Source organism: Erwinia sp. 009765445, assembly GCF_058137865.1.
In genome coordinates this window covers 1-111101 of record NZ_JBYUWC010000011.1, presented here as the reverse complement: position 1 = coordinate 111101, position 111101 = coordinate 1, and the positions used below count along the sequence as shown (strand labels likewise).

116 protein-coding genes, 1 tRNA gene, 1 other RNA gene and 3 pseudogenes (1 of these 121 running past the window's edge) are annotated in these 111101 nt (G+C 54.7%); 60 read left to right on the top strand and 61 right to left on the bottom strand.

Annotation, left to right across the window (positions count from 1 at the left end; translation table 11 throughout):
- A protein-coding gene (locus AC3Y5R_RS13885; RefSeq protein ID WP_489921837.1) for a BglG family transcription antiterminator crosses the window boundary here: on the top strand, positions 1–1815 show its 3' portion. The gene continues 96 nt to the left of window position 1, outside the view; 1815 of the gene's 1911 nt are visible here — the last part of the coding sequence; its start codon lies off the left edge, out of view; its stop codon occupies positions 1813–1815.
- 85 nt (positions 1816–1900) lie between these two features.
- On the opposite strand, the gene dolP is transcribed toward AC3Y5R_RS13885, so the two are convergent.
- Genes dolP through AC3Y5R_RS13865 form a run of 4 tightly spaced genes read right to left on the bottom strand, consistent with a single transcriptional unit; the run spans position 1901 to position 5594 of the window.
- Positions 1901–2473 (bottom strand): division/outer membrane stress-associated lipid-binding lipoprotein, encoded by a 573-nt coding sequence (gene dolP / locus AC3Y5R_RS13880; RefSeq protein ID WP_158781296.1) that lies wholly within the window; start codon positions 2471–2473, stop codon positions 1901–1903.
- Positions 2474–2482: 9 nt separating this feature from the next.
- The gene (diaA, locus tag AC3Y5R_RS13875) at positions 2483–3094 is read right to left on the bottom strand and encodes a DnaA initiator-associating protein DiaA (RefSeq protein ID WP_370521031.1); all 612 of its coding nucleotides are present in this window, start codon (positions 3092–3094) and stop codon (positions 2483–2485) included.
- 11 nt (positions 3095–3105) lie between these two features.
- Positions 3106–3498 (bottom strand): YraN family protein, encoded by a 393-nt coding sequence (locus tag AC3Y5R_RS13870; protein WP_489921836.1) that lies wholly within the window; start codon positions 3496–3498, stop codon positions 3106–3108.
- Positions 3456–5594 (bottom strand): penicillin-binding protein activator, encoded by a 2139-nt coding sequence (locus tag AC3Y5R_RS13865; RefSeq protein WP_489921835.1) that lies wholly within the window; start codon positions 5592–5594, stop codon positions 3456–3458. The genes AC3Y5R_RS13870 and AC3Y5R_RS13865 overlap by 43 nt, the downstream gene beginning before the upstream one ends.
- A gap of 62 nt (positions 5595–5656) precedes the next feature.
- Here AC3Y5R_RS13865 and rsmI point away from each other — a divergent pair, with 62 nt between their 5' ends.
- The 3 genes from rsmI (at position 5657) to AC3Y5R_RS13850 (ending at position 7643) form a co-directional block, all read left to right on the top strand.
- Positions 5657–6514 (top strand): 16S rRNA (cytidine(1402)-2'-O)-methyltransferase, encoded by an 858-nt coding sequence (gene rsmI, locus AC3Y5R_RS13860; protein WP_489921834.1) that lies wholly within the window; start codon positions 5657–5659, stop codon positions 6512–6514.
- Positions 6515–6546: 32 nt separating this feature from the next.
- Positions 6547–6924, top strand: an RNA gene (gene rnpB, locus AC3Y5R_RS13855) — RNase P RNA component class A.
- Between the two features lie 155 nt (positions 6925–7079).
- Positions 7080–7643: a UPF0149 family protein gene (locus AC3Y5R_RS13850; protein WP_158781305.1), complete on the top strand. Its 564-nt coding sequence runs from the start codon at positions 7080–7082 to the stop codon at positions 7641–7643.
- Between the two features lie 79 nt (positions 7644–7722).
- On the opposite strand, the gene AC3Y5R_RS13845 is transcribed toward AC3Y5R_RS13850, so the two are convergent.
- The gene (locus AC3Y5R_RS13845) at positions 7723–8427 is read right to left on the bottom strand and encodes a pirin family protein (protein ID WP_489921833.1); all 705 of its coding nucleotides are present in this window, start codon (positions 8425–8427) and stop codon (positions 7723–7725) included.
- Between the two features lie 124 nt (positions 8428–8551).
- Here AC3Y5R_RS13845 and AC3Y5R_RS13840 point away from each other — a divergent pair, with 124 nt between their 5' ends.
- Complete coding sequence (locus tag AC3Y5R_RS13840; RefSeq protein WP_489921832.1) at positions 8552–9454, top strand: LysR family transcriptional regulator; 903 nt, start codon at positions 8552–8554, stop codon at positions 9452–9454.
- A 45-nt stretch (positions 9455–9499) separates the two neighbouring features.
- On the opposite strand, the gene AC3Y5R_RS13835 is transcribed toward AC3Y5R_RS13840, so the two are convergent.
- Entirely contained in the window at positions 9500–10486 is a 987-nt protein-coding gene (locus AC3Y5R_RS13835) for a glutathione S-transferase family protein (RefSeq protein ID WP_489921831.1), read from the bottom strand.
- A gap of 267 nt (positions 10487–10753) precedes the next feature.
- On the opposite strand from AC3Y5R_RS13835, the gene AC3Y5R_RS13830 reads away from it, so the two are divergent.
- On the top strand, positions 10754–11050 hold the full coding sequence (locus AC3Y5R_RS13830) for a hypothetical protein (RefSeq protein WP_489921830.1): 297 nt from the start codon (positions 10754–10756) through the stop codon (positions 11048–11050).
- Positions 11051–11108: 58 nt separating this feature from the next.
- On the opposite strand, the gene AC3Y5R_RS13825 is transcribed toward AC3Y5R_RS13830, so the two are convergent.
- The 9 genes and pseudogenes from AC3Y5R_RS13825 to AC3Y5R_RS13785 form a co-directional block, all read right to left on the bottom strand.
- Positions 11109–11501 carry a DoxX family protein gene (locus tag AC3Y5R_RS13825; protein ID WP_158780411.1) on the bottom strand — a complete coding sequence of 131 codons (393 nt, stop codon included), beginning with the start codon at positions 11499–11501 and terminating at the stop codon, positions 11109–11111.
- Positions 11502–11723: 222 nt separating this feature from the next.
- On the bottom strand, positions 11724–12005 hold the full coding sequence (locus AC3Y5R_RS13820; RefSeq protein ID WP_489921829.1) for a YqjK-like family protein: 282 nt from the start codon (positions 12003–12005) through the stop codon (positions 11724–11726).
- On the bottom strand, positions 12005–12397 hold the full coding sequence (locus AC3Y5R_RS13815; protein WP_199257188.1) for a phage holin family protein: 393 nt from the start codon (positions 12395–12397) through the stop codon (positions 12005–12007). Before AC3Y5R_RS13815 ends, AC3Y5R_RS13820 begins: the two co-directional genes overlap by 1 nt.
- Positions 12398–12399: 2 nt before the next feature.
- Positions 12400–12705, bottom strand: coding sequence for an ElaB/YgaM/YqjD family protein (locus AC3Y5R_RS13810; protein WP_489921828.1), 306 nt, complete (start codon positions 12703–12705; stop codon positions 12400–12402).
- A gap of 46 nt (positions 12706–12751) precedes the next feature.
- A complete protein-coding gene (locus tag AC3Y5R_RS13805; RefSeq protein WP_489921827.1) occupies positions 12752–13126 on the bottom strand; it encodes a DUF1090 domain-containing protein in 375 nt (124 codons plus the stop codon).
- 172 nt (positions 13127–13298) lie between these two features.
- Entirely contained in the window at positions 13299–13685 is a 387-nt protein-coding gene (mzrA, locus tag AC3Y5R_RS13800; RefSeq protein WP_489921888.1) for an EnvZ/OmpR regulon moderator MzrA, read from the bottom strand.
- A complete protein-coding gene (locus AC3Y5R_RS13795) occupies positions 13685–14359 on the bottom strand; it encodes a DedA family protein (protein WP_489921826.1) in 675 nt (224 codons plus the stop codon). The genes mzrA and AC3Y5R_RS13795 overlap by 1 nt, the downstream gene beginning before the upstream one ends.
- A gap of 321 nt (positions 14360–14680) precedes the next feature.
- Complete coding sequence (gene exuR / locus AC3Y5R_RS13790) at positions 14681–15454, bottom strand: transcriptional regulator ExuR (RefSeq protein ID WP_489921825.1); 774 nt, start codon at positions 15452–15454, stop codon at positions 14681–14683.
- A gap of 75 nt (positions 15455–15529) precedes the next feature.
- Positions 15530–15882: pseudogene (locus AC3Y5R_RS13785) on the bottom strand (MFS transporter); the annotation flags it as partial.
- 399 nt (positions 15883–16281) lie between these two features.
- Here AC3Y5R_RS13785 and uxaC point away from each other — a divergent pair.
- From uxaC to AC3Y5R_RS13770, 3 genes are read left to right on the top strand one after another with little or no spacing between them, the layout of a single operon-like run.
- Positions 16282–17691 (top strand): glucuronate isomerase, encoded by a 1410-nt coding sequence (gene uxaC, locus AC3Y5R_RS13780; protein WP_489921824.1) that lies wholly within the window; start codon positions 16282–16284, stop codon positions 17689–17691.
- Positions 17692–17750: 59 nt separating this feature from the next.
- Positions 17751–19199: a tagaturonate reductase gene (locus AC3Y5R_RS13775; protein ID WP_489921823.1), complete on the top strand. Its 1449-nt coding sequence runs from the start codon at positions 17751–17753 to the stop codon at positions 19197–19199.
- A 10-nt stretch (positions 19200–19209) separates the two neighbouring features.
- On the top strand, positions 19210–20700 hold the full coding sequence (locus AC3Y5R_RS13770; protein ID WP_489921822.1) for a UxaA family hydrolase: 1491 nt from the start codon (positions 19210–19212) through the stop codon (positions 20698–20700).
- Between the two features lie 43 nt (positions 20701–20743).
- Here AC3Y5R_RS13770 and sstT read toward each other — a convergent pair whose 3' ends face one another.
- From sstT to AC3Y5R_RS13755, 3 genes are all read right to left on the bottom strand, one after another.
- The gene (sstT, locus tag AC3Y5R_RS13765; RefSeq protein ID WP_489921887.1) at positions 20744–21976 is read right to left on the bottom strand and encodes a serine/threonine transporter SstT; all 1233 of its coding nucleotides are present in this window, start codon (positions 21974–21976) and stop codon (positions 20744–20746) included.
- A 189-nt stretch (positions 21977–22165) separates the two neighbouring features.
- Positions 22166–23137 (bottom strand): TerC family protein, encoded by a 972-nt coding sequence (locus AC3Y5R_RS13760; protein ID WP_489921821.1) that lies wholly within the window; start codon positions 23135–23137, stop codon positions 22166–22168.
- A 250-nt stretch (positions 23138–23387) separates the two neighbouring features.
- Entirely contained in the window at positions 23388–24386 is a 999-nt protein-coding gene (locus AC3Y5R_RS13755) for a Gfo/Idh/MocA family protein (protein WP_489921820.1), read from the bottom strand.
- Between the two features lie 184 nt (positions 24387–24570).
- Between AC3Y5R_RS13755 and AC3Y5R_RS13750 the strand changes: the two genes are divergently transcribed.
- A complete protein-coding gene (locus AC3Y5R_RS13750; protein ID WP_489921886.1) occupies positions 24571–26262 on the top strand; it encodes a chloride channel protein in 1692 nt (563 codons plus the stop codon).
- 372 nt (positions 26263–26634) lie between these two features.
- On the opposite strand, the gene AC3Y5R_RS13745 is transcribed toward AC3Y5R_RS13750, so the two are convergent.
- The 9 genes from AC3Y5R_RS13745 to AC3Y5R_RS13705 form a co-directional block, all read right to left on the bottom strand.
- A complete protein-coding gene (locus AC3Y5R_RS13745; RefSeq protein ID WP_489921819.1) occupies positions 26635–27582 on the bottom strand; it encodes an ABC transporter substrate-binding protein in 948 nt (315 codons plus the stop codon).
- 36 nt (positions 27583–27618) lie between these two features.
- Positions 27619–28671, bottom strand: coding sequence for an ABC transporter permease (locus AC3Y5R_RS13740; protein WP_489921818.1), 1053 nt, complete (start codon positions 28669–28671; stop codon positions 27619–27621).
- On the bottom strand, positions 28668–29438 hold the full coding sequence (locus tag AC3Y5R_RS13735) for an ATP-binding cassette domain-containing protein (RefSeq protein WP_489921817.1): 771 nt from the start codon (positions 29436–29438) through the stop codon (positions 28668–28670). The genes AC3Y5R_RS13740 and AC3Y5R_RS13735 overlap by 4 nt, the downstream gene beginning before the upstream one ends.
- On the bottom strand, positions 29419–29742 hold the full coding sequence (locus AC3Y5R_RS13730; protein WP_158780395.1) for a hypothetical protein: 324 nt from the start codon (positions 29740–29742) through the stop codon (positions 29419–29421). The genes AC3Y5R_RS13735 and AC3Y5R_RS13730 overlap by 20 nt, the downstream gene beginning before the upstream one ends.
- A 10-nt stretch (positions 29743–29752) precedes the next feature.
- Positions 29753–30478 carry a hypothetical protein gene (locus tag AC3Y5R_RS13725; protein WP_489921816.1) on the bottom strand — a complete coding sequence of 242 codons (726 nt, stop codon included), beginning with the start codon at positions 30476–30478 and terminating at the stop codon, positions 29753–29755.
- The gene (locus tag AC3Y5R_RS13720; protein WP_489921815.1) at positions 30475–31326 is read right to left on the bottom strand and encodes a BtpA/SgcQ family protein; all 852 of its coding nucleotides are present in this window, start codon (positions 31324–31326) and stop codon (positions 30475–30477) included. The genes AC3Y5R_RS13725 and AC3Y5R_RS13720 overlap by 4 nt, the downstream gene beginning before the upstream one ends.
- 33 nt (positions 31327–31359) lie before the next feature.
- Positions 31360–32259, bottom strand: coding sequence for a carbohydrate kinase family protein (locus AC3Y5R_RS13715; protein WP_489921814.1), 900 nt, complete (start codon positions 32257–32259; stop codon positions 31360–31362).
- Complete coding sequence (locus AC3Y5R_RS13710; protein ID WP_489921813.1) at positions 32259–33011, bottom strand: GntR family transcriptional regulator; 753 nt, start codon at positions 33009–33011, stop codon at positions 32259–32261. The genes AC3Y5R_RS13715 and AC3Y5R_RS13710 overlap by 1 nt, the downstream gene beginning before the upstream one ends.
- A 257-nt stretch (positions 33012–33268) precedes the next feature.
- A complete protein-coding gene (locus AC3Y5R_RS13705) occupies positions 33269–34477 on the bottom strand; it encodes a pyridoxal phosphate-dependent aminotransferase (RefSeq protein WP_489921812.1) in 1209 nt (402 codons plus the stop codon).
- 68 nt (positions 34478–34545) lie between these two features.
- On the opposite strand from AC3Y5R_RS13705, the gene AC3Y5R_RS13700 reads away from it, so the two are divergent.
- On the top strand, positions 34546–35643 hold the full coding sequence (locus AC3Y5R_RS13700) for a glutamine amidotransferase-related protein (RefSeq protein ID WP_489921811.1): 1098 nt from the start codon (positions 34546–34548) through the stop codon (positions 35641–35643).
- Here the strand turns inward: AC3Y5R_RS13700 and AC3Y5R_RS13695 are convergent.
- From AC3Y5R_RS13695 to AC3Y5R_RS13665, 7 genes are read right to left on the bottom strand one after another with little or no spacing between them, the layout of a single operon-like run.
- Positions 35627–36550, bottom strand: a complete 924-nt coding sequence (locus AC3Y5R_RS13695) for a dihydrodipicolinate synthase family protein (protein WP_489921810.1) — start codon at positions 36548–36550, stop codon at positions 35627–35629. The two genes, AC3Y5R_RS13700 and AC3Y5R_RS13695, sit on opposite strands and share 17 nt — an antisense overlap.
- Before the next feature lie 9 nt (positions 36551–36559).
- The gene (locus tag AC3Y5R_RS13690) at positions 36560–37726 is read right to left on the bottom strand and encodes a M24 family metallopeptidase (protein ID WP_489921809.1); all 1167 of its coding nucleotides are present in this window, start codon (positions 37724–37726) and stop codon (positions 36560–36562) included.
- Positions 37713–38813: a mandelate racemase/muconate lactonizing enzyme family protein gene (locus tag AC3Y5R_RS13685; protein WP_489921808.1), complete on the bottom strand. Its 1101-nt coding sequence runs from the start codon at positions 38811–38813 to the stop codon at positions 37713–37715. Before AC3Y5R_RS13685 ends, AC3Y5R_RS13690 begins: the two co-directional genes overlap by 14 nt.
- Positions 38810–39985: a M20 family metallopeptidase gene (locus AC3Y5R_RS13680; protein WP_489921807.1), complete on the bottom strand. Its 1176-nt coding sequence runs from the start codon at positions 39983–39985 to the stop codon at positions 38810–38812. The genes AC3Y5R_RS13685 and AC3Y5R_RS13680 overlap by 4 nt, the downstream gene beginning before the upstream one ends.
- Positions 39986–39998: 13 nt before the next feature.
- Complete coding sequence (locus AC3Y5R_RS13675; RefSeq protein WP_489921806.1) at positions 39999–40745, bottom strand: amino acid ABC transporter ATP-binding protein; 747 nt, start codon at positions 40743–40745, stop codon at positions 39999–40001.
- Entirely contained in the window at positions 40742–41467 is a 726-nt protein-coding gene (locus AC3Y5R_RS13670; protein ID WP_158780383.1) for an amino acid ABC transporter permease, read from the bottom strand. The genes AC3Y5R_RS13675 and AC3Y5R_RS13670 overlap by 4 nt, the downstream gene beginning before the upstream one ends.
- Positions 41468–41495: 28 nt before the next feature.
- Positions 41496–42308: an ABC transporter substrate-binding protein gene (locus AC3Y5R_RS13665; protein WP_489921805.1), complete on the bottom strand. Its 813-nt coding sequence runs from the start codon at positions 42306–42308 to the stop codon at positions 41496–41498.
- Between the two features lie 190 nt (positions 42309–42498).
- On the opposite strand from AC3Y5R_RS13665, the gene AC3Y5R_RS13660 reads away from it, so the two are divergent.
- The 3 genes from AC3Y5R_RS13660 to AC3Y5R_RS13650 all read left to right on the top strand — a co-directional run bounded on the left by AC3Y5R_RS13660 (position 42499) and on the right by AC3Y5R_RS13650 (position 45146).
- Positions 42499–43392 carry a GntR family transcriptional regulator gene (locus AC3Y5R_RS13660; RefSeq protein ID WP_489921804.1) on the top strand — a complete coding sequence of 298 codons (894 nt, stop codon included), beginning with the start codon at positions 42499–42501 and terminating at the stop codon, positions 43390–43392.
- A 54-nt stretch (positions 43393–43446) separates the two neighbouring features.
- Positions 43447–44232 (top strand): SDR family oxidoreductase, encoded by a 786-nt coding sequence (locus AC3Y5R_RS13655; protein ID WP_489921803.1) that lies wholly within the window; start codon positions 43447–43449, stop codon positions 44230–44232.
- A gap of 110 nt (positions 44233–44342) precedes the next feature.
- Complete coding sequence (locus tag AC3Y5R_RS13650; RefSeq protein WP_489921802.1) at positions 44343–45146, top strand: YdcF family protein; 804 nt, start codon at positions 44343–44345, stop codon at positions 45144–45146.
- Between the two features lie 79 nt (positions 45147–45225).
- Here AC3Y5R_RS13650 and AC3Y5R_RS13645 read toward each other — a convergent pair whose 3' ends face one another.
- Both AC3Y5R_RS13645 and ascF read right to left on the bottom strand, forming a co-directional pair.
- Positions 45226–46656, bottom strand: a complete 1431-nt coding sequence (locus AC3Y5R_RS13645; RefSeq protein WP_489921801.1) for a 6-phospho-beta-glucosidase — start codon at positions 46654–46656, stop codon at positions 45226–45228.
- Complete coding sequence (gene ascF / locus AC3Y5R_RS13640; protein ID WP_489921800.1) at positions 46649–48130, bottom strand: PTS cellobiose/arbutin/salicin transporter subunit IIBC; 1482 nt, start codon at positions 48128–48130, stop codon at positions 46649–46651. The genes AC3Y5R_RS13645 and ascF overlap by 8 nt, the downstream gene beginning before the upstream one ends.
- A 336-nt stretch (positions 48131–48466) precedes the next feature.
- Here ascF and AC3Y5R_RS13635 point away from each other — a divergent pair, with 336 nt between their 5' ends.
- Positions 48467–49486, top strand: coding sequence for a LacI family DNA-binding transcriptional regulator (locus tag AC3Y5R_RS13635; RefSeq protein ID WP_489921799.1), 1020 nt, complete (start codon positions 48467–48469; stop codon positions 49484–49486).
- A 56-nt stretch (positions 49487–49542) separates the two neighbouring features.
- Here AC3Y5R_RS13635 and AC3Y5R_RS13630 read toward each other — a convergent pair whose 3' ends face one another.
- Positions 49543–50052, bottom strand: a complete 510-nt coding sequence (locus tag AC3Y5R_RS13630) for a M48 metallopeptidase family protein (protein WP_489921798.1) — start codon at positions 50050–50052, stop codon at positions 49543–49545.
- A gap of 205 nt (positions 50053–50257) precedes the next feature.
- Here AC3Y5R_RS13630 and AC3Y5R_RS13625 point away from each other — a divergent pair, with 205 nt between their 5' ends.
- Positions 50258–51280 (top strand): sodium:calcium antiporter, encoded by a 1023-nt coding sequence (locus tag AC3Y5R_RS13625; protein WP_489921797.1) that lies wholly within the window; start codon positions 50258–50260, stop codon positions 51278–51280.
- Between the two features lie 92 nt (positions 51281–51372).
- Positions 51373–52500: a 23S rRNA (guanine(1835)-N(2))-methyltransferase RlmG gene (gene rlmG, locus AC3Y5R_RS13620; protein ID WP_489921796.1), complete on the top strand. Its 1128-nt coding sequence runs from the start codon at positions 51373–51375 to the stop codon at positions 52498–52500.
- Between the two features lie 7 nt (positions 52501–52507).
- On the opposite strand, the gene AC3Y5R_RS13615 is transcribed toward rlmG, so the two are convergent.
- Positions 52508–53221, bottom strand: coding sequence for a purine nucleoside phosphorylase YfiH/LACC1 family protein (locus AC3Y5R_RS13615; protein WP_489921795.1), 714 nt, complete (start codon positions 53219–53221; stop codon positions 52508–52510).
- A gap of 126 nt (positions 53222–53347) precedes the next feature.
- On the opposite strand from AC3Y5R_RS13615, the gene AC3Y5R_RS13610 reads away from it, so the two are divergent.
- Entirely contained in the window at positions 53348–54154 is an 807-nt protein-coding gene (locus tag AC3Y5R_RS13610; protein ID WP_489921794.1) for a 5'-nucleotidase, lipoprotein e(P4) family, read from the top strand.
- Positions 54155–54284: 130 nt separating this feature from the next.
- Here AC3Y5R_RS13610 and AC3Y5R_RS13605 read toward each other — a convergent pair whose 3' ends face one another.
- Positions 54285–56294, bottom strand: a complete 2010-nt coding sequence (locus tag AC3Y5R_RS13605; RefSeq protein WP_489921793.1) for a 2,4-dienoyl-CoA reductase FMN-binding domain-containing protein — start codon at positions 56292–56294, stop codon at positions 54285–54287.
- Positions 56295–56470: 176 nt separating this feature from the next.
- Here AC3Y5R_RS13605 and AC3Y5R_RS13600 point away from each other — a divergent pair, with 176 nt between their 5' ends.
- Both AC3Y5R_RS13600 and AC3Y5R_RS13595 read left to right on the top strand, forming a co-directional pair.
- Positions 56471–57790 carry a gluconate:H+ symporter gene (locus AC3Y5R_RS13600; protein WP_489921792.1) on the top strand — a complete coding sequence of 440 codons (1320 nt, stop codon included), beginning with the start codon at positions 56471–56473 and terminating at the stop codon, positions 57788–57790.
- 93 nt (positions 57791–57883) lie between these two features.
- A complete protein-coding gene (locus tag AC3Y5R_RS13595; protein ID WP_489921791.1) occupies positions 57884–58387 on the top strand; it encodes a DUF1543 domain-containing protein in 504 nt (167 codons plus the stop codon).
- On the opposite strand, the gene AC3Y5R_RS13590 is transcribed toward AC3Y5R_RS13595, so the two are convergent.
- Positions 58384–59286 carry a LysR family transcriptional regulator gene (locus AC3Y5R_RS13590; protein ID WP_489921790.1) on the bottom strand — a complete coding sequence of 301 codons (903 nt, stop codon included), beginning with the start codon at positions 59284–59286 and terminating at the stop codon, positions 58384–58386. The genes AC3Y5R_RS13595 and AC3Y5R_RS13590 overlap by 4 nt on opposite strands.
- A gap of 146 nt (positions 59287–59432) precedes the next feature.
- On the opposite strand from AC3Y5R_RS13590, the gene hpxD reads away from it, so the two are divergent.
- The 5 genes from hpxD to AC3Y5R_RS13565 all read left to right on the top strand — a co-directional run bounded on the left by hpxD (position 59433) and on the right by AC3Y5R_RS13565 (position 65411).
- Positions 59433–60464: a molybdenum cofactor-independent xanthine hydroxylase subunit HpxD gene (gene hpxD / locus AC3Y5R_RS13585; protein WP_489921789.1), complete on the top strand. Its 1032-nt coding sequence runs from the start codon at positions 59433–59435 to the stop codon at positions 60462–60464.
- A 10-nt stretch (positions 60465–60474) separates the two neighbouring features.
- The gene (locus tag AC3Y5R_RS13580; RefSeq protein ID WP_489921788.1) at positions 60475–61446 is read left to right on the top strand and encodes a PDR/VanB family oxidoreductase; all 972 of its coding nucleotides are present in this window, start codon (positions 60475–60477) and stop codon (positions 61444–61446) included.
- A gap of 656 nt (positions 61447–62102) precedes the next feature.
- Positions 62103–62729, top strand: a complete 627-nt coding sequence (locus tag AC3Y5R_RS13575; protein WP_489921787.1) for a carbonic anhydrase — start codon at positions 62103–62105, stop codon at positions 62727–62729.
- On the top strand, positions 62726–64204 hold the full coding sequence (locus AC3Y5R_RS13570) for a SulP family inorganic anion transporter (protein WP_489921786.1): 1479 nt from the start codon (positions 62726–62728) through the stop codon (positions 64202–64204). The genes AC3Y5R_RS13575 and AC3Y5R_RS13570 overlap by 4 nt, the downstream gene beginning before the upstream one ends.
- Before the next feature lie 88 nt (positions 64205–64292).
- The gene (locus tag AC3Y5R_RS13565; protein ID WP_489921785.1) at positions 64293–65411 is read left to right on the top strand and encodes an AI-2E family transporter; all 1119 of its coding nucleotides are present in this window, start codon (positions 64293–64295) and stop codon (positions 65409–65411) included.
- A 41-nt stretch (positions 65412–65452) separates the two neighbouring features.
- Here AC3Y5R_RS13565 and AC3Y5R_RS13560 read toward each other — a convergent pair whose 3' ends face one another.
- The 4 genes from AC3Y5R_RS13560 to AC3Y5R_RS13545 all read right to left on the bottom strand — a co-directional run bounded on the left by AC3Y5R_RS13560 (position 65453) and on the right by AC3Y5R_RS13545 (position 68507).
- A complete protein-coding gene (locus AC3Y5R_RS13560) occupies positions 65453–65689 on the bottom strand; it encodes a hypothetical protein (RefSeq protein WP_489921784.1) in 237 nt (78 codons plus the stop codon).
- 3 nt (positions 65690–65692) lie between these two features.
- On the bottom strand, positions 65693–66061 hold the full coding sequence (locus tag AC3Y5R_RS13555; protein WP_489921783.1) for a hypothetical protein: 369 nt from the start codon (positions 66059–66061) through the stop codon (positions 65693–65695).
- A gap of 161 nt (positions 66062–66222) precedes the next feature.
- Positions 66223–67458 (bottom strand): FAD-dependent oxidoreductase, encoded by a 1236-nt coding sequence (locus tag AC3Y5R_RS13550; protein ID WP_489921782.1) that lies wholly within the window; start codon positions 67456–67458, stop codon positions 66223–66225.
- A 146-nt stretch (positions 67459–67604) separates the two neighbouring features.
- Positions 67605–68507: a hypothetical protein gene (locus AC3Y5R_RS13545; protein WP_489921781.1), complete on the bottom strand. Its 903-nt coding sequence runs from the start codon at positions 68505–68507 to the stop codon at positions 67605–67607.
- A 307-nt stretch (positions 68508–68814) separates the two neighbouring features.
- Between AC3Y5R_RS13545 and mqo the strand changes: the two genes are divergently transcribed.
- A complete protein-coding gene (gene mqo, locus AC3Y5R_RS13540; protein ID WP_489921780.1) occupies positions 68815–70467 on the top strand; it encodes a malate dehydrogenase (quinone) in 1653 nt (550 codons plus the stop codon).
- A gap of 178 nt (positions 70468–70645) precedes the next feature.
- On the opposite strand, the gene AC3Y5R_RS13535 is transcribed toward mqo, so the two are convergent.
- The 4 genes and pseudogenes from AC3Y5R_RS13535 to AC3Y5R_RS13520 form a co-directional block, all read right to left on the bottom strand.
- Positions 70646–70975 (bottom strand): hypothetical protein, encoded by a 330-nt coding sequence (locus AC3Y5R_RS13535; RefSeq protein ID WP_158782762.1) that lies wholly within the window; start codon positions 70973–70975, stop codon positions 70646–70648.
- 681 nt (positions 70976–71656) lie between these two features.
- The gene (locus tag AC3Y5R_RS13530) at positions 71657–72085 is read right to left on the bottom strand and encodes a hypothetical protein (protein WP_489921779.1); all 429 of its coding nucleotides are present in this window, start codon (positions 72083–72085) and stop codon (positions 71657–71659) included.
- Positions 72082–72782 (bottom strand): annotated as a pseudogene (locus AC3Y5R_RS13525) (hypothetical protein). The gene AC3Y5R_RS13530 and the pseudogene AC3Y5R_RS13525 overlap by 4 nt, the downstream one beginning before the upstream one ends.
- A gap of 977 nt (positions 72783–73759) precedes the next feature.
- Positions 73760–73948 (bottom strand): hypothetical protein, encoded by a 189-nt coding sequence (locus tag AC3Y5R_RS13520; protein WP_489921778.1) that lies wholly within the window; start codon positions 73946–73948, stop codon positions 73760–73762.
- A 140-nt stretch (positions 73949–74088) separates the two neighbouring features.
- On the opposite strand from AC3Y5R_RS13520, the gene AC3Y5R_RS13515 reads away from it, so the two are divergent.
- Entirely contained in the window at positions 74089–74421 is a 333-nt protein-coding gene (locus AC3Y5R_RS13515) for a hypothetical protein (RefSeq protein WP_489921777.1), read from the top strand.
- Between the two features lie 31 nt (positions 74422–74452).
- On the opposite strand, the gene AC3Y5R_RS13510 is transcribed toward AC3Y5R_RS13515, so the two are convergent.
- A complete protein-coding gene (locus AC3Y5R_RS13510) occupies positions 74453–75094 on the bottom strand; it encodes a hypothetical protein (protein ID WP_489921776.1) in 642 nt (213 codons plus the stop codon).
- A gap of 869 nt (positions 75095–75963) precedes the next feature.
- Here AC3Y5R_RS13510 and AC3Y5R_RS13505 point away from each other — a divergent pair.
- The 21 genes and pseudogenes from AC3Y5R_RS13505 to AC3Y5R_RS13405 all read left to right on the top strand — a co-directional run bounded on the left by AC3Y5R_RS13505 (position 75964) and on the right by AC3Y5R_RS13405 (position 89545).
- Entirely contained in the window at positions 75964–77388 is a 1425-nt protein-coding gene (locus AC3Y5R_RS13505; RefSeq protein ID WP_489921775.1) for a tyrosine-type recombinase/integrase, read from the top strand.
- A complete protein-coding gene (locus AC3Y5R_RS13500) occupies positions 77385–78023 on the top strand; it encodes a hypothetical protein (protein ID WP_489921774.1) in 639 nt (212 codons plus the stop codon). The genes AC3Y5R_RS13505 and AC3Y5R_RS13500 overlap by 4 nt, the downstream gene beginning before the upstream one ends.
- A 174-nt stretch (positions 78024–78197) precedes the next feature.
- Complete coding sequence (locus tag AC3Y5R_RS13495) at positions 78198–78407, top strand: helix-turn-helix domain-containing protein (RefSeq protein WP_489921773.1); 210 nt, start codon at positions 78198–78200, stop codon at positions 78405–78407.
- 362 nt (positions 78408–78769) lie between these two features.
- Entirely contained in the window at positions 78770–79120 is a 351-nt protein-coding gene (locus tag AC3Y5R_RS13490; RefSeq protein ID WP_489921772.1) for a host cell division inhibitor Icd-like protein, read from the top strand.
- Positions 79113–79325, top strand: a complete 213-nt coding sequence (locus AC3Y5R_RS13485; protein WP_489921771.1) for a hypothetical protein — start codon at positions 79113–79115, stop codon at positions 79323–79325. Before AC3Y5R_RS13490 ends, AC3Y5R_RS13485 begins: the two co-directional genes overlap by 8 nt.
- Entirely contained in the window at positions 79318–79509 is a 192-nt protein-coding gene (locus AC3Y5R_RS13480; protein ID WP_489921770.1) for a hypothetical protein, read from the top strand. Before AC3Y5R_RS13485 ends, AC3Y5R_RS13480 begins: the two co-directional genes overlap by 8 nt.
- The gene (locus AC3Y5R_RS13475) at positions 79499–79699 is read left to right on the top strand and encodes a hypothetical protein (RefSeq protein ID WP_489921769.1); all 201 of its coding nucleotides are present in this window, start codon (positions 79499–79501) and stop codon (positions 79697–79699) included. Before AC3Y5R_RS13480 ends, AC3Y5R_RS13475 begins: the two co-directional genes overlap by 11 nt.
- Entirely contained in the window at positions 79692–79871 is a 180-nt protein-coding gene (locus AC3Y5R_RS13470; RefSeq protein WP_489921768.1) for a DUF4222 domain-containing protein, read from the top strand. The genes AC3Y5R_RS13475 and AC3Y5R_RS13470 overlap by 8 nt, the downstream gene beginning before the upstream one ends.
- Complete coding sequence (locus AC3Y5R_RS13465; protein WP_489921767.1) at positions 79868–81616, top strand: DNA primase family protein; 1749 nt, start codon at positions 79868–79870, stop codon at positions 81614–81616. The genes AC3Y5R_RS13470 and AC3Y5R_RS13465 overlap by 4 nt, the downstream gene beginning before the upstream one ends.
- 285 nt (positions 81617–81901) lie before the next feature.
- Entirely contained in the window at positions 81902–82237 is a 336-nt protein-coding gene (locus AC3Y5R_RS13460; RefSeq protein WP_489921766.1) for a hypothetical protein, read from the top strand.
- Between the two features lie 75 nt (positions 82238–82312).
- The gene (locus tag AC3Y5R_RS13455) at positions 82313–82762 is read left to right on the top strand and encodes an STM2901 family protein (protein ID WP_489921765.1); all 450 of its coding nucleotides are present in this window, start codon (positions 82313–82315) and stop codon (positions 82760–82762) included.
- Positions 82756–83082: a DUF1493 family protein gene (locus AC3Y5R_RS13450; RefSeq protein ID WP_489921764.1), complete on the top strand. Its 327-nt coding sequence runs from the start codon at positions 82756–82758 to the stop codon at positions 83080–83082. Before AC3Y5R_RS13455 ends, AC3Y5R_RS13450 begins: the two co-directional genes overlap by 7 nt.
- A gap of 236 nt (positions 83083–83318) precedes the next feature.
- Complete coding sequence (locus AC3Y5R_RS13445) at positions 83319–84491, top strand: phage major capsid protein (RefSeq protein WP_489921763.1); 1173 nt, start codon at positions 83319–83321, stop codon at positions 84489–84491.
- A 51-nt stretch (positions 84492–84542) separates the two neighbouring features.
- Positions 84543–85106 carry an HK97 family phage prohead protease gene (locus AC3Y5R_RS13440; RefSeq protein WP_489921762.1) on the top strand — a complete coding sequence of 188 codons (564 nt, stop codon included), beginning with the start codon at positions 84543–84545 and terminating at the stop codon, positions 85104–85106.
- Position 85107: 1 nt separating this feature from the next.
- Positions 85108–86337 carry a phage portal protein gene (locus AC3Y5R_RS13435; RefSeq protein ID WP_489921761.1) on the top strand — a complete coding sequence of 410 codons (1230 nt, stop codon included), beginning with the start codon at positions 85108–85110 and terminating at the stop codon, positions 86335–86337.
- Positions 86322–86624, top strand: coding sequence for a head-tail connector protein (locus AC3Y5R_RS13430; protein WP_489921760.1), 303 nt, complete (start codon positions 86322–86324; stop codon positions 86622–86624). The genes AC3Y5R_RS13435 and AC3Y5R_RS13430 overlap by 16 nt, the downstream gene beginning before the upstream one ends.
- The gene (locus tag AC3Y5R_RS13425) at positions 86624–87067 is read left to right on the top strand and encodes an HNH endonuclease (protein ID WP_489921759.1); all 444 of its coding nucleotides are present in this window, start codon (positions 86624–86626) and stop codon (positions 87065–87067) included. Before AC3Y5R_RS13430 ends, AC3Y5R_RS13425 begins: the two co-directional genes overlap by 1 nt.
- A complete protein-coding gene (locus AC3Y5R_RS13420) occupies positions 87054–87212 on the top strand; it encodes a hypothetical protein (RefSeq protein ID WP_489921758.1) in 159 nt (52 codons plus the stop codon). The genes AC3Y5R_RS13425 and AC3Y5R_RS13420 overlap by 14 nt, the downstream gene beginning before the upstream one ends.
- 128 nt (positions 87213–87340) lie before the next feature.
- The gene (locus AC3Y5R_RS13415; RefSeq protein ID WP_489921757.1) at positions 87341–87697 is read left to right on the top strand and encodes a phage terminase small subunit P27 family; all 357 of its coding nucleotides are present in this window, start codon (positions 87341–87343) and stop codon (positions 87695–87697) included.
- Positions 87681–89342 (top strand): annotated as a pseudogene (locus AC3Y5R_RS13410) (terminase large subunit). The gene AC3Y5R_RS13415 and the pseudogene AC3Y5R_RS13410 overlap by 17 nt, the downstream one beginning before the upstream one ends.
- Positions 89343–89350: 8 nt before the next feature.
- A complete protein-coding gene (locus AC3Y5R_RS13405; RefSeq protein WP_489921756.1) occupies positions 89351–89545 on the top strand; it encodes a hypothetical protein in 195 nt (64 codons plus the stop codon).
- Between the two features lie 21 nt (positions 89546–89566).
- Here the strand turns inward: AC3Y5R_RS13405 and AC3Y5R_RS13400 are convergent, their stop codons facing one another.
- From AC3Y5R_RS13400 to AC3Y5R_RS13385, 4 genes are all read right to left on the bottom strand, one after another.
- Positions 89567–89899, bottom strand: a complete 333-nt coding sequence (locus AC3Y5R_RS13400; protein WP_489921755.1) for a hypothetical protein — start codon at positions 89897–89899, stop codon at positions 89567–89569.
- 25 nt (positions 89900–89924) lie between these two features.
- On the bottom strand, positions 89925–90683 hold the full coding sequence (locus tag AC3Y5R_RS13395) for an abortive infection family protein (RefSeq protein ID WP_489921754.1): 759 nt from the start codon (positions 90681–90683) through the stop codon (positions 89925–89927).
- A gap of 120 nt (positions 90684–90803) precedes the next feature.
- A tRNA-Ile gene (locus AC3Y5R_RS13390) sits at positions 90804–90880 on the bottom strand.
- Positions 90881–90999: 119 nt separating this feature from the next.
- Positions 91000–91797 (bottom strand): SDR family NAD(P)-dependent oxidoreductase, encoded by a 798-nt coding sequence (locus AC3Y5R_RS13385; RefSeq protein ID WP_489921753.1) that lies wholly within the window; start codon positions 91795–91797, stop codon positions 91000–91002.
- Between the two features lie 305 nt (positions 91798–92102).
- Between AC3Y5R_RS13385 and AC3Y5R_RS13380 the strand changes: the two genes are divergently transcribed.
- Together AC3Y5R_RS13380 and AC3Y5R_RS13375 are read left to right on the top strand one after the other, a co-directional pair.
- Positions 92103–92705: a TetR/AcrR family transcriptional regulator gene (locus AC3Y5R_RS13380; RefSeq protein WP_489921752.1), complete on the top strand. Its 603-nt coding sequence runs from the start codon at positions 92103–92105 to the stop codon at positions 92703–92705.
- Positions 92698–93630 carry an AraC family transcriptional regulator gene (locus AC3Y5R_RS13375; protein ID WP_489921751.1) on the top strand — a complete coding sequence of 311 codons (933 nt, stop codon included), beginning with the start codon at positions 92698–92700 and terminating at the stop codon, positions 93628–93630. Before AC3Y5R_RS13380 ends, AC3Y5R_RS13375 begins: the two co-directional genes overlap by 8 nt.
- Positions 93631–93637: 7 nt before the next feature.
- On the opposite strand, the gene AC3Y5R_RS13370 is transcribed toward AC3Y5R_RS13375, so the two are convergent.
- On the bottom strand, positions 93638–94372 hold the full coding sequence (locus tag AC3Y5R_RS13370; RefSeq protein WP_489921750.1) for an SDR family oxidoreductase: 735 nt from the start codon (positions 94370–94372) through the stop codon (positions 93638–93640).
- Between the two features lie 117 nt (positions 94373–94489).
- Positions 94490–95302 (bottom strand): SDR family oxidoreductase, encoded by an 813-nt coding sequence (locus AC3Y5R_RS13365; protein WP_489921749.1) that lies wholly within the window; start codon positions 95300–95302, stop codon positions 94490–94492.
- Between the two features lie 96 nt (positions 95303–95398).
- Between AC3Y5R_RS13365 and AC3Y5R_RS13360 the strand changes: the two genes are divergently transcribed.
- Positions 95399–96313 carry a LysR family transcriptional regulator gene (locus AC3Y5R_RS13360; protein WP_489921748.1) on the top strand — a complete coding sequence of 305 codons (915 nt, stop codon included), beginning with the start codon at positions 95399–95401 and terminating at the stop codon, positions 96311–96313.
- Here the strand turns inward: AC3Y5R_RS13360 and AC3Y5R_RS13355 are convergent.
- Positions 96291–96860, bottom strand: coding sequence for a histidine phosphatase family protein (locus AC3Y5R_RS13355; RefSeq protein WP_158782754.1), 570 nt, complete (start codon positions 96858–96860; stop codon positions 96291–96293). The genes AC3Y5R_RS13360 and AC3Y5R_RS13355 overlap by 23 nt on opposite strands.
- A gap of 596 nt (positions 96861–97456) precedes the next feature.
- Between AC3Y5R_RS13355 and AC3Y5R_RS13350 the strand changes: the two genes are divergently transcribed.
- From AC3Y5R_RS13350 to AC3Y5R_RS13340, 3 genes are read left to right on the top strand one after another with little or no spacing between them, the layout of a single operon-like run.
- Entirely contained in the window at positions 97457–98851 is a 1395-nt protein-coding gene (locus AC3Y5R_RS13350) for an MFS transporter (RefSeq protein ID WP_489921747.1), read from the top strand.
- A gap of 47 nt (positions 98852–98898) precedes the next feature.
- Entirely contained in the window at positions 98899–99930 is a 1032-nt protein-coding gene (locus AC3Y5R_RS13345) for a LacI family DNA-binding transcriptional regulator (protein ID WP_489921746.1), read from the top strand.
- Positions 99931–99940: 10 nt separating this feature from the next.
- Entirely contained in the window at positions 99941–100918 is a 978-nt protein-coding gene (locus AC3Y5R_RS13340) for a nucleoside hydrolase (RefSeq protein ID WP_489921745.1), read from the top strand.
- Between the two features lie 50 nt (positions 100919–100968).
- On the opposite strand, the gene AC3Y5R_RS13335 is transcribed toward AC3Y5R_RS13340, so the two are convergent.
- Both AC3Y5R_RS13335 and AC3Y5R_RS13330 read right to left on the bottom strand, forming a co-directional pair.
- Entirely contained in the window at positions 100969–102456 is a 1488-nt protein-coding gene (locus tag AC3Y5R_RS13335) for a PepSY-associated TM helix domain-containing protein (protein WP_489921744.1), read from the bottom strand.
- An 82-nt stretch (positions 102457–102538) separates the two neighbouring features.
- Positions 102539–102940: a DUF2946 domain-containing protein gene (locus AC3Y5R_RS13330; RefSeq protein WP_489921743.1), complete on the bottom strand. Its 402-nt coding sequence runs from the start codon at positions 102938–102940 to the stop codon at positions 102539–102541.
- Between the two features lie 132 nt (positions 102941–103072).
- On the opposite strand from AC3Y5R_RS13330, the gene AC3Y5R_RS13325 reads away from it, so the two are divergent.
- The 5 genes from AC3Y5R_RS13325 (at position 103073) to AC3Y5R_RS13305 (ending at position 107318) form a co-directional block, all read left to right on the top strand.
- Entirely contained in the window at positions 103073–104131 is a 1059-nt protein-coding gene (locus AC3Y5R_RS13325) for a catalase family peroxidase (RefSeq protein ID WP_489921742.1), read from the top strand.
- The gene (locus AC3Y5R_RS13320; RefSeq protein WP_489921741.1) at positions 104128–104670 is read left to right on the top strand and encodes a cytochrome b; all 543 of its coding nucleotides are present in this window, start codon (positions 104128–104130) and stop codon (positions 104668–104670) included. The genes AC3Y5R_RS13325 and AC3Y5R_RS13320 overlap by 4 nt, the downstream gene beginning before the upstream one ends.
- A gap of 6 nt (positions 104671–104676) precedes the next feature.
- Complete coding sequence (locus AC3Y5R_RS13315; protein ID WP_489921740.1) at positions 104677–105189, top strand: RNA polymerase sigma factor; 513 nt, start codon at positions 104677–104679, stop codon at positions 105187–105189.
- Positions 105189–105935: an anti-sigma factor family protein gene (locus AC3Y5R_RS13310; RefSeq protein ID WP_489921739.1), complete on the top strand. Its 747-nt coding sequence runs from the start codon at positions 105189–105191 to the stop codon at positions 105933–105935. The genes AC3Y5R_RS13315 and AC3Y5R_RS13310 overlap by 1 nt, the downstream gene beginning before the upstream one ends.
- 159 nt (positions 105936–106094) lie before the next feature.
- The gene (locus AC3Y5R_RS13305) at positions 106095–107318 is read left to right on the top strand and encodes an MFS transporter (RefSeq protein ID WP_489921738.1); all 1224 of its coding nucleotides are present in this window, start codon (positions 106095–106097) and stop codon (positions 107316–107318) included.
- A gap of 56 nt (positions 107319–107374) precedes the next feature.
- Here the strand turns inward: AC3Y5R_RS13305 and AC3Y5R_RS13300 are convergent, their stop codons facing one another.
- The 3 genes from AC3Y5R_RS13300 to AC3Y5R_RS13290 form a co-directional block, all read right to left on the bottom strand.
- Positions 107375–107842 carry a YbaK/EbsC family protein gene (locus AC3Y5R_RS13300; protein WP_489921737.1) on the bottom strand — a complete coding sequence of 156 codons (468 nt, stop codon included), beginning with the start codon at positions 107840–107842 and terminating at the stop codon, positions 107375–107377.
- A 72-nt stretch (positions 107843–107914) separates the two neighbouring features.
- Entirely contained in the window at positions 107915–108709 is a 795-nt protein-coding gene (gene fhuF / locus AC3Y5R_RS13295; protein WP_489921736.1) for a siderophore-iron reductase FhuF, read from the bottom strand.
- Between the two features lie 464 nt (positions 108710–109173).
- Positions 109174–110271 (bottom strand): GGDEF domain-containing protein, encoded by a 1098-nt coding sequence (locus AC3Y5R_RS13290; RefSeq protein ID WP_489921735.1) that lies wholly within the window; start codon positions 110269–110271, stop codon positions 109174–109176.
- Positions 110272–110532: 261 nt separating this feature from the next.
- On the opposite strand from AC3Y5R_RS13290, the gene AC3Y5R_RS13285 reads away from it, so the two are divergent.
- A complete protein-coding gene (locus AC3Y5R_RS13285) occupies positions 110533–110817 on the top strand; it encodes a DUF1435 domain-containing protein (protein WP_489921734.1) in 285 nt (94 codons plus the stop codon).
- The last annotated feature ends 284 nt before the right edge of the window (positions 110818–111101 follow it).

Genomic DNA, 111101 nt, shown 5'->3' with positions numbered 1-111101 from the left:
ACGCGCACCGTGCGCACCGATATCACCACCCTGAACGAGCTGCTGGCCGACCACGGCGTGCGCTTCGTGCTTAACCGCGGCGAAGGCTATCAAATCAAAATTGAGGATGCCGCCCGCTACAGCCAGTTGCAGCAGCAGTCGCCTTCCCATCTGCGGGTTCCGCGTACTTCTGCCGCTCGCGTGCATTACCTGTTAACCCGCTTTCTCACTTCAGCTTTCTCTCTGAAGCTGGAAGACCTGGCCGATGAGTGGTTTGTCAGTCGTGCCACGCTGCAAAGCGATATGGCTGAAGTGAGGGAGTGGCTGACGCGCTATCAGCTTCAGATCGAAACCAAGCCGCGCTACGGCATGAAGCTGTTCGGCAACGAGGTGTCGATCCGCTCCTGCCTGACCGACCTGCTGTACCAGATTGCCCAGGAGGACAGCGAAGATCCGTTGCTCAACCTGGAAGCGCTGAACAGCGGTATGCTCAGCACGCTTCAGCCTCTGCTGCATCAGTGCTTCAGCCGCTTCAATATCCGTATGAACGACGACAGCGAGTTCTATCTGCGACTCTACTGCGCGGTGGCAGTCCGGCGCATCAGTGAAGGCTATCCGCTGTCCGATTTCAGCGCGGAAGATGTGGATGACGATGTCCGTGATGCGGCCAGGCACATCATTAACCTGATGCGACCGATTACCGGCAAGGCGATTTCTCCCCCGGAGGAGGCTTATCTGCGGGTGAATATCGCCGCGCGGCGGGTTGAGGATATCGCTCCCAGCGCTATCAGCCCGGATGACGGCGAGTCGCTGGTGAATTACATCCTCAGCTATATCAATACCCACTATAACTTCAACCTGCAGACCGACACGCAGCTGCGGGCAGACCTGCTGACGCATATCAAGACGATGATCACCCGCGTACGTTATCAGATCAACATTCCCAATCCGCTGCTGGCGAATATCAAGCAGCACTACCCGATGGCCTATGACGTAACGCTGGCGGCGGTTTCCAGCTGGGGAAAATACACCCCCTATGTGATTAGCGAAAATGAAATCGGCTTCCTGGTGCTACATATCGGCGTTGGGCTGGAGCGGCATTACAACGTGGGCTACCAGCGTCATCCGCAGATCCTGCTGGTGTGTGATACCGGCAACTCCACGGTGCGAATGATCCAGGCAATGCTGATGCGCAAATACCCGCAGATCATCGTCAGCAATATCGTTTCGCTGCGTGAGTACGAGCAGCAGGAAAGCATCGAAGAAGATTTCGTGATCTCCACGGCGCGGCTGACCGAAAAGGACAAGCCGGTGGTGGTGATGTCGCCGTTCCCGACCGAATTTCAGCTGGAGCAGATTGGCAAGCTGGTGCTGGTGGATCGCACCCGGCCCTATATGCTGGAGAAATTCTTTGATGCCAGCCATTTCTGCATTATCGACCAGCCGATGACCCAGACCGATCTGTTCCGCACGCTGTGCGATCAGCTGGAGCATGAAGGCGTGGTGGACCGGGATTTCTACCCTTCGGTTGAAGAGCGCGAGGCGATAGTCAGCACCATGCTGGGAGAGGGGATTGCGTTGCCTCACTCACTGGGGCTGCTGGCGAAGAAAACGGTGGTTTACACCGTGCTGGCACCGCAGGGAATTACCTGGGGTGATGAAACCGCCTACGTTATTTTTCTGCTGGCGATCAGCAAAACCGAATACGAAGAGGCGATGGCGATCTACGATCTGTTCGTCACCTTTATGCGGGAAAGGGCGATGACGCGCCTGCGCGACAGTAAGAATTTCACCAGCTTTAAAGCGGTGGCGATGGATTGTTTAAGCCGGTTGTAAGCGGGATCTTCGCGTTGCGAGTAGATTCTTGCTGGTTGGATTTGAATGAATGCCGCCCGCACTGACAGCGCGGGCGGTTTGCAGCTTATTTCAAAATAGTAAACGCGGTAGTGACATGCTTCACGCCACTGACGCGGCTGGCAATATCGGCTGCCGCTTTCGCTTCTGAATCGGTCACCAGACCTAACAGGAACACCTCACCATTCTCGGTAGTTACCTTCACGTTGGAAGATTTCACCTGATCGCTCGACAACAGCTGTGAGCGCACTTTGGTGGTGATCCAGGTATCGGAAGACGCCGTGCCGAAGCTGGCTTTGTCGCCGGTACGGATTTCGTTATACACCTCGGTGGCACCGTCCACGCCCACGGCGATTTGTTTGGCGCGGCTGGAGATGTCAGCGCTCGGCGACTGACCGGTCAGCAGGACTTTGCCCTGATAGGCGGTGGCAACAATGTGTGCGTCGGTTTTGATTTGTTGGTCTTTGGACAGCGCATTGCTGACGCGCAGTTCCAGCGTACCGTCGTCCACCTGGGTGCCTACGGTGCGGGGGTCAGTGGCGGTCTTGGTTGCTACCGCGGCACTGCCAATAACCGCTGCCACACAGCCCTGTAACATCAGCGCGGTGAGCACCACGGCAATTGCGGGTAATGCCTTCATTTAAGCTCCTTAAACGTCCTGGTGGGGAAACAAGGTGTTATCGATCAAATCGCACAGGCAATTCACGGTTAACATATGCATTTCCTGAATCCTCGCGCTTCGGTGCGAGGGGATACGAATTTCCACGTCCTGTGGTCCCAGTAAACCGGCGAGCTCGCCGCCGTCGTAGCCGGTAAGCGCAATGATGGTCATGTCGCGCGTTACCGCTGCTTCCACGGCCTTCACAATATCGCGGCTGTTGCCGCGTGTTGAGATGGCCAGCAGAATGTCGCCCGCATGGCCCAGAGCACGGACCTGCTTGGCATAAATCTCATCAAACAGACGATCGTTACCAATCGCCGTCAGCAGCACGTTATCAGCACTGAGCGCGATGGCTGGCAGGCTGGGACGCTCAGTTTCAAAACGGTTAATCATGCTGGCCGCAAAATGCTGGGCATTGGCGCTGGAGGTCCCATTACCACAGCTCAGAATTTTGTTGCCATTCAGCAGCGACTGGACCATGGTCATCGCCGCGCGTGATATGGCATCCGGTAACGCTTCCGCCGCGGCGATCTGCGTTTGAATACTCTCGGTAAAACAGACTTTGATTCTTTCCAGCACTTCTTTCACCTGGTCAGTCATGAGCAGAGCCTTCACTCTGCTGAAAAAGCATTGGGGAGCCAGTCAACCTTTGCGCCGGTTACGGCAACCACATCGAAACGGCAGTCTGCGGTTTCCAGACTCTCCTGACGGCGGTTCAGCCACAGGGCGGCGGCCTTTAACAGCTTAAGCTGCTTGCTGCGGGTCACGCTGGCTGCGGCACCACCGAATAACGCATTGCGGCGATAGCGGACCTCAACGAAAACCCAGGTCGCCCTGTCGCGCATAATCAGGTCGATCTCTCCGGCCCGAAAGCGGACGTTCGCCGCCACAAAAATCAGCCCTGCCTGTTCGAGCAGGCGGCGGGCCTGTTGTTCACAGCCCGCCCCCGTTTGCTGTCGGCTCAGGAGGCCGGAACGATTTGTCCCTGACGATACTGGCTCCATGTCAACTTCCTGTTGATGACGCAGTCCTGGGTGGCGCTCAGGTTGCCGGTTTCCCCTTTGATCTGGAAGCCCGGCAGCTGGCGCATCTCGTTGAAGTGGTTGGCCAGCGTCCAGGCATCCACGCCCATCGCATACAGACGAACCAGCGAGTAATCGTTGTTAAAGTTCTTCGCTGCCTGCTGCATCAGGGCCGGGTTGCTCCCTGACAGCAGTGGGGCATCGCTGAACTGCAGGCCTTCCATCTCCAGACGATAATCCGGACCGGCACCGGCCTGGAAGCTGCGCGAGCTGGCATACATTTGTACCATGCTGCGGCTGCTGACGCGCATAGAGATCATCGGTTTGATCAGCGCCATCTCATCCTGAGTCGCCACGATGTAGACCGAATCCACATTGCCATCGCTGCCCGCTGCGGCAGGTTGTGGGCTGGTTACCGGAGCCGGGATGTTCAGCCCGGCGATGGTCACGCCCTGTGGCTGCTCAGGCTGCGCGCTGGTAACCGGCGTTCCGCTCAGGCGCAGTCCGGCACCGCTGTTGATCCCCTGCTTCAGTTCCGCTTTGGAGCCAAACTGCTGCTGCAGCACGGTGTTGCCACCCAGCTTCTGCCACTCCTGCGCAAAAGCTTTGCTGACGCGGTCGCCTAACGAGCTACGCGGCACCATCAGCAGCGGTGCACGCTTACCCTGGTCCCACATATGATGGGCGGCATCGCGAGCTTCGTCTTCAGGAGAAAGCGCAAAGTAGCAAAGATTCGGATGGTTCTGTACCGACTCCGGTTCGTTCAGCGCGAGGATATTCAGCGGGGTCTGCACCGAGGCCAACTGCTCAACGTTGCTTTTGATCAGTGGACCGACTACCAGCGTGGCGCCATCTTTCTGCGCCTGCGCCAGCACCTGGTCAATCGGCTGGGTGCTGGTGTCATAGACCTGCACCTGCGTTGAGCTGGACGGTGGCGCGGTCTGCGCTACGCTGCCGCTCTGAGCCGCAGGCTGCTGTTGTGCGCCAGGATTGCCTGCCGCAGGGGTACCATCCGGGTTTGTCGCCGCCGGGTTAGCGGTGTCCGGCGTCGCGGCAGCGTTATCTGTTGGTGCTGCGACCGGATTGGACTGGCTTCCCTGCGCTGGCGGAGCTGACGGGCTGACTACAGCATTTGGATCCGCTGGTGTCGCATTTGCTGCCGGGGCCGTGCCACCTGCAGGTTGCGCTGTTGCCGGAGCTGAAGCCTGAGCCAGTACGCCGTTCTTCGCGTCGTTAAACCCTTTCTGGATAGCGTTGGCAAAAATTTGCGCCTGGCCGCTCAGCGGCAGCAGCAGGGCAATTTTACCGGTCGAAGATTGCTGGAAGTTCTGCACATTGCTCAGTGCCGTTGGCAGCATCTTCGCCGCAGGGTTGTAAGGATAGCGCGTCTGCCAGTCGCTGATCCCCGCTTTGAGCATGTCCGGAGCGTTGCTGTTGGCCTTGTAAACGCTAAGCAGATCCAGCCAGCCCTGCAGGGTGTTTTCGTTGGCGTTGATCACCATGTTGTTGATCTGGTCTGGCGTCATCTGCACCAGCGCCTGCCAGGTCGCATCAATGTTTTTCTGCTTATCGGCCGGGTTCTGCAGCAGAGGTTCCTGCGCGATATAAGCACGCAGCACATCCAGAGAAGGACGCCCCTGGCTGGTGGCGATCTGCAGCTGGTAGTAACGCGCCTGCTGATCTTTTGATAACGCACTACTGTCAATCTGCTTCAGCAACTGGCCCGCGCCGTTGAGATCCTGCTGGGTGATTTTCAGCTGAGCCTGCAGCAGCAGGGCTTCCTGGCGCTGAGTATCGCTCAATTTCTGTGGCAGATTGGCAATCTGGTCGTTGGCCTGAGGGATCTTCCCTTCATTTAACAGCGCTCTGATAGCGAGTAATTGCCAGTCAACCTTGTTATCATCTGAGCTTTGCTGCATCTGCTGCAGATAGTAGTCGGAAGTGCCTGTGGCTGCGCCCTGCACATTCGCCGGTGGCGTTTGCGGGCCCTGGCTGGTACACCCGGCAAAAATCAGGGCGGCCAGCAGAACAGGCATGCAGCGTCCTGCTTTGTTATGAATGACTTTCGAAGGAAGCATACTGTATCCAGTGGTGTTTTTTTCAAGATGCTCAATATTAAATCGGCAATTCGGATCAAACAATGAAACAACGCGAAGATATTTCTGCCAGCACGCTCTATATCGTCCCAACCCCGATTGGTAACCTGGGCGATATCACCCAGCGTGCTCTGGCGGTGCTTGCAAACGTCGATCTGATCGCAGCGGAAGATACACGTCATACCGGGCTGTTGCTACAACATTTCGCCATCAATGCGCGCCTGTTCGCATTACACGATCACAACGAACAGCACAAGGCGGAAACGCTGCTGGCTAAGCTCCGGGACGGGCAAAGCATCGCGCTGGTTTCCGATGCAGGCACGCCGCTGATCAACGATCCTGGCTATCATCTGGTCCATCTCTGCCGTGAAGCGGGCATCAACGTGGTGCCTTTACCCGGAGCCTGTGCCGCGATTACAGCATTAAGCGCAGCGGGACTTCCGTCAGATCGATTCTGTTACGAAGGGTTTCTGCCAGCCAAAAGCAAAGGGCGTTGCGATACTTTGCGCGCGCTGGAGCAGGAACCGCGTACGCTGATTTTCTATGAATCGACCCACCGCCTGCTGGAGAGTTTACAGGATATGGTCACGGTTTGGGGGCCAGAACGCTATGTGGTGCTGGCGAGGGAGATCACCAAAACCTGGGAGTCGATTCACGGTGCGCCGGTGGGTGAGCTGTTGGCCTGGGTGCAGGAAGACGAAAACCGCCGCAAGGGCGAGATGGTGCTGATTGTGGAAGGCTTCCACGCCGAAGAAGATGCATTACCCCCGGAGGCCTTGCGAACTCTGGCCCTGTTACAGAAAGAGCTGCCGTTAAAAAAGGCTGCCCAGCTGACTGCTGAAATCCACTCGGTGAAAAAGAACGCGCTGTATAAGTACGCTCTGGATCAGCAAGAGGGGTGACAAACCGCGCGGAATACCCTATTATCCGCGCCGAAGCTGACCAGACAGTCGCCGCTTTATTGCCGTCCTCCTTCGGGGGAGACAGATAAAGGGGAGGAAAGTCCGGGCTCCATAGGGCAGGGTGCCAGGTAACGCCTGGGGGGCGCAAGCCCACGACCAGTGCAACAGAGAGCAAACCGCCGATGGCCCACTTGTGGGATCAGGTAAGGGTGAAAGGGTGCGGTAAGAGCGCACCGCGCGTCTGGCAACAGTTCGCGGCACGGTAAACTCCACCCGGAGCAAGGCCAAATAGGGGTTCATAAGGTACGGCCCGTACTGAACCCGGGTAGGCTGCTTGAGCCAGTGAGCGATTGCTGGCCTAGATGAATGACTGTCCACGACAGAACCCGGCTTACCGGTCAGCTTCGAACCATTCAGGAAAAACCCCGCACCGGCGGGGTTTTTGTTTTCCGTCCCCACTGAAATCACGATTTAATCACCTCAGCAGGCTGCATATCACTTACACTTCCACTGACATTAACGGGTAAACTTCGCTAAGAGTTGAAATTCATAAGGAGAAAGCCACATGAACACCGGACCACTGGACGAAGATCAAATCGAATGGCTGGATGAGATCCTGATGAAACATGGAAGCGACGATTCCGTGCTGGATGTCTCCGAGCTGGATGGCATGCTGACGGCCATCCTTTCCGGGCCTGGCCGAGTCCAGCCTGAGAAGTGGCAGGCTGCCATCTGGGGGCCTGATGCATCGGAACCGGACTGGTCATCCGCCGCAGAACAACAGCGCTTCCAGCAGCTGACGCTGCAGCACATGAACGATATCGCTGAAAGACTCCGCGATGCGCCCGATCAGTTTGATCCTCTGTTTGGTTATCAGACCCTGGAAGGTGAAGACTATCTGGTGGTGGAGGAGTGGTGCTTTGGCTATATGCGGGGCGTGGCGCTGGATAACTGGTCGGCCTTACCTTCCAGTGAAGCTCCGGCTCTGGAAGCTATCGCTATTCATGCTGACGAGGTGAGCACCACCAACCTGGAGCAGATGACGCCGGAAGAATATACCCAGAGCCAGGCGGCTATCGGACCTGCTGCAATTCAGTTGTATCACTTCTGGTTGAGCAAACTTCAGTAAAAGTCTCTGACTCAAAATAATGCCCCTGACGATCCGGACCGTCCGGGGCATTTTCTTTTATGTGAGCGAGCAATAGGGCTTACACCGGCAAATCAATAACCAGCGCACGCAGGGGAGTATCGGCCATCAGCGTCACGCTCTCTTCTTCACGAATAAACGCGCCGTCGCCACACACCAGCTCTTCTTTCGCCTGAGAGTGAGTCACCGCATTCAGGCTGCCGTGAATCGACTGCAGATAAGCTCTTGGGCCATGCAGCCTGATGGTTTGCGTCTCGCCTGGCTCCAGCATCACATGGTGCACCCAGACCTGCTGACGGAGCTGCAGGCTGTTCTCCGCACCGTCTGGTGAAGCCAATAGGGTATAGCGGATATTATCAGCCACCTTTACGCGCTGTACCGCCGCGTTTTCACGCTCCGGGCAGGCATCGAGCCACAGCTGCATCCGCGTAAGCTGCTGCTCTTTACTCAGATTGAATTCGCTGTAGTTGACGTTGGGCTGGGTTGAAAGCAGCAGCGCTTCCCCCGTCAGGGCGGTGACATGGTTACCGTCACTGTCGCGATACTCCGCCTCACCCTGCAAAATCAGATTAAGGACATCGACCTTTGGATAGGTTCTCGGTTGAAAGGAAGCCCCTGGTGCCAGCACTTCCTGATTGAGCACACGTAAAGACGCATAGCCCAGTAATTTGGGGTCAAAATAGTGGCCAAAGGAAAATGTATAACGCGCCTGCAGCCAGCCGTAATCAGCTTTGCCACACTCTTGCGCCGTGCGACTGGTAATCATGTGGTCCTCCCCGATCGTGCATGAAGCCGACCGTTTATTATCCTGCTATGGTAAGTTTCTGGACGCCAGATTGTTAGCCAGTTAATCTGCTCGGTATATTCAAAATTCCTGACAGAGAATCGCTATGGCCAAAGATCGTGCCCTGACGCTGGAAGCGCTGCGTGTGATGGATGCAATCGATCGCCGGGGCAGTTTTGCCGCCGCGGCCGATGAGCTGGGCCGTGTGCCTTCCGCTCTCAGCTACACCATGCAAAAGCTCGAAGAGGAGCTGGATGTGGTGCTGTTTGACCGCTCTGGTCACCGGACCAAATTCACCAACGTGGGACGGATGCTGCTGGAGCGCGGGCGGGTATTGCTGGAAGCGGCGGACAAGCTGACTACCGATGCCGAAGCGCTGGCGCGTGGCTGGGAAACTCATCTCACCATCGTGACTGAAGCGCTGGTGCCCTGTGAATATCTCTTTCCTCTGATCGATAAACTTTCTGACAAAGCCAATACTCAGATCTCGCTGATCACTGAAGTGCTGGCGGGTGCCTGGGAGCGCCTGGAGCAGGGACGTGCGGATATCGTTATCGCGCCGGATATGCATTTCCGCGCCTCTTCAGAGATCAACACCCGCAAGCTTTACAGCATGATGAGCGTGATTGTCGCCAGCCCGGATCATCCCATTCACGCTGAGCCAGAGCCGCTTTCTGAAGTCACCAGAGTGAAATACCGGGGCATTGCGGTGGCGGATACTGCCCGTGAACGTCCGGTGCTCACCGTGCAATTGCTGGATAAGCAGCAGCGTCTGACCGTCAGTTCAATCGAAGACAAGCATCGCGCTTTGCTGGCTGGTCTGGGCGTTGCTTCCATGCCTTATCCCATGGTGGAGAAAGACATTGCCAAAGGGCGGCTGCGTGTGGTCAGCCCGGAATATACGCGGGAAGTGGAGATTATCATGGCGTGGCGGCGTGACAGCATGGGCGAGGCTAAAGCCTGGTGTCTGCGGGAGATCCCGAAGCTGCTGGCGAAGCGACAGAGCTGAATCAGCCAGTGCTGAGCACAGGCATCAAGCCTGTGCACTTATCACTTAGCGGAAGCGTTCATCGCGGCCGTGCGGTTCATCCCAGTCGAAGGCCGGCCCTGATGAAATCACACCGTATGGATTGATGGTTTTATGGCTGCGGTAGTAGTGATTGCGGATATGAGCCAGGTCCACTGTCTCTGCCAGGCCCGGCAACTGATAAATTTCTCGCAGAAAACCATTCAGATTCAGGTAATCGCTGATGCGGTGCCTGTCGCATTTAAAGTGAGTAACATAGACCGGATCGAAGCGCACCAGCGTAGTCCACAGGCGTATATCGGCCTCGGTCAGTCGGTCGCCGGTCAGATAGCGATGCTGCCCCAGCATCTGCTCCAGCCTCTCCAGCGAGTTGAACAGCGCGGTAACCGCTTCATCATAGGCGCTTTGCGAAGTGGCAAATCCAGACTTATACACGCCGTTATTCACCGTGTCATAAACCCAGCCGTTCACTTTATTAATTTTGTCGCGCAACTCTGCCGGGTAATAGTCGCCAGCTCTTGCACCGACCGCATCAAACGCGCTGTTAAACATCCGCAGAATATCGGCCGACTCATTGCTGACAATGGTGTTTTGTTGTGTATCCCAGAGCACCGGCACGGTGACACGCCCCGTGTACTCTTTGTCGGCATGCAGATAGAGCTGATAAAGGTATTCGTTCTGGTAAAGGCTGTCGCCGGTGGTTGCCGGAAAATCATCATCAAACGTCCAGCCATTTTCCAGCATTAGCGGGTGCACCACGGAAACGGAAATCAGATTTTCCAGCCCTTTCAGCTTTCGCATAATCAGTGTGCGATGCGCCCAGGGGCAGGCGAGAGAAACATAAAGGTGATAGCGACCAGCTTCAGCGCGAAAGCCTGCTTTACCGGTTAATCCGGCCTGACCGTCAGGGGTGACCCAGTTACGGAAGGCAGACTCAGAGCGCTTAAAGCGGCCGCCTGTGGATTTGGTGTCGTACCAGTTATCGTGCCATACACCGTCAATCAGCTGTCCCATAGTGACTCTCTTTGAGTAAAGCGTGAACTCGCTTTGTCGTTGAAGTTAAGTATAAGAATAAACCAATTTACTGGAGTTTATAAAAAACAACGTCTTTATTTACATTGCTTCTTTTTTATATTTTCCGGTTGGTGCATTCCAGATAAAAAGCGATCTAAATATAATTATTGAAAATTAATTTCTTTATGCTTTGACTTTCATTCTTACATTATTAAACTGATTGCGCGCCGTAACAAACGCGCGAAGGATATATATAAGGATAAAATTATGCGTGAGTTAAATTCCATTGAAATTGAAATTGAAAATGTCTCTGGTGCTGGTTTCTTTGCCGATCTGGGCAAGAGCATTGGTTCTGCCATCGGCTCCATCGTTGATTTGGGCACTGGCGCTGGTGGGCTTAATACTGATGCCACTACCGCGGCAGAGAAACTGGGTTCCGGTATTGGTAGCATCTTCGAGCTGGATTTTGTGAGTGCCATCTCTAATATTGGTGCTGGCATTGGCAATATTGTCGAATTCGGTATTGATGCAGTCGCACAAATCAAAGCTAAAAATTCAGCTTAAAAGTCAGTTTGTCATTTTAAGCAGGACGATTATCGTCCTGCTTTTTTATATCGAATAATTACCACTTTTTATTCAGCACGCGGTCGATGCTGTAAGCGCCCGGACCGGTGATAAACAGCAGCAAATAGCCACCGCTGATAGACAGGTTTTTCATAAAGTTGATGGAGTTGCCATCAACACTGAAATTAATGTGGAAAATAAACGCGGTGATCAGCGTGAACACGGCAGTGAAAATCGCTGTGAAGCGGGTCAGGAAGCCGAACAGGATTGCCAGGCCACCACCAAATTCCAGCAAAATGGTCAGCGGCAGAAAGAAACCGGGCACGCCCATATGTTCCATATACTGCTGAGTCCCGGCGTAACCGGTAATCTTGCCCCAACCAGCCACAATAAACAGCACTGGCATTAAAATACGTGCGATCAGGAAACCGGCATCTTCTAATTTTTTCATCATCAACCCCAACATGTTTTCACTGACTGACAGGTTTGCCAGTCGCTTTAAGTTCAGGCCTGGCGCGTCTTTCGCGCTTAGTGCCTTTCGTTGCTGGAGATAATATTCGCAGGAGGGAATTATTGTAAGCGAGTTAATCTGTCGATGTTTTTCAGGAAAATTGAACACAGAGGCCGGGCCCGGAACATACTGGACCCTGTGTCAGACTGAGGAGAAGCTGCTTTAGCGGCGGGGCAGGTAGTTGCGTACCACGCGCCATGTGCTCCATACGCCGAAGCCGCGTTTGGCCCAGCGGGTGATAAAACGGGGATTGCGGACTGACCAGATCGCCATCAGGCCGCTGCCTACCGCCACATAGCGGCGCAGGCCAACCAGTGTCAGCCAGCCATGATCGTAGCGGGCCGTACGTTCCAGCCACAGTTTTCTGTCGGTACTCAGGTCGAGACGCTGCTGCTGGACCTGACGCAGCAGCTCAGCCTTACGCTCGTCACGTTCGCGGCTCATCAGTCATCCTCCAGCAGCTTGCGGTCAGACTTCAGTTCTTTGCGTGTGGCGCTGAGCAGCGTGGAGCGACGCGATTTGGCCAGCGTCCAGAGTCCAAAGATAATGGCCAGGGCGAACAGCACTGCCGTGGTAATGCCAATAGCCATCAGACGGTATTGCGCATCCACCGCCCAGATAATCAGCACCATCAGGCTCATCAGGCCGAAAGCAGTAAAGAGCATAGTCAGGCCAATCATCATCAGCATCTGAATCAGATTGGCTTTCTCTTCCTCAAGCTCAACCACTGCCAGCCGCACGCGGGTTTCCACGATCCCCACCATGGTGGTGACGATACGCTGCCCAATATTAATGACCCCTTTGCCGGGGCCCTGGCTTTGCTGAGAATCCGCCATCATTAACGGCGCGTCAGCAGGACACCCAGTACCACACCAATGGCGGCACCGATACCCACGCTGGTCCAGGGATTTTCACGCACGTAAACATCGGCATGATCGGCCACTTCGCGAGAAGTTTTGGCAATACGATCGCCGGATTCACCCAGACGGGCGCGGGTGTCTTTCAGGGCGATCTGCGCTTTGCTGCGCAGCTTATCCAGCTCGGTTTTCGACTTGTCGCCGGTGTTGCTTAGCACTTCTTCCAGCGTGTCCGCCAGGGTTTTCAGTTCCGCGCGCAGATGCTCAGAGGTGGTATCTTTTGACATGACAAACTCCTTTAATGATCAATGGTGAGAGTCCGGCTTAGGGCGCTCAGTAGGGCGCAGCCTGGACTTCCTTCAGTTCATGTTGTGCTTCTGCCAGCTTCTCTTCACGTTTGGCGATTTTTTTGCTGTCATCGCCGTCCGCTTTCTCCCGATCCAGCTCTTTCTGACGCTCTTCAACTTTTTGCTGATGCTCTATAATCTTTTCCTGATGCAGTTTTGAGAGCTTCTCATCCGTACAGCCTGCGCGAGCTTCGGTCAGTGCGCGTTCCAGCCCGTTCACCCGGCGCTGATTGTCATGCTGACGGGCAATCTCAATTTCATGCTGTATATCCTGCTCTTTTTGCAGACACAGCGAATCCGCCGCCTGGGCAAAAGTGGTCAGGGATAAAAGACTGAGTCCGAGGATCGTGCGGTATTTCATCTTGGTATTCACCTTCCGTTGTTTGGGCGCCGGAACACCCTGTCAATCCTGTAACGCTTCGATTTAGCTGGCTCAGGTTAAGCATAGTCAGAAAAACCAGAAAGCTCAAAAAGAGAGAAGATTCTTAGAGATAGCGTGCCCGGCAGGCGGTGAGAGCCGGGCAACGAGGCGGCTACCCCACCGTCTGCCGGTGCGGGCTGATGCGGCTGATCCACTCTGACGTGGCGGGCTGCTCCAGCTGAGCGATGTCGAAACCGTAGGGCAGTAACTCCCGCAGCACTTTTTCGGCCGCCACGCTTTGTTCCTGCGAGTCAAATTTGATCACCAGTGAGTTTTTATCCGGTGTGATGCTTTTAATTTGAATGCCTTCAGCGTTAAGTCGCTGATAAACATAAAAACCATCGGGCAGAGCGATGCCCTGGCGAGAGGCGCGGATCTGCAGGGCTGTCTCGCTGCGGAACAGCGCAGGTAAAAAGACCACCATCAGTAACGCGGCGGTGGCAACGGCCACAATGGTCAGGCAGCGCGGGGTGGCCCAGGGTTTGATCTGATTCAGCATCATGAGTTTTTCCCGGTGTCTGCACTGCGTTTTTTACGCCACAGCACGTAGAGAGACCCAAACAGCCCGCAGACCAGCAGCAGTAGCGGCAACATCATCAGGCAGAACATCAGCTGATCTTCGTATTTCCGGAAAATCGGTGTTTTACCCAGCGCAAAGCCAAGCACCGTCAGGATCAGCACCCACAGGAAGCCGCTCATCCAGTTGAAGAACTGGAAGCGTGCGTTACTCAGGCCGGAGAGACCGGCAATGGTGGGTAACAGGGTTCTGACGAACGCAATAAAGCGGCCCATCAGCAGGGCAGAAAGCCCGTGGCGATGAAACAGACTGTGCGCCCGCTGGTGATACTGCGCCGGTAAATGCGAGAGCCATTTCTGCACGGTGGACGTGTTGCCCAGCCATCGCCCCTGTATATAACTGACCCAACAACCCAGGCTGGCAGCAGTGGTCAGGATCAGCAAGGTCAGCGGAAAGGTCATAGTGCCTTTGGCAATCAGCACGCCGACCAGGATCAGCAGGCTGTCGCCAGGCAGGAAAGCGGCCGGAAGCAGGCCATTCTCCAGAAAAAGGATCATAAACAGCACAAAATAGATTGCCCAGACCAGCGTGGGGTCGGCCAGCATCTCGTAATCCTGCTGCCAGAGTGCGTGGACCAGGTCATTAAAAATATCCATAAAAGGTCTTCCTGAACGGCGTTGTTAACCCGGTTCTGGCGGCGGCCGGCACGATTTGATTATCGTTAGTATGAGTGCGGGTCGTCATCTGAACAGGGACAAAATCTTCACGGGGTAGAAAAATCGGGCTTCCGATCTCTCTCCCGTCTCAAACGGTAAAAAAAAGCGATTAACTGTAACAAAATGCCGACGGTTGAGACAGGGGTAACTTGTCGCCAAAGATGTTTTACAGGGGCTGCACGCCCTGGCAAAGGAGTTTTACACAGGCTGACATAATTGCGCTTACTGAACATTGATTACGCCCTATGACAGGGCGTAAATCTACTTTTTACCGTCCGGGAGAGCATCGAAGGCAACCACCGGGTTTTCGGTGAACATGTAGCGGTCAACATTCGATTCAAAATCATCGGTAGTGGCGCGAAAAAGCATCTGGCGGGTGTGTTCCAGGTGCTGCCACATGGCCAGTTTGCTGGCGGCAGGATCTTTACGCATCAGTGCATTTAGGATTTTATCGTGATCTTCACACCAGCTCTCAATGGATTTTTCATCGATGTGCTCATGCAATTTCAGCCAGTATGGATTTTGCAACCGGTGTCGCCACATTTTTTCCACAATAGCTGCCAGCGCGCCATTCTGTGTGGCTCTCGCAATCTGCACGTGAAATTTAAGATCCCACTCAGAATCCCGGAAGCGATCCTCTTTTCGGGCCTGCTCCTGAATCTCCATCAGCAATAAAATATCCTGGCGGGTGATCTGGGTGGCAGCAAATTCAGCGATGTTGCTTTCAATCAGCTGGCGGGCCTGAAGCAGTTCAAAGGGTCCGAAGCTGGCAAACTCCAGTCCTTCAATATTAATGCGATTTTTTTGCTGCAGTGAGACGACGTGGATGCCGGAGCCTTTTCGGACCTCAACATAACCTTCCACCTCCAGCATGATGATGGCTTCACGCACCACAGTGCGGCTGACCCCCATCTCTTCAGCAATAAAACGCTCTGCAGGTAATTTCTCACCTACCGGATACATCCCTTGTTCAATGCGTCGTTTAAATTCCGCGGCGAGTTGTTGGTAAAGTCGACGAGACTCAGTCAGGTTCATGATCCACCCTCCGGCATAATTCCTGAAAATTGGAATTTGTTATACCACTTTTGAGCCGGGGGCGGAACTGGTTCATTAATGCTGAGGCGAGGCGTCCGGTATCGCGGCCGGTTCCGGATGCAGTTCAGAAATGGGTTTATTCTTTAACAGCGTCCAGATTGCCACCGCGCCCAGCAGATCGAAGACCGACAGCGCAGCGAACAGCGGGCTGAATCCCAGCCTATCACCAGCGCAAACAGTGTACTGGCTGTCCAGGCGGCCATCCCGGTCAGGCCGTTAGCCGTGGCAACCTCATTGCGACCAAAGACATCTGAAGAAAGAGTGATTAGCGCGCCGGACAGGGCCTGGTGCGCGAAACCGCCCACGCACAGCAGCGCAATCGCTGCATAGGGGCTGGTGAACAGGCCGATGGTGCCGGGGTCAATCATATGCCAGCGTAACCATTTGATTTTACGCATCAATAAAAACTCCCGACAGTGTTATCCGGGCCACATTTTGCTGTGGCCGCCCTCTACGAAGCGGGACGACTTGTCGGAGATGACACCCGCGCGACAGATGTTTACTTTCTGACCGGCCGAAAATAAACGCCGCCACGATAACTTGTCATACATCTTTTAAAGGTCCGTGCCATCACAAAAAGACATTAAATATAGTGTGGTTAATATAATGTATTTATAAAACATATGCTTGATGTTTATTTTTGTTCTTTAAGAAAAAATACACCGATAAAAAGTGCTCCTTTTGTGATCTGGAAGGTATAAATGTTCTCATTATTGGCGTAATTGGTGTGATAACTTTATCCATAGCTTGTTGAAAAGGAGCCAGATATGGCCGGATTTATCCACGAGGACTTTTTACTGAAGGGCGAGTTTTCCCGCCGGTTGTACCATGAATATGCCGCAGGACAGCCCATATTTGACTATCACTGCCATCTTCCGCCGCAGCAGATTGCGGAGAATTACCGTTTCAGCAACCTGTATGATATCTGGCTGAAGGGCGATCACTACAAATGGCGTGCGATGCGGGCTAACGGCGTTCCGGAAAATCTCATCACCGGTGATGCCAGCGACCATGAGAAGTTCCTGGCCTGGGCGAAAACGGTGCCGGACACTCTCGGTAATCCGCTCTATCACTGGACACACCTGGAGCTTCGTCGTCCGTTTGGCATCACCGATATTCTGCTGTCAGAAAAGACGGCTGAGCCTCTCTGGCAGCGGTGTAATGCCCTGCTGGCCAGAGAGGAGTTCAGCGCTCGCGGCATTCTGCAGCAGATGAATGTCAAAATGGTGGGAACCACAGACGATCCAGTCGACGACCTGCGTTATCACCGCCAACTGGCTGACGATGCCTCTTTCAGCATTAAAGTTTTGCCGAGCTGGCGTCCGGATAAAGCCTGCAACATTGGTGCGGCTGGTTTTATTGATTATCTGCAAAAACTCTCTGCCGTAGCGGATGTGCATATCACCCGTTTCGACGACTTATGTGTGGCGCTGAGTCGTCGGCTCGATCACTTTGCGGCGCATGGCTGCAAAGTGTCCGACCATGCGCTGGATGAGGTGCTCTATGCTGAAGCGGATGACGCCACGCTGGACACTATTCTGCAACGCAGGTTGAAGGGAGCATTGCCCGGCGCGCTGGAGATTGCACAGTTTAAAACTGCACTGCTGGTCTGGCTGGGCGAACAGTACGCCCGTCGCGGCTGGGTGCAGCAGTATCACATCGGCGCGTTGCGTAATGCCAATAGTGAGCAGTTCGCGCTGCTGGGACCGGATGTTGGTTATGACGCGATCAATGACCGTCCGGTCGCCATTCCGCTGGCCTTGCTGCTGGATGCCCAGCAGCGGAACAAGGCATTACCCAAAACTATCCTTTACTGCCTGAATCCGCGCGACAACGAAGTTATTGCCACCATGGCGGGTAATTTTCAGGGAGAGGGACAACCGGGAAAAATGCAGTTTGGCTCGGCCTGGTGGTTTAACGACCAGAAAGACGGCATGACCCGCCAGATGTCCCAGCTGGCGCAGATGGGGCTGCTCAGCCGCTTTGTGGGCATGCTGACCGATAGCCGCAGCTTCCTCTCATACATCCGCCACGAATATTTCCGCCGCCTGCTGTGCCAGATGATGGGCCGCTGGGTGGAAGACGGCGAAGCCCCTGACGATATCGAACTGCTGGGCAATATGGTGCGCAATATCTGTTTTAACAACGCGCGGGATTACTTCGCGATTGAGCTCTGATCCGCCGGGACAGGGTTTTCCTCTGTCCCTGTCTTATTAGTCCTTCAAAGGAAAACGCTATGCTCCGTTTAAACCGCAGAGATTTTCCAGGACGGGTTCACCCTGACCGGATTATTCAGTTTGGCGAGGGAAATTTTCTTCGCGCTTTCACCGACTGGCAGATTGATCTGCTTAACGAACACACCGATCTGGATGCCGGGGTGGTGGTGGTGCGTCCCCGTAACAGCCAGCCTGCCAGAACACTCAACGGGCAGGATGGCCTCTATACCACGCTGATCCGCGGCATTGATGAAGCGGGTGAGCTGGTAAATCAGCCAAGGCTGATCCGCTCGGTAAACCGCGAGATCCACCCTTATCAGCAGTTCGACGAATATCTGGCGTTGGCGCGGGATGAGGCGATTCGCTTTGTATTTTCCAATACCACGGAAGCTGGCATTCGCTATGAGGCTGGCGACAGCCTGACGGACAGGCCACCGGGATCATTCCCCGCAAAACTGACTCAGCTGCTGCTGGAGCGCTGGCGACACTTTAACGGTGCCAGTGATAGGGGCTGGGTGATCATTCCCTGCGAGCTGATTGACGATAACGGAGAGGCGCTGAAAGCGCTGGTGCTGCGTTATGCCAGCGAGTGGCAGCTTCCGGCAGCATTCAGCCAGTGGGTTGAGCAGGAGAATATTTTTTGCTCCACATTAGTGGATCGCATTGTGACTGGCTACCCGCAGGAGGCCGCAGAGATTGAACAGCAGCTGGGCTACCGCGACGATTACCTGGTGGCCGGAGAAGTGTATTACCTGCTGGTGCTCCAGGGACCACGCTGGCTGGAACAGGCGCTGCGGCTGGATCGCTGTGCGCTGAATGTCCGGCTGGTTGATGATATCAAACCCTTCAAAGAGCAGAAGGTGGCGATCCTCAATGGCGCGCACACAGCGATGGTGCCGGTCGCGTTTCTGGCCGGGCTGGACACGGTGGGGGAAGCCATGGCCGATCCGGAAATCGCGGGCTACATCGATAGCCTGCTGCGTGAGGAGGTCATCCCGACGCTGAGCCTGCCAGCCGCAGAACTGAACAGCTTTGCGGATGCCGTTCTCAATCGCTTCCGCAATCCTTTTATTCGCCATCAGTTACAGGCGATCGCACTGAACAGCATGACAAAATTCCGCACCCGCCTGCTGCCTCAACTGCTTGCCAGCCAGCGCTTGCAGGGGAAACCGCCGGTCAGGCTGACCTTTGCACTGGCAGCGCTGCTGGCGTTTTATCGCGGCCAGCGCGAGGACGGCAGTTATCCGCTTCAGGATGAGGAGCGTTTGTTGCAGCGCTCACGCGAGTTGTGGAACCAGCTCAGCAGCGGGAACATCGCCCCGCAGCAGTTGGTGGAAGCGGTGCTGGGTGACGCGCAGCACTGGGGAGAAAACCTTAATGAAGTACCCGGATTAACCGCCGCCGTGACAGAGCATCTGCAGCGGATCGAAGGTGATGGCATGCGTGCGGCACTGACCCACGCGAACTGAGGAAATTGCTATGCAGCGTTTTATTAAAATACATAACAACGATAACGTCGCCGTGGCCCTGAGCGGGCTGGACGAGGGCGAAAAACTGGACGTGGCGGGTCTTTCCGTCCTGCTGCAACAGCCGGTGGATCGCGGGCACAAATTCGCCCTGCAGCCGCTGGAAAAGGGTGAGCTGATTATGAAGTACGGCCTGCCAATCGGCCACGCCACCCAGGCGATCGCCGCCGGAGAAGCGATTCATTCCCACAATGCCCGCACCAATCTGAGCGATGTGGACGACTACCACTATCAGCCTGATTTCGCCACGCTTCCGGCCCAGATGGGCGATCGCGAAGTGAAGCTTTACCGTCGGCGCAATGGTAACGTCGGCATCCGCAATGAGCTGTGGGTGTTGCCAACGGTTGGCTGTGTGAACGGCATTGCGAAGCAGATCGTCAGCCGCTTTCTGAAGGAGAGCGATGACGCGGCGGGGATAGATGGCGTGCACCTGTTTACCCACCCGTTCGGCTGCTCGCAGCTCGGCCAGGATCATGAGAATACCCGTACCATGCTGCAAAATATGGTGCGCCATCCTAACGCCGGAGCGGTGCTGGTTATCGGGCTGGGCTGTGAGAACAATCAGGTCGGCGTGTTTCGCGAAACGCTGGGAGAATATGATGCTGATCGCGTCGGGTTTATGGCGCTGCAGCAGCATGATGACGAGGTGGAGGCCGGACTGGTCCATCTGCGACGTTTATACGAGGCGATGCGCCACGATCGCCGTGAGCCGGGCCGCCTGAGCGAGCTGAAATTTGGGCTGGAGTGCGGCGGCTCTGACGGCCTGTCTGGTATTACCGCCAACCCGCTGCTGGGGCGTTTCTCCGATCAGATGATTGCTAACGGCGGGACAACGGTGCTGACTGAGGTGCCGGAGATGTTTGGTGCCGAACGTATTCTGATGAGCCGCTGCCGTGACGAAGCGACGTTCGATAAAACCGTGCGGATGATTAACGACTTCAAGCGCTATTTTATCGATCACCACCAGCCGATTTATGAAAACCCTTCGCCGGGCAACAAGGCAGGCGGCATCACCACGCTGGAAGAGAAGTCGCTGGGCTGTACGCAAAAAGCCGGGCAGAGCAAAGTGGTCGACGTATTGAAGTATGGCGAGCGCTTGCAGCAGCCGGGGCTGAACCTGCTGAGTGCGCCGGGAAATGATGCGGTCGCCACCAGTGCGCTGGCTGGTGCTGGCTGCCATATGGTGCTGTTCAGTACCGGACGGGGCACGCCCTACGGCGGCTTTGTGCCAACGGTGAAGCTGGCGACCAACAGTGAGCTGGCGTTGAAAAAGCCGCACTGGATCGATTTTGATGCCGGTGCGCTGATCCACGGCACGGAAATGGAGACGCTTCTGGCGAACTTTGTCGACACGCTGGTAGAGATTGCCGATGGGCGTCAGACCAAAAATGAGCTGAACGATTTCCGCGAGCTGGCGATTTTCAAAAGTGGCGTGACTTTGTAGGAATGAAAAAGGCCGCCACGGCAGGGCGCTGTGGCGGGGAACATCAGGCTTTTTGCTCTACATTACGATCTTCAGCCATACAGGCTGCGGCGGTAAACAGAATGTCCGCCGAAGAGTTCAGCGCGGTTTCAGCTGAATCCTGCAGCACGCCGATGATAAAGCCTACGGCAACCACCTGCATTGCCACCTCATTCGGGATGCCGAACATGTTGCAGGCCACCGGGATCAGCAGCAGCGAACCGCCCGCCACGCCGGACGCGCCACAGGCGCAAATCGAGGCCACCAGACTCAGCAGGATCGCCGTGCTGGTATCCACCTGAATGCCCAGCGTATTGACCGCCGCCAGCGTCAGCACGGTAATGGTAATCGACGCACCGGCCATACTGATGTTTGCGCCAACCGGGATCGACACGGAATAGGTATCCTCATCCAGATCCAGCTTCTTAGCCAGCGCCATATTCACCGGGATATTGGCGGCCGAGCTGCGGGTAAAGAAGGCGGTCACGCCGCTCTCGCGCAGGCACATAAACACCAGCGGATAAGGATTGCGACGGATTTTCCAGTAAACCAGAATCGGGTTTACCACAAGCGCCATCAGCAGCATACAGCCCAGCAGCAGTCCCAGCAGATGGGCGTAGTCCCACAGTGCAGAAAAACCGGTAGTGGCGAGGATCGAGGCCACCAGGCCAAAGATGCCCAGCGGCGCAAAGCGGATCACGATGCGCACCAGCATGGTCACGGCATCCGAGGCATCATTGAGGAACGCACGGGTGGTGTCGCTGCTGTGACGGAAGGCAAAGCCCAGACCAATCGCCCACACCAGAATGCCAATGTAGTTGGCATGCATCAGTGCCTCAATCGGGTTTGAAACCATGCTCATCAGCAGGACGTTAAGCACTTCCATAATGCCTGAAGGGGGCACAATTTCCTGATTTGCAGCGGTCAGCGTCAGGTTTTGCGGGAACAGGTGACTGAACACCACTGCCAGCACGGCGGCAAAAAAGGTACTCAGCAGATAGAGGATCACGATAGGGCGGATATTTGTCTTCTGCCCGTGCTGATGGTTAGCGATTGAGGCAATCACCAGCACCATGACCAGCAGAGGAGCAACCGCTTTCAGCGCGCTGACGAACAGCGACCCCAGCAGGCTGACGGACTGAGCACTCTCTTTTGAGAAGTACGCCAGGGCGATACCGGCCACCAGGCCGATCATAATTTGGGTGACCAGGCTTCCCTGCAACAGACGTTGTAGCAGCCCCGGACGGCTCTTTTCCATAGACATAATAAAAACCAGCAGTGTAAGTGATTGTGATACCCGTCAGCGTCATTCGCGCTGAACTTAGCGGTGTTCTTGTGTTTGCGGGGAGAAGTATAAGGAAAAGATATGGCAGGGGAAGCGAAAAATGACCCGGCGGCAGAGTAGTGCTGCCCACGCCGGGCCTGATGTTACGTGCAGGTAAACAAATTATTTGCGGTTTTGCCGCTGGTCGTTGCGATGGTTGACCCAGGCGTTAATTAATAGCGTCACGGTCAGGATGCCGCCAACGATGCTCAGGGAAACAGCCACCGGGATATGGTAAAAATCGACGATCAGCATCTTGAAGCCGATAAATACCAGCACCACAGCCAGACCGTATTTCAGCATCGAGAAGCGTTCCGCCACGTTAGCCAGCAGGAAGTACATCGCACGCAGGCCGAGAATGGCGAACAGGTTAGAGGTCAGCACGATGAACGGGTCGGTAGTGACCGCAAAGATCGCCGGGATGCTGTCCACGGCGAAAATCACGTCGCTCAACTCAACCATGATCAGCACCAGCAGCAGCGGGGTGGCAAACAGCACGCCGTTGCGGCGGATAAAGAACTTCTCGCCTTCAAGGTTTTCCGTCATGCGCAGATGCCCGCGCAGCCAGCGGACTACCGGCTTATCGCCCACAGCGCCTTCGCCTTCTTCTCCGGCCATCGCCATCTTCACCCCGGTGAACAGCAGGAAAGCACCGAAGACGTAGAGGATCCAGCTGAATTCGTTAACCAGCCAGCTGCCCGCGAAGATCATGATGGTTCGCAGCACAATCGCCCCGAGTACGCCATAAATCAGCACGCGACGCTGCAGATTTGCGGGAACCGCGAAGTAGCTGAACAGCATCAGCCAGACAAAGACGTTATCAACGGCCAGCGCTTTTTCCAGCACGTAGCCGGTGAGGAAAGCGAGAGTTTGGGTATGAGCGATTTCCGGCCCAACGGTGCCTTTCAGGTACCACCACAGACCGGCGGCGAACAGCAGAGAAACGGAGACCCAGACCAGCGACCAGAATGCGGCCTGTTTAAGAGACATGGTTTGTGCGCCACGGCGGCCCTGCAGAAGCAGGTCAATGGCCAGCATGATCAGCACCACGACAGCGAAGCTGCCCCAGAGTAACGGTGTGCCTACGGTATTCATAAGTCCTTCCTGTACAAAATAAAATGGCCAACGTCGGAAGACGTCAGCCACAGTATTTTGGCTGTATGCAAACCTCGCCTTCCGGCAAGGTCTCACTTACAACACAGGACATATCCTGGATGCCCGGCAACCGGGTGCTTGCGCACCGTAATGACGATTAACCGGCAATGAAGTTACTCCCCTTTGCTGCGCCCGAAGATAAAGGGTGGGGGAGCAAAGGTCAATGGCGCACGGTAATATTTAGAAATATTTACACAGTAGCCTGATCGGGTAATTCATCCGCCGGGAAAACCACCCCGGTCTGACGGCGGATTTCAGTCAGCAATTTCGCCGTGGTGCGGGAGGTCGCCAGCCCGGCATGGTTCACTTCGTTATTCGTCACCAGTCGGGCAAAGGTTTCGGCCTCGTACAGCATGGTGTTGATATGCTGGGGCTGGCTGAGGTCCTGTGATTTACCTCCACGCGGCACAAAGCTGATGCGCTGGCAATCGGAAATCAGTTCAATCACCAGCGAGCCATCTTCCCCCTGGATTTCGCTGGGGATCACTGACTGGCTGACTTTGGAATGCAACAGCGTGACGTCAAAATCGCCGTAATTCATCACTACCGTGCCGTGAGCGTCAACGCCGCTTTCCAGCAATGAGGCGGTGGCGGTTACGCAGTAGGGTTCTCCCCACAAGCTCACAGCCGAAGCCAGGCAGTAAAAGCCGATATCCATAATCGAGCCGTTCGACCAGGCGGGATTGAAGGTATTCGGGTTCTCACCATCCAGATAGCGCTGATAACGGGAAGAGTACTGGCAGTAATTGATCAGCGCTTTACGCAGCTTGCCCGCCTTCGGCAGTGACTGTTGCAGGATGTGGAAGTTAGGCAGGCTGGCCGTTTTGAATGCTTCGAACAGTACCACCTGGTTGTCGCGCGCGCAGGCGATCATCGCCTCCACTTCGCGGATATTTGAGGCCAGCGGCTTCTCGCAAATCACGTGTTTTTTATGCTGTAGAAAAAGCAGTGACTGCTGGCAGTGCAGGGCGTTGGGGCTGGCGATATAAACTGCGTCAACCGCGTCCGACTGCGCCAGTTGCTCCAGCGAAGTGAACAGGTGTTCCACAGGGTAGTCATTGCTGAAGGCCTGAGCCTGTTCAAGCGAGCGGGAATAGACGGCGGTAAGCTTCATTTTGCCGCTTTCATGCGCGGCATCGACAAACTGGCGTGTTATCCAGTTTGTCCCTACAACAGCGAAGCGTATCATGGCGTGTTTCAGTCTCCACACGGTCTGGGTGGACGGATCCGGGTCCGACACAGGGTTAAATATCAGAGTAGCATGCGAGCCTGTCAGGGCAATGGCTAAAAAAAGCGATGCACTGACTATTTGATTTTTAACGCATCCTCTCTCACGATAAGAACATACCAGGGTTGTGGAGTGAATGAAGACAATGACCACGGGCAGCAAACATGCACTGAACTGGACCAGTATTCTGGTCGCTATCCCCGTGGGTCTGATTGCTTCGCTGGTGACGCTCGGATTCCGTGGCCTGATTGCGCTGATTAACTCGCTGGTGTTTGGTACCCAGCAGGATGTCACTCAGGCAATTGGCGTTTATCCGTGGTATTTGTGGCCGCTAATTGTCGGTTTGGGCGGCCTGATCGCCGGGTTCTTCCTGCGTTACGCCACCGCTATCGAGCAGAAAGAGACGGTGCGCACCGATTATCTGGAAGTGATTAACGCCCGGCTGGATGCGGTGCCGACCAAAACGTCCCTGTTTCGCGCGTTCTCTTCCATTGCCAGCATCAGCAGCGGTGCCTCGATAGGTAAAGAGGGGCCGATGGTGCAGCTTTCCGCCCTCAGCGGCAGTCTGATGGGGCGGCTGCTGTTCAAAAATTTCAGGCTGAAGAACAGTGACGTGGTGGCGATGGCTGCCGCTGCCGGACTCTCTTCGGTCTACCACGCACCGCTGGCCTCGGCTATCTTCGTCGCAGAAATCGCTTTCGGCATCTCCGCATTGCAGCGGCTGATCCCGCTGATCATCTCTTCCGGCGTGGCCGTGCTGACGATGTGGACGCTGGGTTACCGTTCGGCCATCTACCCGTTCTCGCATGCGCAGTTTGAAATGACGATCGGCAATATGCTGCTGACCATCGTGATTGGCCTGCTGGCGGGGCTGGTGGGGTTTGCGATGATCTGGCTGATTGGGCAGAGTAAGCAGCGTTTTGGCCGGATTAAAAGCCTGCCGCTGCGGCTTGGGCTTGGCGGCTTGCTGGTCGGCATCATGGCGATTGCCACCCGCAATATTCTCGGGAACGGTTATGAAGTGATTGTCGCCATCATGGCGGGAGGCTTTTTACTGAAAGGGCTGATTGTCCTGCTACTGCTGAAGATGATTGCTACTGCCGTTTCGGTGGGGTCGAATGCCGTCGGCGGTTTGTTTACGCCTTCGCTGCTGATTGGCGCAGTGCTGGGCGTGCTGGTGAGCACCCTGGCAAGCCTCGCGGGCTGGCCGGTAAGCAGTACGGTAATATTTGCCGCAGTAGGGATGGGCGCGGTGCTGGCCTCGGTCAGCCAGGCACCGCTGATGGCAATGCTGATGGTGCTGGAGATGACGCTGAACAGCAGCCTGCTGTTCCCGACAATGATCGCCTGCGTGCTGGCCTCAATGACCGTTTACCGCCTGCAGTCAAACAGCACCTATCCGGTGATTAAAAACCACTTCAGCCGCTCGGACGCCAAGTTTGATTTCGACAACGGCATTATCTCTCAGTTTATTGTCTCCGGCGCGGCGCTGAAGCCGGAAGATTCGGTCGGTAAAGCGCTGGCGGTCAGTTCACTGAAGCGTGAACGCTTTGTCTATGTGATCAGCGAAACGGGGCAGTTTATGGGGGCCGTCTCGATCCACGATATCTCCCGTAAAGTGCTGGATAAAGAGATCACCCTCAGTTCACCGGTCAGTTGCGTGATGGATGAGGATTTCCCTTATATTTTCGAAAACCAGACTATTACCGAAGGGTGGGAAGCCTTTGCCCGAGTTACCCTGGAGCGCCTGCCGGTGCTGAATAACGCGGTTGAGAGGAAGTACCTCGGCGCACTGACCAAGACCAGCCTGATCCAGAAGGCTAAGGATTTTCTTTAAGCGCTTTCCGGCCATTTTGATCGATGCAAAGTGTCACTGGTAAGAGGCTTCCTTCTGCTCTGTCTCCTTCACCATGGCTGGCGACAGGGTTACCTCCACATGCACTTCCGGCCCGGGACGGATGACATAAACCATCGGGCCGGAGGAGTAGTCACCGCCAGCCTCCCACGGTTCTGCCAGCGCCTGCGGCGCCAGAGCAGAGAATTCACTTCGCAGTTCACCGCTTAATACCGGATCTTTCAGAATCGCTTCCAGTTTTATTTACTTATGGCCGAACGGGTGAAAATGCTCCCTGATCGCAGCAGCCAGCGGATGATAAACTGAGAAAATCACGCTGAGGGCTCGCGATACGCCCGAACCCCCGCGTAATGCTTACATGCAGTCGGCCTTGTATTCGTACTTATCAGCCTTAGCGTGTTCGTGCGAATCAATGCTCACCAGCTCGGTCAGGGTCTGCTTCGGTACCGTCTGTCCTGCCATCAGCTTGCTGGCCGTTTCAATCACCGCTTCCCCTTCCTGCTTTGGATTCTGTGCAATCAATACGTTGATGGTGCCGTTCTTCAGCGCGCTCACTTCCGCCGTTGCGGCGTCATAGGCCACCATCTTCACCTTTTTCGTTGCACCAGCCTGGCGCAGCCCGGTAATTGCCCCAATCGCACCCTGATCGTTGGTGGAGAAAATCCCGGCGAGTTGTGGATGTGCCGACAGGGTCGAGGTCACAATTTCCGCCGCTTTTTGTGGGTCATCGCTCTGATACTGAGCCCCGATGTAGTTGATCCCCGGATACTTTTTGATTTGCTCAGCGAAGCCGTGCTCGCGGGCATCCTGCGCGGCCGACCCTGGCGGCTGAGTGATCACCAGCACCTCACCTTTACCGCCCAGCAACTTATTCATCGCATCCGCTGCCATCTTCCCGCCCTGTTCGTTATCCGAGATAATCTTCGTTTGCAGGAATGAGGAGTCGTTCAGCGTCTGATCGACCGTCAGCACTTTCGTTCCTCGTCCTGCCAGCTGTTTCATGGGAGCAATCAGCGCCTGGGTATCTGTCGGCACGATAGCGGCGACGGCAGGCTGAGTGGCGGTTACCGCATTCACCACCGGGATCTGGCTGTCGGCGGCAAACTGATCGGGAGCCGAGACCACCAGGTTAATGCCCATCTGTTTTGCTTTCTCCTGCGCACCACACTGCAAAGCCTGATAAAACGGGCTGCCTTTCACCCCCAGCACCAGCGCCACGGACTTATTTTCGGCGCTCATGCCCGGCTGGATCAGCGCCAGTGAAAGGGCGGTACCAACCGTTAACCCGATGAATTTACGCATACTGTTTTTCCCCTGTGTCCGAATGAAAGGTGAGTGCTAACTGCGTTCTCTTGCTTTACGTTTTAACTGATCGATCCACACGGCGAGGATCAGTACCGCGCCCATCGCCACGGTCTGCCAGAACGGCGGAATGCCGAGGATGACAAAACCATTCAGCAGGATGATGGGAATAAACACGCCGATCACCGTGCCCGCCACGCTGCCGATGCCGCCGAACAGGCTGGTACCGCCCAGCACCACCGCTGAGATGGTGGAGAGGTTATCCATAGCGTGGCCGGAGATGGTGGTGGTAGAGAAGCGGGCGTTGGACATTACTGCTGCCACGCCAGCCAGCGCGCCAGAGATCATATAGATGCCGATTAGCCGGATGCGCACGTTGATCCCGGCGCGGCGCAGGGCTTCCATGTTCGACCCCAGTGCGAAGGTATGCAGGCCGAAGCGGGTCAGATGCAGGATAAAGGCTGCCACGGCCACCACCACGATCGCCACCACCACCAGCGAGGGAATTCCGGCCACATCGCCGCTGCCCAGGCTGTCGACCAGCTTTTCCGGCATGGCCCGGACGTCCACACCGCCGGAAAAAATTTGCGCCAGACCGAGCGCCATACCAAATGTTCCCAGCGTGACGATCAGCGCGGGGATCCGTGCCACGGCGACCAGGAATCCATTCACTGCGCCCCACAATGTCCCGGCGATAACGGCAACCAGCGATCCGGCGGCAATCACTCCCCAGCCCGCATCGGTGGTGCCAAAGGTCGTACCTGAAGCACCGGTCATTGCCAGCATCACTTGTGCTGAAACCACCGAGGAGAAGACCAGCACGGCACCGACGGAAAGGTCGATCCCGGCGGCGATAATCACCCAGGTCTGGCCGACGGAGAGTACCAGCAGGATCGCGGCGTTGATGGTCAGCTGCGAGAGGTTATAAGCCGAGCCAAACTGTTCCGGTCGTAAAAAGCTGAAGGTGGCAATAAGCAGAAGCAGCAGAATAAAAATCCAGCCGCCGCCGATCAGACGTGCCAGCAGCTCTTTTTTGCCCTGAATTTTCTGAGGCCCGTTCAGCGACTGGCTCAGCACTGTTTTGTTCATGCTTCCTCCCCAACCGGGCTGCAGGTGCCGCTGGTCATCAGTGAAACAAGGTCGTCAACGCGCAGGCCGCTGGTGGGCATCCGGGCGACGCTTTTGCCCAGCCGCAGCACTTCAACCCGGTCGGCAATCTCCAGCACCTGCGGCATGTTATGGCTGATCAGGACTACCGCGATGCCGGTCTCCCGTACCTGACGGATTAGCTGCAGCACCCGATCGGTTTGTACCACGCCAAGTGCTGCGGTCGGCTCATCCATAAAAATCACCCGGCCTGCCCACATCGCCGCCCTGGCAATCGCCACCGACTGACGCTGACCGCCGGAAAGGGTGGAAACAGGCACCGACAGCGAGCGCAGATTCACCCCGAGCCTGGCAAATTGATCGACTGCTTTGCGCCTCATCGACGCACGGTTCAGCATGCCCAGTTTGCCCGCCAGCCCGCTCCTCAGCTCTTCACGCCCAAGGAACAGGTTATCCACCGGCGTCAGTTCCGGAGCCAGCGCCAGATCCTGATACACCGTGGAGATGCCGTACTGCTGGGCACTGCCCGGCGAGTCAAACACCACCGGCTGCCCGTCAATCTTCAGGCTGCCGCTGTCCGGACGATCTGCGCCGGAGAGGATACGGGTCAGAGTGGATTTGCCCGCGCCGTTATCACCAATCAGGGCGCAAATTTCTCCCGGATAGACGCGAAAACTCACCTCTTCCAGTGCCCTGACCCCGCCGAAGTGGCGGCTGATACCGGTTGCTTCAAGAACTGGCGTGCTCATAGGCCTGTTTCTCCAGCGCCATGCCGACATTGTTGGAAAAGGCAAACCACTCGTTATAGGCGGCGGCGGTCAGGCTGGCCCAGTAAGCAAAAGCCGCTTCCGGGCTGGCGAACTGCCAGATCTCAACGGTTTCGAAATCATGCTGGCCGCGCACGTGGTACTGGCCGACAAAGGTCGCCCCTTCTGTGCTGGCCTGTTGTGCCAGTGTGGCCCAGCGGGCACGTTTTTCCTGTTGCTCCTGTGCTGTTAATCGGTACCAGTGTGGGCGCGGGCGGGCGTAGTGGATCCAGATACTTTCCGTCATAAATCAGTCCTCAATAGGGGGCAGGTAACAGCAGTTCGCTCAGCGGACGCAGGCGACCGATCACGTGTCGGGAGGTGGTGAACATAAAGTCCGCCGCGTCTTCATGGCCGGTAATGGCCCGGTCGGAGACTTCCGGCGCGGCAATTTCCCAGATCCCCAGGTGATGCCAGTTGTGCGCCCAGTCCAGACGATGGCGACCGGCAATATTGACGTTCAGCGCCAGATCACCTTTGAAAGCCACATCGCACTCGGCATCGTATTCCACGCGCTGTTCAGCGGAGGCTTCGCACCAGGCGTCGTTCCACTCCCAGAAGGCCATAAAGCCCCAGTCGCGTGGGAGGTCCGGCCCGCTGCCGTTGACCGTGGCGAACTCGCGCGGGCCAATCAGCCATTCGGTGGTGAACAATTTTGCCCAGCCAGCCTCTTCAAGCCGTATCGTCCCTGCGATGGCCGCGCTCAACGTCGGGGCTTCAAATGCTCCGCTGATGTCCCAGGGATGGGCGAAACCGCTGTCCATCGCCATCGGGGTGGCGGCAGATTCCGGCGTGAACATCGCGCGGAAGGAGAGCAGCCAGCCTTCTTCAGAGAGCTGAGCCAGCAGCGCGATAAGCTGCTGATAATCCTGCTGGCTGTACAACGTATCGGCCTGGCGCCTGGCCAGGAAAGCCACCACGCAGCGCGAAGATGCCAGCGGTTGCGAGCTGAAGACTTCGGTTTCACCGGTCAGAAGCGTCATAGCCCCTCCCGCACTTTCATTACCGCAGTCATCAGCTCCTCCACCCGTTTGGGATCGACCGGCTTCCACCACTGGCCGTCCTGTTTCAGCCACTGGCCGATAATCGCGCCATCGGCGGTGGCGAACAGCTTTGGAACCTGTGAAGGCGACAGACCGGACCCGACGATCACCGGCAGATTGGTACCGTTGCGCACTTCATCCACTTCACTGGTGCTGGTGGGGTTGCCGGTTCGTGTACCGGTGGCGATCAGCACATCCGCATCGAACCATTCGGCATCGGTGGCCTGCTCCGGAATACTGCGATCGGCGGTAATGGCATGAGCGCCGAATTTGACATGAACGTCGGCGAAAATGGCGACATCGCGGGCATCAATCATGGAGCGGTAGCGCATCGCTTCCGGGGCCGGACCATTGATAAAGCCTTCATTGGCGATATAAGCGTTGGCCCACTGGTTGACGCGCACCCAGCGAGCGCCAACCGCTTTGGCAATGGCGAGGGCGGGAATAGCACCATTAGCCACGCAGGTAATGCCAATCGGCGTATCCACGGCGTTGCGCACGGCCAGGCAGGCGGCGGTCAGGGCGGCCACCGTTTCCGGACCGATATGTTCCGGGCGGGCGAACGGCAGGTCACTGGCGTTCTCGATGATAATGCCGTCCACGCCACCCCGTGACAGGGTCAGAGCATCGGCCACGGCGGCGTCGTAAACCTCTCTCATTGGCTGGCCGTTATAGCGCGGCGCGCCGGGCAGCGGCAGAAGATGGATCACGCCGATTACCGGTTTTTTTACCTGAAACAGCGTCTCCAGGGCGTTACTCTTCTGCGGCAGTACTTGTGGTCCGGCCATAGTCTCTCTCTCTGAAATGCGGGTTATTAAGGGTCAGCGCAGGCTGGCCTGGCGAAATTCGGCAAGTTGCTTCCGTGTGGGATAAGAAGGCTGCGCACCAGCCCGGCCACAGCTGATTGTGGCGGCGAAAACGGCTTCACCGAGCGCGGCGGCAACGGGATCGCCGGCCTGGATGCGCCCGATAAACCAGCCAGCCAGGCAGTCTCCCGCGCCGGTGGTGTCGACGATCTCCGGCGTCAGCGGAGAGCGGGCCTCGATGGTTTCGGTGGCGGAGGTGTAGCTGGCTCCGCGTGGTCCGAGGGTGGAAACCACGCTTTTTACGCCCAGGTCGAGCAGGCGCTGGACAGGATTGTCACCAAGCTGCAGCAGCGAGCGCTGATTGCAGAACACAGTTTCTGCACCGTCCAGCAGAGGGTGGAGCGGTTCCAGACCGTCGCTGAAGGTGGCGGGTTCAAGATCCAGCGACCACCGGCATCCAGCCTGGCGCGCCTCTCCGATCAGATGCCAGGCACCTTCGCCATACACGGCGGTATGCACCCAGTCGATGCCCTGCAAAGAGAGTGACTGAACCCAGGCGAGAGAAGGGTAGAGTGAGACGCCAGGCTCCAGCAGCAGGCGCTTTTCCCCGTGGGGTTCCAGCAGCACAATGGCCCGGCAGGTGCGCCCCGGCATTTTGCGGCTGACGATCTCGATGCCGGATTGCGCCAGCGAGGCGAGCAGTGAATCAGCAAACAGATCGTCGCCGGTTTCAATTGCCAGCACCGCGTTTCCTTCGGCCATACGGCAGGCGAGGGCGGCATTGCTGATCACCCCGCCAGCCGATTCGTTATCAATTTTTACGTGCAGCTTCTCATCGGGCTGCGGGATGTAGCCCAGCTGCAGGGTGGTATCCAGGCTGATGTCGCCGACGAATAACGCTTTGCCGCCCGCCATTATGTGCGCACCAGGTCGATGGCGAAGGCGTAGCGGTCGGCGCGGTAATGCACCACCGCGTACTCCACGGGCAACTGTGCCTGATCGTGGCTGAGGCGGCGGGCGACCAGTGTGGCCGAGCCTTTGGCAACTTTCAGGCGGCGGGCCAGCTCAGAGGTCACCAGCGCGGCACCGATCGTTTCCTGAGCGCCGGTGATCCGGCAGTCGCAGTGCTGCTCAAGCCAGACATACAGTGATTCGCGGTCCAGTTTGTCGCTGGCGGGGGGCGCATGCAGGTCGAACAAACCCGGCCTCAGCCAGCTGTAAGAGAGCGCCATGGGCTGTCCGTCGGCGTTGAGCAGGCGCGAGATGGCAAAGGCTTTTTCATCTCTGCTCAGACCCAGCGCGGCTGCGGCCTCGGCAGGTGGTATCACCATCCGGGCGCTGAGGGTTTTGTAGCTGGCCGTAAAGCCCCGGCGGCGCATATCTTCCGCAAAGCTCGACATCTGGCTGAGCGGCTGGATCACCTGCGGCGGCAGCACCACAGAGCCTTTACCAGCACGACGGCTGATCAGCCCTTCCTGCTCCAGCTTATCGAGCGCGGTGCGGGCGGTGGTGCGGCTGACACCAAAGACCTGATTGAGCGTGGCTTCCGAAGGCAGAATATCGCCCTGCTTAAAACCGCCAAATTCGATCTCCCGGCGCAGCCTTTCGGCTATCTGCCACCACAGAGGTTGCGAACCGGCGACCAGCGCCTGCTGATTCCACTGCATATCACCCATCCCGTGTTGCCTGAAGTTAAGGGGATAATTGATTGGCATGACAATGCTGTCAATACGGTGTGGTTGGAGGAAAGTGCTTTTAAATCAGTGGGTTTTGATAGGGTGATTGACGTGACATTTGCCGCTTTGTGACCGGAAAACAAGCAATTAGCAGCGGACAATTTCGGCTGAAAGTGAGCGGACAATTGGCTTAAAAAAGAAGCATAGGAAATTACTATGCTTCTTTTTTTCCTGTCTCAGTTCTGCGGTTATTTTAACTGAGCGCAGGCGGCCTGAATCTTCTGGCAGGCGGCTTCCAGCAGGGCGTCGTCCACGGCATAAGCCAGGCGTAAATAACCAGGAGTGCCAAAAGCTGAGCCGTGCAGGACCGCCACACTGGCTTCGGTCAGGATCCAGCTGGCAACGGCCCGATCATCCTCAAGGCGCTCACCCGTCGGGGTTTTCCGCCCAATCAGTCCCTGGCAGTTGGCGAACACATAGAAGGCCCCCTGCGGGACGTTGGCGCTCAGCCCGTCCGTTTCTTCGATCATCTTCAACACGCGCCTGCGGCGGCAGTCCAGCTTTTTGATCCAGCCGGTCAGGAAGTCCGCTGGCTGGCTGAGGGCAGCAACGGCTGCGGCCTGAGCGATGCTGCTGGGATTGGAGGTGCTTTGTGACTGCAGAATTTGCATCGCCGCAATCAGCCAGCCCGGTCCGGCCGCGTAGCCCAGTCGCCAGCCTGTCATCGCGTGGCTCTTCGAGACGCCATTAACGGTCAGCGTCCGCTCTGCCAGCTGCGGGGCAACTTCGGCGAAGGTGGCAAACGGTGCCTGGTCATAGCGCAGCGGCTCATAGATGTCGTCCGCCATAATTAACACCTGCGGATGATCGGCCAGGACATCTGCCAGCGCCTGCAGTTCTGCGGCGGTGTAAATTGCTCCGGTGGGGTTACCTGGCGAATTAAGGATCAGCCAGCGCGTTTCCGGCGTCAGGGCTGCGGCCAGTCGATCCGGCTGCAGCTTCCAGTCGTGCTGTTCCTCACATGCCACGATCACCGGCTCGCCTTCTGCCAGCGTCACCATATCAGGATAGGAAACCCAGTACGGAGCCGGAATAATTACCTGCTGTCCTGGATCAACGGTTGCCAGCAGGGCGTTAAAAATCAGCTGCTTGGCACCGCTTCCGGCGATGATTTCATCCGGCTGAAAGTGCAGGTGATTATCGCGGGCAAACTTGGCTGCAATCGCGGCTTTCAGTGCGGCGGTGCCGGAAACGGCGGTGTATTTGGTCTGGTGCTGCACAATCGCTTCAATACCCGCATAGCTGATGCTGGCCGGGGTGGAGAAATCCAGTTCTCCTTCGCCTAAATTGATCACTGCGGTTCCCGCCGCTTCAAGCGCCCGGACCTGGTCAGAGATGGTTGCCGTTGGCGAAGGCCGCACCCGCTGCATACGTCGGGCTGTCTGACTGATATTCATAAAACCTCTTTTGTATCTGATGATTCAACTTATACAATTGTCTGCCCAACGTCAGCAGGAAATGCGTAATGTCACCGATCTTCATTCTTGATGATTCACCCGTCCCGGCCCGTTTTGGCGTCACCGCCAGCCTGTGGGCCAGTCAGCTAGGGCTGCCGCTGTGGAGCCTGCGGCCTGACTTTGACCGGGATTTTCACGACAGTCATCAGCACGTTATCCGTGCGGGCTACTGCGTGACCAGCGGCCTGTGCCGTAGCGATACCCTGCTGCAGGAGGTCACCGATCCCACTCAACTCCCCACCCAGGACGCGGTGGTAGTGCTGTCGGCCTCACAGATGCAGCGCATTGCCATGTTGCCGGGAAGTCGTCTGCACAGCCTGACCCGGCACGACCGGCTGGAACTTCGGGATGACAACCAGACGCTGCTGCAGCTTGTGGCTGACGACTATGGCCGCTGGTCCACATTCCATCCGCAAAGCGCGGGTACCCTGTTGCGCATTGGCCTGATTGGCCGTGAAAACGACCACCGTCAGGTTTATCCCGCTACGCTGGCTGCTCTCGGTGATGCGGCAACAGCCCTGAACCTGCGCGCGGAAGTGCATTTCCTCCCGCCAGCCAGCCTTTCCGCAGACCTGCATGAACTGAACAGCCTGCACGGCGTGGTGCTGCCGGGCGGTGCATCAATGGCGGCAGTGGCTGGGCAGATCCGGGTTGCTGAGGCTACCTTCAGCCGCACGCTGCCCACGCTGGGACTCTGTCTCGGCATGCAAAGCATGTCGACGGCGGCGGTCCGGCAAAGCAAAGGTTTTGAGCAGGCGATCCCGGCTGAAGTAGCCCCGGATGCCGCGCTGCACAGTTTTATTGCCTTTGAAGATGCCCGCCATCGCTGCGGCGTGTTGCCCTTCACTTTCAGCGGATTACCCGCTGCGATGCCGGAGATGCACTACAACCACCGTTACCGCTTCAACCCTTCTCTGCTGCCGCAACTGGCCGCCAGCGGAGTGAAAATCAGTGCAAAGACCGGCGATATCGTTGAGGGAATTTCCCTGCCCACTTTGCCGTTCTGGCACGGTGTACAGGGGCACCCGGAGCTGTTGTCACGCGCCGGGGCTCCTCATCCGCTGTTTACCGCTTTTCTGCTGGCGGCGCTTAATCCGCCAGCGTGACGCCGGTACGGGTATCGCTGGCCAGTTGTTTCATCACGCTGGTCAGCGCGGCCAGTGCTTCAGCCGAAACGGGTTTCAGCGGAGCACGCACGGTGCCACCCTTAAAACCACGCAGTGCCATTGCCGCTTTCACCAGCTGCGGCTGGCCATGCTGACGGGCCAGCGCGCGATAGTCGTACCACAGCTGATGCAGGTCGCGGGCGGTAGTGGCATCGCCTTTCTCCACCGCGCGGAAGGTGGCCAGCACCAGCTCGGGCAGCGCACCGCTGTTGGTGGTGCTGATGCCATCGAAGCCCGCCATCATCGGGCCTAAAAATGCCAGATCCGAGGCGCAGAACAGGCGCAGCTTGCCGCGCAGGCGATTGGCAATCTGATCGATAGCGGTCGGATTCAGGTCGCCCTGTTTAATGCCCACCACGCCCGGCACTTCTGCCAGTTGTTCCAGCAGGGCAGGCGACAGCGTGATGCCAATGCCCGGCGCGTTGTAAACCAGAATGCCGGTTTTTGACAGCGGGGCCATCTCGCGGAAGTAAGCCAGAATCTGCCCTTCGGTGATCTCGCTGACGTAAGGGGCAGTGACCATTGGCAGGCCGCCCAGATCGCCCGCCAGAGCGGTCAATTCACGGGTTTCACGCGGATCGGAGCTGGCGCTGCACAGCATCACCGGGATGCGATCCTGCACGCAGTCCATCACTTCGCTGAACAGCTCGCGGCGCTCGGCCAGCGACATCACCGGAAACTCACCGTAGGTGCCGCCAATCAGGATGCCGTCATAGCCCAGGCCGATCACGCGCTCAATGTTTTCACGCAGCGCAGCGAAGTCGATGTCACCCTGAGCATCAAAAGGGGTCACGGTGATATTGAAAATGCCACGCAGGCGGTCACGGCATTCGTTAATGTCTTTCATTTTTATTCCTTACAGCAAAGTTAATGGGCGGTTAAGGGTGCCAAGCTGGCGATAACCGGTTTCAGTGACCACCACGGTTTCACTGACGCCAACGGTAAATTCACCGTAGATGCGCAGGGCGGGTGGGATATGGAAAGTCATGCCCGGTTGCAGCTCGGTGGTCACGCCGCTGTACAGGCTGAGAATGCCGCCTTCGCCCCAGTCCGGTGCAAAGGACACCCCGATGGAATACCCGGTGCGCTTCTTGAAATTGTCGGTGAAACCGGCGCGATCGATAACCTGCTGGCAGGCAAGGTGCGGCGCTTCGCAGGTGGCACCGGGACGGATGGCGTCCAGCGCAGCCTGCAAGGCTTCCTGACAGACTTTCTCCATCTCCAGCGCGATGGCTGGCGGGCGGCCAAGCCAGGCAGAACGCATCAGTGCGGCATGGTAGCGATCGTGAGCGGCAGCCATCTCCAGGAATACCGGATCGTTATCCTGCATCACGCGACGACGCCAGGTGCCGTGCGGCACGCCGCTGCGCGGGCCGGTGGAGACCAGCGGTTCCATGCCGACGTATTCTGAACCGGCAGCAATGGCAGCCCCCATCATGGCGGACACCAGCGCGTTCTCGTCAGCGCCGCTGCGGATGGCGGCTATCCCGGCGAGCATCCCGGCATCCACATAGCGGGCGGCGGTAGCGATTTTCTCTACTTCTGCCGCAGATTTCACCGCACGCAGGGGTTCAATCACGCCAGCGGTATTGGCAATGGTGCCTAGCTTGCTCTGCAGCGCTTCATACACGGCCACTGGCAGGAACCAGCCGCGCTTGTCCAGCCCGATACGCTTGTTGAGCCAGTTGCGCTGTTGCAGCATGCCGACCAGAAAATCGACCGGGTTGTCGCCGTCCTGATAAATGGCGGCGTCGGAGATAAAGGTGTTGGCGATAAAGTTGAAGTATTCCAGCTGGCGGATCACAAACACCGGCTCGCCTTCAACCGGCAGCAGCAGGGCCTGGAAGGTGTAGTAGCCCGGCGTCTGCTGGCCGGTCAGCCAGAAGATGTTTTCCGGTCCGGTGACAATCATCACGTCCACGCCCGCTGCGCTCAGGCGCTCACGGGTGCGATGGATACGCTGTGCATACTCCTCCGCGCTGAAGGCGGACTCACTGCCCTGAATCACATTAATTTGTTGCATCACTAAACTCCTGAAGGAAGGTGGCGCGCGCGGCATCGAAATGCACGCCCAGGCCGGGAGAATCAATCACGTTTATCTGGCCATTGTGGTAGCGCAGGCCACTGACCGGGTCGTCGGTCAGGCCATCAGCGCCATACAGTTCGGCAAAGGCGGGTTGCAGTACGCGGCAGAGTTGCAGCGCCGCTGCGGTAGCCGCGTGGCCTTCATTCATCTGGCCGATCATAAAGGGGACATCAGCCTCCTGCAGGCGACGAGCTGCCGCCAGCGTTGGTGTGATGCCTCCCAGCTTCACCAGTTTCAGATGGCCCCATAAGGTGCCTCCGGCGGCGGCCAGTCGTTCGATGGCGGCTTCGCTGTTAAGGCTTTCATCCAGCATGATCGGAATGCCATAACCCGCCAGCTCTGCCAGCTGCGCATCCTCAGCCGGAGCAAGCGGCTGCTCGATATAGCTCAGTGCCAGCTCGCGAAGCTGTGGAAAAGCCCGCTGAGCATCGGCCAGTGACCACTGGCCGTTAACGTCAATCGCCAGCGAGACGGTTTCGCCGAAAGTTTCACGCAGCGCCCAGAGGCGAGCCAGGTCGGTGGCAAAATCGGCGATGCCGGTACGCAATTTCAGCTGGTTGAAGCCGCGCGCCACATAGGAACGCGCCTGCGCCAGCATCTGCGTTTCGCTGCCCCAGAACAGCGTCTGGTTGGTGGTGTAAGCGGGCAGGCTGTGTGGTGCTCCCAGATTTGCCGCCACGCTTTCGCCTTTCTCGCGGGCCAACAGATCGTGCAGGGCCATATCTATCAGCATGCGCGAAGGGGCCAGCAATGGGCTGTCCGGCGCATGGATCGCCTCCAGCAGCGCCTGCGCATCGCGGTGCCAGTTCCAATGCGTCAGCATCTGCATCAGGTTGCTCAGCACCTGCGCTTCGCTGTAGCCGTGCAGATACTGAATATTCAGCCGCACTTCACCGATACCATGAACGCCCTGAGATTCGAGGCGCAGCCACAGCGAATCCAGCGCGTGAACCGCGCCGGAGCTTGCCGTATGCAGTGTCACACCGGCATAGTGCAGGTCACCCCGCCACAGCTGCGCTTTCACGATGCGGACTCCGGCAGCAGCAGAGCCAGCGCGATATCCAGATAGATATGCGCTGCGGCGATAAACTCTTCGATCGGCACAAATTCATCCGGCTTATGCGCCACCGCCAGCGTGCCAGGCCCGATCACCACGCCTTTGGCCCCAAGCGCGCGGAAGTGCACCAGATCGCAACCGCCCTGAAAACCAAACGGACCTGGCTCTGACTGACCATGACGACGGCAGGCTTCCAGGCTGTGGCGTACAATCGCTTCATTGCTGTCGGTTTCGGTGGCACCACCGGTGGTAGGCTGCCAGGCAATGATTTCCGCCTCGACACCGGCATTCTGACGGGCGTGATCCAGCAGCTGTTGCAGCTCCGCTTTCACTTCGGCCTCGTCCTCGCCAGGCACCATGCGGCGATCCAGCAGCAGTTCGCAGCTGTCCGGCACCACGTTATCCGCATGGCCGCCGTGGATGCGGGTGACGGTCAGACTGGCGTTGCCGACCAGCGCATGGCAGCGGCAGCGCACCTGCTGTTGGTGAGCTTCTTCAATCAGCCCCAACAGCCTGGCCGACTGATAAATGGCATTGATTCCCAGCTCCGGCGTGCCGGAGTGCGCGGTAACGCCTTTAACCCGCACGCGCGGGCGCAGGCTGCCTTTGTGGGCAGAGAATGTGGCGTTGGACGTCGGTTCACCAATCACCGCAAAATCGATGGCGGGCGGCGCGTCGGTGGCATAGAACTTCGCACCTTCGCTGGCGACTTCCTCATCGGCGGTGAAAACGCCCATCAGCGTGCCGGACCAGTGCTGGCGATGCTCAGCCAGCAGGCGGAGTGCCTCGACCATTGCCACCAGCGGGCCTTTGGCATCGCAGGAGCCGCGACCGTACAAACGGCCTTCGCGTTCGGTCAGGGTAAAGGGATCGCTGGACCAGCCTTCACCGGCCGGCACCGTGTCCAGATGGGTGTTAAAGGCAAAGCACGGTCCGGCACCGTTTTTCAGCACGGCAATGACGTTGGTGCGTCCCGGCGCGTATTCGCTGAAGGAGAGGTCAAAACCGGCAGCCCGCAGCCAGCCCGCCACGCATTCGGCGGCTTCACGCTCCTGGCCTGGTGGGTTCTCCGTATTGATGGCGACCAGCGCGGTCAGATCCTGCTTCATGCGCACGCTGTTAACCTGATAAGTTGTCATACAAACTCCGCTGTTAATGTAAAATCTGGTCGAGGAAGCGCTTTGCCCGCTCGCTGACCTGGCCAGAGAAAAAGTCCTGGGCGGTGGCCCGTTCAAGGATTTCGCCCTCTTCCATAAACAGAATGTGGTTGGCGGCCCGGCGGGCGAAGCCCATCTCATGGGTCACCACCATACTGGTCATCCCTTCGGCGCTCAGCTCTGCCATCACTTCAACCACTTCACGGATCATCTCCGGATCGAGCGCAGAAGTTGGCTCGTCATAAAGCATCAGCTCCGGTTTCATCGCCAGTGCCCGTGCAATCGCCACGCGCTGCTGCTGGCCGCCGGACAGCTCGTCAGGGAAGTGGTCGGCTTTGTCGTGAATGCGGACTTTTGCCAGCAGGGCTTCAGCCTGTTTGCGCGCCTCAATGCGGTTAACCCCCAGCACCGTCATCGGTGCCAGCATGATGTTTTCCGCCGCGGTGAGGTGTGAAAACAGCTCGTAGTTCTGGAACACCATGCCGATGCGCTGGCGCAGCTGATGAGGTGGAACCTCGCCCCGGCTGACGTTCTGGCTGGCGAAAAAGATATCGCCGCTGTCCGCCGGGGAGAGCATATTGACGCACCGCAGCAGGGTGGATTTGCCGGAGCCGGATGGCCCAATCAGCACCACCGTCTCACCCCGGTTGATGTTTAAAGAGCAGTTCTTCAGCACCGGCTGGCGATCAAAGGCTTTGTCGATGCCGATCATTTCCAGCAAAGGTTTTTTATCCTGGCTCATGGGGTTTCCCTCGCTGGCTTGGGTAATTTCATCTGGCGTGCGCGGGCTTTCAGGCCTTTCTGGCGACGCTGTTTAGGATCCAGCACGCTCTCCAGCCAGGACTGGAAAATCATAAACAGGGTGGTCAGCAGCAGGTAATAGATGCCTGCGGCGCACAGGGCTTCAAAGTAGCGGAAGCTGGCACTGGCAGTCTGGTTTGCCACCAGCAGCAGCTCCTGCACTGCGATGACCGACACCAGCGCGCTCGACTTCAGCATGCTGATCATCTGGTTTCCCATCGGCGGCAGGACGATGCGGGCAGCCTGCGGCAGCACGACCTTGCGCATGATTTGCGGGCTGGTCATACCCAGCGCCATACCCGCTGTGCGCTGGCCGCTTTTCACTGCCTGCAGGCCGGAACGTAAAATCTCAGCCATATAGGCGCCCTCGTTCAACGAGAGCGCCAGCACTGCACAGGTAAACGCGGAGAAGCGTATGCCGAAGCCAGGCAGCACGTTGTAGACAAAGATGATTTGGAACAGCACTGGCGTGCCGCGAAACAGCCACAGATAGACAAATGCCAGCCCTTTTCCTGCGCGGAACGGGGCCTCCTGCAGCAGGGCCAGTACCAGACCCATCACCACGCCACACAACAGTGAGCAGAGGGTGATTAACAGTGTCATCCAGGCACCCTGGAGAAATTCGGGTGAAAGGAAGTACTGCCACATTAATTCGATCGACATAACGTTCTCCGGTTAAGACTGGTACGGATTAATAAATGGCCACGGAATCCGGGAAATTCCACTTCTCAATCAGTTGCTTATAGGTGCCGTTTTTCACCAGACTTTGCAGGCCTTTTTCCAGCTGGGATTTGGTTTCTTCATCGCCTTTTCGCACGGCAAAGGCAATGTGGGTGTCGGCTTCAAACTCCTCTCCCACGGCTTCAAACAGGCCTGGTTTTTCGCTGAATAGCGCGACTGTGCCAGGGGTTGAGAGGAACTCGGCATCCGCGCGCCCCTGCGCCACGGCCACGGCTGAATCGGTCGCCGCCGGGAAGGTCATCACGTTGATCTCTGCTTTGCTGGCCGCCACGCAATTTTTGTTATCTGCGCGTGCCTGGCTCTCTTCGATGCCACCCAAGGTGACGGCGATGTTTTTGCCGCACAGGGATAAATCACGACCGGTGATCTTCGCCGGATTGCCTTTCGCTACCACCACGCGGCTGCCAATTTTCAGGTAGGGCACAAAATCCACCTGAGTGGCGCGCGTCGGGTTCACGTACATCGCAGAGTTGATGATGTCCAGGCGCTTGCCCTGCAGAGCGGGGATCAGGCCTTTGAACTCCATCGACATCGGTGCCGGTTCCAGTTTGATCTCCTTGCTCAGGGCGGTGATCAAATCAATATCAAAGCCGGTGAGCTTGCCGTTCTTCATAAATTCAAACGGCATAAAGGTGGCGGCAGTGCCATAGGTCAGCTTGCCTGAGGTAACGCTTTCGGGGGCGGCCTGGCTGACTGCTGGCAGCAACAGCCCGGCTAACATCAGGCCACTGAGGCCACGTAACATTAAAGAGGTGCTGGTCATACTCGTCTCCTGGAGAAGATTTAAATTGAATTTTGTGAATCAACAAATACAATCCTGGTTGCAAAAAAAATGCCTCTTTTTGATGCACTCTGCACGGTTATCGTGCAATTCCTGCTTTGTTTCGCAGCAGCCTGGCGGCTGTGTTATTGTATCTTCAGACCACAATAATGCATTTCAGGAAACCTTCCCCATGCAGTCTGACTCTACCGCGAGCAGTCTCCGGATAGCCCGGCAAATCCTTGACCTGATTTATGAAGCAAGATTCGATCCAGGTCATCATTTACGTGAACAACATCTGGCCGACGCGCTGGGTGTTTCGCGCACGCCGGTGCGTGCCGGGCTGAAGGAATTAACCCGACTGGGCGCGGTGGAAGCCCGGCCTAATCAGGGGTTTTTTCTGTTAAAAAGTGCGGATGCGCTGCAACAGATCGAAATTGAGCAACCGAAAAGCACCGACCAGACTCTGTATGAATTACTGGTGCGGGATCGCATTGCGGGAGCGCTGCCGGAATCGTTCACCCAGACCGGGATCGGCCAGCGCTATGAGGTTGACCGCGGCGTGCTGGCCCGCACGCTGGTGAAGCTGTCGGAGGATGGCCTGATTGCCCGCAATGCCGGGCACGGCTGGCGTTTTCAGCAGACGCTGAACTCAGAAGTGGCGCTGCGCAACAGCTACGGTTTTCGCCTGATGATTGAACCGGCCGCGCTGCTGACGCCGCACCTCAGGGTGGATCGCCAACTGCTGAAGCGCCTGCGTGCGCAGCATCTGCGGCTGATTACCCATCCCGACATTACCCAGGTACCCGCCAGAGAAATCTTCGAGACGGATGCATCCTTCCACGAACTGCTGGCGGAAGCCAGTGGCAATCTGTTTGTTCTGCAGGCCATCCAGCAGCAAAACCGGCTGCGGCGGCTGATGGAGTTTGGCAGCTACCACAACAAGCGACGGGTTAAGGCCTGGTGCGAGGAGCACGTGGCGATCATCGATGCGCTGCGGGATAACAAAGCGGAACTGGCTGCCGAATTGATGAGACAACATCTGCAATCCGCCTGCGACCAGGTAAATTTAAAAGCCGCCCGGTGATAACCGGCATCATTTTTGCACATTACGATCCTGAAAATACAATCAGGAGGCTTTATGGATTTGCAAATACAGCAGCGAGTGGCGCTGGTATGTGGGGCGGGAAGTGGGTTAGGGCGGGCGATTGCTCAGTCTCTGGCAAAGGAAGGCGTCAGGGTGGCGGTATGCGGCCGAAATGCGGAGAAACTGGCGGAAACCATTGCTGCCATTACTGAGCAGGGCGGAACCGCTCGTGCCTGGACGCTGGATCTGGCCGCGCCAGAGAATTTTGACGGGATGCTGGAGGAGATCCGTCAGCACTGGGGCGATGTTGATATTCTGGTGAATAACTCCGGTGGTCCACCGCCAGCCCAGGCACAGGGCACTGATGCCGCTGTGTGGCAACAGCAGTTCAACCTTATGGTGGCCTCGCTGATCCAACTGACGGATAAAGTGCTGCCCGCCATGCGTAAGCAGGGCTGGGGGCGCATCATTACCACTACCTCTTCCGGCGTGGTTGCCCCGATTGCTAACCTGGCTTTATCTAATGCGTTACGCATGAGCCTGCTGGGCTGGTCTAAAACCCTGGCCAGCGAAGTTGCTGCTGATGGCGTGACGGTGAATGTCATGGTGCCGGGCCGCATCGCCACTGCCCGCGTCAGCCAGCTTGATGCGATCAAGGCCGGACGCGAGAACAGCACGGCGGAAGAAGTGGCAGAAAAGAGCCGCAAAACTATCCCCGCTGGCCGCTACGGCGAGCCTGAAGAGTATGGTGCGACGGCGGCCTTCCTCGCAGGTGTTCCCGCCAGCTATATCACTGGCTCGGTGATCCGGGTTGATGGCGGGCTGATCTCCTCCATGTAAACCCAGGTGCATTCCGGAAGCGGGGAGCCTCGCTTCCGGTTGCCCTGGCGAGCTGATATTCTCGGCGGGTGGCTGAAATTTATCACCTGTTTCCGGGAAAAGGCTTTGTTATGAACCTGTCTCAGCAAAATATCCACGACCTTAATACTGTTGCCCGCTGGCTGGCAGAAGACGATCTGAACGCTGGCGAACAGCAGATCGACAGTGGCAGGCGCACTCCGGTGGTCAACGCAGAGATAATGATCCTGGCGGGCCACGCGATCCTGCCGAATATCACCGGTGCATTCGATTTACTGGCTGCCACCAGCCTGCCCGTGTTGTTCAGCGGCGGGGTGGGGCATTCGACCGGGCTGCTGAAGCATGCGCTGGCCTCGGCTTCACGCTATGCCCATGTCACTACCACGGCAGGCAGCGAAGCAGAGATGCTGGCCGATGCGGCAGAGCAGGGGTTCGACGTTCCCCGTGAGCGCCTTTTTATTGAAAATCAGTCACGTAACTGTGGCGAGAATGCTGACTTCAGCCTGACCTTCCTGCAAAACAATGGCGCAGTGCCGGAGCGTATTTTGCTGGTGCAGGATCCGTTAATGCAGCGCAGAACCACGGCCACCTTCCGCACTGCCTGGGCCCGGCGGGGCGTGAATGCCACATTTATCAGTTGGCCGGTGTTTGTGCCTTACCTTATTCTGCGGCAGGGGAAATGTGTTATTGCCGGAGCGGATACGCAGGAAGGATTATGGCAGCTGGATCGCTACGTTTCGATGATCTTAGGTGAAGTTAAGCGCCTGCGGGATGATGAAAACGGCTACGGCCCGGCGGGAATGGGCTTTATCGAGCATCTTGATATTCCCGCAGAGGTTGAAGAGGCCAGCCAGAGGCTGGCAGGCAGCGCCGGATTGGCCGGATTGGTGCGATAGAGAGGCATCAACGGCTCTGCAGGCATCTGGCGTCAGCAGGTAATGTGCTCCGGCCAGTCAGGCCAGAGCAAACCTGGATTTAGTCGAGATCCCGCCCGTTGCTGGCAATTACTTTTTTATACCACCAGAACGACTTTTTCCGCGTGCGGGCCAGCGTGCCGTTGCCCTGGTCATCGCGGTCAACGTAGACAAAGCCGTAGCGTTTGCTCATCTCTCCGGTTGAAGCCGCCACCAGGTCAATGCAGCCCCAGCTGGTGTAGCCCATTACCGGGATACCATCCTCAATCGCCTCGCCCATCGCGCGGATATGTTCCCGCAGATAGCTGATGCGGTAATCGTCTTTAATCTCGCCGTTTTCGTTGAATTCATCCTTCGCGCCCAGACCGTTTTCCACGAGGAACAGCGGCTTCTGATAGCGGTCGTACATCATGTTCATGGTGATGCGTAATCCCAGAGGATCGATTCCCCATCCCCAGTCGCTGCGCTGCACGTGCGGGTTAGACAGTGATTTCACCACGTTGGCGGCGCTGCTGTTGTGCTCGTTCATTTCTGCCGAAGCACAGCGTGAGGCGTAGTAGCTGAAGGAGACAAAATCCACCGTATTTTTCAGGATCTCCGTGTCGCCCGGCTCCATAACAATGCTGACGCCTTTCTCACGAAACACGCGGGCTGAATAAGAGGGATAAGCGCCGCGGGCCTGCACATCAATAAAGAACAGGTTTTCCCGATCCTTCTCTAACGCCGCCCAGACATCTTCCGGCTTGCACGACCACGGATAGAAATTGCCCCCGGCCAGCATGCAGCCAACCTGGTTCTCAGGATTGACCTGATGAGCAATGCGGGTCGCCAACGCACTGGCAATCAGCTCATGATGGGTGGCCTGATACTTCACCTGATCGCGATTTTCTCCCTCTTCAAAGACCAGCCCCGCGCCGGAAAACGGGCTGGCAAGCAGGATATTGATCTCATTAAAGGTCAGCCAGTATTTCACCAGCCCGTCGAAGGCCTCAAAGCAGGTGCGTGCATAGCGGGTGAAGAACTCCACCATCCTGCGGTTACGCCATGAGCCATATTCGGTTACCAGATGCATCGGCACGTCAAAATGGCACAGTGTGACCAGCGGCTCGATGCCATGCTTACGGCATTCCCTGAAGACATCCCGATAAAATGCGATCCCCTGTTCATTGGGGGTCTGCTCGTCACCCTGAGGATAGAGTCGGCTCCAGGCGATGGAGGTGCGGAAGACGGTGAAGCCCATCTCCGCCATCAGCGCGATATCCTCTTTGTAGTGATGGTAAAAGTCGATTGCCTGATGGCTGGGGTAAAACTCATCGTCACGCAGGGTGAAGCGTTTCTCCAGCCCGAGCTTGACCGGCATACGGTGTTCGCCATGCGGCAGCATATCGACGGTGGTCAGCCCTTTGCCACCCTCCAGGTAACCCCCTTCCGACTGGTTGGCGGCCAGTGCACCGCCCCATAAAAATCCCTGCGGAAATGGCGAATCAGACATCAGTAACCCCTTTCATATGTTCAGTAACAGGTCGGCTTGCGCTGGCCGTATTGCGTGGCTCAACCTCAGTGCTGTTCTGCGCCGGTTCATCCTCCGGAATGTCTTCAAAACCGAGGATCAACGTCAGAATAAATGAGAGCACCACGGCGAGGATCATCACTCCCACCACCCAGGCCACGGTCATCGGGTTGGACGGATCGAAGAACTGCACGCTGGTAAACAGCCCTGGCGAGGCCATCGAGTGGCTGGCCAGTCCGCCGATCCCGGCAATGGCACCGCAGATAAAGCCGCTGATCACGCTGGCAATCAGCGGGCGTTTAAGGCGAACCGCAACGCCGTAAAGCGCGGGTTCAGAGATCCCGGCAACAATGGCGGAAGCCGCTGCCGCCAGCGCGGTCTGACGCAGCTCGCGGTTTTTGGTGCGATAGGCCACCGCCAGCGAAGAGCCGCCCAGTGACAGGTTTGCCCCGATCTCCGAGGGCATCACCATGCCCTCTTTGCCGGTTTCTGCGATGGTCTGAATGATGGTTGGCGTAAAGACGCGGTGCATCCCGGTGACCACCAGCAGCGGCCAGATAGCGCCCATAATCGCCACCGACAGCCAGCCCAGATAGCCGTGAACGGTGTACACCACGGTGGAGATCCCGCTGCCGATCCAGATCCCCGCCGGGCCGATAAAGACAATGGCGATCGGCGCGGCAATCAGCACGATCAGCATCGGTTTCAGGAAGTTTTTCGTCACCGCCGGGGTGATGCGATCGACCCATTTTTCGATATACGACAGGATCCAGGTCATACACAGCGCCGGGATCACCGTATAGGTGTATTTCACTGCGGTGACGGGGATGAAGGTGAATGAGACGGGCTGACCCTGAGCGGCTTTAGCCATCAGATCGATAAAATTGGGGTGGACCAGTACCCCGGCAATGGCGATTGCCAGCGATAAATTGGTTTTAAACTTCAGTGCGGCAGAGGCCGCGACCATCACCGGCAGGAAGAAGAAGGCCCCGTCACCGATTACATTCAGCAGCACCAGCGTGGTCGATCCCTTCTCAAACACGCCAGCCATATCGAGGATCATCGCCAGCAGCTTAACCATTGATCCGCCGATAATTGCCGGGATCAGCGGTGACATAGTGCCGATCAGCGCATCAAGGATCCCGCTCCCGATACTCTTCAGCGTTATTTTACGTTTACCGGCAGGTTGAGCGGCCGATCCGCCTGGCGAGCCGAGGTTCAGCACCTCCTGATAAGCTTTGCCGACGTTGTTACCGATAATCACCTGGCACTGGGTATCGGTATTCACCACGCCCATCACGCCGTCAATGGCTTTCAGCCTGGGGTGGTCGACTTTCTGGCGATCCCTGACCACAAAGCGCAGTCGGGTCATGCAGTGGGTGACGGCTTCGATATTATCAAGACCGCCCAGCGCGCTGACGATATGCTGAGAAACCTGGGCATAATCTTTTGCCATTTTTTGTGTCTCCGGAGGCTGTAGGCAGAGGTATACCGGTATGTGCTCGTTATTTATCAATGAATTAATTTGTATCCGGCGAAAGCTCAACAGCTGCTTTTCGCCCGAGTGCGCACAGTTAAGATCCTGTCGGATCGCATTGTAGGAAACCGGTTTCACAAAATAATGTTTAGACTCCTCTATCAATACAAGAAATAAAAATATTACGTTTTCATTTTGTGATCGTGATCGCTGGAAAAGGCACGCGGGCTGGTCGGGCGGGAGGGCAAAAATACTTCCAATAATGAGGGAGTTGAGTAGACTGCTGGCAGCTATCGTGATGAAGAGATGAAAAGCATGACAACTATACTTGAGGTGGCAAAGAAAGCGGGCGTCTCCAAGGCGACCGTCTCCCGGGTGTTGTCAGGCAACGGCTACGTCAGTGAAGAGACTAAAGCGCGGGTATTCAGCGCCATACAGGATACGGGCTACCGGCCGAATCTGCTGGCCCGTAACCTTGCCACTAAATCCACGCAAACCCTCGGCCTGGTGGTCACCAACACGCTATACAGCGGCAATTACTTTAGCGAAATCCTCGTCCACTCCGCCAGAATGATGGAGCAGCATGGTCGCCAGCTGATCCTTGCCGACGGCAAACACAGCGCGGAAGAGGAGCGGGCAGCGATCGACTTCCTGCTGGATCTCCGCTGTGATGGGATCATTATCTACCCCCGTTTTCTGACCATTGCTGAAATGGACGAGATCATCGCCCGACATAAGCAGCCGATTATGGTGATCAACCGGCAGCTGCGGGCGAACCAGAGTTACTGCATTTACAGCGATCAGAAAGGATCTGGTCAGCTGGCTGTCGATTATCTGCTGGAACAGGGCCACCGCGATATCGCCTTTATCACCGGTTCGCTGGATTCACCCACCGGGGTGGAGCGCCTGTCAGGTTATAAAACGTCGTTAGCGAAACACGGTATTCCGCTGCGAGAAGAGCTGATCGTTAACGGTAAATGGACGGCGCAAAGCGGGATGGAAGCTGCCACAAAGCTGCTGGCAGGCGGAACGCCATTCAGTGCGCTGGTCGCCAGCAATGATGACATGGCCGTTGGCGCGCTGAAAGCGCTGGCGGAACAGGGCGTGCGGGTGCCGGAGCAGGTCTCGCTGATTGGTTTTGATGATATCGCGCTGGCCCCGTTTACCCAGCCTTCACTGACCACGATGAAAGTGCCGTTAACTGAGATGATGAAAGAAACCATCGACCGGCTGGTTGCCATGCTTGACGGCGGTGAACTGAAGCCGCGCACCGATTTTTCCGCCAGCCTGGTGCTGCGCGATTCTGTTGCACCGGGGCCTTTCAGTCAGCGGTAGCGTTGATTCTTTCTGGCCCATTTAGTCAGCAGTAGCATTGTTTATTTCCGGGACTTTCAGTCAGCAGTAACGTTGTTTTCCAGATCCCTCGCCGTCAGCCACAGCCGGGTATCAAACTCCAGCTGGTGGTACTGCGGCTCCATATGGCAACAAAGCTGATAGAAGGCTTTGTTGTGATCCTTCTCTTTGATGTGGGCCAACTCGTGCACCACGATCATCCGCAAAAACGCCTCGGGTGCCTGTTTAAAAATGGTGGCCACGCGGATCTCCGCCCTGGCCTTCAGCTTGCCGCCCTGCACGCGCGAAATGGCAGTATGCAGCCCAAGCGCATGCTTCATCACTTTGATTTTATTGTCGTAAAAGACTTTATTCAGTTGCGGCGCGTTACGCAGTGACTGGTTCTTCAGATCCAGCGCGTAGTCGTACAGCGCTTTATCGCTGGTGATGTTGTGGCTGTCGGGGTAGCGCTTTTGCAGCACTTCCCCCAGCCGCTGCTGTTCGATCAGCGTGCGTACCTGGGCCAGCAGGGATTCGGGATAGCCTTGCAGATAAGTAAGGGACGACATGCTGACTCCGGAAAAGAAAAACGACCCACAGGGGTAAACCGGCAGGGAGTTTACCACGGCTGGGATCCCGCAGGTTAATATAGCCGAGGCTTAGATTGTTAGCCAAGGTTGTATATTGCTGAAAAATAAGGTTTTTTAAATTCTGCTTTTGTGGCAGAATCGCCGCCTCGATTTGAAGAACAATAAAATTAGCGGTGTTTTTTTTATGGCGTTTTCAATTTTTCAGCTGGTCGTTTCCTTATTGATCATCGTGGTGGCCGCTGAGATTTTCACCAATGCGCTGGAGCATTTAGGGCAGAAACTGAAGATTTCTGAAGGAGTCACCGGTTCGTTGTTTGCGGCTGTCGGCACTGCGCTGCCGGAAACGATTGTGCCGATCATCGCCATTGCTTCCGGCACGGCGGTTTCAGCCCACAACGAAGAGATTGGCGTTGGAGCGATACTCGGCGCGCCGCTGATGCTCTCCACCTTATCGGTGTTTATCATGGCGCTGGCGGTGGTGGGAAGCCGGGGACTGAACGGCGATATCCGGCCAGAACCGCGCGGTTTCCGCCGGGATACCCGCTTCTTCTTACTGGCCTTTATCATTGCGGCCACCACCATGTTTATCCCGCATTCCAACACAATGTTGCGGGCAACCATCAGTGGGTCACTGATCGGCCTTTATGTTATCTATGTGATTTTAACCGTGCATGCTTCAAAGCAGCTGGTGCAGACGGGTGAGGTAACCGAAGCGGGCAGCCAGCTGTTGCTGAACAGGGTCGGCCTGCCGGTTAATCTGCTGACTATTTTGCTGCAGGTATTTATCGGCACGGGCATACTGGTCGGCGGGGCTTTCTGGTTTATTGACGGCGTGCAGGATGCTTCCGGCCTGCTGGGAATTTCTGCGCTGCTGCTTTCGCTGATCATCATCCCGATCGCCACCGAGCTGCCAGAGAAGATCAACAGCGTACTGTGGATCAGAAAAAATAAGGATACTCTGGCGCTGGGCAATATCACTGGCGCGATGGTCTTTCAGGGCACCATCTTGCCTTCCCTGGGGATTATGCTGACGCCGTGGGAGCCGCGTTCCGAGGTGCTGCTGGGGGTGATCATTACCCTGATAGCCGCCTTCTGGCTCTGGCTGAATGCGACCCGCAAGCAGCTGAAAATCTGGGCGCTGGGGGGGAATGGCCTGCTCTATATTATCTATATTGCGATTTCGCTGTTCTACCAGAAGCATGTTTGAGCGGCGACTGACGGTCCTGGCTAAGAAAAACGTTTACTGTCGGCCCGTTTTAGGGGATAAATCGCGGGAATTTTTACCATGCCGGAGATCCCATGAGCGAATTAGAACTGAGCCACCGCACGCTGACACTGCACCGTTTTCCCCAGACGCGCGAAGAGAGCCCACTACAGGCGTGGGATGCTGCCGATGAATACCTGCTGCAGCATGTGGCTGATGCTTCAGCTAACGGCCCGACATTTATCTTTAATGACACCTTTGGGGCGCTGGCCTGTGCGTTGGTCGGCGAAGAGCTGTACAGCATCAGCGATTCGTTGATGGGTCAGCTGGCCACGCGCCACAACCTGACTATGAACGGCATGGATGAAGGGGAAGTGCACTTCCTCGACAGCCTTGCTTCACTGCCGCTGTCTCCCGCCCGCGTGCTGATTAAGATCCCGAAAACGCTGGCGCTGCTGGAGCAACAGCTGCGGTCACTGCGCAGCGTGGTCACGCCTGAAACGCAGATTGTTGCGGCAGGCAAAGCGAAGGATATCCACACTTCCACACTGCAATTGTTCGAGCGCGTGCTGGGAACCACCACCACCTCGCTGGCGGTGAAAAAAGCTCGCCTGATTTTCTGTACGCCAACGCTGCCGAACCTTGCGGACGCCCCGGAAACGTATTCCTGGATGCTCGAAGGCACCGACTACCGTATTCACAATCACGCCAACGTATTTGCCCGCAGCGGACTGGACGTGGGCGGTCGCTTCTTTATGGCGAATCTGCCAGACAATATTGACGGTGAGATTGTCGATCTGGGCTGTGGCAACGGGGTGATTGGTCTGAAGGCGCTGGAGCAAAACCCGGCGGCAGAGATGCATTTTGTGGATGAATCCTGGATGGCCGTGGCGTCCAGCCGGATGAACGTGGAAGTTAACCGACCGGAAGACCTGGATCGCTGCCACTTTACGGTCAATAACTCGCTGGCTGGTTTCCCTTCCGATCGTCTGCATGCGGTGCTGTGTAACCCGCCATTCCATCAGCAAAACACCCTGACCGACTACATTGCCTGGCAGATGTTCCGCGATGCCCGCCGCTGCTTACAGTACGGCGGAGAGCTGCGTATCGTGGGTAACCGTCATCTCGACTACTACCGCAAAATGAAGAAGCTGTTTGGCAACTGCACCACCGTGGCCTCTAACCAGAAGTTCGTGATCCTGCGTTCGGTGAAACTGCGCTGATTTGCACTTATCGCCGCTTTATCCAGGAGAATCGCTGCTGATAGCCGTGGTTAAAATGGGTGTTGCGGCGATAGCTCGCCTGCTCTTCAGCCATGCAATAAGTACACACCTCACTCAGTTCTATTTGCGCTTCCGGCACGCCTTCCCTGATCGCCATTCGCTTGGCAAGCAGCGGTAAATCAAACCACACGCCCTGAGTGGTGCCTTTCGCCTGAGGGCGGATGGCCTTTGGGTTGCCGATCTGCTGTTTTGTATGGGCCACCAGCGGCACCAGGTTGTTGAGGTTTTCCTCTCTGATACTTGCCATCTTTTCCTCGCCCAGCTCATAACAGCAGGGGCCAATTGACGGGCCTATGGCAAGAGTCAGGCTGTCCGGCGTCGCGCCAAGTTCGCACAAGCGGCGGAGAGTGTTAATCAGCACGCCGCCGAGCGCGCCATTCAGCCCGGCATGCACGGCGGCGACCTGCTGCTGGCGACTGTCGGCAATCAGGATTGGCAGGCAGTCTGCGGTATAAATCGCAACCGGGCGCGTGCCGGTCCCTATCAGCCCGTCGGCCTGGCAGCTTTTGACCGGCAGCGCTTCGCTGTCCAGCACCACATCAGGTGTATGGCGCTGGTGGTTGTAGATGCTCTCTTCCGGCGGTCGCTCACCAGCGGCCAGGAAGGCATGGTCAAGCCAGTCGAATGAGGAGAGCAGGGTGGAGCGATAAGCGTTCAACATCACAATGTCCTGGTTTCGGCAATCTTTACTAACAATAGCTTCACATTATGCCTGAGATGCGACATTTTTAAGGCGTTAATTCGAAAGCGTTTCCGGTAAATGACAGAATGGAGCCCCACTTTGATAATGAAAAAAACATCGTTGTTAAGCACCAGCCTGCTGATGGCTCTGGCGCTGTCCGGCTGTGCCACGCAGAAACCCGATGCCGCTGACCAGCTCAATCAACAGTCGGTGATGGCGCTGAACTGGTTCCAGCAGTCTGGCGAGTATCAGGTGCTGGCGTATCAGGCCTTTAACTTCGCCACGCTGGCCTATGATAAAGCGCCGTCGCTGACCGGCAAACCGAAAGCGGTGATTGTCGATCTGGATGAAACGATGATCGACAACAGCGCCTACAGCGCGTGGCAGGTAAAGGCCGGTCAGCCGTATGCCGACCAGACCTGGTCCACCTGGACTCAGGCGCGTCAGGCAACTGCCGTGCCGGGTGCGGTGAATTTTGCTAATTATGTAAACAGTCACGGCGGCACGATGTTTTACGTCTCCAACCGTGACAGTAAGGATGCTGCGGCCACGGCGGATAACCTGAAGCGCCTGGGCTTTACCGGCGTGAACGAGAAAACGCTGCGCCTGAAAACCGACAGCTCCAACAAGCAGGCCCGTTTTGATGCCATCAGGGCGGAAGGGTACAACGTGGTGCTGTATATCGGCGATAACCTGAACGATTATGGTGCGGCCACTTACCATCAGGGCAACGCCCAGCGTCGGGCATTTGTGAACCAGAATAGCCGGCTGTTCGGCACCCAGTTTATTATTCTGCCTAACCCGCTTTACGGCGACTGGGAGAGCGGGCTTGGCGAGGGCTATAACAAGCTGACGCCAGAACAGAAGTTGCAGACCCGTGACGCCAACCTGAAGGCCTGGAGTGGGAAATAAGGGAAATCTGCGCGGGGGTGAATGAATCAGCCCCCTGCAGATGAGGTATGCACGAACGGGGCGAAATATATTCCGCCCCAACCAAAGATGTACCCGGCAGGTGATGGCGGAATTATTTCCGCCCGCTTTATCAGATCGTCAGCGCTAAACGAGTGCCCTGGGCTATCGCCCGGCGGGCATCCAGCTCCAGCGCCACATCGGCACCTCCGATGATATGCACGGTTTTTCCCAACTGATCTAAGGCAGCGGCCAGCCGCCGGTTTGGTTCCTGTCCTGCGCAAATCACCACGTTATCCACCTGCAGCACTTCCGGCCGGCCCTCGCGCAGGATATGCAGCCCCTCGTCATCAATCTTCTGATACTCCACGCTGCCCCACATAACGACGCGACGCATCTGCAGGCTGGCGCGGTGGATCCAGCCGGTGGTTTTGCCCAGAGCGGCTCCCGGTTTCCCCGGTTTGCGCTGCAGTAGCCAGATCTGCCTTTCAGGCTGCGGATAAACTGGTGCAGTCAGCCCGCCCGGCTGTTCCAGCGTCTGGTCGATGCCCCATTCAGCACAGAAGGTGGCAACATTCAGGCTGGTGGACTCACCGTGCTGGCTCAGATACTCGGCGGTATCAAACCCAATGCCACCTGCACCAATGATCGCCACGCGATTGCCGACCGGCTTTTTATCCCGCAGTACGTCAAGATAGCTCAGCACACTGGGGTGAGTAATGCCTGCAATCTCAGGCGTGCGGGGAGTAACGCCGGTCGCCAGTACCACTTCATCAAAGCCCGACAGGTCAGTGGCGGTCACCTGCTGGTTGAGGCGCAGCGTCACGCCATTGATTTCCAGCTGGCGGCGGAAGTAGCGCAGCGTCTCACTGAACTCCTCCTTGCCGGGGATCTGCCGCGCAATGTTGAACTGGCCGCCTATGTCCGTCGCCTGGTCAAACAGGGTGACCTGATGGCCGCGTCCGGCGGCATTCACCGCAAACGCCAGCCCGGCGGGGCCAGCGCCAACCACGGCCAGTTTTTTCGGCTGGTGGGCAACGGTCAGCAGCATCTCGGTTTCATGGCAGGCGCGTGGATTCACCAGGCAGGAGGTCAGCTTCCCGGCAAAAATCTGGTCGAGGCAGGCCTGATTGCAGCCGATACAGGTGTTAATCTCATCACTGCGACCAGCCTGTGCTTTCTGCACGAACTCTGCATCCGCGAGGAAGGGGCGCGCCATGGAAACCATATCGGCACAGCCTTCATCCAGCAGCGCCTGCGCCACATCCGGATGGTTGATGCGGTTAGTGGTGATGACCGGCACGCTCAGGTGCTGGCGCAGCTGCTTCGTCACCCAGCCAAACCCTCCGCGCGGCACCGAAGTGGCGATAGTGGGGATCCTCGCCTCGTGCCAGCCAATGCCGGTGTTAATCAGCGTGGCACCGGCATGTTCAATGGCTTTCGCCAGCCGCACCGTTTGCTGCAGCGTGTTGCCCTGTTCCACCAGATCGAGCATCGACAGGCGATAAATAATGATAAATTCCCGTCCGACCGCTTCCCGTAACGCACGGACAATCTCTACGGCAAATCGCATCCGGCGAGTCTCATCCCCGCCCCATTCGTCATCGCGCTGGTTGGTTCTGGCCGCCAGAAACTGGTTAATCAGGTAGCCTTCCGAGCCCATAATTTCGACACCGTCATAGCCTGCCTCTTTCGCCAGCGCAGCGCAGCGGGCAAAGTCACCGATCAGTGCCAGAATATCGTCGTTATTCAGCGCGTTGGGCTTAAATGGGTTGATCGGAGCCTGCAACGGGGAAGGGGCGACCAGTGAGGGCTGGTAGCTGTAACGGCCCGCATGCAGGATTTGCAGAGCAATTTTGCCTCCGGCCTGATGCACCGCTTCCGTCACTTCGCGATGATGAGCCAGCTGGCTGGGGTGATTCAGTACCGACGCGCCCGCCATGACCACGCCTTCCGGAGAAGGGGAAATCCCACCGGTAACAATCAAAGCCACGCCCGCAGCGGCTCGTTCAGCGTAAAACGCCGCCAGACGACGCGATCCGTCAGGATGTTCTTCCAGCCCGGTGTGCATCGAACCCATCAGCACGCGATTTTTCAGCCGGGTGAAGCCCAGATCCAGAGGAGAAAAAAGAGAAGCACTCATAGCAGCCTGCAGGTAAGTGGTCGGATGAGTTTACTGTAGCGGCGAAAATCGCTTTCGGAAAGTGACTTGCCTGGATGTGTGATGTGCGCCTGATTATTGGCTCACCCCGGCGGCATGGCAGGCAGGTTGCGGCTACAACTTAATCATCTCTGGCTGTTTTGATGCAAGGAACTACGATGCCCATAACCATAATTGCCGTTGGCGTGATCCTGCTGCTGGTACTGATGATCGTCTTTAAAGTGAACGGATTTATTGCGCTGGTCTTTATCTCTGCCGTGGTGGGGATGGCGGAGGGGATGACGCCGCTGGCGGTGGTGGCCTCGATCCAGAAAGGGATCGGCGGCACGCTCGGCAGCCTGGCGATGATCCTTGGCTTTGGGGCCATGCTAGGCAGGCTGGTTTCCGATACTGGTGCTGCGCAACGGGTGGCGACCACGCTGATTGCCGCCTTCGGGAAAAAACGCCTGCAGTGGGCGCTGGTGGTCACCGGGCTGATTGTCGGGCTGGCGATGTTCTATGAGGTGGGCTTTGTGCTGTTGCTGCCGCTGGTTTTCACTATCGTGGCGGCGGCAAACCTTCCCCTGCTGTATGTTGGCGTGCCGATGGTGGCCGCGCTGTCGGTGACGCACTGCTTCCTGCCGCCGCATCCCGGTCCAACGGCCATTGCCACCATTTTTGGGGCGAACATCGGCACCACGCTGCTTTACGGGCTGATTATTACCCTGCCGACGGTAATTATTGCCGGGCCGGTCTTCTCCCGCTTCCTGAAAAGCTTTGAAAGAAAGCCGCCGGAAGGGCTGTTTAACCCGAAAATCTTTGAAGAGCACGAGATGCCAGGCTTCTGGATCAGCATCTTTGCGGCGGTCATCCCGGTGATCCTGATGGCAATTGCCGCCGTCTGCGAGCTGACCATGCCGAAAGAGAACGCAATCAGGCAGTTTTTTGAATTTATCGGCAACCCCGCTGTGGCGCTGTTTATTGCCGTGGTGGTGGCGGTGCTGACGCTGGGGCTGCGCAACGGCCGTAAGATGAACGAGGTGATGGATATCTGTGGCAGTTCAATTGCGGCTATCGCCATGATTGTGTTCATTATTGCCGGTGGCGGTGCGTTTAAACAGGTGCTGGTGGACAGCGGGGTGGGCAACTACATTGCCGGGCTGATGAAAGGATCGTCTCTGTCGCCGCTGCTGATGTGCTGGACGGTGGCAGCCATGCTGCGCGTGGCGTTGGGATCGGCAACCGTCGCGGCGATCACGACTGCGGGGATCGTCACGCCGATTATCGCCATTACCCACACCGATCCGGCGCTGATGGTGCTGGCGGTTGGATCCGGCAGCGTGATCGCCTCGCACGTTAACGATCCGGGCTTCTGGTTGTTCAAAGGCTATTTCAATCTGACCGTGGTGGAAACGCTGAAAACCTGGACGGTGATGGAAACGCTGATCTCGTTCCTCGGTCTGGCAGGTGTGCTGATGATTAACGCGGTGATCCACTGAACGGACCCCCTTCAGCCCTGTCTGGCTCCTGATCTTCTTCGTTAAATGAAATCGTATATAGCGTTCCGCGGCTCATATGCAAAGGAGAAAAGGATGCATCTGTTTATGTTTTATGTTGGTGGCAATGCGGGCAAGTCAAATATTGAAGTGCATGATATTCAGTTTGTGGCTGCCGACACTCCGGAAGCCGCGTGGCCGGCTCTGCGTGAAGCCTGGTTCGGTGACGCGGATAAAATCCATATTGATGGTTATGCGCGCATTACCTGGGCGGACGGCTACAAAGTCAGTCTCAGCACCACGCCGGCCAGCAGCGATAAAAAGCTGTTCTTTGCGAATGCAGGTGGCTATACCCCTGAGACGCTGGCCGAGCTACATGCTTTCGACCTCTTTGTTGCCAGCAACGTGAAAGAGGCAAAGAAAAAAGGGCTTGACGTGCTGCTCCGCGGTGCCGATCAGCAGCATAAAGATAATCTCAAGGATGTTGACGATTGTCTGCTGCTGGAGAAGATTGACGACTACTATATCCAGCTGGAACCGGATGAGGCAGGCTCGCCGTTTAAGCCGGAATGGCAGGGATATCAGCCTATCGGGGTTTAACCCAGTTCCTCCACTGCCTGGATAATGTGCTGAATAACCCGCTGCGCCGCCCGTGAAAGCTGGCGGGACGGTGCGGTACAGAGTGCCAGCGTCAGTGGCCGCACCGGCATCCCCTTCAGCGGAATAAAGCATAACATTCCCTCCCTGACCTCATCCAGCACGTCCAGCTGGCTCAGAATACTCAGCCCGCTTCCTCCTTTGATCAGCGACTTGATTAAGCGGATATCGTTGCAGACGATAATGTTCTCCGGCGAAAAGTTGTGACGCCGGTAGAGCATCTCCACGCGGTCGTGCACGATCAACGGCGCGCCAGGCAGAATATGCCGCTCATTACTCAACTGACCCGGCGACAAGGTTTCCTGCTCACTTAGCGGGTGATCGGCCTGTAAAACCACGCCCAGCGGCAGCTCGGCAAAGGCAATAACTTCCAGTCCCGCCTGCCCTTCAGGATCGAGGATCAGCCCGAAATCAAGCTCCGCGTCGCGGATCCGCTGGCTGATGGTCTGGCTGTCGGCCACGCTGAGATCGAGGCGCAGCCACGGATGTTCAGCTGCCACAGAGGAGAAGATCCTTGCCATCTTCCCTTCGTTCATCGCCTGGATTAACCCGACGCTGACGTTCCCGCGTTTCAACCCCTGGATCTCATCAAACCGCTCAAGCGTCCGCTGGAATTCCCGCTGCCAGCGGCGAATGTCGGTATAAAGAAGCTCCCCCGCCGTGGTCAGCCGCATCCCGTCCGGCAGACGTTCGAACAGGCGGGTGTTGAGCTCTTCTTCCGCCTGCAGGATCTGACGATTAATGGCTGAAGCAGAAACGTGTAGTTTTTCAGCGGCTTTACGCAGGCTACCGCTGCGGGCCACCTCGGCGAAATAGTGGGAAAAACGCGAAAATGGGATCATGGCGTTGCCTGTATCGTTTTTTGCAACAGGTAAGTGAGAAAACAGTTATGGATCGCAACAGCCTCTCCTGTCAAAAATAATCTCAACATAACAATGCGGACCGGCAATGACCGGCCCAGTGTGAGCAAACCGACAGGTAGATAACCATGAACAAGCCAACCCCACCCGCACACTGCACTTTTGAACCCGACGACTGGCTGCGACTGGCCCGCTGCTGGCATCCGGTGGCCCGCTCCTGTGAGATCGCTGGTGCGCCCGCTAAAGCGGTCTTGCTGGACGAGCAACTGGTGATTTACCGCATTGACGGCAAGGTTGTGGTGGCGAAAGACGTCTGTCCGCACCGTGGCGTACCGCTGACGCTGGGATTCCACGATGAGCATGGCATTGTATGCCCTTATCATGGCCTGCGCTTTGGTGAGGATGGGCACTGCAACCGCATCCCTTCCAGTCCGCAGCAGGCGATCCCGGCCAAGCTGAACCTGCTGACTTTTGCGGTGGAAGAGCGCTTCGGGCTGATCTGGGTCTGCATGGCACCGGAAGAGGGCAAGCTGCCTGACCTGCCGAAGATGCCGCACTGGGAAGATCACGGCTTCCAGCAGATCGTTTGTCCGCACTTTGACGTGGCTGGTTTTGCCGGTCGCCAGGTGGAAGGCTTCCTCGATGTGGCGCACTTCGCCTGGATCCACACCGAGACGTTTGCCGATCCGGAAAATCAGGAAGTGCCGCCTTATAACGCGGTTGAAACGGATTACGGTTTCAGCGTGGACTACTGGAGTTCGGTCGCCAACTATCCGGCAGGTTCCGATCTGCATGCGCCGGAAGGTTTCCAGTGGCTGCGTCATTTTGAGATGTACCTTCCGTTCACCGCGACGCTGACCATTCACTTCCCGGGCGAAGCACGACTGGCGATTATGAACGCCGCTTCGCCGGTATCGGCGCGGAAAACGCGGATGTTTGCGCCAATTGCACGTAATTTTGATCTGCACGTACCGGTTGAGGATGTACATTCTTTCAACCATCGCATCTTCGAAGAAGATCGGCTGATGGTGGAAACCCAGCGCCCGGAACGCCTGCCGCTGGATCTGACTCTGGAGGCGCACATTCCGGCCGACCGCAGCTCGATTGCCTACCGTCGCGGCCTGAAACGTCAGGGCTTCGGCGAGTTCTTCCTGGTGTAGTGAGGGGGCAATGATGAACACCTTAAAAGTTGTTGTGGACGCGATGTCCCGCCAGGGGAAAGGCAACGTGGCGCTGCGACTGGTTGCGGAAAACGGGCAGCCTCTGCCGGAGTGGGAGGCGGGGGCGCACATCGATCTGCATCTGGGTAACGGAATGATCCGCCAGTATTCGCTGACCGGTTCGCCTTCCCGGCACGATCGTTATCTGATCTGTGTCCGGCTGGAATCGCTGTCCCGTGGCGGCTCGCGTTATATCCATGACACGCTGCGGCTGGGGCAGACGCTGACCATCTCCGCGCCACGGAACGTCTTCAGCCTGATGCCCGCCAGCAAAGTGGTGCTGATGGCGGCTGGGATCGGTATCACGCCGTTGCTGGCGATGATTGAAAAACTTGAGGAGAGCGGCACGGCGTTTGCGCTGCATTACTATCTGAAAGACAGAGAGAGCACCGCTTTTTTGCGTGACTTATCACGTCGCTATCAGCACGGGAATTGCACCATCTGGTACAGCAGCGAAGGCAACAGCCCTCGCCAGCATCTTCCAGCCGATTTGCTGGAACCCGCGCCGGGTACGCGGCTGTATATGTGCGGGCCGGATGGGTTTATGTCACACGTTCGTCGCCAGGCGCTGGCGCAGGGCTGGCCGGAGGAGGCGCTGCATGCCGAAGCCTTTATGGCCGCGCCGCTGGCTGCAGTAAACGGCGAGGGGGATGATGTGTTCACCATCACTCTGGCTTCCTCGGGGGCCAGTTGGCCGGTTCCGGCAGATAAAACCATTGCGCAGGTGTTGCAGGACAATGGCGTGAATGTGCCGCTGTCCTGTGAGATAGGCATTTGCGGGGCCTGCCTGACTCCGGTGGTGGAAGGGACTGCCGATCACCGCGATACCGTGCAGTCAGAATCTGAGAAATGTGCTCCACAGCAGCAGGTCGCGCTGTGCTGCTCACGCAGCCATAGCAAAAACCTGGTTATTGATTTGTGATTACCCTCTGCAGTAGCTGTAGCAAAAACCTGGGTTATTGATATGTGTTAGCACTCTGCAGTTGCCGTATCAACATGGTCATCAGATACCGGGCTTGTGGCTTGCAGGTAAAATATTAATGTAAAGATGTTTAAATATTTCAGGTTGTTTCTGACAGTAATTGATAAATGAAGTTATTACTACCTGACTTATTTGTCCATAATGAAATTTAACGGAGTTGTGGAGTTAACTTAATAACAAGCAAGGATTTTAAAGTTGTAATTTTAGAATGCAGAAAGGTTGAAGCAGGTTCTGATCTTTAAAATAACCCTGATAAGCTATAGGTTTTTCTTATATATAGATATATTGAAGTTGATATATGATTTTTTATGTATCTGATTTTAATGGTTTAAGTTAAAGTAACCCCCTTTGGGATTGCCATCTTAAAAATGCCTGCCAAAAAAATAATCTGTAAGAAAGTAAATTTAATAAAAATTACATTCGTGATTATTTCTTTCTACCAGGAATAATCTTAATAAGTGTTAATAAACTAAAATGTCAGAACTTATTACAGCACTTATGTACATACTTACTGTGGAACTTATATTTCCGCTTACCCTTATTTTTTGAACTGGCGCCCAGGTTTATTCCTGTCGTCCTGAAAGAGAGACTGTATTTTGACGACACTCAAACCCCTTTTAGCGAAAAACCGCAGTTGGGCCTTACAGCGCCGCCAACGCAATCCTCACTACTTCCGGCAGAACGTGCATTCGCAACAGCCGCATTCGTTGTGGATCGGTTGCTCTGATAGTCGCGTTCCGGCGGAGGTCCTGACTGGCGCCCATCCTGGCGAACTGTTTGTGCACCGTAATATCGCCAATATGGTGGTCAGCGGCGATGATAACTTTATGAGCGTGCTGCAGTACGCGCTGGAATATCTGAAAGTCTCAAGCATTGTACTTTGTGGGCACTATGGCTGCGGCGGAGTGCAGGCAGCAGTGGCTTTGCCAGATATCCCGCTGTCTGATGAGAATTCCCCGCTCGCACGGCGCATCACCCAACTGCGTGAGGCACTGGCTCCGGGGCTGGCAGAAGCCGGTAATATTGAAGATGAAACTGAGCGCCTGAACCAACTGGTGGAGGCTAACGTGCTGGCACAGTTTGCCCACCTTATCGGCACTGAACCGGTCAGGAATGCTTGGCGGGATGGCGTGGCGCTGGATGTTTTCGGCTGCGTCTATGACCTGCAAACCGGCCATCTGAAAGAGTTGATTCAGCAACATGCACAGGAGCCTTCGTCATGAATTTATCAACGCTTCGCCAGGATATTCCCGCCGGTCTGGTGGTCTTTCTGGTTGCCTTGCCGCTCTGTCTGGGTATCGCTCAGGCCAGCGGGTTGCCGCCCTTTGTCGGACTGTTGACCGGCGTCATTGGTGGGCTGGTCGTTACCACGTTTAGTCCGTCGAAATTTGCCGTCAGCGGCCCGGCTGCCGGACTGGTGACGATTGTAACCGGGGCCATTGAGACGCTGGGATCGTTTTCTGCGCTGCTCCTGGCGCTGATTATTGCTGGCGTGCTGCAATTTCTACTGGGCGTGGCGCGCGCAGGGCGATTTATCACTCTCGTGCCTGGAACCGTGATCAAAGGGATGCTGGCGGCTATCGGTATTTTACTGATTATCCAGCAGATCCCGGTAGCGCTGGGCGCTTCAGGTGAGAACGAACTCAGCGCAATGGTGACCGGCGGAGCTTTCACGGTTTCGGTTTCTGCCATTGTGGTGTCAATGACCGGGCTGTTTATTCTGTGGTTCTGGTCCACGCCGACAGTGAAGCGGATTAAGGTGCTGAGCTGGATCCCCGGCCCGCTGGTCGCGGTGCTGTTCGGCTGTCTGGTGACGGTGGTGGGGGGCAGAATGTTCCCTGAGCTGATCGCCAGTCTGCCGCGTATTTCCCTGCCTTCGTTTGACAGCCTGCAGACGCTGACCGGTGAACTGGAGCGACCGGACTGGACGGCATGGCAGAATCCGGCGGTCTATATGATTGCCGCAACGCTGGCAATTGTGGCCAGCCTGGAAACCCTGCTGAGTCAGGAAGCGTTGAAAAAGCTGCGTCCGCAAAATCCGGCTCCTTCACCGGATAAAGAGATGCGTGCGCAGGGGATCGGTAACCTGATTAGCGGCTTCCTTGGTGGCCTGCCGATCACGGCGGTAATCGTGCGCAGTTCGGTGAATGTCAGCGTGGGCGCGCAAAGTAAAATTTCCATCCTTGTGCACGGCGTGTTGCTGCTGGTCTGCGGCCTGTATTTCAGCGAGATGCTGAATGCGATCCCGTTAGCCAGCCTGGCTGCGGTGCTGTTGCATACCGGCTATAAACTGGCGACGCCAGGGCTGTTTGTCGAACATATCCGGAAGGGAGCCCAGCAGTACGTGCCTTTTCTGGCGACAATAGGCGGCATTCTGGTATTCGGGATGCTGGCGGGGATTGGCATCGGCCTGGCAACGCAAATTTTGTTCAGCATCTACAAGAGCCACCGCAATGCGCTGCTGCTGACCCGCTACGACGATCATTATGTCCTGCGTTTTCAGCAGAACCTGACGTTTATGCATAACCCGCGCCTCAAAGTTCTGCTGGCAGAGATCCCTGAGAACAGCGTGGTGATCGTCGAACATGACAATGCTGAATATATCGATCCGGATGTGAAAGCGGTATTGCAGGATTTCGGTGAGGGTGCCGTTAAACGAGGTATTGTGCTGAATCAGTGGCCGGTACAACTGGCTTAACGGAAGGGCTTCCCCGTGAAACCGCATTGCAATTACGGCGATGCATTCTATGCTACGGTAGCCAAATGTTGGTTTCCGGGGAATAAAAATGAGATTTAACGGCCTGAGCAAAGGATTTTTCATCCTGATCCTTTTCATTGTTACCGTGGCTTTTTTAGATATTTTAGGGCCGTACTATTCATCTGTGTTGTGGGCCACCATTCTGGCCGTCATTTTCCATCCCATGAAGACAAAGCTGAAGCAGCTGATGAAGGACAGGAACGGCCTGGCGTCATTTCTGACCATCCTGGTGATCTGCCTGATCGTCATCACGCCACTGCTGATCGTCGCTTCTTCAATGGCGATGGAGTTCAACGCTGTTTATGACCGCTTGCAGAACAATAACACCCAGTTGCCGACGATACTGGCTCAGGTTATGCAGCATCTTCCGCAATGGGCTCAGCACTCGCTGGCGGAACACCAGCTGGATACTGCGGCTCGTATTCAGCAAAAACTATCCCAGGTGGCCTTACAGGGCGGACAGTATCTTGCAGGAAGCGTTTTCCTGATTGGCAAGAGCAGTTTCAGTTTTGCGGTGGGCTTCGGCATCATGCTTTATCTGCTGTTCTTCCTGCTGAAAGACGGGGCTTATCTGGTTAACCTGATCATGAAGTCATTGCCGCTCACGGAGTATGTAAAACATCACCTGCTGGTTAAGTTTGCTGCGGTTTCCCGTGCAACCGTAAAGGGTACAGTGGTGGTGGCTATCGTGCAGGGGGTACTGGGTGGTGGGGCATTCTGGTTTACCGGAATACAGGGCAGCCTGCTGTGGGGGGCGCTGATCGCCTTCCTTTCCCTGATCCCGGCTGTGGGATCTGCCATTGTCTGGGTTCCTGCCGCGGCTTACTTCTTCTTCTCAGGCATGATTTGGCAGGGCATCTTCCTGGTGGCGTTCTTTGTGGTGGTGATCGGGCTGGTTGATAACATTCTCCGTCCGCTGCTGGTGGGGAAGGACACCAAAATGCCGGATTATCTGATCCTGATTTCAACACTTGGCGGTATGGAGATCTATGGCATCAACGGCTTTGTTATCGGCCCGCTGATCGCCGCGCTGTTTATTGCCTGCTGGAACCTGCTTTCGGGCCGGGATAACGAAGATAACGTTGAAGAAATCGATGAGGAATTCATCGAAGAGGGGAAGACGCATCCTGATGCCGACCCCTCGTAACGTTCTTTGCGTTTGATCAGTATGCGGCACCATTGTGCCGCTTACTGCCCATCCTGATTCCAGCTCTGAACGATAAAGCGCAGCTGACCGCTGATCCCCGGGCTGGTAAGCTGAGATTTCCCTTTATCGTCTATAGTGCTTCTCTCCACGTTCCCCTTAATCTCTACCGCTTTTCCGGCAATGTCATTTGCTGTTAACACCGTGTCAGCAGGGGCAAAGCCCGAATCCTGCCATGAATATTTTGCCTGCCAGGCACCGCCATCGCCTTTTGGTGGCACCAGTTACAGAATCAATGAGTTACGAAAAAGATGGCCACCCTCGAAATGGCCCTTCAGCCAGAGTCTTCGTTCGATTTCATAGTCCGGGATACGCACGCCCAGAGTCAGGCTGTAAGCCAGCGAGGGTCCTCTGGGGTTCACTTTAGCCTTGTTTGCAAGGAACACGGTGGAAAGAAATTGTGAGCGGCTGGTCTGCCATTCCCCCTCCGCGAGGCAGGCAACGGAATCTTTTTCTGCGTTCCTGCGGCTGAGATACCAGAGCTTGCCGCGAGGAGCGGCCTGTATTTCAATTTGATAAAGTGCCTTGATTTTGGACCTGTCGTTTCCTGCCTCTTTCAGCACGGCTGGAGGCTGGCGGAAGGCGGATATCATCAATATCCAGCCAGATATCCACGCGGACATCACCAAACAGAAAGCGACTCAGATTCTGATAGCCTTCTTCGCTGTTTACGATACCGAAAAAGCCGGAGTGTGAACGGTAAGTAAAGGCTTTTGCGCAGGGAAAACCAGTGAGTTTCATCGATATCTGAAAGTTACTGGTGCTTTTTACTCGAAGCCATCAGGCGATCGTCAGGTAATTCACGGTAAAAGCCGATGCCGATCAGCCTGCCAAACAGGAAGGGAAGACATTTTCGCTGACGCAGCCACAGCTCCATTCTGCCTGGTGGCTTGCGGCGTTTCTTCTGCGCGGCTTTGCCGATCATAATCTGCAGCGACTGGGTTGCCCAGGTTGGAAATGTACGGCGACGTTGTACTTTCTGCAGATCTTTCAGTGCCAGAGTCCCTTTTTTCAATGGTATGGAGAGCAGGTTGGCCGCTGCCACGGCATCCTGGATGGCCAGATTGACGCCAACGCCGCCAATCGGTGACATGGCATGAGCGGCATCGCCAATGCACAGCAGCCCGGGCTTAGCCCAGCGTTCCAGGCGATCGATACGAATTTTCAACAGTTTAATCTGTTCCCAGTCGGCAATGTCCTGCTGCAGACGGTTCAGTTCAAAAGGGGACGCCTCCGCTACCTGATGCAGAAAAGCAGGCAGGCCAGCCTGTTGCAGCGCTTCCATGCTGTCTTTAGTAATCGAGTAGCCGCACTGCCAGTAGTCGCCACGATCGATCATGATAAAGTTCTTTTTAGGCCCACGATGGCCCATGGCCCATTCAGGATCGTCAGGAAGTTTAGCGACTTTCAGCCACAGCACGTCACGCGGGGCACCAAAGCGGCGTATCTTCAGACCAGCCGCTTCACGTACGAGTGAGTTGCGACCGTCACAGCCAATGACTAAGTCACTGCGGATTTCCTGTTCCTCGCGCCCGATGATGGCCCGCACGCCTCTGACCTTACCCTGTTCCTCAATCAATCCACTTACCGCTGCATGCTGCAGCAACGTGAAGCCGGGTAGCTGTGATCCTTTACGGCTGAGCAGGTTGAGGAAATCCCACTGCGGCATAAAAGCGATGTATTTACAGCGGGTTGGCAGGCGGCTGAAATCCGCCAGCGTGGCTTCCTGGCCGTTAATTTCGCCAAATAATTTTTCTGCCTTCTGGTGGGGGATCGCCAGCAGTTCATCGAGAAACCCCAGTTGCCAGACGATCTCCAGCGTGGAGGGATGGATGGTATCGCCGCGGAAGTCCCGCAGGAAATCACTGTGTTTTTCCAGCACCGTCACCGGGATGCCATTGCGCGCCAGCAGGTAGCCGAGCATCAATCCGGCCGGGCCTCCGCCGACAATACAGCAGGATGCAGGAGAGGTGGGGGTGTTGTCATTCATTCAGTATCGCCAGGCAAGAAAGCTTAATTGATAACAATTATCATTTGCCGGGTGAGAGGTCAATCTTTAGGTTATATTAAAGACGTTAATTGTAAGAACATAATTGAGTCGATCCATATCATCTTAAAAAACTGGCAAACAGGTATTTAACTGGTGGGAAATCTTCTCCGGGAAATTCCGTTATGGATTTCGACCACAGTATCACATTTCTTCCTTTCTGCTAAATTATCTGGTTGTAAAAAATCAGCATTTTTTAATAATTCATGCTTATTTTTTTCCACAATCCAGCCTCTGGCTCTATGTAAGGTTAATGTATTAAAATGATTGGCTTTATTGAGTGGTAATGGGTCCCTGGATAGAATGAATTTATTATTTGAATGAGGTGGTATTGATACTTCACCTAAAGTTATTTTGCTTTTGTTATTTATCTTTTGTCTGAATGATGGTTGACCAGTCACAACGGCATGTGGTCCCAATGGCATAAAACAAAAACTCATATTTTCATCAGTAGTGTCCATTCTCCAACGAAAATCAAAAAGGGGAGAGTCACAGATCAACAAAGGTGTTTCTGTCTCCTGATAAAAGGTGAAGTCCCAATTCATATAACTTTTAAAGGTTGATTCAAAGCTCTTAATTAAATATTCAATTCTAGATTTTTCATCAAAATGAAGAAATTTTGCTATCCCTTCCAGTCCCCATTTACTACGAATGGAACACGCTGTAATTGCTGGTAAAGCTGATGGGGCGTATTTCGATACCAATTTCTTGGTACCCTCTTTTTTCCACAGTTCATTGGCTAGAGTGACTAGTCGTTGTTCATGTTTCGCTATGCCATCTTCAAATGTTAAGTCTACAGGTGAATTATTATCATTCCCAACGTAAAGATAATTATGTCCGGCGAATTTTGCCCTCTTACCTTCCTCAAAGCTAACCTCAGTGGCGTTGGAAGTAAGATCCCAATAATAAAGGCCTTCTTTTTTATCAGGACCATTTTTATTAATCCAGCCTCTTAGTAAACCTGCTGTAACCTCATGGTTGATCATTTTCATCTGTTTTACACCTACAAACGAGTCCCTTCAAATCAGAATATAATATTTGTTACCATATCTTAAGCGCAATGTCCACAGAATAGGATGCCTGTATTCCCTTACAGAAAATTATATTATTTCTAACGACTCGTTAATAGGGTAATGGCTAATCACGTATATTTATTAAGGATATTGTGACTCAGTATACTCACACTGTCTGTTGTTCGTTGAGGGGAGTTTTGTAACTTTAGTAAGTTGGAAATACCCTGAAATGCTTGTTAAAGTATTTCTTCAATTTTTAAAAAACTGTTGAAACCTGTAATTCAAAATGGCTAATTTAAGTAAAGTTTTCCCCGCTCTTTCTCTCTCAGCGCTGCTGGTTTGTTCCTCTGTTTGGGCTGAAGACACCACGGAAAAGACCGATGTCCTGCTGATTGGCGGCGGCATCATGAGCGCTTCTCTCGGCACCTGGCTGCATGAGCTGCAACCGGGCTGGAAACAGCTGATGGTCGAGAAGCTGGACGGCGTGGCGCTGGAATCTTCTAATGGCTGGAACAACGCCGGTACCGGCCACTCCGCCAACATGGAGCTGAACTACACGCCGGAGCGTGCAGACGGCTCGATTGATGTCAGTAAAGCGCTGGAAATCAATGAATCCTTTATGATTTCCCGTCAGTTCTGGACAGCACAGGTTAAGCGCGGCGTGCTGCAGGATCCTCATTCATTCATTAACTCCACGCCACACATGAGCTTTGTCTGGGGCGACAAGAATGTCGACTACCTGGGCAAACGCTACAAGGCGCTGCAGCAGACCACGCTGTTCCAGGGCATGCAGTTCTCTACCGATCATAACCAGATTGCCCAGTGGGCGCCGCTGATCATGCAGGGCCGCGATCCGCAGCAGAAAGTGGCGGCGACCTGGACCCCGGTTGGCACGGACGTTAACTATGGTGAAATCACCCGCCAGTTGATCGGCAGCCTGAAGAAGAACGACAACTTTACGCTGGAAACTTCTGCGGAAGTCACCGACTTTAAACGTAATCCTGACAACTCCTGGCACGTGACCGTTACCGACGTGAAAGACGGCAAGCAACATGCTGTGGATGCGAAATACGTATTTATCGGCGCGGGCGGTGGTGCCCTTAAACTGCTGCAGAAAACCGGTATTCCGGAAGCGGATAACTATGCTGGTTTCCCGGTTGGTGGGTCGTTCCTGGTGACTGAGAATCCGGAAATCACTAAACAGCATATGGAGAAAGTGTACGGTCAGGCTTCGGTGGGTGCACCGCCAATGTCCGTGCCGCATCTGGATGCCCGCTTCCTCGACGGTAGGCGTGTGGTGCTGTTTGGGCCGTTCGCGACCTTCTCAACCAAATTCCTGAAAAACGGGTCATTTATGGACCTGTTGAAAACCACCACCACCAGCAACTTCATGCCGATGACTCACGTAGGCCTGGATAACTTTGATCTGGTCAAGTACCTGATTGGACAGGTGATGCTGAATGATGATGACCGCTTTGCGGCCCTGAAAGAATACTATCCGGCCGCCCGCAAGGAAGACTGGAAACTGATCCAGGCGGGTCAGCGTGTGCAGATCATCAAGAAGGACGCGGAGAAGGGGGGTGTGCTCAAACTGGGTACCGAAGTTGTTACCGATCGGCAGAAAACCGTGGCGGCATTGCTGGGAGCTTCACCGGGTGCTTCTACCGCTGCACCGATCACCCTGAACGTCATCAAAAAGCTGTTCCCGGAGCAGTTCAACTCTCCTGAATGGCAAAGCAAGATCAAGGGGATCATCCCAAGCTTTGGTCAGCAACTGAACGGCAACACGGCGCTGACCCAGCAGGTATGGGATACCACCGCAGAGACGCTGAATCTGACCAAACCGCCGGTTATTCAGATGAACAGCACTGCGCAGGCGAACGCTGAAGCGCAGCAGCAGAAAACCACGGCAAGTGCTCAGCACGATATGGCTCTGTAAGCCTCATTGAAGCCAGCTCTGTAGCGTTCATCCTGTAACTGCCGGTGAATGCAGAAGAGGCTTAGCAGCAATCATCCTGTAAGTACCAAGCAGAAGGGGCTTACAGGGATTGTCGGGCTGCAGCCAAAGAAAAAGGCCGGGTTATCCGGCCTTGTTTCTGTAAAAAACTGCTGAACTGTTAGTCAGTCGCTTTGTTCTTGAGGCTTTCTGCACCCTGTTTGGTTTTATCCCAGGTCTTCTCAGTGCCTTCTTTGGTTTTGTGCCAGGCTTTCTGAGTGCCTTCTGAGACTTTGCTGCCTGTAGAATCACTCTTGCCTTCCGCAGCATGCTTAGCTTTCAGCTTCATTTCAGAACCCTGATCTTCGGTCTGATGAAGCTTTTCCTTTGCGGTATCTGCGCCTTTATGCGCCTTCAGAACCGTGGCGTCAGTCGCCTGGCTGGCGGTGTCTGCCGCGAAGACCGGAGAAGCCAGTAAAAGTGCCGACAGGGCGATAATTGCGTTTTTCATAAATCCCTCATTTATTAGACATATCCACTTTAAGTATAGGCCAGGTCACGCCGATTTGCCTGGCACCGCACTTTTTGCTGTCGGTTGGGTGATTTTTAACCATTATCGCAAGCAGTCTCCGAAGTCCCTGCATAATTGCTTTCAGAAGGAATAATGTAGCTTTTAATGATTTTCTCAGTAAATACGGTGTGATTATCGGGGATGTCTTTATTGATAAATGACATTGCTCCTATCGTTACATTATTTCCTATCGAAATATTATCCGAAATGATGCAGGAATTTGCACCCACGCAAACATTATCGTCAATAATAATCCTGGGTTTCTTATTTCCTGAATTAACAGGGCTTCCGGCGATGCCAATGGTAACATTCCTTCCCGCTATTCCAAGCGTGCAGAATAGCAAAACGAAAATACCAGCAGCACCTTTCTACATGCAGGGTTCGCAAAGGAAAGTGCACGTTCAGACATGGTTTAAGGTAAGGGATTGTCATTATTGCAGGTGGTAATAGTTGGGGAAGTAAGACTCATTTTATACGGAGAAATGCTTCCCCGTATTGGTAAATTGTCCGTACTGACTTTCAATCTTCAACGTTCGCCCGGTGGCAAGCCGCTAACCTGTTCTTATAACTATCACACCGCTTTTAGATGTTTTTTACATTATAAAACATGAGGTTGAATGTTTATAGCTGTGGTGAGTTATCAAGCTGCACCATCACCACATTAATTTTAGGCACCGCGCTTACGGTTACAGTTTCAGCAGGATCGTTGCCTTTCCAACAGTCCCCTTCTACCGAACAGGTCACTTGTTTAGTGTAGCCCTGGGAGGTGAGATAAGCGCTAATCTTATCGATATCATTTGTATTGTGAAAAGTAACTGAATATACAAGTGATCCCGGGCCTGCTACGTTAAAAAAATCAAACTCATACCTATCAGATATTCTCGGGATTTTTTTCAGAATATCCGGGGTGTAGAACTCATATTCTCGATTATCCTGCTCAGTATAGTGGGCGCTGCCAGCTAACTCCATTCTTATCGTCGGCCACAAATAAACAAACACTCCCGCTATAAAGATAATTACAGTCAGTGTAATTTTAAGTGGCTTTCTCATACAATAAGATCCTTTCTCTTACCGTCTTGTATGAAAGAACCGTCCATACTTGCTATAGCAACGTTTCCAGATTTCCAATCTTTATAGGGTTGAATGGTCTGCATGAACTGAGGCAATTGGCCTAAGCGGGGTCTGGCGTTAGGAAATCGCTCCGGATCCGGGAATAACAATGGTCGGAAAGTTTCATTTTTCCAAGAGCCAATTTTCCCGTAATAATCCCATCTTTTCAATGCATCAGCTTTACTGACAGGGCGCAGCATTTCAAAGGGATTTTGAATGGAGACAACACGATAAAAGCCCAGCAAATCTGACACAAGATCTTCACCGCTGAATCCGCTGTCTGTTATCAGATTATTAGGAATGCCCCCTGAAATGCCTCAAATCTCCGCGCCATCGTCATCATCATAGCGAGAGCGATGCTTTTACGTTCATGATATGAACGCCCCTTTCGTATACGCCATCTGATAAATTTTCCTACCCGGATGATCTGAAGCGGAGAAACCATAGACTGAGCATAAGTTACTTCGTAGCGATCTCCATTCATTGCTTCACCAGCGTCGATTTTTTGCATCAGTATCCTGATGCCATCTCCCCTCGCATGGCCAAGATCAATCCACCCCAAGACTTCCGTGTAGACCAGACCACCTCTTGCACTTGCTGCCTGTGAGCCATCAATTATTTCATTACGTTTACTCATCCCTGATTTCCTTCCTGTTTAAAATTGCATCCTGTGGTGATTCACAGTGAATAATACGCCATTAGCGTTTAAGAGCAATCGCAGGGTTTACTGATTTGTCGGCTGTTTAACAATTCTACTTTTTGGTAGTGATAGTTGGGCTGGCCCCCGGCCATAAAACGGGGTTAAGCACCCACGAGCGTCCTCTGAAGGATTGAGCTTAATGTTTTTCCCAGTGGCCGCCTGCCATGGGCCTGAAGGTTTTCCGGGTATCACACGCGCGCGTGAATCGCAGCAGGACCGGGAGGTTAGAGTGAGTTTTACCCGTATCGCTACGTGAACGCAAAAATATGGAGCTTGCTGAAAGCGCCGAAGACTGGCTACCGGCTCTGGCAAGGTTACCGAATTGCGGGAGTCATCAACCCCACTCCCTTGCAAAAGTTTTGAGAGGTATGTGTTCACCAACTGTTCACTTTTTTTGAGAACGATTCTCATAATAGTGAACACTTAAGAATAGCGGTGAACAGTAGTGTTCATACTCAGAAGCCAGATTTGGCACGGATTTAGGCGAAAGTGAACACTGCGAACAGTTTCAGCCTTTAACACTTTTTACAGGAGGTGGCAGTAAATAAATTTTGAAAATCTGAGAGGTTTTTTATTAACAAACACCAGAGTAAAAACCGGACTAACCGCCGACGCTGGCTGGAGCGCCTTACGGAAATGTGGCCGCAGGCGTATGGCCTAAAAATCCTCGACCTCTGGCCGTGGGGATCACTGACGTCATCACGGCGGAATTTACGAAAATCTGCGCGGGTGGTCGTGGGCCTGTGCGGTATGCCATACGCAGCTACACCATTAATATTATCCGCTATATTCGGGCGCTGGCCGCTTATGGGGCGCGTTACAACATCGTGGTGAGACTGGGGGCGAAGTAACGGCTGAGCAGTGCGAGAGAGCCGCACTGGACTTTAAAGTGATGAAGATAAATAAGACCATGTTTATTGACGAGTTATCAGCATGGTTGCACAAATAAGAAAAGCGGCAGATGCAACGCAGCGGGCAATGGGAATTGCCCTGCCATCGTCTTCGGTGTACAGCAGCGTGTTGCCGCACTCGGCGATAGTCTGTGACTTCCTCAGGGAAAGGTGCGCGTCACAGACGTCCAGCGCCTGAAGTTTTTCAAGCACCAGTCTGATTTCGGGCCGGATAAAACTTTTTCACTCTCTTGTGTAGTGCCTGGTTTATTGTTTATTATCACGGTGTAGCCGCCCTGCTACAAAAATGCGCGAGTCCCCTCTGAAAAGGCGCAGGCTCGCCGGAAAGGGCCATGAACTTCCGTGATCAAACATCTGTTCATGCCATGCCATGCCCTTGCGGGCATCAAAAAAGATATTTAAACAAGCAGGAAAATGATGTATATATTAAATACATTCAGAAAAAGGATTTTTTAATGAAAGTAACCCTCTTCATAGTCTTTATAATAGCGTTAATATCTTTCCTTTATTCAATAGTGCCAAATATAGAACTAGTCTTGTATGTGATATCTAATTATGGTCTAAATAAAAATGAAATAGGTTACGTTATTGGGAGGCTTTCATTTTCAATCATAATGCTGATTGTATGTGTGATCTCATATAAAGAGTATAAAAAAAATAAATGACCTGTAGCGGACATTGCGTCCGCTATTGAGATTAAAGTCCTGAAAAAAAGTATTCACATACTTTATTAAACTCATTTTTATTTTTTGATTTTAGGTTGCAGGCGTCGACAAACGCAGACATTTTATCTTCAACCAGAAAATACGCCAGATCTAAGTTTCCAGCTTTTCTTAGAAGGTAATATAAATAATGATTATTCTGCTCAAGTCTTCTGGATGTGTAGATAGCTCTTGATGATTCAGCGCCAATAGAAAGACCCAGACCTATAACTGAACCTGCTACAATACCCTTAACAAGACCAGAAGTTACAGCTTTGCTTAGACTAATTCCTGTTAACTCTGAAACGGCAATTTTTTCAAGGAAACCCCCAGATAATTTCATCGCTTCATTTTTTAGTTTATCCTCGTCAACTTCAGACATGAATTTTTTGATAATAATAAAAATAATCCTGCTTGTTAAAGTCTTTTGAGCAATACCGTCCTTGATCAACTCAGCAATTCTGTGGTGATAATTTGCATTGCTATATCTGTTTTCAGTATCAAAATACTCATAACCTAAGTATGCCAAGTTAGTAGGCAATGTTAATGCCCCTGTTAAAACAGACTTAAAAAAACCATCATTATTTATATCTAAGGACCGTAGCATCCTTCTCGCCAAACCTTCCGCATTATCCATGATGCCACCTTATAATTAACCCATAAATTGGTAATGGTATTAATTATTTTTACCATGCAAAAACCAAAAATCCAAAGAAAATCCGCTTCTGTGAGCAGTTATTTTTCCCGTAGCGCGCCTCTCGCAGAACCCACCATTTTAACACATAGTAGATAACGAACGGACAGGAAATGTTCTGTGACCATCGCCACCCGGCAGCGATGCACAAAACGCAGGTCAGTTAACGTAGTTCATCAGTCCGGGCACCCACCTGTTGAGATACATGGCAATGGCCCGTAACGGGTAGGAATGATTAAGAGCAATCGCAGGATTAACTGATTTGTCGCAGATGTAACAATTCTTATATTTAGTGCTGATTAGAGAACGACCCCAGCCATAAAGCGAAGTTTCACTGGCCGGTGATTTGCCTGTGTATGGGTGCTGAAGATTTTCCAGGCATCACTACGCGCACGATTCATGGCTTCCGCTGAAGCCCGATCTCATTTACGGCAAGGGGATTGCAGCTCCGGGCAGGCACTTACAGTACCTGTGATAGCCGCTCAAAGAGCCGCCATAATGCACCATGCATACCGTTTGAAAATATCCCCGGCATATCCCCGAAAAAACAAAAGGGCCAGCGTTTTCACGCAAGCCCTTGATTTTTTTGGTGGCCCCTACTGGACTTGAACCAGTGACCAAGCGATTATGAGTTAAAGACCAAGCGATTAATTTAATATACTTTATTATACTTTTCATGCAGATACAGCAAGTTATGTCACTGTATAAATAACCAGAAATACTTCATTTTACTCCCCTGTGGTATCCTATAGGTATCCTGGAGCGTTCAAGCGATTCTCAGGATACCTTAATCGTATGGTAACGGGGAAAGTGTGGAAACGTTCAAATTTACGAAGACTAAACTGGAAAGTCTGCCTGCTGCTGAACGTGGGCAGGTTGAGTATGGAGATTCTATTGTTAATGGGCTGCGGCTTCGGATCGGCGTTTCGGGAGTCAAAAGTTTCTGCATTTCCCGCAAGCGAAACGGTAAATTTATTCGGGCAACGCTGGGCCGGTTTCCTGACCTGTCTGTTGAGAATGCGCGCGCCAAAGCACTTGAGCTACTGGGTGAGGTTGCTACTTCTGGCCTTAACCCCAATATTCAGAAGCGGAATGACAGCAAAGCCACGATTACCCTGGCTGAAGCGCTCGATACCTATATTGCCAATCGTGAACACCGGATCAAAGCCAGCACGGTTTCTCAATATAGAGCGACACTTGAGAATTTTTCCGGTGACTGGCTTAAACAACCGCTTGCCTCTGCAAGCCGTGAGCGCGTTGAGGCACGGCATAAAGCAATAACTGATGGCACAGTTTGGTTTGGCGAGGACAAGACAACATTAAGGGCCGGAGTCGGTTCTGGAAGCAAAGCCCAGGCTGACCTTTGGGCCAGAGTTCTCCGGGCTGTTTGTCGTTTCGCATATGATCACTATCGTGATGAGAGCGGGAAAACACTTCTGCCAGACCCACCAACTACGGTTTTAAGTACGAAACGCAAATGGCATGGAACCACCCGAAAAATTGAGCGTATCCGTACCCATGATTTCCCCCGCTGGTTTGCTGCGATCAGTGCCGTTCGCCAGACTGCCGAAGATGGGCGTGATGATTTTGCGTCGGCGGTTTGTGATGCTGTAGAAATGGTGATCTTTACCGGACTGAGGAAAGAGGAAATTTTGGGGCTGGAGTGGGACCGTGTGAACATGGGGGGCCGCTATTTCTGGATAGATACCACCAAGAATGGTGATCCTCTGGAACTGCCTATGACAGAAAGCCTTCTTAAAATATTCCGACGTCGATTGAAGTTTCAAGCTGGTGATGGGCGTTTTGTTTTTCCGGGAACGAAAAGCACTATCAAAGAAACCCGCCATATTATTGATCGCATTTCTGCTGCAACTGTTCCCGATCCCAATCCGGATGGACTTCAACCAATACCGTTTAAATGGCATGACGGGCGGCGAACCTTTGGAACGGTTGCGGAGCTGGTCAACGTTGGTAACTATATTCTCAAACGGCTGCTGAATCATCGCACTATGCGAAGCGCGGATGTCACCCAGGGTTATTTATACTTCAGTGCTGATGAGCTTCAGGAGCCAGCGGGCAGGATTGAGTATAAAATACTTGAATACGCCGGGTTAGTTGAAAGTAAAAAAGCTATCGATTCAAGGTTGCTTTCTGCGCTCGAAAATTTAAGTGATGAAGAAAAAAGAAAATTAATTTTCCAGCTTTCAGAATCTGAAAATAAAAGAGGTGAATTATGAAATCAAAAACCATTAAAGAATTAAAAAACAAGTTGGAAATTTATGAAGCAATTTATGATATAAATTTTTATAATGAGAGTGTTGAAGATTTTAGTATTGCCTTTCTTTCCCGTAAATTGAGACATGATATACCCTATGAAGAAATTCAGAAGATACCTTTAGCCGAAAGATATGCTATGGCTTTAGAATGGATTAAAAATAATGATGATTTTTATCCGCCGAATTTTCATGACCAAGATGGCGATAAAGCGATGAGGGTTCTGTATCTTTTAGGGTTCAAGGATTTATCATCTGCCGTTAACAGAATGGGCCTCAGAAATGCACTTGCAGATGATTCTCAGGGGAAAATAGAAAGTTTGAAACACCAAATTAAGCAGAAAGAAATTAACAGCAAAGGTGGAAAGGCCCGCACCAGTCGCCACAAACAAACAGCGTTAAAAATTGCTGCTGATACCTGGAATTACACTCCTGGGGCAAGTATGGAAAGTCTTTCAAGAAAAATACATGAGTATTTGAATAAAAAACACACAGACATTCCTGAGCCTGCTACAGTAAAAAATTGGCTAAAAAATTCAGGCCTTAATCCAAATTATTCACCAAAAACAAGGAGTTATGATTTGGTGATTAAACCGTGAAAACAGGTTGTTAAGTACTTTACGCCTCAGTGAAAGTACTTAACTATCACCCGTAGTACTATTCTGGTTACCAAACTACCAATCCGTTACGTTAAGTAATTTGCACACCTTTCTGAATATAAACATCAAACATAAAGTATCACCAACTTTAATCCTCTATACATGGTGATAATTATGAGAATCCATCCTTCGGCAACAATTCTTGAAAAATTTACACGCGCAGAAGCAGCTGAATATCTTGGTGTAAACTCTCAAACGCTGGCTAATTGGGCGCATACCGGAAAAGTGAAAATTCCACATCATAAAATTGGTCGGAAGGTCATTTATTTCAGAAATGATCTTGATACCTATCTTGAATCGGTTCGCCGTGTTCAGACGGCATGAGGTGGGATATGCCAGATAAAACAAAGGCGGCCTTGCAGGGCCGCCAGTGTCGCAGAACAGAATTAACTCAGGGCCAGGATAGCACACTGATCTGCCTGGTCAATCCTGCCAGGGTTATCTGTTTGTGTGAATCTCAAACGCCAGAAACGGCGTTAGCCAGCGGTAAGGGATGCTCAGATATGAGCAACGGTCAACCCTTTGGTTCGATGCCTCGTTGCTGTAACTCTTTCCGCAGTATTCGCTTAATCCAAGTTGCTAACGATGAATCCCCATCTTTGCGCATCTCATCTTCAAGCTGGGCGCGAAAATCATCTGGTAAGCGCATCTGGTATTGCGGTGATTTTTTCAATTCTTGCATTGACATGTGTAATTACCCTGATTACTATTTAAGTGTAATTACAAGGGTAATTACTTTTCAGGCAAAATGCAACGCCCCGAACTGCGCGAACAGTATCAGGGCGTCTGACCACAACGTTAACGCAAGTAACGAGGCAGCTATGAAAGATCATACCACACACCCGCAAGGGCGGAACTCTTACACCTGGCGTTTTCTCTGCCATACCTCTGAAGACACAAGTTCACCGCTCATCGTCATTTTGACCGTGGCCGCTACTGAAGAAGAAGCACGGGCCAATTGCTCAGGCTTTAATCCGGTCTTTGCCGCCCGGTTACCCTTCCACTCCTTCGAGTTTGTGGAGGTGCACCATGCCTAATCGCACAGTAGCCCAAAACTATCACTACAGACAGGTTCGCATCTCTATGCATGAGATAAGCGCCTTGCTAATAGCTGTAGAGAAGTCAGGCATTGAAATGGACTCTGGTGATGTACTGGCAGCTATAGGTGGTATTCAGATGCTCGTTATGCAAGTGAACGATCCTCTGGATAAGATCGGGGATATGGAGGTGACTAATGGGTAACCTCTACCGCATCACAGGCTATGCCGTTAAGCCGAACGGCAACACTGTTGGGATTCACTTCAACGTTCGGGCCAAAACCTCACAGCAGGCTACCGAAAGCGTACACGACACTGCCACCAGTGAAGGTTATCGCTATATCCGGCTCAATTACGTCTCTCTGGTGGAGGTGAGTCATGTTGCATGAAATAACGCTGGATCAAGCATCTGATCGCGCTGACCGGGCGAACGTTACCCTGCTGATGCTTTGCAAGGCGTTAGAAGAAATGAACGTAACCGAAATTCAAACTGCTGTAGAGATAGCCTATGAGCTGGTGGACTCGTTAACAATCTGGCTTATCAAAGAGCAGGCAAGGAGGGAGAAAGCCCATGCGTGAACCTCAAATCAATGACCGCTGGAAGGATGGCTGGGGCGAACTGGTAACCATTAATGATGTTGCTTTTAATTACGTTCGCTTCGTCCGTGACGGCTACAAATTCCCTGTAACCTACTCGCCTGAGCGTTTTGTCAAAGAATTCACCTTTTCCAGTGAGGGCGCTCAAAAATGACTGATGTTGTTATCAAATCAGAGGAAATGTCTGATGCGCTGTTCTCCTGCGTCTACAGCTGGGTAAATGGTCATGTGCTGGACAAAAAGGACGCTTCAGCCGCAGCGGCGCGGCACAAAGATAAAACCACGCCATATGGCGCACTGGCGCAACGCCTGAAAGGTTTTGTTGTGGGTGCCGGGGTGACCTATGAAGAACTGAATGAAAGCGGTCTACTGCTGACCGACAAAGCCGCGCAAAAGAAAAACCGCATTGAGCTGGTGGCCGATCTGATTGGCAATGACAGTATTAAAGCCGTCCTCACTGATGCCGAACGGATCAACCGGGTATTCCCACCTGCGAAACCGGAGAAGAAAAAGAAACGGGTGGCTGATGCGGCCACATCTTCACTGGCGCATATGGGACCGAGCCAGCGAGGAGAAGTGTTACTCAGTCACTATGATGGCCTGCTGGCACTGCATGGCGATTCGGACACCGTTCATCACTACACTGGCATTCTGTGGCAACCGCTGACCGATAAGGAACTGACGCGGGAAATGGCCGCTATTTTCATTGAGGCCGATGTACCGTATTCGATGCCAACCGCCAGGAACGCCGTGGATACGATGAAGCTGAGCCTGCCGCTTATGGGGATCACTGCCCGTAATCTGATTGGCTTTCGCAACGGGGTTTTTGATACCCGGTCCGGAGTTTTCAGGGAGCACAGCCGCGAAGACTGGCTGCTGATCGCCAGTGATGTGGACTTTGTGCCGCAGCAGGACGGCGAGACGCTGGAAAGCCACGCTCCGGCATTCTGGAAGTGGCTCAACTGGGCAACCGGAGGCAACAGCCGTAAAGCGGATCGTGTTCTGGCCGCGCTATATATGGTTATGGCCAACCGCTTTGACTGGCAGTTGTTTCTTGAGGTTACCGGCGCTGGTGGCAGCGGTAAAAGCGTTATGGCAGAAATCTGTACCATGCTGGCAGGCAAGGCCAACACCGTATCGGCCAATATGAAAGCACTGGAAGACCCAAGGGAAAGGGCGCTGATAGTGGGTTACTCGCTGGTCATTATGCCCGATATGACGCGCTACGCCGGAGACGGTGCGGGGATCAAAGCCATTACAGGCGGTGATAAAGTGGCGATAGACCCGAAACACAAGCCACCATACTCAACGCGCATTCCTGCCGTGGTTCTGGCAGTGAACAACAATGCCATGACGTTCAGCGACCGTAGCGGCGGTATCTCGCGCCGCAGGGTTATCTTCAACTTCTCGCAGGTGGTGCCGGAGAACGAGCGTGATCCGCTGCTGACTGAGAAAATAGAGGCCGAGCTTCCGGTAATTATCCGTCATATTCTCACACGTTTTGCTGAGCAGTCAGAGGCGAAACAGCTGCTGTTTGAACAACAGAAATCAGAAGAAGCGCTCGCGATTAAACGCGAGGGCGATTCGCTGGTGGATTTCTGCGGCTATCTGATGGCCTCTGTAGAGTGTGACGGCATGTTTATTGGCAATGCAGATATTATTCCCTTCAGCCCGCGCCGGTATCTATATCACGCCTATATGCAATATATGCGATCAAACGGACTGAACAAGCCCGTATCGTTAACCCGGTTTGGTACGGATATGCCGGGGGCAATGTCTGAGTATGGAAAGGTGTACGATAGGAGAAAAACAAAGCAGGGGATGAGGTCAAATATTTCGCTGACGGCTGAAACTGATGAATGGATGCCACAGTGCAATGAACCCGATAGCAAAACTTAAAAGATAATGAATAAGTGTTCACCACTGTTCACCATGTTGAAAAATACTTAAATAACATAATGATACAGGGTGAACACTTTATTATTAACTGTTCACCAACTATTCACCTGTTCACCTTTATAAGTTTTTTAATGTGCCAGGGTGAACAGTCAGGGTGAACACAAGTGAATAGTTTTCTTTAGAGTGGTCACCTTCTAACTTTATGATTTTGTGAAGAAAAAAAACAAAGGTGAACAGGTGAACACTTAAACACATAAATTTTATTTTTTTCGTAGGAGAACGGACATGAAAATGATTGGCAAAGATAACGGACGTATGGTTGATTTCAAGTTTCTTCACAGCACTGTGGTCGCAATGTCGAACAAAACCGACATTACTGTGACAGACTTCCTTACCCTGAGCGCGTTTGTTACTTCTGAAAAACTTGAGCTTGAAGCGTACAAAACTGGCGTTGAAGAGGGCGGAGGTAAGCTGTCAAAAGATGCCGATGCCTATCTTGATCTGCTTTACAGGATGGCGGCTGATTTGTCCTACACTGGTGCTGGCATTGAAAGTGCGATACATAGCGCACAATTAACGGCAAGCTGGGCGTTTTATCATTGGGGGCTGGATAAGGAATAAATTTATTACAGGCTTAGTTTTCAAACAGGCCGCTATGGTTTAAGTTAAAGGTCGAAAAAATGACAAGGAGCACGTATGGATACGGTTGAAGAACTGAACGGAACTTATTTCTATAAAGGAGTCTGTAATATCTCTGCCGGGGAATTATTTTTCTGGATACTTCTTGATGAAATCAGTGTTCGCATCGGGGGAATTACTAACCTTACTGGTGTAGCGGCTGTTATCCTGGGCCAGCCGGAATTGAGCACGCGAGGTAAGCCGATCACAGCAACGAAAGGTACTTCGGTTGCCTCTCTTGCTGCGCGACGCTTCCTCAACGTGGAATTACCGTTCAGACTGCCAACGTTCACAAACAAAAGCATTCAAACTCTTAAACCAATGATGGTAAATAACCTGGGTGCTTTTGTTGGTCGGACAGTTCCGCTTCTGGGGTGGACTTTATTGGCAAGTGATGTTGCGGTTATCAGTTTTAAGGCGACAACAAAATATAACGCGATAGCCAGAGGGAAAGACAAAATATGGTGACCGATGATGAAGTCTTATCCTTCTTTCGTAACAAACTCCCTGAAATGGCAACACTGACATTTAAAAGAGTGCCGTTTCAGATGGATGATATTTTGCAGGAGTCTGTCGAACCAGATGATATGGCTTATGCCATAAATGACTATGCCGAGAAATTTAGTGTAGATATGTCGTCTATGAATTTTGAAAATTATTATCCGTGGAATGTGGCATGGTTCTTTAGGAAGTGGTTTACCAGCAAACCCCTGAAACAGGATAAGAAGCCGCTCACAATAAAAATGTTTTATGAATCAGCAAAGGCTGGGCGCTGGCTTTATGACTGAGCGCCGGAATAAATAATTTTGTAAATTATTCGTACTCATGTTTACCCATGTATACTCCTGTCTCTGACGGGGGTTTTCTTTATATTTTTCATGTATATCTTGAGAGGTGGCACTCAGACGTGAGCCGCCGCTGGCCGTTTGGTTTCCTTGCCTTGACATGGGCTTCCTTTCCAAACGGCCTCCCCATTCAACGCTGGTTTCACGTCTCAATACTCACTGTTACGAGAAACCACGACATGAAAAAATTGCTTGAACTCCGCCAGGAGAAAACCGCCCTCAGAACTCAGATGCGCGCCATTATGGATAAAGCGACTGAGGAAAAACGCAACCTGAACGCCGACGAGGGCAAACAGTTCGACGAACTCCGCGCCAGAGCCGAATCCCTGAATACTGACATTACCCGCCTTGAGGCGCTGGCCGATGAAGAACGCAATCAGCCAGGCAAACCAGCAGACGGTAAAACGGTATCTAACGACGAGCTGCGCCATTACATCCTGACGGGCGAAACCCGCGCACTTTCCACTGCTGTAGGTTCTGATGGCGGTTATACCGTTATCCCTGAACTCGACAAAGAGATCATGCGCCAGCTGTCTGATGACTCTGTGATGCGTCAGATCGCCACTGTGAAGACCACAACCAGCAATGAATACAAAAAGCTGGTATCCGTGGGCGGCGCGACTGTCAATCATGGCGAGGAAGGCACAGCCCGCACCGAAACCAGTACGCCTAAGCTGGAAGAAGTCAGTATCAAGCTGTTCCCGATCTACGCCTACCCGAAAACCACCCAGGAAATTCTTGATTTCAGCGATGTGGATATTCTGGGCTGGCTGTCATCTGAAATCAGCGACACCTTCACCGAGACAGAAGAAACCGACCTGCTGACCGGAGACGGCGCTAAAAAGGCTACGGGCTTCCTGTCCTACCCCCGCGCGGCCACTGGCGACAAAACCCGCCCGTTCGGTACGCTGGAGAAAATGGAGACTGCCGGAGCCTCGCCCGTTGCTGATGAGCTGATCGACCTGCTGTTTAAGCTGAAGGCCAAATACCGCAAAAATGCCGTATGGGTGATGAACTCTAATTCAGCCGCTGCCCTGCAAAAGCTGAAGAATGGCAACGGTGATTACATCTGGCGTGACCGTCTGACTGAAGGCTCCCCTGATTTGCTGCTGGGCCGCCCGGTGTATTACCTCGAAAATATGGCAGATGCAGCAGCAGGTGAGGCGGTGCTGGCAGTGGGTGACTTCAAGCGCGGTTACTACATCGTGGATCACACTACCGGAGTACGCACCCGCCCGGACAACATCACCGAACCGGGGTTCTACAAGGTTCACACCGATAAATATCTGGGCGGTGGGCTGGTGGACTCCAACGCCATTAAGGTACTGGAAATTCCGGGTTCAGGTTCCTGATCCGATGTTCAGGGGGCTGCGGCCCCTTTCCTGCCTTCTGGAGTCCGACCCATGAAAAATAATGATTTTGAAATCCGCACCTCCGAACTGAGTGCCGCCGATAAAAAGCTGGTGGGCTATGCGGTTCGCTACAACAGCCTGTCAGAGGTTATCTGGGATGAATTCCGGGAGCAGTTCGCGCCCGGTGCGTTTAAAGAGAGCCTAGCTTCTGGTGCCGACTGCCGCGCCCTTTATGAACATGACTATACGCAGCTGCTGGGCCGTACCCGCTCAGGAACGCTGGTACTCACCGAAGACAATACCGGCCTGCGCTTTGAACTGACGCCGCCCGATACCCAGCTGGGGCGCGATGTACTCACGCTGGTGGAGCGCGGCGACATAAACGGAATGTCCTTTGGCTTTCGGGCGCTGAAGGAAGCCTGGGATATCACGCCAAAACCTTATATCCGCACCGTGACCGCCGCCGAACTGCGGGAAATCACCGTAACCAGTATGCCAGCCTATACGGAAAGCAGCGTTGAGATCGCCCGCCGTTCACTGCTGGCCCATCATCCTGAGCTTGGTGGTCTGGACCTCGATATGCGCCGCCGTCAGGCCGAACTGGCGGGGCTGTGATATGTGGTGGCCCTTTAACCGTAAAGCCGAACGGCGCAGCATGACCATTGATGATTTTCTGGCAATGGCCGGAATACCCAATACCGGTTCAGGCGAGTACGTGTCTGCCGGCACGGCGGAATCCCTGCCTGCGGTAATGAATGCCGTGTCAGTAATCAGTGAGGCGGTCGCCTCCATGCCCTGCTACCTGTACCGGGTGACCAATAAAAATGGCCGGGAATCGCGGGAATGGCTGGGCGATCACCCGGTGGACTCCCTGCTGAACGAGCAGCCGAACGACGGCCAGACCGCCTACCAGTTCAAGCGTACCATGCTGCGCCATTGCCTGCTGAACGGTAACGCCTACGCGGTGATCCGCTGGGGCCGTGACGGCCAGCCACAATCATTACATCCGTATGCGCCCGGATCGGTGGTGCCAGAACGCATCGGCGAACATCGCTATAAGTACAGCGTGACGGAGCCTTTCACCGGCGCAGTGCGAACCTGCCTTCAGGAAGAAATGCTGCATCTTCGCTATGCCACTGACGATGGTTTTCTGGGCCGTTCTCCGATCTCCATCTGCCGGGAAACGCTGGGTCTTGGTCTGGCGCAGCAGCGGCACGGCGCAAGCGTGATGAAAAACGGCATGATGTCTTCCGGCGTACTCAAATCAGCTGACTGGCTTGATGGTCCGAACGGTAAAAAGGCCCTTGATGCGCTGGAGCGCTATAAAGGAGCCAGGAACGCGGGTAAGACGCCAATCATTGAAGGTGGCATGGACTACCAGCAGCTGGGCATGAGTAATCAGGATGCCGAGTGGATAGCCAGCCGCCGCTTCAGCATTGAAGACATTGCACGCATGTTCAACGTCTCGCCGATCTTCCTTCAGGAATACAGCAACAGCACTTACAGCAACTTCAGCGAGGCCAGCCGCGCCTTTCTCACCATGACAATGCGTCCCTGGCTGACCAACTTTGAGCAGCAGATTAAATCCGCGCTGCTGCTGGCGTCTCCGGTTCCCGGCGTTCGCTATCAGGTTGAGTTTGATTCCGCTGACCTGCTGAGGGCCAACCCCACCGAGCGCTTCAGAAGTTACGAAACGGCGATTAAATCCGGCGTGATGTGTCCGAACGAAGCACGTGAACGCGAAGGGATGCCGCCGCGTGAAGGGGGTGACGAATTCAGCCAGGCATGGAAGCAGCATATTGAAGTTAAAAATGCCGAAGGGGGGCAAAGATGGCGAGTGAACTGATCACCCTGGCCGAGGTAAAGCAGCACCTGAAAATGGAAGAGGATTATGACTTCGAGGATGAGCTGCTGTCCGGCTATATTCTGGCCGCGCTGGAGGTCTGCCAGAAGCATATCGGAAAGCGCATCCCTCAAGAGCAGGAGTTTACCCCGGCGCTGAAGGTGGGCTGCCTGATGTACATCTGCTTTCTGGAATATAACCGGGAGATGGTTTACGAGGTAGAAAAAACGCTGGTGCCAATGACCGTGGATGCCCTCTGGTCAGTCTATCGCGATCCGGGGGTTCACTGATGCCGTGGCAACCCTTGCGCCGCTGTACCGAACCCGGCTGTAACGTCCGGGTTAAAGCCGGTAAATGTGACGAGCACAAACGCGAAGAGCGCCGCCAGTCCGACAGCCGGAGAGGAACGCGCACTCAGCGGGGTTACTCCAACCGCTGGGGCGAATACCGCCGACTTTTTCTTAGAGCGAATCCGCTTTGTGTTCACTGCCTGAAGGCGGGTGACTACACGCCAGCGACCATTGTGGATCACATCATTCCGATCAATGGAGAAGGTGACGTGCTGTTCTGGACTGCCAGCAACCACCAGGCACTTTGCCAGACCCACCACAATCGCAAGACGGTACAGCTTGACCCGGTGACCAAACAGAAGCGAATGGCAGGTGCATTCCATAAGCAGGAGGAAGCCGCCCGTCTGCGCAATGACTGGATATATGACTATGGCGACGAATGAAAAAGAGCTGGTTCAACTGCTGTCCAGACTGCTGCGCCAGCGTGAACAGTTCACCTTACAGCACACCAGAGCGCATGGCAGCCACGCAGCGCGGCGTACGTCTGAGCGTGAACGGGACATCATGACCGCATTCCGCAACCGCTGACGGACCAACCAGACGGGGTGGGGGAGGTTTTCAGGACAAAAGACGGCCTCTCCGGAACCGCCCGCCCCCTCAAATTTTTACGCGCAGCAATTTTTTTGAAAATAAAACCGATGGAGATTCAATAAATTATGGCCCGACCACCCAAAGCACCCGCTTACCTTGATGACATTGCACAGCAGCAGTGGAAGGCCAAAGCGAAACAGCTGGCCGAGCGGGGCGATCTGACCGCTGCCGACTGGAATAATCTTGAGCTGTACTGTGTTAACTATTCGATGTACCGCAAAGCGGTTGAAGACCTTGCCCGGCGCGGGTTCAGCATTGTTAACAGCCAGGGCGGTGAGAGCCGCAACCCGTCACTGAGCGCCAAGGCCGATGCAGAGAAGATCATGATTAAAATGTCTTCCCTGCTGGGCTTCGATCCGGTCAGTCGCCGCAAAACGCCTGTTGAGACTGACGAGGAAGACGATCTTGACCGCCTGGAATGATTACGCCAGTGACATAAAATCAGGTGCCATACCCGCCTGTAAGCGCGTAAAACAGGCCGTTGAACGCTACTTCAGTGACCTGAATAATCCTCTGTACAGTTTCGACAGCGCAACGGTTGAGCGGTTTATTGCCTTTTCCCGCCTCTGTCCGCACGTCAAAGGCCCGCTGCGTGGACAGCCGATAGTGCTGGAGCCGTGGCAGCAGTTCGCCTTTGCCTGCCTGCTGGGCTTCAGGGTGAAGGCTACCGGACGCCGGAAGTTTAAGAGCGCCTATATTCAGGTGCCGCGCAAGAACGCTAAATCAACCGTGGCCGCGATGCTGGCTAACTAGTTTCTGGTGATGGAGCACGGCCAGCAGGACATTTACACCGCCGCCGTGAGCCGCGATCAGGCCCGTATTGTGTTCGACGATGCCCGTCAGATGTGCCTGTTATCAAAGCCACTGAAAAAGCGTCTGACCATTCAGCAGCATAAAATGATTTATGCAAAATCCAACAGCCTGCTGAGGCCACTGGCGGCCAAAGCGGCGACCATCGAGGGAACCAACCCCAGCCTGGCGATTGTGGACGAATATCACCTGCACCCGGACAACGGCGTTTACTCCGCGCTTGAGCTGGGCATGGGCGCACGCCCTGAAGGCATTCTGTTCGCCATCACCACCGCAGGCAGCAACGTGGTATCGGCCTGTAAGCAGCACTATGACTACTGCTGCCAGATACTGGCCGGAGAAGAAGCCAACGAATCGCTGTTTGCGCTGATTTACGAGCTGGACGACGAAAGCGAGATTGACGATATGTCACTGTGGATAAAGGCTAACCCCAATCTCGACGTGTCCGTTGACGGTGCGGCACTGGCTGACACCATCCAGAAGGCCCGCGGCATACCCTCGCAGTGGGTGGAAATGCTCACCAAGCGTTTTAATATCTGGTGCCAGGGGGCCACGCCGTGGATGGGTTCCGGCGCATGGGACGCCTGTAAGGACGATTACAGCGAATCTGACCTGGCCGGAATGGAGTGCTACGCCGGGCTTGACCTGTCGTCTACCGGGGATATTACCAGCGTCTGCTATGCGTTCCCGTCTGACCGCGAAATCCGGCTGCTGACCCGTCACTACCTGCCTGAGGCGCAACTCAACAACGTAGCCAATAAAAACCGCGCCATCTACCGCCAGTGGGCTAAAGCGGGCTGGATTCGCACCACGCCAGGCGACTGTATCGATTATGACCGCATCCGTGACGATATTCTCCTCGATGCTGAGGTGTTCGGTATAAAGCTGGTGGGCTTCGATACCTGGAACGCCACGCACTTACGTACCCAGCTACAGGGGGCGGGCCTCGATGTTGAGCCGTTCCCGCAGACCTACCTCAAATTCAGCCCGGTAGCGAAGTCGCTGGAGGTGTTCGTTAACCGCAGGGTTATCCGGCACAACGGCGATCCGGTTCTGGCCTGGGCGATTGGTAACGTGGTGATGGAGTCTGACGCCAACGCCAATATCAAGCCGAACAAAAAGAAATCGGCCAACAAGATAGACCCGGCGATAGCGGGATTAATGGCGTTCGGCACCTGGCAGGCTGAGCACGAAGATTTTAGTTTTGATATGTCCGAGGCACATAAACAGCGCCTTGCCACCTTCACTGGCGTATGAGGCCATCCATGCAGCATAACGACATTACCGCCCAACTGGCCGCCGCCATGCAGGACGAAGGCTACGAGCTGGACGCCTGCTCCCGTCTTATTATCCGGCAAACCCTCGCACGCGCTGTGACTGCGCAGCGCCGCAGGGCAGACCGGGAACGTTCAGCCAACAACACATTTCTCTGGTCAAAGCCGCGGAATCCTCGTGATTAGACGGTTGTATATTGAAGATGATCACTTAGATAAACTTTCAATTATTGCTTCTAATTTTTCAGACATTTCATCGAGCATTTGTAATATATTATCTTTAGAACTATCTGATTGCTCGATGAGTTTTTTTATCTCGTTAGTATGATGAGAGCGTATTATCAATTCTTCTACTGCTGAGAATCCCTCGTCCTGATCATAGGTCTGCTTTGTATCAAAAACAAAATAAGTATGTGGTGGGTTGTGATGCACTGATTTCAGTATATCGTACTCATAATCATCGCCTTGAACAATATCAGCATCGAAAGGCACTGTTTTATCAATCTCAATTAACTTTTTAATAAGTTCTGATGTTTTCATGATGGCTTCTGAATCGTATCCACATTTATTTTTTTTGGCTGTGCCATGTGCTAATTAAAAATAGCGCCATCGAACCGGCAAGATTTACTGCTAATTCTGCGTGACGCGGTGATGGTTTTACAGCCATTCGACCTTTTCCATGAGCATCACCAAGACGATTCCTGAGAGTTCCTAAGCCATTTACGATCGCTGAGCATCCCCCCAATATTTGTTTGAAAATATTCTCAGAATGCTGATCACTTGATAAATTAAGTTCCTTAGAAACCAGTCTGTAGAGTTCAGACATTTCAATGTTCTTGTTGTTATATGGGATTTCCATTTCATCCAGTATATGCTTGCACACTGTCTCTAAAAGAGTCCTTGAAGAAGTTATGGCTCCCTCTGGATCTGTGTGACGACGCTCTAATGCCTTCGTCCAAACGTTATGTACACCACCTTCATCAAATCGTTTTAGAACATCTGATATATCTTCATCGGCCGGGGCTTTGTTTTTGCCTTCCAAATTGTCCATAAGTGTTTGAAACTCGGACCAAATATATTCCCTTCTTTCCGCGTATGTACTAAATTTGAACTTAATGAATTGCCAGAATTGGTCTGTGTTACGGTTAGTTTTTACAAAAGGCGGGATGAGATTGTTGTACAGAGGTGATTCAACAAAAAAACGTCTTAATTCTTGGTAGTCATTTGGTAGGCTGGCTCCGCCAGTTGCGATGCAGATCATCTGGGACTGTAAGCTTTCAGCTCGTTCTATATCTGTTGTGAGTTCATCAAGAATTGAGCGCATTTTTTACTTTCAATCCTCTCAGCTAAACAGTCTTATTACTCATGGATACTTAGTTAAAGTATCCTATGGGTATCCTAGAGATTCGGTTTTGATGTCAGTGCGTCGTAACTCATTGAAAATTGGTGGCCCCTGCTGGACTTGAACCAGCGACCAAGCGATTATGAGTCGCGTGCTCTAACCAACTGAGCTAAGGGGCCTGAGGCGCGGGATTATAATGTAACTTGATAGTTCAATCCAGCACTTCGCCACCGATTGGTTGTTTTTCAGGCATCAGAGCGTTTTCTGAAACTGTATGATTAACAACCTTTTCCGGCTATTACCGATGATAGCGGGAAGCCGAATCCCGGCGCGACAGGTCCGGCAGCAGCGCAGCACGGGCATCATCATAAGCCTGCCAGTTTTCCAGCTTTTCCAGCGACGGGATGGTGACGCTTTCGCCCAGATCCAGTCCGGCCAGCGCTGCATCCACCATTTTCTCTACTTCCATCACATTCTCAGCTGGCAGGCCATCCGCAGATATGCCTGAACGTTCAAAGATCTCAGTGCGAGTCAGGCCGGGAAGTACTGCCTGAACACGAACGCCGTGTGGCTTAAGTGAGGCCTCCAGCGAGCGGCTGAAGTTGAGCACGAAAGATTTAGTGCCGTTATAGACGCCATTCGCCATCTCATGAACCAGCGCCAGCACCGAGGCAATGTTGATCACTGTCCCTTTGCCACGCGCTTTAAAAGCGTTGCCAGCGGCATGCGCCAGGCGGGTAGGAGCAAGGACATTCAGAGTAATCATCGTCTGCACGCGGTCGATGTCGTTATCGAGGAAATCGCCCGCCACGGCCATCCCGGCATTATTGACCAGCAGGGTGATTGCCGGATCGCTGCTCAGACGGTGCTCAACCCGCAGCAGATCTTCAGGCTGGGTCAGATCGGCGACCAGCACTTCGCTGTTGATCCCCCATTGCTGCGCCAGCTCTCCGGCCAGCGCGTTAAGCCTGGCTTGATCGCGGGCGACCAGAAGAAGATCGTAGCCACGTTCGGCCAGACGTTGTGCATAGACTGCGCCGATGCCGGAAGAAGCTCCGGTGACCACTGCGATACCTTTTGACGAAGACATTGCCATGATGTGCTCCTGAAGATGTGTGTCTGAGTGAGGTTGCAAATATGATGGTTATCATATTTTGTGGTTTAAATATGATGGTTATCATATTTTGTGGTTTAAATATGATGATTATCATACAGCCTGTCAAGCCAGCAGATTGAGGAAGGGAAGGACTCCGAAGAACGAATGAGAAAATAAACTATTTATAATCAACAGACTAAACCCGTAAAGACAGGATTGTGGCAGACAAAATTAAATATGATGGTCATAATAATCACTTCAATAGCTGCAGCCGGCTGCGGCAGGCATCGACCAGGAAATTCACTATGCCAGAAACTGCGACTCATAAAGAACGCACCCGCCAGCGCATCCTCGATGAGGCTGCCGCGATCATGCGTGTGGTTGGCACGGAAGGGATTGGTGTGGCGGCGCTGATGAAGCGGGCTGGCCTGACACACGGCGGGTTCTATGCCCACTTTAAATCGCGCGACGATCTGGTGGCGAATGTCGTGGATCGTATGTTTATCGAAACCCGTGCCAGTCTGCAGTCGCAGCTCTCTGATGGGAGCGAAGCGAAGAAACTCAGCCGGTTTATTGATATTTATCTCTCCGACGAGTCGCGAAATGCCCCCGAACACAGTTGCCCGATGCCTTCGCTGGCCAGTGAGGCCTGCCGACTGCCCGAGGCAGCCCGCGAGCGTTTTAATCAGGGCATTCAGACCATGCAGGGCATCGTAGCTACCTCGCTGCAGGCTCTGGGGCATAAAGATCCGCAGGCGCTGGCTTCTTCGGTGCAGGCCGAGATGATTGGGGCGATGGCCCTGGCGCGGGCAATGACCGATGAAGCTCAGGCCCGTCAGGCGTTACAGGCTTCAAGATCTCAGCTTAAACGTCGATTGGGGCTGGATCGCGAGGCTGCTCATGGCTGAAGCGATCTCCGCTTTTGAAACCCGTCGCAGAAAAATGGCCGCGCTAATCACTCATCTTGCCCCGACCAATGGTTATACCCGGTCGGCGCTGGAGGATGTGTGTTTCTTACGTTCCGATATTCCTCTCGACCTTACGCCGGTGCTCTATGAGCCTTCGATTGTTATCGTCTGTCAGGGACGCAAGCGGGGCTTTTTAAACGAGGAAGTGTATGTCTATGACGCGCAGCATTTCCTGGTAGTTTCGGTACCGTTGCCCTTCAGCAGCCAGACGGAAGCCAGCCCGGAAGAGCCAATGCTGGCGGTCGCGTTGCGGCTCGATCTGCAGGCGCTGGCGGATTTGATGGTTACGCTTAACATGCCTGTTCCACGCAGCAGCGAGCCACTGAGTATGGCCTCAACGCCGCTTGATGAGCATCTGGGCGACAGCGTTCTGCGACTGCTGGAAGTGCTGAAGTCGCCGCAGGAAACGCAAATCCTCGCACCGGGTTTACTGCGCGAAATCTATTACCGGGTGCTGATCAGCGGGCAGGGGGATTCACTGCGGGCGGCACTGCTCCAACAGGGCTACTTTGCGCAGATTGCCAGGGCGCTGCGCATTCTGCAGACTCGTTATGCTGAGCGACTGGAAGTCGCCGGGCTGGCGAGTGAAGTGGGGATGAGCGTCGCGACTTTTCACGCGCATTTTAAAACCATCACCCAAAGCTCCCCGATCCAGTATCTGAAATCGGTCAGGCTGCATCAGGCAAGATTATTGATGGTGCGGGGCGGCGTTTCTGCTGCGGCCGCATCGGCGGAAGTTGGCTACGAAAGCCCTTCGCAGTTCAGCCGGGAATTTAAGCGCTTCTTTGGTCGTAGCCCGGTACAGGAAGCGCTGTATATGAAAGAGATCCTGCGCCTGGAGCCAGCCATCGGCATGGCTGGCTGAGGGCAAATTAATGGGCGCTGGCGACCGGGCGCACCACCATCTCGTTGACGTCAACATCCGCTGGCTGAGCGATGGCATAAGCGATGGCTCGCGCAATGGCATCAGGCTCCAGCGCGATGCTGCGATAGCCTTTCATCAGTTCGCGGGCGCTGACATCGCTGATCGTTTCCGCCAGCTCGGAAGTGACCACGCCGGGTGATATTACCGTTACCCGTATTTTGTCTGTCTCCTGTCGCAAGCCATCAGAAATGGCACGTACGGCGAATTTCGTCGCGCAATACACCGCCGCCGTTGGCGATACGGCCAGCCCGCCAATTGAAGAGACGTTGATGATATGGCCGTGCTGCTGCTGTTCTATCAGCGGTTGGGCGGCGGCAATGCCGTGCAGCACGCCGTGGATATTCACATCAATCATCTGGTTCCACTCATCCACCTTGCGGGAAGAGAGCGGTGACAGTGGCATTACGCCCGCGTTGTTGACGATCACATCCAGCCCGCCAAAACGCTGCTGCGCTTCGGCGACAAAGGCTTCCATCTGTGCCAGGCTGGTCACGTCCAGCGCAATGCAGTAAGCCTCTCCACCAGCAGCGCGTATCCCGTTTACCAGTGTTTCAAGGCGATCTGTACGACGGGCACCAACCAGTACACGGGCACCTCTGGCGGCCAGTAGACGGGCGGTGGCTTCACCGATACCACTGCTGGCACCAGTGATCGCCACGATTTTATTAGCAAGTTCAGACATGGGATTCTCCTGACTGTTGAGGGCTGAAGGTCAGTCCGTCAGCTGCCACCAGAGTAAAGCGAACCCCGCAGGCTGCGAATATCCGCAGCTCTGCGATCCTTGCCTGTTCCTCTGTAATCAGTCGATATCCGTCGACAACGCGATCTCCTTCTGCGCTTCCAGTGCGGCCAGCTTTTCCTGTAATCCGGCATGCACCAGCTTATAAGCGTCGCTGCCGAGTGTCAGACGGCGCGGAGCCGGGGAGCGATCCACCGAGGCAATCATCTCGCGCACCATTTTTTTCGCATCGCCGATTTGCGGCCAGTTCTCCAGCAGGGAGCGGATGCCGCTGGTTTCATATGCCGCCAGCGGTTCAGACATCACCAGGCCCTGGGTGAAGCTGGTTTGTGCGGTGCCCGGTTCAACCAGCGTGAACTCAATATTGAAGCCGGAAACCTCCTGCGCCACCGTATCGACAAAGCCTTCCATCGCAAATTTGCTGGTGTGATAAAGACTCAGGCCGGGGAAGGTAATCTGCCCGCCCATTGATGACAGCTGCAGAATACGGCCTCCGCCCTGCCGACGCAGATGGGGCAGGGCAGCGCGGATAACCTGAATGGAGCCTACAACGTTGGTATTGAGCAGCTGCACGATATGCTCGTCAGCCAGCTCTTCCGCCGCGCCCGCCAGTCCGTAGCCCGCATTACTGACTACCACATCAATTTGTCCCAGCTCGGTAAACGCACGGTCAATCACGTTGCGTACCTGCTGCGAATCGGTGACGTCCAGCTGCGCCACCCACAGCTGGTTGCCGTATTGCGCTTTCAGCGGCTCCAGCACGGTGGGGCTGCGTAATGTTGCCGCAACGCGATCTCCGCTCTCCAGCAGACGTTCGGTCATCTCGCGGCCAAAGCCGGAGGAAGTACCGGTAATAAACCAGGTTCTGGACATCAGTTCTCTCCTCAAATAAGCGTGTCAGATAACCTTACGCTCTGAGGATTAATGCTACTATCCGTTTAATAATGCATAAGCTGGTGAAAATTACCCATGAATCAGCACCCCGATTTGAACTCCCTGAATGCCTTTATGCTGGTCGCTACCCGGCGCAGTTTTCGTCAGGCTGCCGATGAGCTTGGTCTTTCTCCGTCAACTCTCAGCCACATGCTGCGCGCGCTGGAGCAGAAAATGGACGTGCGACTGCTGCACCGCACCACGCGCAGCGTCTCGCCCACTGAAGCCGGTGAAAAACTGCTTGCCAGTTTGCGCCCGGTGCTGCGGGATCTGGACAGCGCACTGGCCTCGCTGGAGGATTTTCGCCAGCAGCCCGCCGGAACGTTGCGTATCAACGCCAGTGAGAGCGCTGCCCGCCAGCTGTTGCAGCAGGCCGTGCCGGTTTTCCTGCAACGTTATCCGGCGGTGACGGTTGATCTGGTAACCGAAGGGCGGCTGATCGATATCGTCAGCGAGCAGTTTGATGCCGGGGTCAGGCTGCTGGAGGATGTGCCGCAGGACATGATAGCCGTACCATTGGGCAGGGAAGTCCGCTTTCTGGCGGTCGCCTCACCTGGGTATTTGCGGCAGCATGGCACGCCCGCCACGCCTGATGCTTTACGACAGCACCAGTGCATCCGTTTTCGTCTGCCAAGCGGCAAGCTCTATCGCTGGGAGTTTTCCCGTCGTGGGGTGGAGCAGGTTATCGAGCCGCCAGGGGCGCTGATGCTGGACCATCTGGAGTTAATGGCCGAAGCAGCCGTTGCCGGATTGGGTATTGCCTATTTGCCGGACAGCGTGGCGGAGCCCTGGTTACGGGCGGGTAAGCTGACGGCGCTGTTGGAGGAGTGGAGCCCGCCTTATCCGGGGCTGGCAATCTACTATCCCGGTCACCGGCATGTTCCGGCGGCGTTAAGGGCGTTTATTGACGTGGTGAAATCTTTGCCGGTTACTTCACCCGTGGCGGAATAAATGGTGGGTGATAAATAGCTGTGCTCCAGTGGCGGCTGCTGGCATGTTTCTCAGCCAGCCAGCCCTCTTTGCGCAGCTGACGGGCAATCATTTTATTCATGATCCCGTGTCCGAGCAGCAGCACGTTGCCGTGACGGGAAAGCTCAATCAGACGGGCAGCAGCCTGTTTTGCCCGTAGCTCGGCTTGCTGCAAAGATTCTACCGATCCGGAATATCCACATAGCCAAAGCAGGCGGAGCAGCAAGAGCCAGAACGAAGGCGGAAGGTGAGGATAGCCCAGCCGCATCACCGGCAGTGAAACTTCGCTAAACAGCGCATCCACCGAGGCCGGCTCCAGTCCCAGCTTCGCCAGCGAAGAACGGGCGCGGGGCAGCGGACTGGTGACGATGTAATCCGCCATGGCCGCAGCATGCTGGCTCCTGTCCGGCGGCACATCTTCCACCTGTGATAAATCATAGGCTTCACACCACTGCTCCATCGCCAGAGCAGGCAGGCAGCCACCGGAAGGGTGATCGGGTTTACCGTGTCGCATCAGGATGATCGTCATCGCTTTTTCCCCGGCTTTTTTTTCAGAGTAAATGTCGCTGTGACTTAAAACAAATGGCGCAGCCCGTTTTCAGACCAGGTCGCCCTGCCTTGTTTCGTCATCCTGCTGAAATAAAACGCTGTTTAGATGGCAGTCGCCAGAGCCGGTAAAAGTGTGAGTAAAAATTCGACTTTAGTGAAGGTTTTTCGCAGTGTTTTCGTATGAGTTTTGATCATTAAAAATCATGAAAGCATTAATGGTATGTAAAATATGATTTTTTGTTTTTGTGCGTGGATTGAAATGTGAAGTAGATCTAATTTATTTGAGGTGATCGCTTGCTTTGTCTACGCGCGTAGATACAATGAGCGCGTTGTCAAAATTCACGGTGCCTGATGTTTTTCTGCTCCAGTGAAGGTCACCTTTGTTTCACGTTATCAATACGACTGGTTACGAAAACCGGCGGACGGGAAGCGAACAGAACTCACCCCAACACCAGGGAACCAGTTACTGACCTTTTAGCATGGCTCAGCAAAAGAACGTCCTCACTGGCGAATTTTCCTGCGATATCAGGAAGCCAGGCAGGGCAAAAATAAGAATCCTCATCAGGGAATTTTTTAATGTCCACACAACAAAGCATCCGGCAAGAGGCTTCGCTGTCCGCACACTCTGCGGCAGATGAACGCCTGGCCACCACGGAAGGTCTCAAGGATTTCTGGCGGGCAACCGTCTCATGCTGGCTGGGAACCGCCATGGAGTATGCGGATTTCGCGCTCTACGGCCTGGCTGCCGGCATTATCTTTGGCGATGTTTTCTTTCCTGAAGCCACCCCTGCGATGGCGCTCCTCTCCAGTTTTGCGACCTGGTCCGTTGGCTTTATTGCCCGCCCGATTGGCGCGCTGTTCTTCGGCTGGCTGGGCGACCGTAAGGGCCGTAAGGTGGTGATGGTGTCCACCATCATCCTGATGGGGGCCTCTACCACGTTAATCGGCCTGATCCCCAGCTACGCCTCAATTGGTCTCTGGGCACCCGCTTGTCTGGTGGCCCTGCGCTTCAGCCAGGGCTTCGGCGCGGGAGCAGAACTCTCCGGCGGCACGGTGATGCTGGGCGAATATGCCCCGGCTGAAAAACGTGGTCTGGTCTCTTCCATCATTGCGCTCGGCTCCAACAGCGGCACGCTGGTCGCCTCCCTTGTCTGGCTGGCTGTGGTGCAGATGGATCAGCATCAGCTTCAGGAGTGGGGCTGGCGTATTCCTTTCCTCTGCAGCTCGCTGATTGCGCTGGTCGCCCTGTGGATCCGCCGTCATCTGAAGGAAACGCCGGTCTTCGAACGGAAAAAAGAGGAATTGCTCGCGGAACGCACCGGCCTGCAAAAGGCTCAGCCACAGCCGGTGGATACCCGCAGCTTCCTGCAGCGCAGTCGCTCTTTCCTGGTGATGGTTGGCCTGCGTATTGGCGAAAACGGTCCCTCCTATCTCGCCCAGGGCTTCATCATCGGGTATGTGGTTAAAGTGCTGACGGTGGATAAATCCGTTGCCACCACTGCGGTGTTTATCGCTTCGCTGCTGGGTTTCCTGATCATTCCTTTTGCCGGCTGGTTGTCTGACCGCTTTGGCCGACGTATCACTTATCGCTGGTTCTGTCTGCTGCTGATCCTCTATGCGTTCCCGGCCTTTATGCTGCTGGATTCCCGCGAGCCGGTAATCGTGATCTCGACTATCGTGGTGGGGATGGGGCTGGCTTCTTTAGGCATCTTTGGCGTGCAGGCGGCCTGGGGCGTGGAGATGTTCGGTGTGAATCATCGCTATACTAAGATGGCGACCGCGAAAGAGCTGGGTTCAATCCTTTCCGGCGGCACGGCACCACTGGTAGCCGCGGCGCTGCTCTCCTGGACCGGTCACTGGTGGCCGATTGCCACCTACTTTGCGGGAATGGCAGCGATTGGTTTCCTGACCACCTTTGTGGCACCGGAAACGCGGGGACGCGATCTTAATGCGCCGGAAGATGCAATCTGATGTCAACCGGCCTGCGGGCCGGTTAATGATCTTTACAAGGCGGAAATTTGGCAAAAGATAGCTCCAGGCGGGCAACCCGGGCCGATGTGGCACGGGTTGCCGGAACCTCCGTCGCGGTGGTCAGTTACGTGATCAATAATGGTCCGAGGCCGGTTGCGGAAGCAACGCGGCTTCGCGTGCTTGAAGCGGTAAAGAAAACAGGCTACCGGCCCAACAGCGTCGCACGGGCGCTGGCCTCCGGCACCAGCAAAACCTACGGGCTGGTGGTACCGAATATCTCCAATGCGTTTATCGCTTCCTTTGCTCATGCATTGCAGCAGGAGGCTTCCCGGTCCGGCATGGTCATGCTGCTGGGCGATGCCGGTGACAGCCGTAAGCGCGAGCTGGAACTGATCAATAATCTGCTGAGCCAGCAGGTCGATGGACTGTTTTATAACAGTGTTGATCGCCATCCCTATATTGATGTGATTCAGGCCAGCGGCACGCCGCTGGTGATGCTGGACCGTGTCGATCCTGCCCTGAACGTCAATATCCTGCGGGTTGATGAGCGCGAAGCCGCTTATCAGGTTACTGCCCACTTACTCAGCCACGGCTACCAGCAGGTGGGGATCATCTGCGGGCCGCTGGAAATGTTCAATACGCAGGATCGTCTGTCCGGCTGGCGTCAGGCGCTGGCCGATTTTGGCGTGAAGGAGCATGCAGAGTGGGTATTTCCCACCACCTATACCCGCGATGGCGGTTATCAGGCGGCGAAGAAGATGCTGCAGGCAGGAAATATTCCCCGCGCACTATTTGCCACCAACGAAACGCAGGCGATTGGCTGCATTCGTGCGTTGGCAGAACACGGAATTACGGTTCCGGAGCAGGTTGCTCTGGTCTGTTTTAACGGAACGGATCAGTCAGCGTTTCATGTCCCTTCACTGACTACCGTCCGGCAGCCGGTGGAGGAAATGGCGAAGAAAGCCATCGAGATGCTGTCAGCCAGGGAAGGCGAAGTCCAGCTGAGTGAGTTTGCTCATCAGCTACAGATAGGCGAATCCTGCGGCTGCGCCTTCAGAGTCTGCGCCGCCGGAAAATAATAAGATAAAAATGAAACGATTAATTATTGATTGTGACCCAGGAAATGGCATTACCGGTGCGAACGTGGATGACGGTCTGGCGCTTGCGCTGGCCTTAGGCTCAGCAGACATTTCGCTGGAGCTGATCACCACTGTGGCAGGCAATACTCCCAGTGATACCGGCTTTAACGTGGCGAAAGATCTGGTGGAGCGGCTGGGCCTGAATGTGCCGGTGCACAAAGGCGCGGAGCGGGCACTGGCTGAAGCGCCGGAACCGTGGCGTGAGGCGCTGGATAACCGGGTCCACAGCTCACAACTGGCCCATCTCTGGCAGGGTATCCGTTCGCCGGAGGTTCATCAGGCACCTGATGAAGACGCCGCCGATGCCATTGGTAAGCTGATTTGCGCTAATCCGGGAAAAATCACCCTGGTGGCGATTGGCCCGCTGACTAATGTGGCACTGGCAATGGAGCGCTATCCGGAAATGATCGATGCGGTGCAGGAAATCGCCATTATGGGCGGCGTTTTTGCGCTGGATGATTTTATCAAGGACACCAATTTCGGGCTCGATCCGGAAGCGGCTCAGCGGGTGCTGACCTGCGGAGCCACCCTGACGCTGGTGCCGATGGATGTGACTACCCAGACGCTGTTGACCCATAAGGATCTGGACCGCTTTGCGAAAATTGACACCACGCTGGCAAAATTTGTTTGTGAAACGCTGCGACCGTGGCTGGATTACTCCATTCAGACCCGCAACCTGCCGGGCTGCTGGATCCACGACGCGCTGGTTGTGGCCTGGCTGATTAATCAGCGGGTAGCAACTGCCGCCGATTACTATGTTGACGTGGAGCTGCGGCCGGGGATGACGCGGGGTAAATCCTGGCGCTTCCGGCCACCACTACGGGTTGATGTGGCTGTTGGTGAACCCACGGGTGGATTGGTGCATGTGCTGCAAACTGTGGATAATCAGTTGCTGGTAGGAATGCTGGAGCAGGCGTTAAAAGGATAACGCCTCAGGGTGCGCATTGCTGCGCACCAGCTATAAACACCAGTGAAGCATCAGGCTTGTGCGACCTTCGTCGCCCGCTGCCAGCGCAGGGCATCAATCACCAGCAACACCAGCAGGCTTACCCCCATCACCGGCAGGCTCAGTGCCAGCGCGACAGTACACACCAGCAGTAAAAAGCGGGCGCTGATCGACAGCTTACGCCAGCAGTACCACAGCGTTTCTGCCGGATGCGCACCCTGGCCAGCGGCAGGACGGCGCAGCCACCACAGGCGATAGCCCATCACAATCATCACGCACAGTCCCAGGCCGAAGAATGCCAGCAGTAACTGATTAGGCAGGCCAAACAACACCCCCATATGTGCATCCACGCCCCAGCGGGTCAGTTTCGCCAGCAGGCCAAATTGGGCAAATTCCACCTTGTCCACCACGCGGAAGCTGTTTGGATCCACTGCCACGCTGTCCACCTGGGTAGGCCAGCTGCGATCAATCTCGCTAACGATCCATGCTTTGTCCGCCCTCCAGGCAGGACGGATCTCAATCTTCCCGGCGTTAATTCCCGCTGCACGGGCTGCTTTCACCACCCCATCAAACTGTGCAGGTAAAATCCTTACGGCAGGATTGTTCTCCGGCATGCCTGCCATCTTGTGCTCAGCATGCTCATCCGCATGCATCTTCATGGCAGGCATACTGTGCCCGGCGTGTTTGTCGGCAGGCATCTCCATTCCTGGCATACTCTCCCTTTCAGCGGGCTGCTGTGGGTTCAGAACGGTATTCACTGAAGGCGTCAGCCAGCCAAAATGCGCACGCATGGCGGAGATATTGTCCCCGGCCCAGCGCGACCAGGTCAGGCCGGTGGCGGAGAAGAACAGCAGTCCCAGCACCAGCACCAGGCCCAGCGTGGTATGCCAGTAGCGGTTACGCAGTATTTGCTGTCCGCGCGACTTTTTGTTGCCTTTTCCCGCGTGCGGCGAACGACTGGTGGCCCACATCAGCACGCCGCCCAGTGCGGCAACCCACAGCCAGCTGGCTGCCAGTTCACTGTAGTTTCTGCCGGGGGCGCCCAGCAGCAGATTACGGTGCAGGTAATCCAGCCAGGTGCGGAAGGGCAGCACGCCGCTGGTGCCATAAACATCCAGCATCCCGCGGATTTCCAGGGTATTCGGGTCGATAAATACCGCTGTGGTTTCCGAAGGGCCGGAGTGTGGCGTGGTGAACATGACGCGGGTGGTTTCACCGGGTTGGGGAGCAGGGCGAACCGCAGAGATTTTCACCCCATGGCCGATCAACTCTTCCGCCACTCTGATTTGATCGGCAAGAGGCTTAGCGGGGCCGCTGGCAGGTTTAGTGAATAACTGATGAGCGTATAGCGCGTTTTCCAGCTGTGGCGTCAGAACATACAGCGTTCCGGTCAGGGCGGCGATAAAGATAAACGGGCCAATAAACAGGCCAATATAAAAATGCAGACGATGCAGTAGCGGCATTAACGCACTGCGTGTTTGTGAGGCGCGGGCAGGCTGCGCCAGAGTTTTTTCTGACATATTTATTCCATCCGCCTGTTTCCAGGCATGAGCAGGTGGCTGTCGTTTTACGACGGCATATTTTTGGATTAAGTCTTGAAGCTCAGTACGCCGGTGGGGCGCGGGGATGGAAAAAACGAGGAATAAACCGGGCAACTGCCGGGCGGAATAGCGGCAGATTGGGAGGCTTTGCCGCCTGTAATGAGGACCACAGCGGCGGCAGGCTGGTCAGGTCCAGCGGCAGGTGAGCCAGCAGAACGCAGTAACCACAGGCGTTGTCTTCCATCATCGACACCGGATGATGCTGCAACATCCGGGCATGTTCAGCCGGGGTCATCACCATCATCGGCATGTCATCCATTGCCATACCCGGCATGCTCATCATCATCGCGGCGTGACGCGCAGGCGTCTGCTCCAGTGCTTTGGAGATCACCGGGGCGATAAACAGCAGCAGTATGGCAAACAGGCCAAGCCAGGCCGCAAAACGGCTGGGTGACCGGTGCATCCTTAAAAGCGACAACCCTGAACACTCTGTGTCAGAAATGAACGGCGGGGATTGTAGCAAAAATATTTTTTTCCGGAGGGAATAAAACGGTCACTGGTTCGTTTTATCTGCTCAACAGCACAACTGTGAGCAATGATTATGAAGCAATCGTCTCCTTTATCGCGCCTTTTGCGCTTCGCCCTTGTGGGCGGCATCCCGATCCTGCTGGCGATCCTGTTTTTATGGGCCGGTGGCTGGCTCAGCCCGCAACGTCTGACGGCCGGTAAGCTGCTAGATACGCTGCAAAGTGGTCCGGGCGAGAAGCCGGGCTTCCGGCGCAACCATGCCAAGGGGCTGTGCGTTATTGGCGAGTTTGATGCCAACGGTAATGCCAGTGTCTTGTCGAAAGCTGCTCTGTTTGCACCAGGAAAAACGCCGGTAACCGGTCGTTTCGCCATCGCCGGGGGCAACCCGGATGCGCCTGATTTTGCGGTACCCATCCGCAGTATGGCGCTGGCATTCACCTCTCCTTCAGGACAGCAGTGGCGTACCGGGATGAATGCGATGCCGTTTTTCCCGCTGCCGACCCCGGAAGCCTTCTATGAACAGCTGGTCGCCAGTAAACCCGATCCGGCTACCGGCAAACCCGATCCGCAAAAGATGCAGGCCTTTGTGGCTAAGTACCCAGCAGTGAAGGTTTTCGGTGCCTGGGCGCAGAAGTATGTCCCTTCCGGCAGCTGGGCGGTTGACCGCTATAACAGCCTTAATGCCTTCAATTTTATCGATAAAAACGGCCAGAGCCATCTGGTGCGCTGGAGCATGGTGCCGCAACAGACGTGGCAGCCGATTTCCGAAAGTGACCATCAGAATAAAGATTTCCTGCAGCAGGATCTGGTGAAAAGGCTGGCGCAGGGGCCGCTGAAATGGGACCTGATCGTTACCGTGGCGCAGGCAGGTGATGCCAGTAACGATGCCAGCAAATTGTGGCCTGCCGACCGCCAGACGATTAATGCCGGGACGCTGATGCTGAACAGTACGGTTCCGCAGGAAGGCGGCCCATGCAACAACATCAATTATGACCCGCTGATCCTGCCGGACGGCATTGCTGCCTCTGACGATCCGCTGCTCAATGCCCGTTCAGCCGCTTACGCCAAATCCTATAACCGCCGGACTCAGGAAGAGGCGCATCAGGCGCCAGGAGAGCATCTATGAAACAGGTCACGCATTTTCATCCTGCACTGCGCGTGCTGCACTGGCTGATGGCCGCCGCTATCCTGAGCATGTTATTTATAGGCGTGGCGATGGTCGCTACCGTTTCCTCGCTGCATGGCCTGCTGGTGGCCATTCACAAACCGCTGGGCGTGGCGATTTTGCTGCTGGTGCTGGTTCGCTTGTGGTTGCGTTTCACTACTGCCACACCGCCGCTGCCTGCTTCGATCCCCTCGGTGCAGAAAGCGCTGGCGCATCTTTCCCACTGGGTGCTTTACGGACTGATACTGGTGCAACCTGTGATTGGCTGGGCAATGCTCTCGGCGGCGGGCTATCCTGTGAGTTTAGGGCCAGATTTTCTGTTGCCGCCCATCACGCCGGTCAGTAACGATCTCTATGCCGTTCTGCGTCCGCTGCACAGCTGGGTGGCGCTGCTGCTGTTTGCGATGGTGATGCTGCATCTGGCCGCCGCACTGTTGCACGGGCTGATATTGCGTGATGGCGTGTTCAGCAGTATGTCCGGGTATAAACGACGGGGATAATGCGTTATGCCACCGCTGACGGATGCACAGATTCGTGAAGTGATGCCACATTTGCAGCGGTTTGCGCTGTGGCTGACCCGCAACCCCCACGCTGCGGAAGACCTGGTGCAGTCCTGCCTGACCAAAGCCCTGAGCCGCTGGCGTGGTTATCAGGGTGAGGAAAGCTTGCGGGCGTGGCTGTTTGCCATTCTCTACCGGCAGTTTATTGACGGTGAGCGTCGCCGCAAACGTTATCAGCGCCTACTCAGCTTTTTCACCGGCGAGGAGCAGGGCAGCAGCGAAACCGCTGAAACGCTGGCGATCACCGATGAGACGCTGGCGCAGTTTGCGCGGCTGTCGGCCGATGCCAGAGCGTTGTTGCTGATGAAAAACTATGAAGGGATGAGCTATCAGGAAGCGGCTGTAGCGCTGGATATCCCGGTCGGGACGGTGATGTCACGCCTTTCGCGGGCGAGAAAGCAGCTGCACCACTATCTGGAAGGTAAGGCCCCTTCTGTCGCATTAAGGAGACTGAAATAGTGCGCGAGCAACCCGAAGAAGCAGAACTGCACGCCTGGCTTGACGGCGAGGCGGATGCTGAAACGGCCCGGCGAGTGGAGCGCTGGCTGGTGGAAAATCCCCAGGCTGCGGCGGAAGTTGAAGGCTGGCGTTGCGATGCCCGGCAGCTACGGCTGGCCCTGCATCAGCAGGAGCAGCTGATGGAAACGCCTCAGCCCGCTCAGCTGCGTCAGCATGTGCGGCAGAAACGGCAGTGGAAGATGGTAGCCGCTTGCGCACTGGTACTGACTCTCAGCCTTGGCGGCTGGTCTGGCTGGCAGTTGAAGAATGCCCAGCTGCTGGCAGGGCATCTGCCGATGGAAGATGCGGTGCAGGCTTATAAATTGTTTGGCACTGAAACTGCCGCAAATCTGGATGTGGTGCCGGGCAACAGCGGTGAACTGACATCATGGGTACAACGTTACTTTATCAACGGTACGCTGCCGCCCAACCTTGAGCAGTTTGGTTTCCGGCTGTTGGGAGCAAGGCTGATGGCAACGGATAACGGCCCGGCGGCGCTGGTGATGTACCAGGATCTGCAGGGTACCAAAGTGGCCTGGTATATTCGCCCCATCGAACCGGTAAAGTTGCCACACGGCGAACGGCAGGACAGCGATCTGATGGCGCAATACTGGAGCGATAATCACTATAATTATGCGCTGGTCTCGCCAGCTTCAGCTGGGGGCGTGGATAACATGCGCGAGGCGATCCGGCAGTCCACCAGTTAATAATGCGTTTGTGAAGCAGCTGAAACAGCTGCTTACAGCCTGAAGTAAAGACTGACAAATGTGCCGGGATGGCTATCTTCTTACATGCTATAAACAAATGATTAACATTTCACCGGCCCGCCGTTCGGGCTGTGGCAGTCTGTAAGACAGGATAACCCTATGTTCAACTGGACCCCGACCCAGCGCAATGTGGCCTTTGCAAGTTTTGCCAGCTGGACGCTGGATGCGTTTGACTTTTTTATACTGATCTTCGTATTAAGTGATTTAGCCGCTAATTTTCATACAGAAATTTCAGATGTCTCCATTGCCATCATGCTAACCCTGGCAGTGCGCCCGGTCGGCGCTCTGGTGTTTGGCCGGCTGGCTGAAAAATATGGCCGTCGCCCAATCCTGATGGTCAACATCGTGCTGTTCTCCCTGTTTGAACTGTTTTCCGCGTGGTCGCCAACGCTGGGCGCGTTCCTCGCCTTCAGGGTGATTTATGGCGTGGCGATGGGCGGTGTCTGGGGCGTGGCCTCGTCACTGGCAATGGAAACCATCCCTGACCGTTCGCGCGGCATGATGTCCGGCATTTTCCAGGCGGGCTATCCCTGCGGCTACCTGCTGGCTTCAATCATCTTCGGCCTGTTCTACAGTATGGTCGGCTGGCGCGGTATGTTCATGATTGGCGCGCTGCCAATCCTGCTGTTGCCCTTTATTTACTTCAAAGTACCGGAATCGCCGGTCTGGCTGGCGGCGAGAGAACGCAAAGAGAGCACCGCGCTGTTGCCGGTGCTGCGAAGCCACTGGAAGCTCTGCATCTATCTTGTGCTGCTGATGGCCTGCTTTAACTTCTTCAGCCACGGAACGCAGGATCTCTACCCGACGTTCCTGAAGGTGCAGCACGGCTTTGACCCGCATACGGTCAGCATTATCGCGATTTGTTACAACATTGCGGCAATGCTGGGTGGGGTGTTCTTCGGAACGCTGTCGGAGAAAATTGGCCGTAAGAAAGCGATGATCATTGCTGCCTTCCTGGCGCTGCCGGTGCTGCCGCTGTGGGCTTTCTCTACCGGTTCAGTGATGATTGGCGTGGGCGCTTTCCTGATGCAGTTTATGGTGCAGGGCGCGTGGGGCGTGGTGCCGACCTACCTGACCGAGCTGGTTCCCGCCAATACCCGTGCGGTGCTGCCAGGTTTTGTCTACCAGTTGGGGAACCTTATTGCCTCGGTTAACGCCACGCTGCAGTCACGCATTGCGGAAGCGCACGGCAATAACTACGGGCTGGCGATGGCGATTGTGGCCGGAACCGTGGCGGTGCTGATCTGCGTGTTTGTGGCCTTTGGCCGGGAAACGCGGGGAGTGGAAATTTCTGCGAAGGTTGAGGAGCAGAGGTCGGCTTAAAACTCAGCAGGTGAGTGCCCGGGGAACTCAATGTTGGGTTCCCCCTACAGCTTGCGTCAGCCAGGAAGCTGGCAGACATCCACCCAGGTGGCTTCGGTCAGTTCCGCCATCAGCTGCGGCGTAATACGCACCGCGCTGTGAACCGAACCTGCAGCGGGCAACACCTCATCATAATGTTTCAGTGAAACGTCGCAGAATACCTGTAGCGGTGTTTCCAGGCCGAACGGACAGACGCCGCCAACGGGATGCCCCGTCCAGTTTACCACCTCATCCGTGCTCAGCATCCGGGCTTTGGAACCCAGCGTCTCTTTCAGCTTACGGTTATCAAGGCGGGCATCACCGCGGGTGACAATCAGCACCACCCGATCTTTTACCTTCAGCGACAGCGTCTTGGCAATCTGCCCCGGCTCAACGTGGTGCGCCCTGGCGGCCAGCTCAACGGTGGCGGTGCTTTCAGGCAGTTCAATAATGCCAATGTCAGGGGCGCGCTCGGCAAAGCATTGCCGTACAGACTCCAGGCTCATGCTTATCTCCCTCTTTCAGAGCGGATAAAGCTGCCACAGAACAGGCGGGTTTGTAAACGGGAACCAATGAAATCAGACAGGATTCAGCGTGCAGTTGCCGCAACGTTGAACATCTGGCAGACGGTAGCGCTGGCAGCAGGTGCGACGCTGCATTTCTCCGCCGCGCGGCAGCATGGTGCGGTAGAAAGGATTATCAGAACCATCCAGCAGGGTGCGGGAGAAGAAAAAGGCATGTTCCAGCTCGGTCCGCAGCTTTTCGCCGATCAGCGGGGCAATTTCACCAAGGAACCAGTACAGCGCAAAGCCGGTGTTGCTCCAGATCAGCTTGGCGTTGATATCGCCATGCTGCTCAATGCCGCTGACCACCGGGATCAGATGGTGCTGGATCAGCCGGTCCAGGCGACGGTGTGGGCTGAGATAACGTGCTTCTTCATCTTCACGCACGTTAAACCAGAAGGTGGCCGGACGGCCGGTTTCATGAAACTCAACGTGGCAATGTTCCGGTGAGATATCCAGCGCGCGGTTTTCCAGCAGCAACGCCATGATCATTGGCGGCATCACCAGCCCGAGGTACCACTGCGCCCAAAGTGACTGCAGCGGCTTGTTTTCGCGCTCCATCTCGCCATGCTCACGGTAGATGTAATCACCGTAAAGCTGGTTAAGACGGGTAAAGCTCTGCGGTTCAGACCAGCGGTTCAGCGTCATGCAGCTGGCGGGGGCTTCTTCACCCAGCCTGATCGTGTCGAGGAAATAGGCACGGTGCTCGCTGAACAGAGCGCGCAGCGAAGTCGCCAGCGATCGATTGCTCTGCAAAAAGATCAGCGGGTAGGAACCATACTCAGATGCCTGATGAACAATCGTGGTCATGGGGTATCCAGGTTAAACCGAAGTACAAAAACAAATGATAATCGTTCTTGATTCTACCTGAGGGCCACCGGACAAACAAGCGCCAATAAGTGCGATGTTATAAAGGCGTGATCGGGAGCGGGGCAGAGCGGCGCCCCGTGATTATCCCTGCTGCCAAAGTGGATAAAGCGCATAGTTCCGTCAGGGAAATTAATCCATTCTCCATTAAGGGTCAGAAGAAATTAATTCCTGAATTCGGGAATAATATTAAATTTCAGCACAAGAAGTCATGTATTCAGCCACTTTTTCCCTTATTCAGAGATGATTTTAATTAAGTGCTGATATTTCATTCGTGCAGGTAATGTTTCAGGCGGTATTTTTCAGGGGGAATGATTTCTGAAATAGCGGGAATGCTGTGGTTTGAATTAAGTTAAAATATAAATATCTAGAATGAATAGGCCCGAAAGTGTCGGGCCGTGACTTTATTACACCGCATCCACAGGCTGGCTCATGCTGCTTTTGGCTATATCTTCATAAGAAAGGATATTATTTCGCCCGCGATTCTTTGCCAGATAGAGTGCCCGGTCGGCATTAGCCAGTGCGCCGTCAAAGTCCTCTTCAAACATCGGGGCGAAGCCCGCGCTGATGGTGACATGCGTGGCGACCCGATCGTTGAAGCGATGCGGGATTTCAAGGTCCAGCACATACTGGCGTATCCGTTCAGCCAGCTTGCGTGCAATCGACTCGTTGACGTTGGTCAGCAGCACCAGAAACTCCTCGCCGCCGTAGCGCGTCACGATATCGCGCGAGCGCACCGCATCACGAATGGCAACGGAGACCCTCGCCAGCGCCTGATCGCCCATTGCATGACCATAGTTGTCGTTATAGGCCTTGAAATGATCGATATCCAGCAGCAGCACAAAGTGGCTCCCTGCGTGATTGTCGAGGATATTCTCCAGCCGGTTTTTCAGACCACGGCGGTTATACAGGCCGGTCAGTGGATCGAGCATGCTCAAATCACTGTAGGTCTCTTTCTCTTCATACAGCTGGCGCATCAGGCGACGGGTGAACATATCCCGGCGACGCAACATCAGATGATGCAGCGTAAACCCGATCAGCGGCAGGGAAATTGTGAATAAAATCAATAATGTATTCTGGCTGTGATCCAGCACTATCACCGCCACAGAAGGCGGAGCGGTATGCAGACAGAAAGCCAGTAGGTGATCGCCCAGCGCAATAGCACTGATAAAGAACACGCTAATCAGGCTGATCACCAGAAAGCTGCTGTCAAAATAAAAGACTAATTCATACTTAAGGACAATTTGCCATGTCCACAGCAATCCGGTTATTACCGCAACAATATTTAATAGCGGGAATTTGTGCTGTGGCCTCAAAAGCATCCACAACAATAACACCGTGCTGAGAACTGCAATGATCAGCGTTGGGGTGGTAAAGGTGAAAGCCGGGTTTTTTCCATTACTGCAAAAACTAAATAAAGACGTAGCTGTGTTTAAAAAAAGAAATAGCATCAGCGACAGCCGATGCTTGCTGTGAAGCAATTCATCATAGCTTTGTAATTTCATTATTTTCTACTCATGACTGCCCTGAATAGCACACGGCGGTAACCTAAATTGCCGGTCTATTTTGTGCCTGGAATAGTTTAGTGCTGTTATTATTTGAATTTTCTTAATAATAATGCATCCCCAATTTATCACTTAACAAACTTACTGTCATCAGGGTGCGTAAGGTTTCAACTCCCCTGCAACTATTTTTGCTGAAAAATGATAAATATTCTTATATGCTGTTGGTAATCATTATCATTTAAAACGATGTGGGATAAGACAATGCTGATAGCGATGGTCACCGCATGTGGACTTTGGGGGGTGAGCTGGATGTTTGGAAAACGACTGGATAGCGGCTGGGGCGTGCTACTACCTTGCGCACTGATGCCGCTGATCTCGCTGATGAAGCTCTCCTTCACCGAATGGCGCGTGGTAATGGTCGTTGCGCTGCTGGCCACGGTGGTCATGCTTTATCATAAACGGCTGCGCCACTATCTTCTGTTGCCTTCATGCCTGGCGCTGGCTGGCGGTATGGCGGCGATCTCAATCAATTTCGGTACGTTGTGATCGGGGACGTTAAGTCAGAAACGTCGCGCTCAGAAAATCAGCCCGGATAACTCAGATGCGTTGTAAAAGAAAATCAGTCCGGGTAAGCCAGATGCGCGTAAAAGAAAATCAGTCAGGCTGAATCAGATATTTTGTAACAGAAGGATAGCTGAGGGACGTGACAGGGAAGTGGGTCTTACAGATTTGTTCGGGAAGAGAAAATCAACATGGTGCGAAGAGAGGGACTTGAACCCTCACGTCCGTTAAGACACTAACACCTGAAGCTAGCGCGTCTACCAATTCCG

Coding starts and splice junctions, on each gene's coding strand:
- AC3Y5R_RS13395 (WP_489921754.1), bottom strand. CDS start 90,683: ATGCGCTCAATTCTTGATGAACTCACAACAGATATAGAACGAGCTGAA.
- AC3Y5R_RS13570 (WP_489921786.1), top strand. CDS start 62,726: ATGAATTTATCAACGCTTCGCCAGGATATTCCCGCCGGTCTGGTGGTC.
- AC3Y5R_RS13665 (WP_489921805.1), bottom strand. CDS start 42,308: ATGACCAGCACCTCTTTAATGTTACGTGGCCTCAGTGGCCTGATGTTA.
- AC3Y5R_RS13615 (WP_489921795.1), bottom strand. CDS start 53,221: ATGTTGAACGCTTATCGCTCCACCCTGCTCTCCTCATTCGACTGGCTT.
- AC3Y5R_RS13595 (WP_489921791.1), top strand. CDS start 57,884: ATGCATCTGTTTATGTTTTATGTTGGTGGCAATGCGGGCAAGTCAAAT.
- AC3Y5R_RS13720 (WP_489921815.1), bottom strand. CDS start 31,326: ATGGCCGGACCACAAGTACTGCCGCAGAAGAGTAACGCCCTGGAGACG.
- AC3Y5R_RS13630 (WP_489921798.1), bottom strand. CDS start 50,052: ATGTCGTCCCTTACTTATCTGCAAGGCTATCCCGAATCCCTGCTGGCC.
- exuR (WP_489921825.1), bottom strand. CDS start 15,454: ATGAACCTGACTGAGTCTCGTCGACTTTACCAACAACTCGCCGCGGAA.
- AC3Y5R_RS13285 (WP_489921734.1), top strand. CDS start 110,533: ATGCTGATAGCGATGGTCACCGCATGTGGACTTTGGGGGGTGAGCTGG.
- AC3Y5R_RS13770 (WP_489921822.1), top strand. CDS start 19,210: ATGCAGCGTTTTATTAAAATACATAACAACGATAACGTCGCCGTGGCC.
- AC3Y5R_RS13420 (WP_489921758.1), top strand. CDS start 87,054: ATGGCGACGAATGAAAAAGAGCTGGTTCAACTGCTGTCCAGACTGCTG.
- AC3Y5R_RS13845 (WP_489921833.1), bottom strand. CDS start 8,427: ATGATTACCAGTCGCACGGCGCAAGAGTGTGGCAAAGCTGATTACGGC.
- AC3Y5R_RS13840 (WP_489921832.1), top strand. CDS start 8,552: ATGGCCAAAGATCGTGCCCTGACGCTGGAAGCGCTGCGTGTGATGGAT.
- AC3Y5R_RS13460 (WP_489921766.1), top strand. CDS start 81,902: ATGAAAATGATTGGCAAAGATAACGGACGTATGGTTGATTTCAAGTTT.
- AC3Y5R_RS13680 (WP_489921807.1), bottom strand. CDS start 39,985: ATGACAACTTATCAGGTTAACAGCGTGCGCATGAAGCAGGATCTGACC.
- AC3Y5R_RS13645 (WP_489921801.1), bottom strand. CDS start 46,656: ATGTCTGATTCGCCATTTCCGCAGGGATTTTTATGGGGCGGTGCACTG.
- AC3Y5R_RS13405 (WP_489921756.1), top strand. CDS start 89,351: ATGCAGCATAACGACATTACCGCCCAACTGGCCGCCGCCATGCAGGAC.
- AC3Y5R_RS13375 (WP_489921751.1), top strand. CDS start 92,698: ATGGCTGAAGCGATCTCCGCTTTTGAAACCCGTCGCAGAAAAATGGCC.
- AC3Y5R_RS13485 (WP_489921771.1), top strand. CDS start 79,113: ATGCCTAATCGCACAGTAGCCCAAAACTATCACTACAGACAGGTTCGC.
- AC3Y5R_RS13670 (WP_158780383.1), bottom strand. CDS start 41,467: ATGTCGATCGAATTAATGTGGCAGTACTTCCTTTCACCCGAATTTCTC.
- AC3Y5R_RS13315 (WP_489921740.1), top strand. CDS start 104,677: ATGCCACCGCTGACGGATGCACAGATTCGTGAAGTGATGCCACATTTG.
- AC3Y5R_RS13865 (WP_489921835.1), bottom strand. CDS start 5,594: ATGCTTCCTTCGAAAGTCATTCATAACAAAGCAGGACGCTGCATGCCT.
- AC3Y5R_RS13700 (WP_489921811.1), top strand. CDS start 34,546: ATGTCACCGATCTTCATTCTTGATGATTCACCCGTCCCGGCCCGTTTT.
- AC3Y5R_RS13810 (WP_489921828.1), bottom strand. CDS start 12,705: ATGTCAAAAGATACCACCTCTGAGCATCTGCGCGCGGAACTGAAAACC.
- AC3Y5R_RS13305 (WP_489921738.1), top strand. CDS start 106,095: ATGTTCAACTGGACCCCGACCCAGCGCAATGTGGCCTTTGCAAGTTTT.
- AC3Y5R_RS13835 (WP_489921831.1), bottom strand. CDS start 10,486: ATGGGACAGCTGATTGACGGTGTATGGCACGATAACTGGTACGACACC.
- AC3Y5R_RS13555 (WP_489921783.1), bottom strand. CDS start 66,061: ATGATATCCGCCTTCCGCCAGCCTCCAGCCGTGCTGAAAGAGGCAGGA.
- AC3Y5R_RS13675 (WP_489921806.1), bottom strand. CDS start 40,745: ATGAGCCAGGATAAAAAACCTTTGCTGGAAATGATCGGCATCGACAAA.
- AC3Y5R_RS13325 (WP_489921742.1), top strand. CDS start 103,073: ATGATTATGAAGCAATCGTCTCCTTTATCGCGCCTTTTGCGCTTCGCC.
- AC3Y5R_RS13775 (WP_489921823.1), top strand. CDS start 17,751: ATGCTCCGTTTAAACCGCAGAGATTTTCCAGGACGGGTTCACCCTGAC.
- AC3Y5R_RS13430 (WP_489921760.1), top strand. CDS start 86,322: ATGGCGAGTGAACTGATCACCCTGGCCGAGGTAAAGCAGCACCTGAAA.
- rsmI (WP_489921834.1), top strand. CDS start 5,657: ATGAAACAACGCGAAGATATTTCTGCCAGCACGCTCTATATCGTCCCA.
- sstT (WP_489921887.1), bottom strand. CDS start 21,976: ATGGAAAAGAGCCGTCCGGGGCTGCTACAACGTCTGTTGCAGGGAAGC.
- AC3Y5R_RS13500 (WP_489921774.1), top strand. CDS start 77,385: ATGAAATCAAAAACCATTAAAGAATTAAAAAACAAGTTGGAAATTTAT.
- AC3Y5R_RS13695 (WP_489921810.1), bottom strand. CDS start 36,550: ATGAAAGACATTAACGAATGCCGTGACCGCCTGCGTGGCATTTTCAAT.
- AC3Y5R_RS13600 (WP_489921792.1), top strand. CDS start 56,471: ATGCCCATAACCATAATTGCCGTTGGCGTGATCCTGCTGCTGGTACTG.
- AC3Y5R_RS13535 (WP_158782762.1), bottom strand. CDS start 70,975: ATGAAAAACGCAATTATCGCCCTGTCGGCACTTTTACTGGCTTCTCCG.
- AC3Y5R_RS13330 (WP_489921743.1), bottom strand. CDS start 102,940: ATGCACCGGTCACCCAGCCGTTTTGCGGCCTGGCTTGGCCTGTTTGCC.
- AC3Y5R_RS13820 (WP_489921829.1), bottom strand. CDS start 12,005: ATGAGCCGCGAACGTGACGAGCGTAAGGCTGAGCTGCTGCGTCAGGTC.
- AC3Y5R_RS13850 (WP_158781305.1), top strand. CDS start 7,080: ATGAACACCGGACCACTGGACGAAGATCAAATCGAATGGCTGGATGAG.
- diaA (WP_370521031.1), bottom strand. CDS start 3,094: ATGACTGACCAGGTGAAAGAAGTGCTGGAAAGAATCAAAGTCTGTTTT.
- AC3Y5R_RS13450 (WP_489921764.1), top strand. CDS start 82,756: ATGGTGACCGATGATGAAGTCTTATCCTTCTTTCGTAACAAACTCCCT.
- AC3Y5R_RS13690 (WP_489921809.1), bottom strand. CDS start 37,726: ATGCAACAAATTAATGTGATTCAGGGCAGTGAGTCCGCCTTCAGCGCG.
- AC3Y5R_RS13510 (WP_489921776.1), bottom strand. CDS start 75,094: ATGGATAATGCGGAAGGTTTGGCGAGAAGGATGCTACGGTCCTTAGAT.
- AC3Y5R_RS13545 (WP_489921781.1), bottom strand. CDS start 68,507: ATGAAAATGATCAACCATGAGGTTACAGCAGGTTTACTAAGAGGCTGG.
- ascF (WP_489921800.1), bottom strand. CDS start 48,130: ATGGCAAAAGATTATGCCCAGGTTTCTCAGCATATCGTCAGCGCGCTG.
- AC3Y5R_RS13400 (WP_489921755.1), bottom strand. CDS start 89,899: ATGAAAACATCAGAACTTATTAAAAAGTTAATTGAGATTGATAAAACA.
- AC3Y5R_RS13750 (WP_489921886.1), top strand. CDS start 24,571: ATGACCACGGGCAGCAAACATGCACTGAACTGGACCAGTATTCTGGTC.
- AC3Y5R_RS13465 (WP_489921767.1), top strand. CDS start 79,868: ATGACTGATGTTGTTATCAAATCAGAGGAAATGTCTGATGCGCTGTTC.
- AC3Y5R_RS13825 (WP_158780411.1), bottom strand. CDS start 11,501: ATGAAAAAATTAGAAGATGCCGGTTTCCTGATCGCACGTATTTTAATG.
- AC3Y5R_RS13355 (WP_158782754.1), bottom strand. CDS start 96,860: ATGACGATCATCCTGATGCGACACGGTAAACCCGATCACCCTTCCGGT.
- AC3Y5R_RS13730 (WP_158780395.1), bottom strand. CDS start 29,742: ATGACGGAAAGTATCTGGATCCACTACGCCCGCCCGCGCCCACACTGG.
- AC3Y5R_RS13745 (WP_489921819.1), bottom strand. CDS start 27,582: ATGCGTAAATTCATCGGGTTAACGGTTGGTACCGCCCTTTCACTGGCG.
- fhuF (WP_489921736.1), bottom strand. CDS start 108,709: ATGACCACGATTGTTCATCAGGCATCTGAGTATGGTTCCTACCCGCTG.
- AC3Y5R_RS13805 (WP_489921827.1), bottom strand. CDS start 13,126: ATGAAATACCGCACGATCCTCGGACTCAGTCTTTTATCCCTGACCACT.
- mqo (WP_489921780.1), top strand. CDS start 68,815: ATGGCTAATTTAAGTAAAGTTTTCCCCGCTCTTTCTCTCTCAGCGCTG.
- AC3Y5R_RS13530 (WP_489921779.1), bottom strand. CDS start 72,085: ATGAGAAAGCCACTTAAAATTACACTGACTGTAATTATCTTTATAGCG.
- AC3Y5R_RS13335 (WP_489921744.1), bottom strand. CDS start 102,456: ATGTCAGAAAAAACTCTGGCGCAGCCTGCCCGCGCCTCACAAACACGC.
- AC3Y5R_RS13340 (WP_489921745.1), top strand. CDS start 99,941: ATGAAACGATTAATTATTGATTGTGACCCAGGAAATGGCATTACCGGT.
- rlmG (WP_489921796.1), top strand. CDS start 51,373: ATGAGCGAATTAGAACTGAGCCACCGCACGCTGACACTGCACCGTTTT.
- AC3Y5R_RS13365 (WP_489921749.1), bottom strand. CDS start 95,302: ATGTCCAGAACCTGGTTTATTACCGGTACTTCCTCCGGCTTTGGCCGC.
- hpxD (WP_489921789.1), top strand. CDS start 59,433: ATGAACAAGCCAACCCCACCCGCACACTGCACTTTTGAACCCGACGAC.
- AC3Y5R_RS13830 (WP_489921830.1), top strand. CDS start 10,754: ATGCGTGAGTTAAATTCCATTGAAATTGAAATTGAAAATGTCTCTGGT.
- AC3Y5R_RS13610 (WP_489921794.1), top strand. CDS start 53,348: ATGAAAAAAACATCGTTGTTAAGCACCAGCCTGCTGATGGCTCTGGCG.
- AC3Y5R_RS13360 (WP_489921748.1), top strand. CDS start 95,399: ATGAATCAGCACCCCGATTTGAACTCCCTGAATGCCTTTATGCTGGTC.
- AC3Y5R_RS13370 (WP_489921750.1), bottom strand. CDS start 94,372: ATGTCTGAACTTGCTAATAAAATCGTGGCGATCACTGGTGCCAGCAGT.
- AC3Y5R_RS13625 (WP_489921797.1), top strand. CDS start 50,258: ATGGCGTTTTCAATTTTTCAGCTGGTCGTTTCCTTATTGATCATCGTG.
- AC3Y5R_RS13735 (WP_489921817.1), bottom strand. CDS start 29,438: ATGAGCACGCCAGTTCTTGAAGCAACCGGTATCAGCCGCCACTTCGGC.
- AC3Y5R_RS13740 (WP_489921818.1), bottom strand. CDS start 28,671: ATGAACAAAACAGTGCTGAGCCAGTCGCTGAACGGGCCTCAGAAAATT.
- AC3Y5R_RS13795 (WP_489921826.1), bottom strand. CDS start 14,359: ATGGATATTTTTAATGACCTGGTCCACGCACTCTGGCAGCAGGATTAC.
- AC3Y5R_RS13550 (WP_489921782.1), bottom strand. CDS start 67,458: ATGAATGACAACACCCCCACCTCTCCTGCATCCTGCTGTATTGTCGGC.
- mzrA (WP_489921888.1), bottom strand. CDS start 13,685: ATGCTGAATCAGATCAAACCCTGGGCCACCCCGCGCTGCCTGACCATT.
- AC3Y5R_RS13290 (WP_489921735.1), bottom strand. CDS start 110,271: ATGAAATTACAAAGCTATGATGAATTGCTTCACAGCAAGCATCGGCTG.
- dolP (WP_158781296.1), bottom strand. CDS start 2,473: ATGAAGGCATTACCCGCAATTGCCGTGGTGCTCACCGCGCTGATGTTA.
- AC3Y5R_RS13715 (WP_489921814.1), bottom strand. CDS start 32,259: ATGGCGGGCGGCAAAGCGTTATTCGTCGGCGACATCAGCCTGGATACC.
- AC3Y5R_RS13655 (WP_489921803.1), top strand. CDS start 43,447: ATGGATTTGCAAATACAGCAGCGAGTGGCGCTGGTATGTGGGGCGGGA.
- AC3Y5R_RS13870 (WP_489921836.1), bottom strand. CDS start 3,498: ATGGAGCCAGTATCGTCAGGGACAAATCGTTCCGGCCTCCTGAGCCGA.
- AC3Y5R_RS13710 (WP_489921813.1), bottom strand. CDS start 33,011: ATGCAGTGGAATCAGCAGGCGCTGGTCGCCGGTTCGCAACCTCTGTGG.
- AC3Y5R_RS13350 (WP_489921747.1), top strand. CDS start 97,457: ATGTCCACACAACAAAGCATCCGGCAAGAGGCTTCGCTGTCCGCACAC.
- AC3Y5R_RS13425 (WP_489921759.1), top strand. CDS start 86,624: ATGCCGTGGCAACCCTTGCGCCGCTGTACCGAACCCGGCTGTAACGTC.
- AC3Y5R_RS13635 (WP_489921799.1), top strand. CDS start 48,467: ATGACAACTATACTTGAGGTGGCAAAGAAAGCGGGCGTCTCCAAGGCG.
- AC3Y5R_RS13475 (WP_489921769.1), top strand. CDS start 79,499: ATGTTGCATGAAATAACGCTGGATCAAGCATCTGATCGCGCTGACCGG.
- AC3Y5R_RS13415 (WP_489921757.1), top strand. CDS start 87,341: ATGGCCCGACCACCCAAAGCACCCGCTTACCTTGATGACATTGCACAG.
- AC3Y5R_RS13580 (WP_489921788.1), top strand. CDS start 60,475: ATGATGAACACCTTAAAAGTTGTTGTGGACGCGATGTCCCGCCAGGGG.
- AC3Y5R_RS13435 (WP_489921761.1), top strand. CDS start 85,108: ATGTGGTGGCCCTTTAACCGTAAAGCCGAACGGCGCAGCATGACCATT.
- AC3Y5R_RS13490 (WP_489921772.1), top strand. CDS start 78,770: ATGTGTAATTACCCTGATTACTATTTAAGTGTAATTACAAGGGTAATT.
- AC3Y5R_RS13445 (WP_489921763.1), top strand. CDS start 83,319: ATGAAAAAATTGCTTGAACTCCGCCAGGAGAAAACCGCCCTCAGAACT.
- AC3Y5R_RS13725 (WP_489921816.1), bottom strand. CDS start 30,478: ATGACGCTTCTGACCGGTGAAACCGAAGTCTTCAGCTCGCAACCGCTG.
- uxaC (WP_489921824.1), top strand. CDS start 16,282: ATGGCCGGATTTATCCACGAGGACTTTTTACTGAAGGGCGAGTTTTCC.
- AC3Y5R_RS13815 (WP_199257188.1), bottom strand. CDS start 12,397: ATGGCGGATTCTCAGCAAAGCCAGGGCCCCGGCAAAGGGGTCATTAAT.
- AC3Y5R_RS13605 (WP_489921793.1), bottom strand. CDS start 56,294: ATGAGTGCTTCTCTTTTTTCTCCTCTGGATCTGGGCTTCACCCGGCTG.
- AC3Y5R_RS13705 (WP_489921812.1), bottom strand. CDS start 34,477: ATGAATATCAGTCAGACAGCCCGACGTATGCAGCGGGTGCGGCCTTCG.
- AC3Y5R_RS13660 (WP_489921804.1), top strand. CDS start 42,499: ATGCAGTCTGACTCTACCGCGAGCAGTCTCCGGATAGCCCGGCAAATC.
- AC3Y5R_RS13495 (WP_489921773.1), top strand. CDS start 78,198: ATGAGAATCCATCCTTCGGCAACAATTCTTGAAAAATTTACACGCGCA.
- AC3Y5R_RS13515 (WP_489921777.1), top strand. CDS start 74,089: ATGAACTTCCGTGATCAAACATCTGTTCATGCCATGCCATGCCCTTGC.
- AC3Y5R_RS13480 (WP_489921770.1), top strand. CDS start 79,318: ATGGGTAACCTCTACCGCATCACAGGCTATGCCGTTAAGCCGAACGGC.
- AC3Y5R_RS13590 (WP_489921790.1), bottom strand. CDS start 59,286: ATGATCCCATTTTCGCGTTTTTCCCACTATTTCGCCGAGGTGGCCCGC.
- AC3Y5R_RS13755 (WP_489921820.1), bottom strand. CDS start 24,386: ATGATACGCTTCGCTGTTGTAGGGACAAACTGGATAACACGCCAGTTT.
- AC3Y5R_RS13320 (WP_489921741.1), top strand. CDS start 104,128: ATGAAACAGGTCACGCATTTTCATCCTGCACTGCGCGTGCTGCACTGG.
- AC3Y5R_RS13440 (WP_489921762.1), top strand. CDS start 84,543: ATGAAAAATAATGATTTTGAAATCCGCACCTCCGAACTGAGTGCCGCC.
- AC3Y5R_RS13470 (WP_489921768.1), top strand. CDS start 79,692: ATGCGTGAACCTCAAATCAATGACCGCTGGAAGGATGGCTGGGGCGAA.
- AC3Y5R_RS13565 (WP_489921785.1), top strand. CDS start 64,293: ATGAGATTTAACGGCCTGAGCAAAGGATTTTTCATCCTGATCCTTTTC.
- AC3Y5R_RS13760 (WP_489921821.1), bottom strand. CDS start 23,137: ATGAATACCGTAGGCACACCGTTACTCTGGGGCAGCTTCGCTGTCGTG.
- AC3Y5R_RS13300 (WP_489921737.1), bottom strand. CDS start 107,842: ATGAGCCTGGAGTCTGTACGGCAATGCTTTGCCGAGCGCGCCCCTGAC.
- AC3Y5R_RS13380 (WP_489921752.1), top strand. CDS start 92,103: ATGCCAGAAACTGCGACTCATAAAGAACGCACCCGCCAGCGCATCCTC.
- AC3Y5R_RS13385 (WP_489921753.1), bottom strand. CDS start 91,797: ATGGCAATGTCTTCGTCAAAAGGTATCGCAGTGGTCACCGGAGCTTCT.
- AC3Y5R_RS13455 (WP_489921765.1), top strand. CDS start 82,313: ATGGATACGGTTGAAGAACTGAACGGAACTTATTTCTATAAAGGAGTC.
- AC3Y5R_RS13650 (WP_489921802.1), top strand. CDS start 44,343: ATGAACCTGTCTCAGCAAAATATCCACGACCTTAATACTGTTGCCCGC.